This is a genomic window from Pseudomonas sp. ASL4 (assembly GCF_056680395.1).
Genome location: NZ_CM155280.1, coordinates 4,916,161 through 5,031,503, shown reverse-complemented (window position 1 = coordinate 5,031,503; position 115,343 = coordinate 4,916,161). Strand labels below are relative to the sequence as shown.

Annotated in this window: 95 protein-coding genes, 1 tRNA gene, 2 pseudogenes and 2 riboswitches; of the genes and pseudogenes, 41 read left to right on the top strand and 57 right to left on the bottom strand. The window is 58.2% G+C overall.

Annotation, left to right across the window (positions count from 1 at the left end; all coding sequences use genetic code 11):
- Window positions 1–22 precede the first annotated feature (22 nt).
- The 3 genes from AC1MEW_RS22700 to nfuA all read left to right on the top strand — a co-directional run bounded on the left by AC1MEW_RS22700 (window position 23) and on the right by nfuA (window position 4,151).
- Window positions 23–2,308, top strand: a complete 2,286-nt coding sequence (locus tag AC1MEW_RS22700) for a fatty acid cis/trans isomerase (RefSeq protein WP_480423720.1) — start codon at window positions 23–25, stop codon at window positions 2,306–2,308.
- 166 nt (window positions 2,309–2,474) lie between these two features.
- Window positions 2,475–3,509, top strand: a complete 1,035-nt coding sequence (locus AC1MEW_RS22695) for an acyltransferase family protein (protein ID WP_201203261.1) — start codon at window positions 2,475–2,477, stop codon at window positions 3,507–3,509.
- A 57-nt stretch (window positions 3,510–3,566) separates the two neighbouring features.
- Window positions 3,567–4,151: a Fe-S biogenesis protein NfuA gene (gene nfuA, locus AC1MEW_RS22690; protein ID WP_007898222.1), complete on the top strand. Its 585-nt coding sequence runs from the start codon at window positions 3,567–3,569 to the stop codon at window positions 4,149–4,151.
- A gap of 203 nt (window positions 4,152–4,354) precedes the next feature.
- Here the strand turns inward: nfuA and cobM are convergent, their stop codons facing one another.
- The 4 genes from cobM to AC1MEW_RS22670 form a co-directional block, all read right to left on the bottom strand.
- Window positions 4,355–5,101 carry a precorrin-4 C(11)-methyltransferase gene (cobM, locus tag AC1MEW_RS22685; RefSeq protein WP_201203263.1) on the bottom strand — a complete coding sequence of 249 codons (747 nt, stop codon included), beginning with the start codon at window positions 5,099–5,101 and terminating at the stop codon, window positions 4,355–4,357.
- A 96-nt stretch (window positions 5,102–5,197) separates the two neighbouring features.
- Window positions 5,198–5,611 (bottom strand): cobalamin biosynthesis protein, encoded by a 414-nt coding sequence (locus tag AC1MEW_RS22680; protein WP_480423719.1) that lies wholly within the window; start codon window positions 5,609–5,611, stop codon window positions 5,198–5,200.
- Complete coding sequence (locus AC1MEW_RS22675) at window positions 5,608–6,315, bottom strand: CbtA family protein (protein ID WP_201203267.1); 708 nt, start codon at window positions 6,313–6,315, stop codon at window positions 5,608–5,610. Before AC1MEW_RS22675 ends, AC1MEW_RS22680 begins: the two co-directional genes overlap by 4 nt.
- Before the next feature lie 11 nt (window positions 6,316–6,326).
- A complete protein-coding gene (locus AC1MEW_RS22670; RefSeq protein WP_480423718.1) occupies window positions 6,327–6,518 on the bottom strand; it encodes a CbtB domain-containing protein in 192 nt (63 codons plus the stop codon).
- A 118-nt stretch (window positions 6,519–6,636) separates the two neighbouring features.
- Window positions 6,637–6,865, bottom strand: a riboswitch (cobalamin riboswitch).
- Window positions 6,866–7,086: 221 nt separating this feature from the next.
- Window positions 7,087–7,299: riboswitch (cobalamin riboswitch) on the top strand.
- A 96-nt stretch (window positions 7,300–7,395) separates the two neighbouring features.
- Between AC1MEW_RS22670 and cobW the strand changes: the two genes are divergently transcribed.
- From cobW to AC1MEW_RS22645, 5 genes are all read left to right on the top strand, one after another.
- Window positions 7,396–8,469 carry a cobalamin biosynthesis protein CobW gene (gene cobW, locus AC1MEW_RS22665; RefSeq protein WP_201203270.1) on the top strand — a complete coding sequence of 358 codons (1,074 nt, stop codon included), beginning with the start codon at window positions 7,396–7,398 and terminating at the stop codon, window positions 8,467–8,469.
- Between the two features lie 3 nt (window positions 8,470–8,472).
- Window positions 8,473–12,375, top strand: coding sequence for a cobaltochelatase subunit CobN (gene cobN / locus AC1MEW_RS22660; RefSeq protein ID WP_480423717.1), 3,903 nt, complete (start codon window positions 8,473–8,475; stop codon window positions 12,373–12,375).
- Window positions 12,376–12,437: 62 nt separating this feature from the next.
- Window positions 12,438–13,436 (top strand): magnesium chelatase ATPase subunit I, encoded by a 999-nt coding sequence (locus AC1MEW_RS22655; protein WP_201256903.1) that lies wholly within the window; start codon window positions 12,438–12,440, stop codon window positions 13,434–13,436.
- Window positions 13,437–13,555: 119 nt separating this feature from the next.
- On the top strand, window positions 13,556–14,101 hold the full coding sequence (locus tag AC1MEW_RS22650; protein ID WP_480423716.1) for a vWA domain-containing protein: 546 nt from the start codon (window positions 13,556–13,558) through the stop codon (window positions 14,099–14,101).
- Window positions 14,102–14,288: 187 nt separating this feature from the next.
- Window positions 14,289–15,935 (top strand): phospholipase D-like domain-containing protein, encoded by a 1,647-nt coding sequence (locus AC1MEW_RS22645; RefSeq protein ID WP_201256901.1) that lies wholly within the window; start codon window positions 14,289–14,291, stop codon window positions 15,933–15,935.
- A 195-nt stretch (window positions 15,936–16,130) separates the two neighbouring features.
- On the opposite strand, the gene poxB is transcribed toward AC1MEW_RS22645, so the two are convergent.
- Window positions 16,131–17,855 (bottom strand): ubiquinone-dependent pyruvate dehydrogenase, encoded by a 1,725-nt coding sequence (poxB, locus tag AC1MEW_RS22640; protein ID WP_201256900.1) that lies wholly within the window; start codon window positions 17,853–17,855, stop codon window positions 16,131–16,133.
- Between the two features lie 83 nt (window positions 17,856–17,938).
- A complete protein-coding gene (locus AC1MEW_RS22635) occupies window positions 17,939–19,162 on the bottom strand; it encodes an NADH:flavin oxidoreductase/NADH oxidase family protein (protein ID WP_480423715.1) in 1,224 nt (407 codons plus the stop codon).
- A 78-nt stretch (window positions 19,163–19,240) separates the two neighbouring features.
- On the opposite strand from AC1MEW_RS22635, the gene AC1MEW_RS22630 reads away from it, so the two are divergent.
- Complete coding sequence (locus tag AC1MEW_RS22630) at window positions 19,241–19,651, top strand: MerR family transcriptional regulator (protein ID WP_201256898.1); 411 nt, start codon at window positions 19,241–19,243, stop codon at window positions 19,649–19,651.
- Here AC1MEW_RS22630 and AC1MEW_RS22625 read toward each other — a convergent pair.
- Entirely contained in the window at window positions 19,635–21,161 is a 1,527-nt protein-coding gene (locus tag AC1MEW_RS22625) for an MFS transporter (protein WP_480423714.1), read from the bottom strand. The genes AC1MEW_RS22630 and AC1MEW_RS22625 overlap by 17 nt on opposite strands.
- A 141-nt stretch (window positions 21,162–21,302) precedes the next feature.
- Here AC1MEW_RS22625 and AC1MEW_RS22620 point away from each other — a divergent pair, with 141 nt between their 5' ends.
- The gene (locus AC1MEW_RS22620) at window positions 21,303–22,169 is read left to right on the top strand and encodes a LysR family transcriptional regulator (protein ID WP_201256896.1); all 867 of its coding nucleotides are present in this window, start codon (window positions 21,303–21,305) and stop codon (window positions 22,167–22,169) included.
- A gap of 383 nt (window positions 22,170–22,552) precedes the next feature.
- Window positions 22,553–24,112 carry a TerC family protein gene (locus AC1MEW_RS22615; protein WP_480423713.1) on the top strand — a complete coding sequence of 520 codons (1,560 nt, stop codon included), beginning with the start codon at window positions 22,553–22,555 and terminating at the stop codon, window positions 24,110–24,112.
- A 122-nt stretch (window positions 24,113–24,234) separates the two neighbouring features.
- Here AC1MEW_RS22615 and AC1MEW_RS22610 read toward each other — a convergent pair whose 3' ends face one another.
- Entirely contained in the window at window positions 24,235–24,681 is a 447-nt protein-coding gene (locus AC1MEW_RS22610; RefSeq protein WP_480423712.1) for a thioredoxin family protein, read from the bottom strand.
- Window positions 24,682–24,990: 309 nt separating this feature from the next.
- Here AC1MEW_RS22610 and AC1MEW_RS22605 point away from each other — a divergent pair, with 309 nt between their 5' ends.
- The 10 genes from AC1MEW_RS22605 to AC1MEW_RS22560 all read left to right on the top strand — a co-directional run bounded on the left by AC1MEW_RS22605 (window position 24,991) and on the right by AC1MEW_RS22560 (window position 32,631).
- Window positions 24,991–25,239 carry a type II toxin-antitoxin system Phd/YefM family antitoxin gene (locus AC1MEW_RS22605; RefSeq protein ID WP_201256893.1) on the top strand — a complete coding sequence of 83 codons (249 nt, stop codon included), beginning with the start codon at window positions 24,991–24,993 and terminating at the stop codon, window positions 25,237–25,239.
- Window positions 25,229–25,510 (top strand): type II toxin-antitoxin system RelE family toxin, encoded by a 282-nt coding sequence (locus AC1MEW_RS22600; RefSeq protein ID WP_201256892.1) that lies wholly within the window; start codon window positions 25,229–25,231, stop codon window positions 25,508–25,510. Before AC1MEW_RS22605 ends, AC1MEW_RS22600 begins: the two co-directional genes overlap by 11 nt.
- Window positions 25,511–25,818: 308 nt before the next feature.
- Window positions 25,819–26,667 carry a transporter substrate-binding domain-containing protein gene (locus tag AC1MEW_RS22595; protein WP_201204047.1) on the top strand — a complete coding sequence of 283 codons (849 nt, stop codon included), beginning with the start codon at window positions 25,819–25,821 and terminating at the stop codon, window positions 26,665–26,667.
- Window positions 26,668–26,843: 176 nt separating this feature from the next.
- The gene (locus AC1MEW_RS22590; protein ID WP_201204038.1) at window positions 26,844–27,506 is read left to right on the top strand and encodes an amino acid ABC transporter permease; all 663 of its coding nucleotides are present in this window, start codon (window positions 26,844–26,846) and stop codon (window positions 27,504–27,506) included.
- Between the two features lie 9 nt (window positions 27,507–27,515).
- The gene (locus AC1MEW_RS22585) at window positions 27,516–28,178 is read left to right on the top strand and encodes an amino acid ABC transporter permease (protein ID WP_201204036.1); all 663 of its coding nucleotides are present in this window, start codon (window positions 27,516–27,518) and stop codon (window positions 28,176–28,178) included.
- On the top strand, window positions 28,175–28,966 hold the full coding sequence (locus AC1MEW_RS22580; RefSeq protein WP_201256891.1) for an amino acid ABC transporter ATP-binding protein: 792 nt from the start codon (window positions 28,175–28,177) through the stop codon (window positions 28,964–28,966). Before AC1MEW_RS22585 ends, AC1MEW_RS22580 begins: the two co-directional genes overlap by 4 nt.
- A 24-nt stretch (window positions 28,967–28,990) precedes the next feature.
- Entirely contained in the window at window positions 28,991–29,380 is a 390-nt protein-coding gene (locus AC1MEW_RS22575; protein ID WP_322268329.1) for a RidA family protein, read from the top strand.
- Window positions 29,381–29,526: 146 nt separating this feature from the next.
- Complete coding sequence (locus AC1MEW_RS22570) at window positions 29,527–30,291, top strand: IclR family transcriptional regulator (RefSeq protein WP_480423711.1); 765 nt, start codon at window positions 29,527–29,529, stop codon at window positions 30,289–30,291.
- 39 nt (window positions 30,292–30,330) lie between these two features.
- Complete coding sequence (locus AC1MEW_RS22565; RefSeq protein WP_201204029.1) at window positions 30,331–31,548, top strand: amino acid deaminase; 1,218 nt, start codon at window positions 30,331–30,333, stop codon at window positions 31,546–31,548.
- Window positions 31,549–31,695: 147 nt separating this feature from the next.
- On the top strand, window positions 31,696–32,631 hold the full coding sequence (locus AC1MEW_RS22560; protein ID WP_480423710.1) for a sugar kinase: 936 nt from the start codon (window positions 31,696–31,698) through the stop codon (window positions 32,629–32,631).
- 167 nt (window positions 32,632–32,798) lie between these two features.
- Here AC1MEW_RS22560 and AC1MEW_RS22555 read toward each other — a convergent pair whose 3' ends face one another.
- Together AC1MEW_RS22555 and AC1MEW_RS22550 are read right to left on the bottom strand one after the other, a co-directional pair.
- The gene (locus tag AC1MEW_RS22555) at window positions 32,799–33,074 is read right to left on the bottom strand and encodes a peptidylprolyl isomerase (RefSeq protein WP_007898282.1); all 276 of its coding nucleotides are present in this window, start codon (window positions 33,072–33,074) and stop codon (window positions 32,799–32,801) included.
- A gap of 54 nt (window positions 33,075–33,128) precedes the next feature.
- Window positions 33,129–35,666, bottom strand: coding sequence for a PAS domain-containing hybrid sensor histidine kinase/response regulator (locus AC1MEW_RS22550; protein ID WP_201256889.1), 2,538 nt, complete (start codon window positions 35,664–35,666; stop codon window positions 33,129–33,131).
- 131 nt (window positions 35,667–35,797) lie between these two features.
- Here AC1MEW_RS22550 and AC1MEW_RS22545 point away from each other — a divergent pair, with 131 nt between their 5' ends.
- Window positions 35,798–36,907, top strand: coding sequence for a PilT/PilU family type 4a pilus ATPase (locus AC1MEW_RS22545; protein ID WP_322268332.1), 1,110 nt, complete (start codon window positions 35,798–35,800; stop codon window positions 36,905–36,907).
- Between the two features lie 114 nt (window positions 36,908–37,021).
- Here the strand turns inward: AC1MEW_RS22545 and AC1MEW_RS22540 are convergent, their stop codons facing one another.
- The 10 genes from AC1MEW_RS22540 to AC1MEW_RS22495 form a co-directional block, all read right to left on the bottom strand.
- Window positions 37,022–38,977 (bottom strand): acetoacetate--CoA ligase, encoded by a 1,956-nt coding sequence (locus AC1MEW_RS22540; protein ID WP_201256888.1) that lies wholly within the window; start codon window positions 38,975–38,977, stop codon window positions 37,022–37,024.
- 178 nt (window positions 38,978–39,155) lie between these two features.
- A complete protein-coding gene (locus AC1MEW_RS22535) occupies window positions 39,156–39,929 on the bottom strand; it encodes a 3-hydroxybutyrate dehydrogenase (protein WP_201204019.1) in 774 nt (257 codons plus the stop codon).
- 7 nt (window positions 39,930–39,936) lie between these two features.
- On the bottom strand, window positions 39,937–41,328 hold the full coding sequence (locus tag AC1MEW_RS22530) for a GntP family permease (protein ID WP_201204017.1): 1,392 nt from the start codon (window positions 41,326–41,328) through the stop codon (window positions 39,937–39,939).
- A gap of 300 nt (window positions 41,329–41,628) precedes the next feature.
- Entirely contained in the window at window positions 41,629–43,044 is a 1,416-nt protein-coding gene (locus AC1MEW_RS22525; RefSeq protein ID WP_201256887.1) for a sigma-54 interaction domain-containing protein, read from the bottom strand.
- A gap of 168 nt (window positions 43,045–43,212) precedes the next feature.
- Entirely contained in the window at window positions 43,213–44,787 is a 1,575-nt protein-coding gene (locus AC1MEW_RS22520) for an ABC transporter ATP-binding protein (protein ID WP_201204013.1), read from the bottom strand.
- A gap of 27 nt (window positions 44,788–44,814) precedes the next feature.
- The gene (locus tag AC1MEW_RS22515; protein WP_201204012.1) at window positions 44,815–45,837 is read right to left on the bottom strand and encodes an ABC transporter permease; all 1,023 of its coding nucleotides are present in this window, start codon (window positions 45,835–45,837) and stop codon (window positions 44,815–44,817) included.
- Window positions 45,837–46,898, bottom strand: a complete 1,062-nt coding sequence (locus tag AC1MEW_RS22510) for a microcin C ABC transporter permease YejB (protein WP_201204011.1) — start codon at window positions 46,896–46,898, stop codon at window positions 45,837–45,839. The genes AC1MEW_RS22515 and AC1MEW_RS22510 overlap by 1 nt, the downstream gene beginning before the upstream one ends.
- Window positions 46,898–48,766, bottom strand: coding sequence for an extracellular solute-binding protein (locus AC1MEW_RS22505; RefSeq protein WP_480423709.1), 1,869 nt, complete (start codon window positions 48,764–48,766; stop codon window positions 46,898–46,900). The genes AC1MEW_RS22510 and AC1MEW_RS22505 overlap by 1 nt, the downstream gene beginning before the upstream one ends.
- A 136-nt stretch (window positions 48,767–48,902) precedes the next feature.
- Window positions 48,903–49,184, bottom strand: coding sequence for a peptidylprolyl isomerase (locus tag AC1MEW_RS22500; protein ID WP_201204009.1), 282 nt, complete (start codon window positions 49,182–49,184; stop codon window positions 48,903–48,905).
- Between the two features lie 120 nt (window positions 49,185–49,304).
- The gene (locus tag AC1MEW_RS22495) at window positions 49,305–50,186 is read right to left on the bottom strand and encodes an esterase/lipase family protein (protein ID WP_201256886.1); all 882 of its coding nucleotides are present in this window, start codon (window positions 50,184–50,186) and stop codon (window positions 49,305–49,307) included.
- A gap of 340 nt (window positions 50,187–50,526) precedes the next feature.
- Between AC1MEW_RS22495 and AC1MEW_RS22490 the strand changes: the two genes are divergently transcribed.
- Window positions 50,527–51,579 carry a hypothetical protein gene (locus tag AC1MEW_RS22490; RefSeq protein WP_480423708.1) on the top strand — a complete coding sequence of 351 codons (1,053 nt, stop codon included), beginning with the start codon at window positions 50,527–50,529 and terminating at the stop codon, window positions 51,577–51,579.
- Window positions 51,580–51,640: 61 nt separating this feature from the next.
- On the opposite strand, the gene AC1MEW_RS22485 is transcribed toward AC1MEW_RS22490, so the two are convergent.
- Window positions 51,641–52,729: a 3-deoxy-7-phosphoheptulonate synthase gene (locus AC1MEW_RS22485; protein WP_201256884.1), complete on the bottom strand. Its 1,089-nt coding sequence runs from the start codon at window positions 52,727–52,729 to the stop codon at window positions 51,641–51,643.
- A gap of 337 nt (window positions 52,730–53,066) precedes the next feature.
- On the bottom strand, window positions 53,067–53,195 hold the full coding sequence (locus AC1MEW_RS22480) for a hypothetical protein (RefSeq protein WP_277952909.1): 129 nt from the start codon (window positions 53,193–53,195) through the stop codon (window positions 53,067–53,069).
- A gap of 160 nt (window positions 53,196–53,355) precedes the next feature.
- Here AC1MEW_RS22480 and AC1MEW_RS22475 point away from each other — a divergent pair, with 160 nt between their 5' ends.
- The 7 genes from AC1MEW_RS22475 (at window position 53,356) to AC1MEW_RS22445 (ending at window position 59,261) form a co-directional block, all read left to right on the top strand.
- The gene (locus AC1MEW_RS22475; RefSeq protein WP_480423707.1) at window positions 53,356–54,114 is read left to right on the top strand and encodes a carbon-nitrogen hydrolase family protein; all 759 of its coding nucleotides are present in this window, start codon (window positions 53,356–53,358) and stop codon (window positions 54,112–54,114) included.
- Window positions 54,115–54,558 (top strand): GNAT family N-acetyltransferase, encoded by a 444-nt coding sequence (locus AC1MEW_RS22470; RefSeq protein ID WP_480423706.1) that lies wholly within the window; start codon window positions 54,115–54,117, stop codon window positions 54,556–54,558.
- 127 nt (window positions 54,559–54,685) lie between these two features.
- A complete protein-coding gene (gacA, locus tag AC1MEW_RS22465; RefSeq protein ID WP_082356623.1) occupies window positions 54,686–55,327 on the top strand; it encodes a response regulator transcription factor GacA in 642 nt (213 codons plus the stop codon).
- Window positions 55,328–55,329: 2 nt separating this feature from the next.
- On the top strand, window positions 55,330–57,153 hold the full coding sequence (gene uvrC, locus AC1MEW_RS22460) for an excinuclease ABC subunit UvrC (protein ID WP_201203997.1): 1,824 nt from the start codon (window positions 55,330–55,332) through the stop codon (window positions 57,151–57,153).
- Between the two features lie 431 nt (window positions 57,154–57,584).
- On the top strand, window positions 57,585–58,313 hold the full coding sequence (locus AC1MEW_RS22455; RefSeq protein WP_480423705.1) for a hypothetical protein: 729 nt from the start codon (window positions 57,585–57,587) through the stop codon (window positions 58,311–58,313).
- 215 nt (window positions 58,314–58,528) lie between these two features.
- Window positions 58,529–58,702: a gp19.5 family protein gene (locus AC1MEW_RS22450; RefSeq protein ID WP_369125115.1), complete on the top strand. Its 174-nt coding sequence runs from the start codon at window positions 58,529–58,531 to the stop codon at window positions 58,700–58,702.
- 70 nt (window positions 58,703–58,772) lie between these two features.
- A complete protein-coding gene (locus AC1MEW_RS22445) occupies window positions 58,773–59,261 on the top strand; it encodes a hypothetical protein (protein WP_322268338.1) in 489 nt (162 codons plus the stop codon).
- Here AC1MEW_RS22445 and AC1MEW_RS22440 read toward each other — a convergent pair.
- The 4 genes from AC1MEW_RS22440 to AC1MEW_RS22425 all read right to left on the bottom strand — a co-directional run bounded on the left by AC1MEW_RS22440 (window position 59,258) and on the right by AC1MEW_RS22425 (window position 62,283).
- A complete protein-coding gene (locus AC1MEW_RS22440) occupies window positions 59,258–59,998 on the bottom strand; it encodes a hypothetical protein (RefSeq protein WP_322268339.1) in 741 nt (246 codons plus the stop codon). The genes AC1MEW_RS22445 and AC1MEW_RS22440 overlap by 4 nt on opposite strands.
- Window positions 59,999–60,292: 294 nt before the next feature.
- Window positions 60,293–60,706, bottom strand: a complete 414-nt coding sequence (locus AC1MEW_RS22435) for a hypothetical protein (RefSeq protein WP_416195270.1) — start codon at window positions 60,704–60,706, stop codon at window positions 60,293–60,295.
- A 43-nt stretch (window positions 60,707–60,749) separates the two neighbouring features.
- A complete protein-coding gene (locus AC1MEW_RS22430) occupies window positions 60,750–61,175 on the bottom strand; it encodes a hypothetical protein (RefSeq protein ID WP_322268340.1) in 426 nt (141 codons plus the stop codon).
- Window positions 61,138–62,283 (bottom strand): polymorphic toxin type 44 domain-containing protein, encoded by a 1,146-nt coding sequence (locus AC1MEW_RS22425; RefSeq protein ID WP_322268341.1) that lies wholly within the window; start codon window positions 62,281–62,283, stop codon window positions 61,138–61,140. The genes AC1MEW_RS22430 and AC1MEW_RS22425 overlap by 38 nt, the downstream gene beginning before the upstream one ends.
- A gap of 286 nt (window positions 62,284–62,569) precedes the next feature.
- On the opposite strand from AC1MEW_RS22425, the gene AC1MEW_RS22420 reads away from it, so the two are divergent.
- The 3 genes from AC1MEW_RS22420 to AC1MEW_RS22410 all read left to right on the top strand — a co-directional run bounded on the left by AC1MEW_RS22420 (window position 62,570) and on the right by AC1MEW_RS22410 (window position 64,197).
- Window positions 62,570–62,935: a hypothetical protein gene (locus AC1MEW_RS22420; protein ID WP_480423704.1), complete on the top strand. Its 366-nt coding sequence runs from the start codon at window positions 62,570–62,572 to the stop codon at window positions 62,933–62,935.
- Between the two features lie 562 nt (window positions 62,936–63,497).
- Window positions 63,498–64,058: a CDP-diacylglycerol--glycerol-3-phosphate 3-phosphatidyltransferase gene (gene pgsA / locus AC1MEW_RS22415; RefSeq protein WP_201196552.1), complete on the top strand. Its 561-nt coding sequence runs from the start codon at window positions 63,498–63,500 to the stop codon at window positions 64,056–64,058.
- A 63-nt stretch (window positions 64,059–64,121) separates the two neighbouring features.
- Window positions 64,122–64,197: transfer RNA gene (locus AC1MEW_RS22410), tRNA-Gly, on the top strand.
- Window positions 64,198–64,345: 148 nt separating this feature from the next.
- Here the strand turns inward: AC1MEW_RS22410 and AC1MEW_RS22405 are convergent.
- The 4 genes and pseudogenes from AC1MEW_RS22405 to AC1MEW_RS22390 form a co-directional block, all read right to left on the bottom strand.
- A pseudogene (locus AC1MEW_RS22405) lies at window positions 64,346–64,696 on the bottom strand (pirin family protein); the annotation flags it as partial.
- Window positions 64,697–64,699: 3 nt separating this feature from the next.
- A complete protein-coding gene (locus tag AC1MEW_RS22400) occupies window positions 64,700–67,720 on the bottom strand; it encodes an EAL domain-containing protein (RefSeq protein WP_480423703.1) in 3,021 nt (1,006 codons plus the stop codon).
- Entirely contained in the window at window positions 67,708–68,727 is a 1,020-nt protein-coding gene (locus AC1MEW_RS22395) for a substrate-binding domain-containing protein (protein ID WP_201256920.1), read from the bottom strand. The genes AC1MEW_RS22400 and AC1MEW_RS22395 overlap by 13 nt, the downstream gene beginning before the upstream one ends.
- Before the next feature lie 637 nt (window positions 68,728–69,364).
- A complete protein-coding gene (locus AC1MEW_RS22390) occupies window positions 69,365–69,568 on the bottom strand; it encodes a hypothetical protein (RefSeq protein WP_416195336.1) in 204 nt (67 codons plus the stop codon).
- Between the two features lie 247 nt (window positions 69,569–69,815).
- On the opposite strand from AC1MEW_RS22390, the gene AC1MEW_RS22385 reads away from it, so the two are divergent.
- On the top strand, window positions 69,816–70,655 hold the full coding sequence (locus tag AC1MEW_RS22385) for an SDR family oxidoreductase (protein ID WP_322268342.1): 840 nt from the start codon (window positions 69,816–69,818) through the stop codon (window positions 70,653–70,655).
- Between the two features lie 850 nt (window positions 70,656–71,505).
- Here the strand turns inward: AC1MEW_RS22385 and AC1MEW_RS22380 are convergent.
- The 14 genes from AC1MEW_RS22380 to AC1MEW_RS22315 form a co-directional block, all read right to left on the bottom strand.
- Window positions 71,506–72,744, bottom strand: a complete 1,239-nt coding sequence (locus AC1MEW_RS22380; protein ID WP_201256877.1) for a DUF2599 domain-containing protein — start codon at window positions 72,742–72,744, stop codon at window positions 71,506–71,508.
- A 170-nt stretch (window positions 72,745–72,914) separates the two neighbouring features.
- The gene (locus AC1MEW_RS22375; RefSeq protein WP_480423702.1) at window positions 72,915–74,609 is read right to left on the bottom strand and encodes a DUF2599 domain-containing protein; all 1,695 of its coding nucleotides are present in this window, start codon (window positions 74,607–74,609) and stop codon (window positions 72,915–72,917) included.
- Between the two features lie 253 nt (window positions 74,610–74,862).
- Window positions 74,863–75,918: a hypothetical protein gene (locus tag AC1MEW_RS22370; RefSeq protein ID WP_322268344.1), complete on the bottom strand. Its 1,056-nt coding sequence runs from the start codon at window positions 75,916–75,918 to the stop codon at window positions 74,863–74,865.
- Window positions 75,919–75,951: 33 nt separating this feature from the next.
- Entirely contained in the window at window positions 75,952–77,760 is a 1,809-nt protein-coding gene (locus AC1MEW_RS22365; RefSeq protein WP_323570192.1) for a hypothetical protein, read from the bottom strand.
- 3 nt (window positions 77,761–77,763) lie between these two features.
- The gene (locus AC1MEW_RS22360) at window positions 77,764–79,056 is read right to left on the bottom strand and encodes a hypothetical protein (protein ID WP_323570191.1); all 1,293 of its coding nucleotides are present in this window, start codon (window positions 79,054–79,056) and stop codon (window positions 77,764–77,766) included.
- 19 nt (window positions 79,057–79,075) lie between these two features.
- On the bottom strand, window positions 79,076–79,999 hold the full coding sequence (locus AC1MEW_RS22355) for a hypothetical protein (RefSeq protein WP_201256872.1): 924 nt from the start codon (window positions 79,997–79,999) through the stop codon (window positions 79,076–79,078).
- Window positions 80,000–80,066: 67 nt separating this feature from the next.
- Window positions 80,067–82,433 carry a hypothetical protein gene (locus tag AC1MEW_RS22350; protein ID WP_322268345.1) on the bottom strand — a complete coding sequence of 789 codons (2,367 nt, stop codon included), beginning with the start codon at window positions 82,431–82,433 and terminating at the stop codon, window positions 80,067–80,069.
- Window positions 82,434–82,443: 10 nt separating this feature from the next.
- Window positions 82,444–83,583, bottom strand: coding sequence for a hypothetical protein (locus AC1MEW_RS22345; RefSeq protein WP_201256870.1), 1,140 nt, complete (start codon window positions 83,581–83,583; stop codon window positions 82,444–82,446).
- A complete protein-coding gene (locus tag AC1MEW_RS22340; protein WP_201256869.1) occupies window positions 83,562–85,007 on the bottom strand; it encodes an alkaline phosphatase family protein in 1,446 nt (481 codons plus the stop codon). Before AC1MEW_RS22340 ends, AC1MEW_RS22345 begins: the two co-directional genes overlap by 22 nt.
- On the bottom strand, window positions 84,997–86,229 hold the full coding sequence (gene eboE / locus AC1MEW_RS22335) for a metabolite traffic protein EboE (RefSeq protein WP_480423701.1): 1,233 nt from the start codon (window positions 86,227–86,229) through the stop codon (window positions 84,997–84,999). Before eboE ends, AC1MEW_RS22340 begins: the two co-directional genes overlap by 11 nt.
- Entirely contained in the window at window positions 86,226–87,110 is an 885-nt protein-coding gene (locus AC1MEW_RS22330) for a TatD family hydrolase (RefSeq protein WP_201256867.1), read from the bottom strand. Before AC1MEW_RS22330 ends, eboE begins: the two co-directional genes overlap by 4 nt.
- 36 nt (window positions 87,111–87,146) lie before the next feature.
- On the bottom strand, window positions 87,147–87,920 hold the full coding sequence (locus AC1MEW_RS22325) for an EboA domain-containing protein (RefSeq protein WP_322268348.1): 774 nt from the start codon (window positions 87,918–87,920) through the stop codon (window positions 87,147–87,149).
- Complete coding sequence (locus AC1MEW_RS22320; RefSeq protein WP_322268350.1) at window positions 87,917–88,807, bottom strand: UbiA family prenyltransferase; 891 nt, start codon at window positions 88,805–88,807, stop codon at window positions 87,917–87,919. Before AC1MEW_RS22320 ends, AC1MEW_RS22325 begins: the two co-directional genes overlap by 4 nt.
- Window positions 88,804–90,672, bottom strand: coding sequence for a 3-dehydroquinate synthase (locus tag AC1MEW_RS22315; RefSeq protein WP_322268352.1), 1,869 nt, complete (start codon window positions 90,670–90,672; stop codon window positions 88,804–88,806). The genes AC1MEW_RS22320 and AC1MEW_RS22315 overlap by 4 nt, the downstream gene beginning before the upstream one ends.
- 740 nt (window positions 90,673–91,412) lie before the next feature.
- On the opposite strand from AC1MEW_RS22315, the gene AC1MEW_RS22310 reads away from it, so the two are divergent.
- A complete protein-coding gene (locus AC1MEW_RS22310; protein ID WP_242486379.1) occupies window positions 91,413–92,654 on the top strand; it encodes a T6SS phospholipase effector Tle1-like catalytic domain-containing protein in 1,242 nt (413 codons plus the stop codon).
- A 75-nt stretch (window positions 92,655–92,729) separates the two neighbouring features.
- Window positions 92,730–93,095 (top strand): avidin-fold protein, encoded by a 366-nt coding sequence (locus AC1MEW_RS22305; protein WP_201256862.1) that lies wholly within the window; start codon window positions 92,730–92,732, stop codon window positions 93,093–93,095.
- Window positions 93,096–93,582: 487 nt separating this feature from the next.
- Here AC1MEW_RS22305 and AC1MEW_RS22300 read toward each other — a convergent pair whose 3' ends face one another.
- The 8 genes from AC1MEW_RS22300 to AC1MEW_RS22265 all read right to left on the bottom strand — a co-directional run bounded on the left by AC1MEW_RS22300 (window position 93,583) and on the right by AC1MEW_RS22265 (window position 104,578).
- Window positions 93,583–94,281, bottom strand: coding sequence for an outer membrane protein (locus AC1MEW_RS22300; RefSeq protein WP_201256861.1), 699 nt, complete (start codon window positions 94,279–94,281; stop codon window positions 93,583–93,585).
- Between the two features lie 87 nt (window positions 94,282–94,368).
- The gene (locus AC1MEW_RS22295; RefSeq protein WP_201256860.1) at window positions 94,369–94,842 is read right to left on the bottom strand and encodes an SRPBCC family protein; all 474 of its coding nucleotides are present in this window, start codon (window positions 94,840–94,842) and stop codon (window positions 94,369–94,371) included.
- A gap of 59 nt (window positions 94,843–94,901) precedes the next feature.
- Window positions 94,902–98,318, bottom strand: a complete 3,417-nt coding sequence (locus AC1MEW_RS22290; protein ID WP_480423700.1) for a beta-ketoacyl synthase N-terminal-like domain-containing protein — start codon at window positions 98,316–98,318, stop codon at window positions 94,902–94,904.
- Window positions 98,319–98,393: 75 nt separating this feature from the next.
- Window positions 98,394–99,479, bottom strand: a complete 1,086-nt coding sequence (locus AC1MEW_RS22285) for an acyl carrier protein (protein WP_201256858.1) — start codon at window positions 99,477–99,479, stop codon at window positions 98,394–98,396.
- Between the two features lie 118 nt (window positions 99,480–99,597).
- A complete protein-coding gene (locus tag AC1MEW_RS22280) occupies window positions 99,598–101,358 on the bottom strand; it encodes an FAD-dependent monooxygenase (RefSeq protein ID WP_201256857.1) in 1,761 nt (586 codons plus the stop codon).
- Between the two features lie 3 nt (window positions 101,359–101,361).
- Window positions 101,362–101,973 (bottom strand): HAD-IB family hydrolase, encoded by a 612-nt coding sequence (locus AC1MEW_RS22275; protein WP_201256856.1) that lies wholly within the window; start codon window positions 101,971–101,973, stop codon window positions 101,362–101,364.
- Window positions 101,960–103,483, bottom strand: coding sequence for a class I adenylate-forming enzyme family protein (locus AC1MEW_RS22270; protein WP_480423699.1), 1,524 nt, complete (start codon window positions 103,481–103,483; stop codon window positions 101,960–101,962). The genes AC1MEW_RS22275 and AC1MEW_RS22270 overlap by 14 nt, the downstream gene beginning before the upstream one ends.
- A gap of 81 nt (window positions 103,484–103,564) precedes the next feature.
- Window positions 103,565–104,578 (bottom strand): SDR family oxidoreductase, encoded by a 1,014-nt coding sequence (locus tag AC1MEW_RS22265; protein ID WP_201256854.1) that lies wholly within the window; start codon window positions 104,576–104,578, stop codon window positions 103,565–103,567.
- A gap of 613 nt (window positions 104,579–105,191) precedes the next feature.
- Between AC1MEW_RS22265 and AC1MEW_RS22260 the strand changes: the two genes are divergently transcribed.
- Complete coding sequence (locus AC1MEW_RS22260) at window positions 105,192–105,788, top strand: TetR/AcrR family transcriptional regulator (RefSeq protein ID WP_201256853.1); 597 nt, start codon at window positions 105,192–105,194, stop codon at window positions 105,786–105,788.
- A gap of 242 nt (window positions 105,789–106,030) precedes the next feature.
- Entirely contained in the window at window positions 106,031–106,225 is a 195-nt protein-coding gene (locus AC1MEW_RS22255) for a hypothetical protein (protein WP_322268361.1), read from the top strand.
- Window positions 106,226–106,302: 77 nt separating this feature from the next.
- Here the strand turns inward: AC1MEW_RS22255 and AC1MEW_RS22250 are convergent.
- Window positions 106,303–107,915 (bottom strand): annotated as a pseudogene (locus tag AC1MEW_RS22250) (carbohydrate porin).
- 206 nt (window positions 107,916–108,121) lie between these two features.
- Here AC1MEW_RS22250 and AC1MEW_RS22245 point away from each other — a divergent pair.
- The 3 genes from AC1MEW_RS22245 (at window position 108,122) to AC1MEW_RS22235 (ending at window position 112,007) form a co-directional block, all read left to right on the top strand.
- Window positions 108,122–109,414: an MFS transporter gene (locus AC1MEW_RS22245; RefSeq protein WP_201256850.1), complete on the top strand. Its 1,293-nt coding sequence runs from the start codon at window positions 108,122–108,124 to the stop codon at window positions 109,412–109,414.
- Window positions 109,415–109,427: 13 nt separating this feature from the next.
- Window positions 109,428–110,903: a glycoside hydrolase family 32 protein gene (locus AC1MEW_RS22240; RefSeq protein ID WP_480423698.1), complete on the top strand. Its 1,476-nt coding sequence runs from the start codon at window positions 109,428–109,430 to the stop codon at window positions 110,901–110,903.
- Between the two features lie 105 nt (window positions 110,904–111,008).
- Complete coding sequence (locus AC1MEW_RS22235) at window positions 111,009–112,007, top strand: LacI family DNA-binding transcriptional regulator (protein WP_201256848.1); 999 nt, start codon at window positions 111,009–111,011, stop codon at window positions 112,005–112,007.
- Between the two features lie 113 nt (window positions 112,008–112,120).
- On the opposite strand, the gene AC1MEW_RS22230 is transcribed toward AC1MEW_RS22235, so the two are convergent.
- The 4 genes from AC1MEW_RS22230 to AC1MEW_RS22215 all read right to left on the bottom strand — a co-directional run bounded on the left by AC1MEW_RS22230 (window position 112,121) and on the right by AC1MEW_RS22215 (window position 115,238).
- Window positions 112,121–112,912 carry an ABC transporter ATP-binding protein gene (locus AC1MEW_RS22230; protein ID WP_201256847.1) on the bottom strand — a complete coding sequence of 264 codons (792 nt, stop codon included), beginning with the start codon at window positions 112,910–112,912 and terminating at the stop codon, window positions 112,121–112,123.
- An 18-nt stretch (window positions 112,913–112,930) separates the two neighbouring features.
- Window positions 112,931–113,668: an ABC transporter permease gene (locus AC1MEW_RS22225; RefSeq protein WP_201256846.1), complete on the bottom strand. Its 738-nt coding sequence runs from the start codon at window positions 113,666–113,668 to the stop codon at window positions 112,931–112,933.
- A 21-nt stretch (window positions 113,669–113,689) separates the two neighbouring features.
- Window positions 113,690–114,406 (bottom strand): ABC transporter permease, encoded by a 717-nt coding sequence (locus AC1MEW_RS22220; RefSeq protein WP_201113906.1) that lies wholly within the window; start codon window positions 114,404–114,406, stop codon window positions 113,690–113,692.
- 67 nt (window positions 114,407–114,473) lie between these two features.
- A complete protein-coding gene (locus tag AC1MEW_RS22215; protein WP_201197006.1) occupies window positions 114,474–115,238 on the bottom strand; it encodes a transporter substrate-binding domain-containing protein in 765 nt (254 codons plus the stop codon).
- Between the last annotated feature and the right edge of the window lie 105 nt (window positions 115,239–115,343).

The following is a 115,343-nucleotide window of genomic DNA, read 5'->3' as shown; positions in this document are numbered from 1 at the left end:
TTACAGGATTGGGACCAGGGATATGTCGTATCGCGTCGTTGTCAGCATTCTATTGCTGCTTTCAAGCTGGGGCGCCGATGCGCAAAGTCCCGCCATTTCCTATACCCGAGATATTCAACCGATCTTCACCGAAAAGTGCGTGGCCTGCCACGCGTGCTACGACGCCGCCTGTCAGCTCAATCTGGGCAGCGGTGAAGGGGCGGCCCGCGGCGCGACCAAGATTGCGGTCTACGACGGCGAGCGCAGCGTCGCATCCTCGCCAACCCGACTCTTCTATGACGCCTTCGGTAAACTGGCCTGGCAGCACAAGGACTTCTATTCGGTCCTCGACGCCCAAGGCAGCCAGGCAGCGTTGATGGCACGGATGCTTGAGCTGGGCCACAAAACCCCGCTAACGCCTAACGCCAAGTTGCCGGAAGACATCGTGCTGGGCCTGAATCGGGAAAACATGTGCGCCATGCCGGCGGAGTTCGATGGTTATGCCGGCGCGCACCCGAAAGAAGGCATGCCGCTGGCGGTGACCGGCCTGACAAATCAGCAGTACCAGACCCTGCAACGCTGGCTCGCCGCCGGTGCGCCGATTGATGAACAAGGCCTGGTGCCCAGCGCCAGGGAAGCGCTGCAAGTGGTGCAGTGGGAAAATCTGCTCAACGCACCGGGCGCTCGTGGCAGCCTGGTCGGGCGCTGGTTGTTTGAACACTTGTTCCTGGCGCATATCTACTTCAAGGATGGCGAGCCGGGGCATTTTTTCCAGTGGGTGCGTTCGCGCACGCCGACCGGCCAGCCGATCGACCTGATCAATACCCGCCGGCCGAACGACGATCCGGGCACGCAGATTTATTACCGGTTGTGGCCGGTGCAAGGCGTGATCGTGCAGAAGACCCACATCACTTATCCGTTGAGCGCGGCGAAGCTGTCCCGGGCCAAAAGCCTGTTTTTCAGCGGCAATTGGCAGGTCAACGCCTTACCGGGTTACGGCCCGGAGCGCCGGGCCAATCCGTTCACCACGTTTGAGGCTATCCCGGCCCAGGCGCGTTATCAGTTCATGCTCGATAACGCCGAGTACTTCGTGCGCACCTTTATTCGCGGTCCGGTATGCCGTGGGCAGATCGCTACAGATGTGATTCGCGACAACTTCTGGGCACTGTTCCAGGCCCCGGAACACGACCTCTACATCACCGATCCGAACTATCGCGGCAAGGCCACGCCGCTGCTGGCAATGCCGGGGCAGAACGACGACGTCGGCAGCGTGTTGAGCCTGTGGCATGACTACCGCAACAAACGCAACGAATACGAAGCCCTGCGCCGGGACAGCTACGCCGAGGCGCCGGCGCCGAGCTGGTCGACGCTGTGGGCCGGTAACGACAACGCGTTGCTGACGATCTTCCGCCACTTCGACAGTGCCTCGGTGAACAAAGGCCTGATCGGTGACGTGCCGCAAACCATGTGGCTGTTCGACTTCCCGTTGCTGGAACGCACGTATTACCAGTTGGCGGTGAATTTCGACGTGTTTGGCAACGTCTCCCATCAGGCCCAGACGCGGCTGTATTTCGACCTGATCCGTAACGGCGCCGAGCAGAACTTCCTGCGTTTGATGCCGGCCGATTCGCGCAACGACTACCTCGACGATTGGTATCAGAGCGGCGGCAAGTTCAAGATGTGGCTGGATTACGAGTCCATCGACAACGACAAGCCCAGCGCGCTGACACTCGACGAAAAAGACCCGAAACGGGATTTCGCCATGCAATTGCTGGCCCGTTACGGCGACCTCAACGCCACGCCGGATCCGATTAACCGTTGCGATGGTGCGTATTGCTCGCGGCCGAACATCGACCCGGCGTTGCAGAACGCCGAACAAGCCTTGAGTCGCCTGACTTCGCGTCCTGCAGCGGGTTTGAAGGTCATTGATCAGTTGCCGGAAGCGACGATGTTGCGTATCGAAACCGCAAGCGGCAAACGCGAGATCTACAGCCTGCTGCGCAACCGTGCCCACAGCAACGTGGCATTCATACTCGGTGAATCCCTGCGTTATCAGCCGGGGCTCGACACGTTGACCATTTACCCAGGTGTGCTCAGCAGTTATCCGAACTTCATGTTCAACATTCCGGCCGAGCAGGTGCCTGAGTTTGTCGATGCGATGGAAAGGTCGAAGGACGCTGACAGCTTCGAGAGGATCGTTGAACGCTGGGGTGTTCGGCGCAGTCATCCGCAGTTCTGGTTCTACTTCCGCGACCTGAGCACGTACATCCACGAAACTGACCCGGTGGAAGAGGGCGTGCTGGACATGAACCGCTACGAGAATCTTTGATCGACCTTTAAAGACCAATCACTGTCCCACCGGTAGGAGCGAAGCTTGCTCGCGAAGGCGGCGGTACATTCAACAATGATGTTGACTGACGCGCCGCTTTCGCGAGCAAGCTTTGCTCCTACAGGGGGCTTGCGGTGGTTTGTGAATTTCGATTGGAGGGCCGTCGATGTTGATTTCTGTACAAGCGCTGCGCGCCATCGCAGCCTGGGCGGTGGTCTGCCACCATTTCATGCAGATTTTCTTCGACTTCAAGGCTCGCGGGCCGGTGGGGCAGGCGTTTATCGACAAGGGCGCCGTGGGCGTCGACATCTTCTTCGTCATCAGCGGTCTGGTGATCTTCCTGTCCACCGAGGCCAAGTCGCTGCCGCCGGCGCGGTTTCTGCTGTATCGAATGTGCCGCATCGTCCCGGCGTACTGGCTGTACACGGTGCTGATGGCGCTGGTGGTGGTGTTCGCTCAACCGGTGTTGCCGGATCAGACGGTCGACTGGTCGCATTTCCTGCTGTCGCTGTTGTTCATTCCTACGCAAAACCCCGGCGGCTACGGGATTTATCCGACGCTCAATGTCGGTTGGACGCTGAATTACGAAATGCTGTTTTACCTGCTGTTCGCCTGGGCACTGCTGTTTCGCTTGCAGGTCAGGTTGCTGATCGTCGCGGCGCTGCTGTTCGCGGTGTGCCAGGCCTGGACCGGTTATGGCTGGATCAGCCAGTTCTACCGATCCGACATCGTTTATGAGTTTCTGCTGGGGATTGCCATTGGCATGGTCTACCGCAAGGGTTGGATCAAGCCCGGTTTATGGCTGCCGCTGCTGGGGATCGCTGGTGCCTTACTGACGATTTATCATCTGCCGCCGGCACCGCGACTGCTGGCCTGGGGTTTGCCGAGTGCCGTGTTGGTGATGGCGTGCATCGCGCTGGAACGTTATTTCAAGAACAATCGGGTGTTCGAACTGCTCGGTAATTGTTCCTACTCGGTCTACTTGATGCATGTGCTGGTGCTGTCGGCCGGCGGATTTATCGCACAACAGTACGATGTGAATCCTTACGTCATGTTTGCCGTTTGCGCGGCCACCATTGGCGTGGCTTCCTGGGCAAGTTACGAATGGGTGGAAAAACGCAGCTATCGGTGGCTTAAAGCCTGGATCGACGGCGAAACAGTTGCTCAGCCCGTGCAAGCTCTTTCCCGACAAAAATACTAGGACTTTGTGCGGCGCGATGATTGGCGTAAACTGCGCCCAAGCCTGCGAGGAGTTTCCATGACCGCTATTACCATCACTGACGCCGCCCACGATTATCTGGCTGATCTGCTCTCCAAGCAGAACACCCCGGGCATCGGCATCCGCGTCTTTATCACCCAGCCTGGCACCCAGTACGCCGAAACCTGCATTGCCTACTGCAAGCCGGGCGAAGAAAAACCTGAAGACACTGCGTTGGGGCTCAAAAGCTTCACCGCTTACATCGACTCGTTCAGCGAAGCCTTCCTGGACGATGCGGTTGTCGACTACGCCACCGACCGCATGGGCGGCCAACTGACCATCAAGGCGCCAAACGCCAAAGTTCCGATGGTCAACGCTGACAGCCCGGTCAACGAGCGCATCAACTACTACCTGCAAACCGAAATCAACCCGGGGCTCGCGAGCCACGGCGGTCAGGTTAGTCTGATTGATGTGGTCGAGGACGGCATCGCCGTTCTTAAGTTCGGCGGCGGTTGCCAGGGCTGCGGCCAGGCGGACGTCACCTTGCGCGAAGGCATCGAGCGCACCTTGCTCGAGCGCATTCCCGAGCTCAAGGGTGTACGCGACGTGACTGACCACACGCAGAAAGAAAACGCCTACTACTGAGTAAGGTGTTCGCTGCGACATAAAAAACGGCGCCCCGTGAGCGCCGTTTTTTTATGGGTGGTCGATTTTCCTATGGCTGCCATGACCTGTGGCGAGGGGGCTTGCCCCCGTTCGGCGGCGAAGCCGTCGCAAGACCTAAAATGCTGGGGCCGCTTCGCAGCCCAACGGGGGCAAGCCCCCTCGCCACAGGGTTGTGTGTGAACTCAGGGCCTGTAGAGATGCGCATGCCCCGCGCGATACAGCGACGATTCACTAAATTGATCGCTGCCCAACACCCGACCCACCAGTATCAACGCCGTACGCCGAAACCCTTTGGCCTCGACCTTTGCGGCAATGTCCGCCAGCGTCCCCACCACCCAATCCTGATCCGGCCAGGTCGCGCGGTGAATCACCGCAATCGGGCAGTCGGCGCCGTAATGCGGCAGCAATTCGGCGAGGATCTTCTCCAGATGATTGACCCCTAAATGAATCGCCATGGTCGCCCCGTGTTGCGCCAGGCTGCCTAGCTCTTCGCCGGCCGGCATCGCGGTTTTGTCGGCGTAACGGGTCAGGATCACGCTTTGCGAGATGTCCGGTAAGGTCAGTTCGGCGCCCAGTAGCGCAGCGCAGGCGGCGGTAGCCGTGACGCCCGGGATGATTTCGAACGGTATATCGAGTTCACGAAGGTAACGAATCTGCTCGCCAATAGCGCCATACAGGCTCGGATCGCCCGAATGAACACGGGCCACATCCTGCCCCTTGGCGTGGGCGGTTTTGATCAGTTCGATGATCTGTTCCAGGTGCAGTTCGGCGCTGTTGACCACCGTTTCAGCCTGGTGGCCGTCCAGCACGGCAGCCGGCACCAGGGAGCCGGCATAGATGATCACCGGGCAGCTGCGAATCAGCCGCTGGCCTTTGACGGTGATCAGTTCCGGGTCGCCGGGACCTGCGCCAATGAAGTAGACGGTCATCGTCCGTTCCTTTGAAAAAAGAGTCTGTGAGAAAAAGGGCTGTGCAAGGCTTCAGATGAAGATTGCTCATGATCGAAGGTGGGGATTATCGGGTTTTTACGCGGCACTGGCCAATGCGAGGGTGGCCTGAGCGTATTTTTGCCTGGGAATCAGCAGCTTCGCCGGTGCCTGGGCCAAGTGTTCGGCGAGTGCCAGGGCGGCACTTTCCGCTACGCCGTAGCAGCCGGTGCGTTCGAAGGCGATCTGCGAATGGTGGCTGAGCTGTGGCTGATAACCGGCCAATTGTTCGCTGCTGAAGTACATCACTTCTAGCCCAAGCTGCGCGGCCAATTCGATCAGGCCAGGCTCATCACGTTTCAGGTCGATGCTGGCCAGGGCCTTGATCGCATGAAGTTCGATTTGATGCGCCTGTAATGCCTGATCCAACAGCGCCCGCAACGTGCTGGCGGGGCAGCCGCGCTGGCAGCCCAGGCCGACCACTAAGGTCGGCGCTGCGCTGTTATCCGTCATGCGTGGTATTGGCCATCGCTTTTGCGGCGGAACAACCAGGCGCTGATCAGGCCCAGGGCCAGCCAGAACGCCACGTTGGTCAACTGCGAAGCGATTTTGAACTGAGATTCCAGGGCTTGCGGGGCCAGCATCGAGTGGACTTCCGGTTGTGGCGCGCCGATTACATGCGGTACCGCCAGAATCGCCACCCCGAAGATTTTCATCAGCCAGTGACGGCTGAACACGATCAGCGCGATGCCGACAGCGGTAGAAGCCGCAGTGCCGACCCACCAGATCTGCCGTTGCGCCAGATCGGCGGCGGCAGTGCCCGGCAGTTCCGGCGGCAGACCGAGGGTCGGCGCCAGCACAAACGTCGCGTAACCGGCCAGGCCCCAGAGCAGGCCTTGAGCGGTTTTGGTCGGTGCACGCAAGGTGTACAGGCCGGCGAGCATCAGCGCAAAACCAACCGCGACTACCAGGTTACCGCCGGTGGTCGACAGCACGCGCTGCCAGCCGTCTTCCGGCTCCCAGGCTTCGGCGTCGTGGGTGTGAGCAGCCATGGCGCCTTCGGTGTGCTCGTGAGCTACAGCGGCGGCAGGTTCGGATTTTTCGTAGGTTTCCGCCTGAAGAATCAGCGGGGCGACCCAGAAGCTTTGCAGCAGGGTCAGCAGCAGGGCGGCGAGCAGCCCGGTGAAACCTGCGGTTTGAGCGATACGCTTGATCATGTCAGCAGGTCTCAATGGCACGGGAACGCGGAGCTGTGACGGGTATCGTGCGCAGCGTTGTGCACCGCTTCGATGTGCGAGAAACCGGCGAAATACACCAGGCACGCGCCGAGGATCGACGCGCAAGCGGCGGCGGTCAGGCGTTGGCTCAGGGTTGTGGTGGTGCTTGCAGTGCTGTGGTCGGTGCTGCTGATGATCGACATGGCGCTTCCCTCTGGTCTGTCAGCGGGTGAATAGAGCGCATGCAAACCCCTGCGAGCGTGCGCGCAGAGACTTAAACAGCGCCCGCCCACCGCGGGTTTGTTATTCAGTGATCGTACTGGTCACTTTGTGTTGCGGGCCGGTCTCCGGGCTCGCGAGGGGTCAAGGCTTACGCCGGAACCTGCAAGAATCGCCTTCCCATGCCGAACTGCTGGCACAGTGGATCTGATTCTTCACTCGCTTACCGTTGCGGGGGCAGCACCGGACTGACATGGCTTTAGAGTAAAGCACATGATTCACCGGTTTCCCGTTTCACCCTGTGAAGGGCACCCGTAACAAGGCGCACAGGAGACCATGGGCGGGGCGGGGGAGTCAATTGGCAAGGGTTCTCAGTTAGCTTTTGTGGCGAGGGAGCTTGCTCCCGCTGGGTTGCGAAGCGACCCCCTTCATTCCTTCAGACAAATGTTGCAAGCAAGTCTTGCGACGGCTTCGCCGCCGAGCGGGAGCAAGCTCCCTCGCCACAGGGGATCGCTAGCGTCTCATGAACATTGACCCGCCCCCACACCATGCGTAGCCTTGCGCTTTCGAGGTTCTTCGGCGTTTGCCGAAGCTAAGAAGGGAACGCGGTCGATGCCGCGGCTGCCCCCGCAACTGTGAACGGTGATGTTCGCTGCCACGCCACTGCACGCTCCAGCCATGGAGCCCGCGGGAAGGCGCAGCAAACGCCAGTCTAACGACAGGCACACCGTCAGCCAGGAGACCTGCCTCGAAACGAATTCTCACTACAACCGGGCGGGGTGATCCGGTGGCGAAATCTTCCGCGCATCCTTCGCCGCGGTCGTCGTCCCGTTTGCCCGCCACCTTGCCAAAGGGCATCCGATGAAAACACTGGCCAAACTCCCCGTCACCATCGTTACCGGCTTCCTCGGCTCGGGCAAAACCACCTTGCTGCGCCATATGCTCGACAACGCGCAAGGTCGCCGCATCGCGGTAATCGTCAACGAGTTTGGCGAGCTGGGCATCGACGGCGAAATCCTCAAGCAGTGCTCCATCGGCTGCACCGAAGAAGAAGCCAACGGCCGCGTCTACGAACTGGCCAACGGCTGCCTGTGCTGCACCGTCCAGGAAGAATTCTTCCCGGTGATGCGCGAATTGGTGGCCCGTCGCGGCGACCTCGACCACATCCTGATCGAAACCTCGGGCCTGGCCCTGCCAAAACCACTGGTGCAAGCCTTCCAGTGGCCGGAAATCCGCAGCGCCTGCACCGTTGACGCTGTTATCACCGTGGTCGACAGCCCGGCCGTGGCCGCCGGCACCTTTGCCGCGTTCCCGGACCAAGTCGACGCCCAGCGCAAACTCGACCCGAACCTGGACCACGAATCGCCGCTGCACGAACTGTTCGCCGACCAACTGGCCAGCGCCGACCTGGTCATCCTCAACAAGGCTGACCTGATCAGCCCTGAAGACCTGGCCCGCGTGCGCCTTGAAGTCGCCGAAGAACTGCCGCCCGCAGTAAAAATCATCGAAGCCAGCAGCGGCCGCGTGCCGTTGGACGTGCTGATCGGCCTCGGCGCCGGTTCCGAAGAACACATCGACAGCCGTCACAGCCATCACGACCATCACCACGGTGAAGGTGATGACGACCATGATGATCATGACCACGACGCCTTCGACTCGATCTCCATCGAGCTGCCGCAAGCCGACGAAAGCCTGCTGATGGATGCGTTGACCCAACTGGTGGTCAAGCACGGCATCCTGCGCGTAAAAGGCTTCGCCGCGATCCCGAACAAGCCGATGCGCTTGCTGATCCAGGGCGTGGGCACGCGTTTCGACAGGCATTTCGACCGTCAGTGGGGCGCCGAAGAAGCGCGCACCACCCGTTTGGTGTTGATCGGCCAGGAACTGGATGCCGCTCAACTCGAAGCGCAATTGCGCGCCGCGCTCAGCGTTTAAGCCATGCATTTGCTTAGGACCCAGCCCGGCGGTTTCGTGTCGGATGACAACATTGCCGACCTCGGACAAACCCCCGCCGAACTGGTGATCCTGTGCAGCGGCGATTCCAGCCTGGCGCTGCTCGCCGAAGCGGCGCAGCAGTTGCCCGATGACTACCCGAGCGTGCGCTTCGCTAACCCGATGCAGGTGCAGAATCACGCTTCGGTCGACTTGTACGTCGACGAAGTGCTGCGTCACGCCAAGGTGATTTTGATCTCGCTGCACGGCGGCATCGCCTATTGGCGTTACGGCGTCGAGCGGCTCGTCGAGCTGTCCGAGCGGGGTGTGCAACTGATTCTGGTGCCCGGCGATGACCGCCCGGACCCCGAGCTCAGCGACTTGAGCACCGTCGTCGCGCAAGACCGCGATCGTCTGTGGCAGTTTCTGCGTCAGGGCGGCATGGCCAACGCCCTGGATTTTTTCCGCTGTTTGGCCAATCGCTGGCTGGATCGCGATTACGCCTGGGCCGAGCCGCAAACCCTGCCGCGCACCGCGATCTACCACCCGAATAAAAGCCCCGCTGAACTGAGCGATTGGCAAGCCGACTGGCAGGCTGATCAACCGGTGGCGGCGGTGCTGTTCTATCGCTCGCATTTGCAGGCGGCGAACACCGGTTTCATCGATATTTTCTGCCAGCGTTTGCAGGCGGCGGGGCTGAACCCGTTGCCGATAGCGCTGGCCAGTTTGAAAGAGCCCGGCTGCCTGACAGTGGTCGAGGACTTGCTGGACGAAGTCGAAGCGGCGGTCATTCTCAACACCACCGGTTTCGCCCAATCCAGCCCCGAAGCGCCGCACTTGCGGCCGTTTCGCCGCAACATTCCAGTGATCCAGGCGATCTGCGCCCAGGACAACGAACCCGGCTGGCGCGCCAGCGAACAAGGCCTCGGCCCACGCGATCTGGCGATGCACATCGCGCTGCCGGAACTCGACGGGCGCATCATCAGCAGGCCGATCAGCTTCAAGGATCTGGCCTGGCGCAGCGAGCGCAGTCAGTCCGACGTGGTCTGCTACCGGCCGCAACCTGAGCGCATGGACTTTGTCGCCGAACTGGCGCGGCGCTGGATCGATCTGGCGCGGGTGCCCAACGGCGAAAAACGCATCGCGCTGATCCTCGCCAACTACCCGACGCGCGATGGTCGCATCGGCAACGGCGTCGGTCTCGATACGCCGGCGGCGGCGCTGAACATCCTGCGTGCGCTGTATAAAGAAGGCTACCCGCTGCCGGCCGAACTACCGGACAGCGGCACCGCGTTGATCCAGCAATTGCTCGGTGGTGTCAGCAATGACCTCGACACCCTCGACCAGCGCCCATGCATGCAAAGTCTGGCGCTGGACGACTACTTTTTGATGTTCGACGCACTGCCTGAAGCCAATCGCCAAGCGGTGCTGGAACGTTGGGGCCCGCCGGAAAACGATCCGATGTTCCGTGGCGGACGGATGATGATTGCGGGTTTGCGCTTCGGCCTGACCTTCGTCGGCATCCAGCCAGCCCGGGGTTATCAGGTCGATCCGAGCGCGGTCTATCACGATCCAGACCTGGTGCCGCCCCACGGGTATCTGGCGTTCTATTTCTGGTTGCGCAACACCTACGGCGCCCACGGCGTGATCCACGTCGGCAAGCACGGCAACCTCGAATGGCTGCCGGGCAAGGGGGTCGGGCTCTCGGAAAACTGCTGGCCGGACGCGTTGCTCGGGCCGCTACCGAACATCTATCCGTTTATCGTCAACGACCCGGGCGAGGGCGCGCAGGCCAAGCGGCGTACGCAAGCGGTGATCATCGATCACCTGATGCCGCCGCTGACCCGGGCCGAAACCTACGGTCCACTACGTAACCTTGAACTGTTGGCGGACGAGTATTACGAGGCGCAGTTGCTCGATCCGCGCCGCGCCCGGGAGTTGCAGCGCGACATCCTGCAACTGGTGCGCGACACCCACATCGACCGCGAACTGCAACTCGACGAAAAACTGAATAGCGATGCCGACGCGGCGATCTGGTTGCCGCGTCTGGATACCTACCTGTGTGATTTGAAGGAATCGCAGATCCGCGATGGCCTGCACATCTTCGGTGAATCGCCGACCGGGCGTTTACGCATTGATACGTTGCTGGCCTTGCTGCGGATTCCGCGTGGTGACGGGCGTGGTGCGCAATCGAGTTTGCTGCGGGCGTTGGCCAAGGCGTTTGTGCTGGGCTTTGATCCGCTGGATTGCTCTTTGGCCGATCCGTGGACCGGGCCAAGACCGGCCGAACTGCAACAGGTGAGCGATGAAGCCTGGCGCACGGCGGGTGATACCCGTGAGCGTCTGGAATTGTTCGCCGCGCAACTGATTTCGCAGACCTTAAACCAGCCTCAAGCCCAACCCGGCCCCTTAGGATACGAGCCTCTGTGGCGAGGGGGCTTGCCCCCGTTGGACTGCGCAGCAGTCCCGTCTTTTGAGGCCGCTTCGCGACCCAACGGGGGCAAGCCCCCTCACCACAAAGGCTCGCTCCCACAGGAGGCGGGTTGGGCTGACGTGAATGCGATCATCGACGGCCTCCGCGAAGTCGTCGCTCCAAGACTGGACGCGTGCGGCCCCGCGGAAATGCGCGGCTTGCTCGACGCCCTCAGCGGTCGTTTCGTCCCCGCCGGGCCAAGCGGTGCACCGAGTCGCGGTCGCCTCGATGTACTGCCCACCGGGCGCAATTTCTATTCGGTGGACGTGCGCAACCTGCCGACCACCACGGCGTGGCGCATCGGCTTCCAGTCGGCCAACCTGATTCTCGAACGGCACTTGCAGGACCACGGCGATCACCTGCGTCAGCTCGGCCTGTCGGTCTGGGGCACGGCGACCATGCGCACCGGCGGCGACGACATCGCCCAGGCTATGGCGCTGATGGGCGTGCGACCGGTCTGGGCGACGGGCAGTCAGCGGGTCGACGACTTTGAAATCCTGCCGCTGAGTTTGCTGGACCGCCCGCGGGTGGACGTGACCTTGCGGGTGTCGGGGTTCTTTCGTGATGCCTTCGCCAACCTGATCCGGCTGTTCGATGCTGCCGTACAAGCAGTCGCCGCGCTGGACGAGCCGGACGATCTCAATCCGTTGGCTGCCAAGGTTCGCGCCGAGCGTGAAGCGTTGCTGGCCTCGGGTCTGGATGAAGACGCGGCCCAGCGTCAGGCCGGTTGGCGGATTTTTGGGGCGAAACCCGGTGCCTATGGCGCGGGAGTGCAGGGCGCCATCGACGGGCGCCTGTGGCAAAGCCGCGAGGACTTGGCCGAGGTGTACCTGAACTGGGGCGGTTACGCCTATGGCGGTTCTGACGAAGGCACCGCCGCCCGTGAACAGTTCGCCCAGCGCCTGAGCCAGGTGCAAGCGGTGCTGCAGAATCAGGATAACCGCGAGCATGACTTGCTCGATTCCAATGACTATTACCAGTTCCAGGGCGGTATGCTCGCCGCCGTGGAAAGCCTCAGCGGCGAAGCGGTGGCCAGTTATCACGGCGATCACAGCCAGCCGGATTTGCCGAAGATCCGCACGTTAAAGGAAGAGTTGAACCGGGTGATACGTTCCCGGGCGGCGAATCCGAAGTGGATCGACGGGGTCAAACGGCATGGCTACAAGGGCGCTTTTGAACTGGCAGCGACGGTTGATAACCTGTTTGCTTTTGATGCGACTACGCAGTTGATCGACGATCACCAGTACGCGTTGCTGGCGGATGCCTACCTGCTGGACCCGGCGACCCGGGATTTTGTCCGCGAGCACAACCCGCATGCCTTGCGTGATATGACTGAGCGGATGCTCGAGGCGCAGCAGCGGGGGATGTGGAAAGAGCCAGGTGAGTACCGCGAGGCGCTGGAGAATTTGTTGCTCGATATAGAAGAAGACAGCTAGCACGCTTACCCCCTGTGGGAGGTTTGCCTGATGCACCTACCGACCATGACCGAGATTTAATAATGACCGACACCCCCCATTTCCCGCTCTCCGCCGTGGTCGGCGCCGACGATTTGAAGCTCGCGCTGTACCTGACCGCTATCGACCCGAAAATCGGTGGCGTACTGATCGAAGGCCCGCGCGGTATGGCCAAGTCGACGCTCGCTCGGGGTCTCGCCGACCTGCTCGCCAGCGGTCAATTCGTCACCTTGCCTTTGGGGGCCACCGAAGAGCGACTGGTCGGCACCCTTGACCTCGACGCCGCCCTGAGCGAGGGTCGTGCACAGTTTTCCCCCGGCGTGCTGGCCAAGGCTGACGGCGGCGTGCTTTACGTCGATGAGGTCAATTTGCTGCCCGATCACCTCGTCGACCTGCTGCTCGATGTGGCCGCCAGCGGCACCAACCTGGTCGAGCGTGACGGCATTTCCCATCGGCATTCGGCGAAGTTCGTGCTGATCGGCACCATGAATCCCGAAGAGGGTGAACTGCGTCCGCAACTGCTTGACCGCTTCGGCCTGAACGTCGCGCTTAGCGGCCACACCGCACCGGCCGAGCGCGGTCAGATCATCCGTCGGCGACTGGATTTCGACAGCGATCCTCAAAGCTTCTGCGCTGAGTGGGAAAACCAGCAGCAATCCCTGCGCGAACGCTGCCAGCAGGCGCGCAGCGCATTGGCGAGCATCCCTCTGGATGACGCAGCGCTCGCGCAGATAACCGAGCGCTGTTTTGCTGCGGGTGTCGATGGCCTGCGCGCCGATCTGGTCTGGCTGCGCGCCGCACGGGCCCATGCGGCTTGGCGCGGGGCAAAAGCGATTGCCGAGGAAGATATCGACGCGGTCGCCGAGTTTGCCTTGCGCCATCGCCGCCGCGAACAGACGCCACCGGCACCGCAACAAAGCCAGGCGCCCTCCAGCCAAAACGACAACCCGAGCGAAGGCCAGGGCCAGTGGGGCGAAATGCCCGCCCAGGCACTCCCGGTCGGCGCCCGACGTGACGTGCCGAGCTGGCCAAAAAAGCCCTAGGCATTCGCCCTCGATCTGACGCGGGGGCGAATGCCAGACCCCGCGCCGGACGGCTGGACAATGGCCGACAAGGCAAGCGCCGCGCCGCACCCCAAGGTTCGATCAACTGGCCCGGCACCTTGCTCAATGGGCGCCCGCGTCAGCATGAAGATTTGCTGTTTCATCTGCGCACTCGTTCGGCCCACGAACTTTGGCTGGTGATCGTCGACGCTTCGGCCTCGACCCGGCGTCATCAGGCGTTGAGCGATGCCAAGGGCTTGTTGGCGCAACTGTTCGACGACGCCTACCGGCAGCGGGCGCGTCTGGCGTTACTGACTGCCAGCGGCAGCGCGCCGAAGTGGCAGGTGCAAGGATTGAAGGCTTCCAGCGGTTTACGCGACTGGCTGGATCGGCTGGGCGCGGGCGGTGGCACGCCGTTGCTCGCGGCGCTGAGTGAGGCGGGGCAGTGGTTGAGCGCTCGGCAGAAACGCTTTCCGGCGGAGCAGCAGCGATTGTTGCTGGTGACCGATGGGCGATTGAAAGAATGGCTGGGGTTGCCGGTGCTGGAATGTCCGGGGCTGCTGATTGATATCGAGCGCGGGCCGATTCGGCTTGGGCGGGCTAAGGTGATGGCTAGCGAGTTGCGGGCTGAGTATCGGCATATTGATGAGCTGATTTCAGGCTGAGTACTCGGGTGTTTGTGCCGGCCTCTTCGCGAGCAAGCCCGCTCCCACAGGGGATCTTCGCTGTGACAGAGATCCCCTGTGGGAGCGGGCTTGCTCGCGAAAGCATCCCCTCGCTTTAGGATCAGCCCCCCAAATCGGCATCGCATACCCTATGCTAACCAAGCCAACCCATTCACAGGAGTGACCCATGCGCGTTCTAGTCGCAAACAGTCAGGATGATTTCCGCGTCAAAGCCTACGCCGGCACCAACGGCGTGTTGTTGGCCATGGACCTGGCCGATCCCCGCCGCAAAGGCTTGCTGGGGTTTGCCATCGAAAAACAGCAGGGCGACAAACCCTGGGAGTTCCTGTTCAACAGCCTGACCTTTCCCGGCAAGGTCCATACCTTCCCCCAATACGCCGCCACCCCCAGCGATATCGCGCCGCTGCAGAAGTTTCGCTGGGCCGATTACGCCGTTATTCCGGGGACGACGATGAATTACCGCGTCCACCTGGCCTACGGCACGCCCGATGCGGTGCAACTGGGTGAGTTTCTGGAGCTGTCGATCACCGCCGACAATGGCCTGCCGAAAAACCAGAGCGTGATCTTCAACCGGGCCGTGGCCGCCAGTCAGGCGTTCCAGCGCAAGTTTCCGGACCTCGACGCCCAGATCAGCGCCAACAAAAACCTGCCCATCGAAGACTGGCCCATCGCTGCGCAACAATGGCTGGAAAACGGTTTGCTTGGGCGCCTGTTGGGGTTTATCAAGCGTGCGCTGGACGATCAATGGGCGCTGGACATCGCCATCTACGAGTACCAGTTAGAGTCGATCATCGATGAGGTAAACGCCGCGTTCGCCCGTGGGGTCAAGGTGCGGGTGCTGTATCACGCGAAACCGGGCGATTCTGACACCACGATGAACGAGGCCAGCCTGGAAAAAATCCCGGCGGCAAACAAGCGCGGACGCGTCACCCACAGCATCTTCCACGACAAGTTCATTGTCCTGAGCAAAGTGGATGGTGGCGGCGAGCACCAGCCGCAAGCGGTGCTTTGTGGCAGCACCAATTTCACCGCCAACGGTGTCTACCGTCAGGCCAACGTGGTGCATGTGCTGGATGACGTGCGAATCGGCACCCTTTACCTGCAAACCTTCGAGGAGGTGTGGGCGAACCCGGCGGACGTCGGTGCCACGCGAACCTGGCTGACCAAAAACAACCCGATGGACCCGACGCAGCCACTGTTTGTCGGCTTCTCGCCGCGCTCGGGCCAGGGTGATTTGACGGAATTCGTCGACATCATCAACGCGGCGAAAAAGGATGTGCTGTTCGTTACGGCGTTCGCGTTGCCCGACGAGATCCTCAATGCGTTGCTCGGTCAGCCCCATGACGATATTTTGCGCTACGGCCTGCAAAACACCGCCAGCAGCATCACCGGTTTCCATGCTGACCGCACCGCCGAGTTCGCCGCCACCGCACTGCTCAACACCGGGCTGGAAGGCTGGCTCAAGGAAAACATGAAAGGCCAGAAGGGCGATCTGCTGGTACACACCAAAGCCATCATCACCGACTTCACCACGGACGCGCCGACCATCATCAGCGGCAGCCACAACCTCAGCGTGTCGGCGAGCGACGGCAATGATGAGAACTTCCTGATCATTCGCGGCGATACGGATCTGGCGGACCGTTACGGGTTGGAGTTGTTGCGGTTTTATGAGCATTACCGGTTCAGGTACTTTGCGAAGAAACTGGCGCTCAAGGAAGTCCAGCCTTTGACGGCGGATGACAGCTGGACCAATGATTACTATCTGGAAGGGGATTTGCGGCAGCTGTCCAGGTTGCGATTCTCCGGACGATAGAGAACCCCTTGTGGGAGCGGGCTTGCTCGCGAAAGCGCTGGTTCATTCAACATCGATGTCGGCTGAAACGGCGCCTTCGCGAGCAAGCCCGCTCCCACATTGGTTCTGCGGTGTGAAGGTGATCGCTGCCATCACCCAGATCACCTGTGGGAGCGAGCTTGCTCGCGATGGGGCCGGCCAATTCAACACCACCTCTCAGCGAAACCAGTTAGTCCGCGCCAACTCAATCACCTCATCGCCACGTCCACTCATCACCGCTTTGAGCATGTACAGGCTGAACCCCTTGGCCTGCTCAAGCTTGATTGCCGGCGGCATGGCCAGTTCCTGAGTCGCGGTAATCACGTCCACCAGCACCGGCCCGTCATGGGCCATTGCCCGGCGCAATGCCGGCTCCAGCGCTTGCGACTCCTCGACCCGAATCCCGAGAATGCCCATGGCATTGGCCATCGCCGCAAAGTCCGGGTTGTGCAGGTCTGTACCGGTATCGAGCATCCCGGCGGACTTCATTTCCATGGCGACGAAGCCCAATGAAGCGTTGTCGTAGACGATGATTTTCACCGGCAATTTCAACTGCGCCAGTGAGATGAAATCCCCCATCAACATGCTGAAACCACCGTCGCCGGACAACGAAATCACCTGCCGATCAGGAAACACCGCTTGCGCGCCAATGGCCTGCGGCATGGCGTTCGCCATCGAGCCGTGGTTGAACGAGCCGAGCAATCGGCGCTTGCCGTTCATCTTCAGATATCGGGCCGCCCACACCGTCGGGGTGCCGACGTCGGCAGTGAAGATCGCGTCGTCATCCGCCAGTTCACTGAGCAGTCGGGTCAGGTATTGCGGGTGAATCGGCCGGCCCGGTGCGGAAGGCTGGGCCAGGTCATCAAGGCCCTGGCGTGCCTTCTCGTAATGCTTGAGCGACGATTCCAGAAAACTCCGGTCGCCGCGATATGGCAGGCGCGGCAGCAACGCGGCGAGGGTTTCGCTGACGTCAGCGGCGATGCCCAGGTCCAGCGTGGTACGCCGACCGAGGGCCTGAGGGTCGTGGTCGATCTGAATGATCGTGGCGTCGGTGGGGTAGAACTGCCGGTACGGGAAGTCGGTGCCAAGCATCACCAGCGTGTCGCAGTTGAGCATCGCGTGATACCCGGAGCTAAAGCCGATGAGCCCGGTCATGCCGACGTCGAACGGGTTGTCCCACTCCACGTGCTCCTTGCCGCGCAAGGCATGCACCACCGGCGCGCCGAGGGCATCGGCCAGCGCCACCACTTGATCGTGGGCCCCAGCGCACCCGGCGCCACACATCAGGGTGACGGCTTTGCTTTGGCTGAGCAGTTCGACCAGTCGATCCAGGTCCTGAGGCGCGGGCAGGGTGCGCGGCTTGGATAGAGCCGGCCAGGGTTTGAGGTTGTCTTCGACTTCCTGCAATGCCACGTCACCGGGAATCACCACCACCGCGACGCCACGGTTGAGGATCGCGCTACGCATCGCCCGGTGCAGCACCTGCGGCATCTGCGCCGGGTTGCTGACCAGTTCGACGAAGTGGCTGCATTCCTTGAACAGGTCCTGCGGATGGGTTTCCTGAAAGTAGTTCAGGCCGATTTCGGACGAGGGGATCTGCGCGGCAATGGCCAGCACCGGCACATGGTTTTTGTGGCAGTCGAACAACCCGTTGATCAAGTGCAGGTTGCCCGGCCCGCAACTGCCGGCACACACCGCCAGTTCCCCGGTGACCGCCGCTTCGGCCCCGGCGGCAAACGCCGCGACTTCTTCGTGACGCACGTGCATCCATTCGATGCTGTCCATGGTGCGCAGGGCTTCGGTCAGGCCATTGAGGCTGTCGCCGGTCAGGCCCCAGATGCGTTTGACGCCGGCCTGTTCAAGGGTGGTTGCCAGTTGCTGGGCAATGGTGATTTTCGCCATGGGGTGCTCCAGTGATCGATGAGTTGTCCTCGGGATTAAAAGAGGACAACTCAATGGCGATCATGACTCACCCCGATTAACGATTACTTGGCCATGGCCTGTTTGTACTGACGGGTGCGCCGGGCGATGTACACCTGATCGCGGATCAATGCCCATAACGCCGAGACTTGCGGCCGAGGCTTGAGTCCACGACTCAGGCGATGCAACTGGAATTTCACCACCGCCATGCTCGCCAATGCGGCCAAGGGTTTGCGCTTCCACTGTATTGGAGGCAGTTGTGGGTGGCTGTTCCGGCCTTCGCGCCAGTGTTTGACCAGGTGCGGTTCAATTGCCATCGCGGTACCGATCCCGGCCATGGCGATGCCACTGTCGAGCACTTGTTCAACGATGGCCAAACGGCGAATCCCGCCAGTCACCATCACTGGCATCTGCGCCACGCTGGCCAGTTCGCCGGCCATTTCCAGGAAATAAGCTTCACGCGCCAACGTCCGGCCGTCCCGGGCTTCGCCTTGCATGGCTGGGGCTTCATAGCTGCCGCCAGACAGTTCCAGCAAGTCGATCTGCTGCTCGTTGAGCCACTGGATCACTTGCTTGGCATCGTCGGCATCGAAGCCGCCGCGCTGGAAGTCCGCAGAGTTGAGCTTCACCGCTACGCAGAACTGCGGCGACACCGCATTGCGAACAGCGCTGACCACATTGAGTAGCAGGCGCGCACGATTCTCCAGTGAACCTCCCCATTGATCGGTGCGGCGGTTGGTCAGCGGCGACAGAAACTGGCTGAGCAAATATCCGTGGGCCGCATGGATCTGCACGCCGGTGAACCCAGCCTTTTCCGCCAGGGTGGCGCTGGTGGCGAAGCGCTGGATCACCTCGGTGATATCGCTGTCGGTCATCGGCTTCGGCTCGGCGAACATCTTCGAAAACCCACCAAGATCCAGCGCCACTGCCGATGGCGCCAAGGCCTGCTGACCAAGGTTGGCCATGGTCTGGCGGCCAGGATGGTTGAGCTGCACCCAGAACTGCGCGCCACCGGCCCGGCCAATGGTCGCCCATTGACGAAAACGTTGAAGGTGCCGCTCGTCCTCCAGCACGACGCCGCCGGGACCGGTCATGGCGCGACGGTCAATCATTACGTTGCCAGTCAGCAACAACCCGGCTTCGCCCTCGGCCCAGGCTTGGTACAAGCGCAACAGGGCATCCGAAGGGGCTTGTTGAGTGTCGGCGAGATTTTCTTCCATTGCAGCTTTGGCGATGCGATTGCCGATGGTCTGGCCGTTGGGCAAATTCAACGCTTGGAAGGGCGACATTGCTTGACTCCTCATAAGTGATGCGTAGAGGCTAAGCTTAAAGTTAACTTTAATGTCAAGCAGGTAAATGAGGCTGAGATGAAGATTGGTGAATTGGCGCAACTGAGCGGGTTCAACCCGTCGCGCATTCGGTTTTACGAGGCTCAGGGCCTGATCCAGAAAGTGGAACGCCGGGCCAACGGCTACCGGCATTATCCCGAGCAGGTGTTGCAAACGCTGTATCTGATCCATTGCGCCCAGCAGGCCGGGTTCAGCCTGGAAGAGTTGAAGCAACTGATGCCAGACACTGCGACCGGAGAATTCAAGCATGACGAACTGCTGGCGGGCCTTACGCGCAAAGTCGAGCAGATTGAAGAGATGCAAAAGCATCTGGCACAGAGCAAGGCCAAGCTGCTGGCGGTGATCGACGACATTCAAGCGAAGCCCGAGGGCATGGGCTGCGATGCCAATGCCGAGCGGGTGCTGGCGTCGTTCAAGCAGACGCGCTGATGGCGTTGGGTGCGGGTATCGGATTGCGCATCAGCGTGCCTACCACCAGCGCCCCCAGTAATGCCAATAACCCCGCGACCAGCAGCAACAGACTGAAACCGCCGACGAACGCCTGCCGGGCCAATGGTTCGACCACGCTGCGTGCGGTGTCCGGCAGCAGATCCAACGCCGCTGTCATGTCACCGGCCACCACCCGCGAGGCGATACCTCGCGTCTGATCGAGCCATTGCCCCGACAGGCTGTTACGCAACAACAACTCGGTATGACTGGCCAGCAACGCGCCGAACACGCCGATGGCCAACATGATCGCGCTAAAGCGCATGGTGGTGCTCATGCCCGAGGCCATGCCGGCGCGGTCCCGAGGCACGCAGGCCATGATGTTTTTCTGCGTGTCGCCATTCAGCAGCCCGGCCCCGGCACCGGTTACGGCAATCGCCAGCGCGAAGGGCAGGTAGCCGCCGCTGTTGACTGCCCAGGCGCTGAGCAGGTTGCCGCTGCCGACCAGTGTCAGCCCGGCGGCCATCATGGTCGCGGGTTCAAACCGGTTCGCCAGTCGTGCACCAATGCGCGGGCAGATCAACATCGTCAGGGCAAACGGCAACATCCCCAGCCCCGAGGCGATGGCCGAGAAACCCAAGCCGTTTTGCAGGTAGAACGGCAGCAACGTCATCATCACTTGAGCGCAACCGGCGTAGGCAAACATCCCCAGCAGCGCGCCGATGAAGCGCGGATGCTTGAACAATTGCAGGTCGACCATCGGCCGTTGCTGCCCCCGTTCAATTACGACAAACAGTCCCAGCAACAGCGCGCCGCCGATCAGCCGGGCGTAGGTCAGCGGGTTGCTCCAGCCGACGCGGTTGGCTTCGATCAAACCCCAGATCAAACATAACAAACTCGCGCTGAACGCCAGGCTGCCCCAGGGATCGAGACGTGCGGATTGGGTATCACGGGATTCCGGCACATTGCGCCAGACCATCGCCATCAGCAGCACACCTACCGGCAGGTTGAGGTAGAAAATCCAGCGCCAGCCCACGTATTCGGTGATCAGCCCGCCGAGGGTAGGCGCGGCCGTCATCGCCACGCCCATGCACGCGCCCCAGAACGCCCAGGCTTTGGCCCGTTCCACTTCGTCGTGAAAGGTATGGCCGATCGAGGCCAGCGCCGAGGTCAGCAGCAACGCCGCGCCGACACCCTTGATCGCCCGGGCAATGTCGAGCAACAACGCGCTCGGTGCAGCACCGCAACCGATTGAAGCGAGAATAAAAATGCCCAGGCCCCAGAGCAGGGTTTTCTGCCGGCCGAAGCGGTCGGCGATACTGCCTGCCGGCAGTAACAACGCAGCGAAGGCCAGCATGTAGGCACTGACGACCCATTCGATGTCGGCAAAATTAGCGCCCAGGTCCCGGGCGATCGTCGGCAGGGTGACGGCGACAATATTAGTGTCGAGGACGATCAGCGAACACACCCCGGAGGCGGTCAGAAGCGTCTTGCGTGGGCTGACCCGGTTCATGAGGTGATTGCCTTTTGAGTAAGGTGTTTGACGTACATGGTTTTGGCTCTCTACTGTGGCTGCATCGAAAGCTTATCCCGCTCCAAGTCAGCCTTTGTTAGCTGCCGGTCGAGACTTCATTACCTTTGAGCTAACACACCGATGGACATACGCCATTTCCGCTACTTTCTGGCCGTTGCCCGGCAGCGCAACTTCACCCGCGCCGCCGAACAACTCGGCATCGCACCGCCGACCTTGAGCCGGCAGATCCAGGACATGGAAACCGAACTGGGCACCCGGTTGTTCCTGCGTCGCCAGCGCGATGTCAGCCTGACCGAGGCCGGCGCCGCGCTGGTGATCGAAGCCGAAGCGACGGTGCGCCAATTCGAATTCGCCCAACGCAATGCCCAGCGCGCCGGGCGTGGCGATATTGGCCATATCGAACTGGGTTACGTGGCGTCGGCGGTGTACTCGGGGTTGCTGCAAAAGCAGGTGCAAGCGTTTAGCCGCCAGTGTCCGGACGTCAGCCTGAATGTGCGGGAAAGTCCAATGGCCGCGCTGCCGGGCCTGGTGATCGAAGGTCGGTTCGATATCGGTTATGTGCGCTCGCCGATGACCTTGCCCGATGGGCTGGAAGCGATTCGCCTCGATTCGGAGGGCTTTGTACTGGCGCTGTCGAGCGATTCCTGGCTGTGTCGCTTACCGCAGATCAGCCCGGCGCATTTGCAAAATGAAACCTTCATCCTGCCGGAGCAAATCAGCGGCACGTTGCAAGTCGCCGCGCAGGGTGGTTTCGCACCGACCCTGGGGGCGCAACCGGGCGGCTTAGTGGCGGTGATTGCCCTGGTGTCGCTGGGACAGGGCGTGGCGGTGGTGCCGGAATCGGTGGTCGGGCATGTGGGGTTGCCGGGTGTGGTGTACCGGGTGATCGAAGGATGTGAGGCGAGTTCTTGGTTGTCGATGGTTTATCGGCGGTTTGAGAAGTCGGCGGTGGTGGCCAGGTATATCGAGCAGATCAGAAATAGCTAAAAGCAAAAGCTTCGCGAGTAAGCCCGCTCCCACATTGGTTTTGTGGAAGCTCGAGATCCCCTGTGGGAGCGGGCTTGCTCGAAGGCGTCCTCAAAAACACCACCACCTTAGAAGGAATACAGATCTTGTAATAATTTCCCGCTGTAGGAAATGTCGCCATCACCTGTACGCTCCAAGTCCTTTTTCCTTTCAGGACCTGCATGAACACCCTCTCGGAGCCTCCCAGTCAGCCCTTCATCTCGCGCCTGCGCGCAACCCTGACGCACGCCAAACACCCGGTTTTCCGATTCCAGTCTATCTTTTTCATCGCAGCCCAACGGCCCTCGCGCCGCACTTTGCCGTGCCCGGCATTCTGAATTCGCTGAAGAGATCGAGATAATTTTATGGAATGGATAGCTGACCCCACCGCGTGGCTGGGCCTGTTGACCTTGATCGTGCTGGAACTGGTGCTGGGCATCGACAACCTGGTGTTTATTGCGATCCTGGCGGACAAGTTGCCGCCGGAGCAGCGTGACCGTGCGCGGATCATCGGTTTGTCCCTCGCGCTGCTGATGCGCCTTGGCTTGCTGGCGAGTATTTCCTGGCTGGTGACCCTGACTCAGCCGCTGTTCGAGGTGTTCGACAAGAGCTTCTCGGGCCGAGACCTGATCATGCTGTTCGGCGGTGTGTTCCTGTTGTTCAAGGCCACCATGGAATTGCATGAACGGCTCGAAGGTCATGTCGGCCAGCGCGCCAGCAACAGCGCTTATGCGATGTTCTGGCCGATCGTGGCGCAGATCGTGGTGCTCGATGCGGTGTTCTCCCTCGATGCGGTGATTACCGCCGTGGGCATGGTCGATGAACTGGCGGTGATGATGATCGCGGTGATTATTTCCATCGGCCTGATGATCGTCGCCAGCAAACCGCTGACTCGATTCGTCAACGAACACCCGACGGTGATCATGCTCTGTCTGGGCTTCTTGATGATGATTGGCTTCGCCCTGACCGCCGAGGGCCTGGGGTTCCACATTCCCAAGGGCTACCTGTATGCGGCCATCGGCTTCTCGATCCTGATCGAAGTGTTCAACCAGATCGCCCGGGCCCGGCGCAAACGCTCCCTGCAGGGCCTGCGACCGGTGCGCGAACGTACCGCCCATGCGGTGATGCGTTTGCTGGGTGGTCGCACCTTGGCGGCGGAAGAGGTTGGCGAGGAAATTGCCGACTTGCTGGATAACGGTGCAGCGCCGAGTGAAGTGCTGTTCGACCGGCGCGAGCGGGTGATGATCAGTGGCGTGCTGCAATTGGCCGAGCGGCCAATTCGCACCTTGATGACCGTGCGGGCCGATGTCGACCACATCGATTTATCTGACGATGCCGAGACCATTCGTACACAGCTGATGCATTCGTCCTACTCGCGCCTGCCGCTCATTCGCGACGGCGCGGTGGATGAGCCGCTGGGCTTCGTGCACAAAAAGGAACTGTTGAAGGAATACCTGGGCGGCAACGAGCCCGACCTCGAAGACCTGGCGCGCAAAACCATCAACTTGCTGGACAGTTATTCGATCCTTAATGCTTTGGAACAGATGCGCAAAGCCTCGACCCACATTGCCTTTGTAGTCAATGAATTCGGTGACTTCGTCGGCGTGCTGACCATGACCGACATTCTCGAGTCGATCGCCGGCGAACTGCCGGATGCCAGCGAAATCGAAGGCCCGGATGTGCTGGAAGAGCAGGGCGGGTTCATGGTCAGCGGCGCATTGAACCTGGCGCGGGTGCGCCAGCGCACGGGTTTCAGCGCGCAACCTACTGATGATTATCAAACCCTCGCCGGGTTGGTGATGAGCGTGCTGGATCGCCTGCCGATGATCGGTGACAGCCATGAGTGGGACGGCTGGATGATGACGGTGGTGGCGGTTGAAGAACGGCGGGTGACGCGGGTGATGTTGGCGCGCGTCGGCGGGTGATTTGCGCCGGGTTTGAGGGCCTCTTCGCGAGCAAGCCCGCTCCCACAGGTGGTCGGTGGTGTTCACAAATAATGTGTTCACCGCAGGTCTAATGTGGGAGCGGGCTTGCTCGCGAAGGCAATCTACCAAACGCTAAACGACTCCCTGCTCAGCTGATGAGCCCGAGCCACCGTACACAACCTACGCAAAGTCCGACGCAACCACGCCAGGTCATGTTTCGGCTTTCGAGCCGTAAACCTGGGTTTCACCTTGCCAATGTGCACTACAAAGTCCGCTGCCAAGGTTTGCGGAGTACCAATCCCTTTAAGCTTTTTCAGCAGTCTCCCATCCTTGTAAAACAACACAGTCGGCGTCCCGGTGACATTCGGGTGCCGCGGCGATTCGCTGGTGTTCAACATGTAGATGTCCGCCCGCTGCCGATACGGCTCGGCGATCCCGCGAAAAATCGGCCCGGCCTCTTCGCACGCAGGGCAGTGCTGATTGCCGAAATACAGGATTACCGGGCGCCAGGTTTTCAGGGCTTTGCGGTAGGTCGGGGCTAGCGCGATGGGAGTGGTTGTCGAGGTCATTGAAAGCTCCTTTTCACAACGAGCATCTAAGGCTTGATGACGTTAAAGGAGGGTGAGGGGCGGGTCTACTGTCAGAAATTACAGGTGATGAGCTTTCCTACGCTCATTGGGATATGCCCCACCGTCTTGCAAGACACGCCTGACGGCAAACGCGGAAATACAGAAGCGTGTGGCGTGATACTTTTTAGGCATTCGTAGAGGGGGTGTGCGGCAGGTATTGAACGCGGCCTTTATGTCAAAAGAATAGGGCCAGATACGCTTCCGGGTGCTATTTTTAGCACTTCTTAAAGCACCCTAAGGAATAACTTCATGACACATATCGTGCTTTCGCAGGTAGTAGCGAGCATCTCTGAACTGAAAAAAAACCCGATGGGTACGGTAGCTGCCGGCGGTGGTCTGTCTGTAGCGATCCTAAACCGCAACGAGCCGGCCTTCTATTGTGTGCCCGCCAAAGAGTACGAAGCCTTGATGAGTCGTCTGGATGATTTGGAATTGATCGCTCTGTGTAAAGAGCGGGAAAACGATCCGACCATAAAGGTTTCCATTGATGACCTATGAGCTGGAGTTTTCTGAAAAGGCCTGGAAAGAATGGAAAAAACTCGGGGTTAACCTGAGGGAGCAGTTTAAGAAAAAGCTACAAGAGCGACTTGTAAACCCGCACGTACCTGCAGACAGACTCAGCGGACTTGGAAATGCTTATAAGATCACGCTACGGAGTGCGGGGTATCGAATGGTTTACCGCGTGAAAGATGAGGTACTCGTAGTGACGGTCATCGCTGTGGGGAAAAGAGAGCGCGGTGATGTTTACAAGGATGCAGGCGAGCGATAGTGCACCGAATCGCTTTATATTTCCGTAGGTTTTCCAGTTTTAATCCTTCGAGTGCAGGCCTGCACCGAATCAGCTCGTCGAAGCCCAATTGTGAAGCAAGTACCCGCCCGCTGTAGCCAACGGTAGCGTTCGATAACCTGTGCGTTTGGTAACGCTTTAACCACGCCATCACCTATCCATTTGATTCAAAACACTTTTCAACCGCTCCAGCATCGCCCCACATTCTATGGCACACTTTCTGCTGTCTATTCCGTTGTTACATACCTACTTCCGGTATAGCGGAATACATATCATCTGGAGTGCTTGCCATGCATCGCCGACCTTCCTTGTTCAAAGCGTGTGTTTTGATTCTCGCGGCTTCGGCCGCTGCCGTGGGTGTTGCCCAGGCAGCGGACAGCAAGCTCGATAGCGTGCTGACCCGTGGGAAATTGATTGTGGGTACGGGGAGTACCAACGCGCCGTGGCACTTCCAGGGGGCGGACGGCAAGTTGCAGGGTTTTGATATCGATATCGGGCACATGATTGCCAAGGGTTTGTTCAACGACCCGAGCAAGGTTGAGTACGTGGTGCAGTCGTCCGATGCGCGGATTCCGAACCTGCTGACGGACAAAGTCGACATCAGTTGCCAGTTCATTACCGTTACCGCCAGCCGTGCGCAGCAGGTTGCATTCACCCTGCCGTACTACCGCGAAGGCGTCGGCCTGCTGTTACCCAACAACAGCAAGTACAAGGAAATCGAAGACCTGCAAGCGGCTGGCGACAGCGTGACCGTGGCGGTGCTGCAAAACGTGTACGCCGAAGAGCTGGTGCATCAGGCGCTGCCCAAAGCCAAGGTCGACCAGTACGACAGCGTCGACTTGATGTATCAAGCCGTGAACTCTGGTCGTGCCGATGCCGCCGCCACCGATCAGTCGTCGGTCAAATACCTGATGGTGCAGAACCCTGGCCGCTATCGCAGCCCGACCTACGCCTGGAGCCCGCAAACCTACGCCTGCGCCGTTAAACGTGGCGATCAGGATTGGCTGAACTTCGTCAACACGGTGCTGCATGAAGCGATGACCGGCGTCGAGTTTCCGACTTACGCGGCGTCGTTCAAACAATGGTTCGGTGTCGATCTGCCTACCCCAGCCATCGGTTTCCCCGTCGAATTCAAATGAAAACTGCTGCGCTCGAAAATACTGCGTTGAAAACAGCCTCGAAATGCTCATTGGCTAAAGCCAACTCCGCTTTCTCGCCTGTTTTCGCCTTGTCTTTCCTTCGCTCGCGACGTTTCCATTTCTAAAATGATGAGCGGGGCGGCTATGAAGGCGCCCCGTTCAAGGTACTGCTGACCATGAACTATCAGTTGAACTTTGCCGCCGTGTGGCGCGATTTCCCCAGTTTGCTAGCGGGGCTCGGTCTGGGCCTTGAGCTGGCGCTGGTGTCGATCGCCATCGGCTGCGTGATCGGCCTGCTGATGGCGTTTGCTTTGTTATCCAAGCATCGCGCGTTGCGGGTGCTGGCGTCGGTGTACGTGACGGTGATCCGTAACACGCCGATTCTGGTGTTGATTCTGTTGATCTACTTCGCGTTGCCGAGCCTGGGCATTCGGCTGGACAAGATCCCTTCGTTCATCATCACCCTGTCGCTGTATGCCGGGGCTTACCTGACCGAAGTGTTCCGTGGCGGGCTGTTGAGCATTCCCAAGGGCCAGCGTGAAGCCGGGTTGGCCATCGGGCTCGGCGAGTGGCAGGTCAAGGCCTACGTCACTGTGCCGGTGATGCTGCGCAACGTGCTGCCGGCGCTGTCGAACAACTTCATTTCGCTGTTCAAGGACACCTCGCTGGCGGCCGCAATTGCGGTGCCTGAGCTGACCTATTACGCGCGCAAGATCAATGTCGAGAGCTACCGGGTGATTGAAACCTGGATGGTGACCACAGCGCTCTATGTTGCGGCCTGTTACCTCATTGCCATGATCCTGCGTTACCTCGAGCAGCGTCTGGCGATCCGCCGATAGGAGCCTCCCATGTACGAATCCCCTAGTTGGTTGCATGAGTTGTGGGTGGCGCGGGAAGTGCTGTGGCAGGGCTTTCTGGTCACGGTGCAGTGCTCGGCCCTGGCGATTTTGCTGGGCACGATGATCGGCATTGTTGCCGGTCTGGTGCTGACGTACGGCAATGTCTGGATGCGCGCGCCGTTCCGTTTCTACGTCGATCTGATTCGCGGCACGCCGGTGTTTGTGCTGGTGCTGGCCTGCTTCTATATGGCGCCGGCGCTCGGCTGGCAGATCAGTGCGTTTCAGGCCGGTGCCTTGGGGCTGACGTTGTTTTGCGGCTCCCACGTCGCCGAGATCGTGCGCGGTGCGCTGCAAGCGTTACCTCGCGGGCAGATGGAAGCGAGCAAGGCGATTGGCCTGACGTTTTATCAATCGCTGGGTTATGTGCTGTTGCCTCAGGCGTTGCGGCAGATCCTGCCGACCTGGGTCAATTCGTCCACCGAGATCGTCAAGGCTTCGACCTTGCTGTCGGTGATCGGCGTGGCCGAGTTGCTGCTCAGCACGCAACAGATCATCGCCCGGACCTTCATGACCCTCGAGTTCTACCTGTTCGCCGGTTTCCTTTTTTTCGTCATCAACTACGCCATCGAATTACTCGGCCGGCACATTGAAAAGCGGGTGGCTTTGCCATGACTCAGACTTCTACTGCACAAAACGGCCAGGCCCTGCTGGACATTCGCGGCTTGCACAAACAATACGGCAAGCTTGAAGTGCTCAAGGGCGTCGACCTTAGCATGCAGCGCGGCAACGTGGTCACGCTGATCGGTTCCAGCGGCTCGGGCAAGACCACGCTGCTGCGTTGCGTGAACATGCTCGAAGAATTCCAGGGCGGGCAGATCCTGCTCGATGGCGAATCCATCGGTTATGACGAGGTCAACGGCAAACGTGTACGCCACGCGGAAAAAGTCATTGCCCGCCATCGCGCGATGACCGGCATGGCGTTCCAGCAGTTCAACCTGTTCCCGCACCTGACCGCGTTGCAGAACGTCACCCTCGGTTTGCTCAAGGTCAAAAAGCTGCACAAGGACGAAGCCGTGGCGCTGGCCGAGAAATGGCTGGAGCGGGTTGGCTTGTACGAACGCCGTGATCACTATCCCGGCCAGTTGTCCGGCGGTCAGCAACAGCGGGTGGCGATTGCCCGGGCGATTGCGATGAACCCGAGCCTGATGCTGTTCGACGAAGTCACCTCGGCCCTCGACCCGGAACTGGTCGGCGAAGTGCTGAACGTGATCAAGGGCCTGGCCGATGAAGGCATGACCATGCTGCTGGTGACCCACGAAATGCGTTTTGCCTTCGAAGTCTCGGACAAAATCGTCTTCATGAACCAAGGGCGAATCGAAGAGCAGGGGCCACCCAAGGAACTGTTCGAACACCCGAAATCGCCGCGTTTGGCGGAATTTCTCAAGAACACTCGTTTTTAACCCTATTAATCAGGAGAAACACTCATGAGCATTACTCGTTACGGCACCGGTAGCAGCGCCGGTGGCGGCCAGCCTCGTCCTTTCGCCCGAGCCGTTGAAGCCGATGGCTGGCTGCATGTGTCCGGCCAGGTGCCGTCGCTGGATGGCGAAATTATTGTGGGCGGTATCGTCGAGCAGACTCACCAGACTATGAAAAACCTGATCGCCATCCTCGAAGAAGCCGGTTATGGCCTCGAAGACGTAGTGCGCGCTGGTGTGTGGCTGGAAGATCCGCGGGATTTCTGGAGTTTCAACAAGGTGTTCTCCGAGTACTTCAAAAGCGAACACGCCCCGGCCCGGGCCTGCGTGCAGGCGAACATGATGGTTGATTGCAAGGTTGAGATTGACTGCATCGCGTACAAGAAAAAGGCCTGAACCGAGTCGCGCCCATCGCGGGCAAGCCACGCTCCCACAGGAGAACGCATTCCAATGTGGGAGCGTGGTTTACCCGCGAAGACGGCCTAACGGTCGCCGCTGCACTCTAGGTAAACTCCCGGCACTTTGAATGGGAACCTGATGACATGACCGAAGACACCATCAAACGCCGGGCACGCGGTCTGGACCGGGCGTTCGATATCCTCGATTTCCTCAAGGAGATCGGCCAGCCCCTGCGCCCGAACGAAATCGCCAGCGGCATCGGCAGCCCGAAATCCACGGTCTACGAACTGGTGGCCTCGCTGTTGGAACGGCGCATCCTCGAGACCGTGGGCAAGGACGGTCACGTTTACCTCGGCCGCCAGCTGTACTTCCTCGGGCAGGCGCACCTGCGCCATTTCGACCTGACCCGTGAGGCCGATTACGCCTTGCAGGAAATCGTCAGCCAGACCCACGAAACCGCGCAGATGTGTCTGCTCAATGGTCGCAAGTACACCGTTGCGCTGATGAAAGAGGGCGAGCGGCATTTCCGCATTTCCTCGGACATCGGCGAAAACGCGCCAATTCCCTGGACCGCGTCCGGACGCCTGCTGCTCTCGCACTTGAGCGACCAGGCAATCATCGACCTGATCGACTACGACGACTTTATCCTGCCCAACGGCGAACGCCTGCCGCTGGAACAGTTTCTCCAGGAAATCCGCCAGGCTGGCCTCGATGGGTTTTTCTCTTTCGATAGCGTCGCCGATACTTTTACCCATTGCTTCGCCGCCCCGGTCAAAGACCCCAGCGGCATCGCCATTGCAACCCTGTGCATCGTTGCCCCTCGGGCCGACGCCAAGAACAATTACAACGACTATCGCCGGGTGCTGATCGACAGCGCCAACAACCTGGCCCGGCGTATCAACGAGTAACAGCGGCTGCTTGCGGCCGCGAATGTAAGGAGTTTGACCATGTCTTCTGCCGAATCGACTGCTGCCGTAGAAAAGGGCTTTGCGCACACCGGCGCGCATCTGGTGCGCGACGTCAGCCTGCCGGCGCTGGTGTTGCACCGTGAAGCGCTGGAACACAACATTCGCTGGATGCAGGCGTTTGTCAGCAACAGCGGCGCGGAACTGGCGCCCCACGGTAAAACCAGCATGACCCCGGCGCTGTTTCGCCGCCAACTGGACGCCGGCGCCTGGGGCATCACCCTGGCCAGCGCGACCCAGACCCGTGCCGCTTACGCCCATGGCGTGCGTCGGGTGTTGATGGCCAACCAACTGGTCGGCACGCCGAACATGGCGTTGATCGCTGACTTGCTGGCGGACCCGACTTTCGAATTCCATTGCATGGTCGATCACCCGGACAACGTTGCTGACCTCGGCGCGTACTTCGCCTCCCGCGGCGTGCGGTTGAACGTGATGATCGAATACGGTGTGGTCGGCGGTCGTTGCGGCTGCCGCAGCGAGCTGGAAGTGATCGAGCTGGCCAAAGCCATCACAGCGCAGCCGGCGCTGGCGTTGACCGGTATCGAGGGCTACGAAGGGGTGATTCATGGCGATCACGCGGTCAGCGGCATCCGTGAATTTGCTTCTTCCCTGGTGCGTCTGGCGGTGCAGTTGCAGGACAGCGGGGCGTTCGCAATTCCCAAGCCGATCATCACCGCTTCGGGCTCTGCCTGGTACGACCTGATTGCCGAATCCTTCGAAGCCCAGAACGCCGGCGGTCGCTTTCTCAGCGTGCTGCGCCCCGGCAGTTACGTCGCCCACGACCATGGCATCTATAAAGAAGCGCAGTGCTGCGTGCTCGACCGTCGCAGCGATTTGCATGAAGGTTTGCGTCCGGCGCTGGAAATCTGGGCGCATGTTCAGTCGATGCCGGAACCAGGCTTCGCAGTGATCGCCCTCGGTAAGCGCGATGTGGCGTATGACGCCGGCCTGCCGGTGCCGTTGTTGCGTTACAAGGCCGGCGTGCTGCCGGCGGTGGGCGACGATGTGAGCGCCTGCAAGGTGACGGCGGTGATGGACCAGCATGCGTTCATGACCGTGGCGCCGGGGGTTGAATTGCGGGTGGGGGACATCATTTCTTTCGGTACTTCACATCCGTGCCTGACGTTCGACAAGTGGCGCACCGGGTGTCTGGTGGATGAGCAGTTGCAGGTGATTGAAACCATGGAAACCTGTTTCTAAGGCCTGAAACCGAGGTGCGGCCTTCGCGGGCAAGCTTTGCTCCTACGGGATCGTGTTGTTCGCGAGTGATCGCAAACCTGTAGGAGCGAGGCTTGCCCGCGAAGGCATCCTTCCAGACAACATCGCATCACCTGAGACCCCACACCCATGAACACCATCAACACCCTCGGCCCCAACACCCCGCGCATCGCCCTGATCGGCGAGTGCATGATCGAGTTGCAGCAGCGGGCCGATGGCAGCCTGCAACAAAGCTTCGGCGGCGACACCCTGAACACGGCGGTCTACCTGTCCCGGGAACTGGGCGAAGGTGGCACGGTGGATTACGTCACCGCCCTGGGCGATGACAGCTTCAGCGATGCCATGTGCCAGAGCTGGGCGGCCGAGAACATCGGCCTGGAGATGGTTCAGCGGTTACCCGGTCGTTTGCCAGGCTTGTATTGCATCCAGACCGATGCCGCTGGCGAGCGACGCTTCCTTTACTGGCGCAACGAAGCCGCCGTGCGCAGTTGCTTCACCACCCCGACAGCCGCACCGATACTGGCGGCATTGCCGGATTACGACGTGCTGTATTTCAGTGGCATCACTCTGGCGGTGCTGGGCGAGCAAGGTCGGGAGAAGTTACTGGAAACCCTGACCGAGGCCCGGCAGCGGGATGCGCGAATTGTCTTCGACAACAACTACCGGCCGCGGCTGTGGGCATCGCTGGAGGAGGCGCGGGCTGCGTATCGCAGTGTCTTGCCGTACGTGGACCTGGCGCTGCTGACCGTCGATGACGAACAGGCACTGTTTCATTTTTCCGATAGCGAGGCAGTGTTTGACGCCTACGAGCAGATCGGCACACCGGAAGTGGTGCTCAAGCGTGGCGCCGAGGCGTGCTTGATTCGCTGTGGCGGTGAGTCGTTCGAAGTGCCGGCGCAGAAGGTCGAGCGCGTGGTGGACACCACGGCGGCGGGGGATTCGTTCAGTGCGGCGTATCTGGCGAGTCGGCTCAAGGGCGGGAGCCCGGTTGAGGCGGCCGAGGCGGGGCATCGGTTGGCGAGCCAAGTGATTCAAGTCCCGGGTGCACTCATTCCCAAAACCTGAAACACAATCTCTGCGGTGAAGAGATTTTGTGGTGAGGGGGCTTGCCCCCGTTGGGTGGCGAAGCCGCCCCGGCATTCTTTCAGATAAACCGAATCCACAGGCTTACGACTGCTGCGCAGCCGAACGGGGGCAAGCCCCATCGCCACAGAGGCCCTCAAGCCAACCGCTCAATCCCGATAAAACACCTGCACCAAGTGATACCCGAACTTGCTCTTGATCGGCCCATGCACCACCCGCAGCGGTTTCTTGAAGATCACCGCGTCAATCACTCCAACCATCTGCCCCGGCCGCACTTCACCCAAATCGCCGCCGCGCTTGCCGGACGGGCAGGTGGAGTATTTTTTGGCCAGCACATCGAAGGCTTCGCCCTTGGCGATGCGTTGTTTGAGCTGCTCGGCTTCTTCCGAGGTTTTCACCAGAATATGGCGGGCTTGAGCTTTCATGGGGCAGGTACCTTGCAACGGTGGTGACAGCGGGGCGCGGGATTATGCCTCAACTCACTCTGGTTGGCCGATCATCGTGCGAATCTTGTTGGCCAGCAGGTCGATGGAAAACGGTTTGGCCACCATGTCCATGCCTTCCTCCAGGAAACCCTGGCGTTCGGCGGCTTTCTCCGCGTAACCCGTCATAAACAACACTTTGAGGTCCGGGCGATGCTGACGGGCGATTTCCGCCAGTTGCCGGCCATTCATCCCCGGCAGCCCGACGTCGGTCACCAACAGGTCCACGCGCAAGTCGGACTCGAGCAAAGGCAGGGCCGCCCTGGCGTCTTCGGCTTCATGGGCGTGATAGCCCAGCTCATTGAGCAAATCGAGCACCAGCATGCGCACCGCCGGATCGTCTTCCACCAGCACCACCGTTTCGCCGGCAATCGCCGAGGGCGCGTCGCCAGTCACCGGCAGCAACGTGTCTTGCGGCGCACCGAGGTGCAACCGTGGCAAATACAGGCGTACGCAGGTGCCTTGGCCCGGCAGGCTGTCGAGGCTGACATGTCCGCCTGACTGCTGGGCAAAGCCGTAGATCATCGACAACCCCAGGCCCGTGCCCTGGCCGATGGGTTTGGTGGTGAAGAACGGCTCGAACGCCTTGGCCAACACCGACGGTGTCATGCCAGTGCCGTTGTCGCTGACGGCAATCATCAGATAGTCCCCGGCCTTGACTGCTTCGAGCGACGTGCTGTCGCTGCCGTCGAGGTAGACGTTGGCCGTTTCGATCAGCAACCGGCCGCCATCGGGCATCGCGTCCCGGGCGTTGATCACCAGGTTGAGCAGGGCGTTTTCCAGTTGGCTGACGTCAGTACTGACCGACCACACATCGTCGGCCAGTTGCAGCATGAGCTCGATATGGTCGCCCTTGGTGCGGCTGAGCAGGTCTTCGAGCGAATGAATCAACTCATTGGCGTTCAGCGGTTTGCGGTCCAGCGACTGACGGCGGGAGAACGCCAGCAGGCGGTGAGTCAGGGCCGCTGCCCGGTTGGCGGAGGACACCGCCGCTTCGGTGAAACGGCCGATCTCGGCGGTGCGCCCATCGGCGATGTAGCGCTGCATCAGGTCGAGACTGCCGATAATCCCGGTGAGCATGTTGTTGAAGTCATGGGCGATACCGCCGGTGAGTTGACCCACCGCTTCCATCTTCTGCGCATGCCGTAACGCGTCTTCGGCACGCTCGCGCTCGAACATCTCGTTTTGCAGGCGTTGATTGGCCTCGGCTAATTGTTGCGTACGAGCGATCACGCGCTCTTCGAGGGTTTCATTGAGGTTGCGCAGGGCTTCTTCGGTTTCTTTACGCTCGGTTTCGTCGATCACGAAGATGTAGAAACCGTTGACCGAGCCGTCTGAGCCGTGTCGTGGCAAGTAATTCATCAGGGCACTGCGGATACTGCCGTCCCGATGCGGGGTGTCGATACTGAACGAGCAGGGCCGGCCGGCCAGCGCCTCGGCAACGTAGTGGGCGCGGGTGGAATAGTTCTCGTCACCGAGCACTTCATGGATGGTTTTGCCAAACAGCTCCTGAGGCGTCAGGCCGTACCAGTCGAGGTACGCGGCGTTGTTCAGGCGGAAGCGTTCCTCGCGGTCGACGTAGCTGATCAGGATCGGCATGGCGTTGATGATCAACTGCAGCTCAGTCTGGCTCTGGCGCAAGGCTTGTTCAGTGTGTTTGCGTTCAGTCAGGTCGAGGGCTGCGCCGAGAAAGCGCATCGGCCGGCCATGGTGGTCCTTGTAGCAACGACCCCGGGCAAACACCCAGCGCAACTGGCCGTCGGGTTGCAGCAAGCGATATTCCTCGGCGTACTCGGTGCCGTGGGTGATGCAATGCTTGATGCTGCGGGCAATCATCGCCCGGTCTTCCGGGTGGACGCCATGCAGGTAATCACTGATCGGCAACTGGCTGGCCATGGCCGGGTCGACACCGTGCAGTTGCGCGAAGTGGGCGTCGGCGATGAAACGGTCTTCGCCTATGTCCCAGTCCCAGGTGCCGACCGCATCGGTGGCGGCCAGGGCCAGTTGCAGACGCTGTTCGGTTTCGTGCTGGGCCTTGAGGCTGGCGGCGGAGCGCTGTTCGAGTTCGAGGGCAATACGGCGCCGCTCGTTGGTTTCGATGGCGGTGACCAGAATCCCGGCCACCTGAGCGCTTTCATCGCGGATCGGACTGTAGGTCAAGTCCAGCCAGAAGTCGGAATCTTGCCCGTCGCGCTGCAAGGTAAAGCGTTGTTCGCTGTAGGTCCGCACCTGTCCTTGTAGGACGGCGCTGTAGATCGGGTCAGTAAAGTCTTTTAATTCTGGCCAGATCTGGTGCGCGGGCTGTCCGAAAGCATGAGGATGCTTGTTGCCCGCCAGCAGGGCGAAGCCGTCGTTGTAGATCTGCGTGAGCTGCGGGCCCCACAGCAAGAGCATGGGCATGGGCGAGTGAATCACGATGTCCACCGCAGTTCGCAAGCTCTGCGGCCAGGTGCTGGCGGCGCCCAAAGGGCTGCGGCGCCAGTCCAGTCGGGCAATCAGGGCCTGGGCATCGCTGCCAGTCGGTGATGCGTTCATCAAGATGTCCTGCACGTAAGTCGGTGTGGCTGCGTCTACTATCCTTGCTAGGCGGTAGACGCTGGATGGCCCGATGCGTCACTGTTTCGGGTCATATCTGTTCATTGAATGCTTCGCGGGTGTTTTTTGCCATGGAAATCGATGTGCTGTTGCGGCAACTGGCGAGCCAGGAGGGCTCCGATCTTTACCTTTCCACTGGCGCGCCACCCAGTGCACGGTTCGACGGTGTGCTCAAATCCTTGTCTGATCAACGGTTCAAACCAGGGGAAGTCGCTGCCATTGCCGCGTCCATCATGGATGCCGAACAGCGATTGGAGTTCGAGCGAGAACTGGAAATGAACCTGGCTATCTCCCTGGCCGGGGTCGGACGCTTCCGGGTCAACATCTTCAAACAGCGCAATGACGTATCGATCGTGGCGCGCAACATCAAACTCGACATTCCGCGCTTCGAAGACCTCAACCTGCCGTCCGTACTGCTCGATACCGTGATGCTCAAGCAAGGGCTGATGCTCTTCGTCGGCGCGACCGACTCGGGAAAATCCACGTCCCTGGCGGCTTTGATCGATTACCGCAACCGCCACAGCAGCGGCCATATCATCACCATCGAAGACCCGGTGGAATATATCCATCGCCACAAGAAATCGATCATTAACCAGCGGGAAGTCGGCGTCGATACCCGCAGTTTTCATACGGCATTGAAAAATACCCTGCGCCAGGCACCTGATGTGGTGCTGATCGGTGAAATTCGCGACCGCGAAACCATGGAGCATGCCTTGACGTTTGCCGACACCGGCCATCTGGTGATCTCCACGTTGCATGCCCACAACGCCAACCAGGCGCTGGACCGCATTATCAATTTCTTCCCGCAGGAGCGCCGGGAGCAACTGCTGCATGACCTGGCCAACAACCTCAAGGCCTTCGTTTCTCAACGGCTAGTGCGCACACTCGACGGTCAACGCCGGGCGGCGGTGGAAGTGATGCTGGGGACGCCGACCATTGCCGACCTGATCCGGCGCAATGAATTTGATGAGCTCAAGGGGATCATGGAGAAGTCGGTGGAGCTGGGGATGCAGACGTTTGACGGGGCGCTGTATGCGTTGGTTGTGGAGGGGGCGATCAGTGAGGACGAGGCGTTGAAACATGCGGATTCGCTGAACAACTTGCGGCTGCGGTTGAAGTTGCATGCCGATGCAGTACCGGGCCCACAGCCACCGCCCGGTGAATGGGGACTCCTGGACTGACACCGGTCAAATGTGGGAGCGAGCTTGCTCGCGATAGCGTCATGTCGTTCAGCATAAATGTCGACTGACAGTCCGCTATCGCGAGCAAGCTCGCTCCCACAATAGATTTGCGTTCTAGTCCGTGAGCTCTGGGCGATTGCGAAATTGTTCCAGCGCCTCGGGATTGGCCAGGGCATCGGTGTTTTTCACCGGTTGCCCATGCACCACATTCCTTACCGCCAACTCCACCACCTTGCCGCTGATGGTGCGCGGAATGTCCGTCACCGCCAGGATCTTCGCCGGCACATGCCGAGGCGTGGTGTTGGCGCGGATCACTTGGCGAATCTGCTGCTGCAGTGATTCATCAAGAACGATGCCGTCCTTCAACCGCACGAACAGCACCACCCGCACGTCATCCTGCCACTGCTGACCGATGGCCACGCTGTCCAGCACCTGCGGTACTTTCTCCACCTGCCGGTAAATTTCCGCCGTGCCAATGCGCACGCCACCGGGGTTGAGTACGGCGTCGGAACGCCCGTGAATCATCATTGCGCCGTGGGGCAGTTGTTCTGCGTAGTCGCCCTGAGCCCAGACGCCGGGGAACTGGCTGAAATACGAGGCGCGAAGTTTTTCCCCAGTCGGGTCGTTCCATAAGCCAATCGGCATCGCCGGAAAGTGCCGGGTGCACACCAGCTCACCTTTTTCGCCGATCACCGCTTGACCGGCGTCGTTCCAGACCTCGACCGCCATGCCCAGGCTCTTGCCCATCATCTCGCTACGCCGCACCGCGGACATCGGGTTGCCGTTGACGAAGCACGAAACGATATCGGTGCCGCCGGACATCGAGGCCAGGCACACGTCCGATTTGAAGTCGCGATAGACGAAATCGTAACTCTGCGGTGACAACGCCGAACCGGTGCAGAGCAGGGTTTTCAGGCTGCTCAGGTCGTGGCTCAGTCGAGGTTTCAGGCCGCTGCTTTCCAGGGTCGCAAGGAACTTGGGGCTGGTGCCGAAGACGTTGATGCGCTCGTCGTCGATCAGGTCGATCAAACGTTCAGGGCCTGGATGAAACGGTGAGCCGTCGTACAACACGATGGCGCTGCCGACCGCCAGGGCCGAGACCAGCCAGTTCCACATCATCCAGCCGCAGGTGGTGTAGTAGAACAAACGGCTGCCGGGGCCGAGATCGCAATGCAAGCCGTGTTCCTTGACGTGTTGCAGCAGCACGCCGCCGGTGCTGTGGATGATGCACTTCGGCACGCCGGTGGTGCCGCTGGAATAGAGGATGTACAGCGGATGGGCGAACGGCACTGGAACGAAATCCGGGTCGCCGCCAATGTCGTAAAAGTCCTCCCAAAGCGACACGTTGGCCTGAGTGTGGAAATGTTCGATGTGCGCCTGTGGCAGTGCGTAAGGCACGACGATCAACTGCTGCAAGGTTGGCAGCCGTTCGAGGATTTCGTTGACCTTGGCGTGTTGGTCGATCTCTTTGCCGGCATAGCGATAACCGGCGCAGGTGAGCAGTACCTTTGGCTCGATCTGGCCGAAACGGTCGATCACCCCTTGGGTGCCGAAGTCCGGCGAAGAACAGGACCAGATCGCCCCGAGGCTGGTGGTGGCGAGCATCGCGACCAGGGTTTGCCAGGTGTTGGGCATGCACGCTGCGACCCGGTCGCCTTGGCCGACACCAGCGGCTTTCAAACTGTTCTGGAAACCGGCGACATGGCTGGCCAGTTCGGCCCAGGTCAATTGTTCGCGCTGACCGTTCTCAGCCACGGCGACTACCGCCACGGCGTCGTCACGACGCCGCAGCAAATGTTCGGCGAAGTTCAGGGTCGCGCCGGGGAACCACTCGGCGCTAGGCATGAGCGGGCCTTCACGCAGCACCACGTCGGGTTGTTCGTGAAAACGGATCTCGAAGAAATCGACGATTGCCTGCCAGAACGTCTCCCGCTGATCGATGGACCATTGGTGCAGGGCAGGGTAGTCGTCGATCTTGAGGTGATGCCGCTGATTGATAAAGCGCCGAAAGGCCTCAATGCGGGTCTTGCCGATGCGCTCGGCGTTGGGTTGCCATAAAACGTCTGACATCAGTGTCCCCTTATTTTTCTTTTTGCACGCGCATTTGTTTTTTGTGGCGAGGGAGCTTGCTCCCGTCGGGTTGCGAAGCGACCCCCTGCATTCCCTCATTCAACCGATTCGCCTGGATTTACGACTGCTTCGCAGCCGATCTGGGGCAGCCCCCTCGCCACAGGGGGCTAGCGGCTAATCACTGCGCCAACCACCCACCATCAATATTCCACGCCGCACCGCGCACCTGACTGCCGGCCTCGCTGCACAAAAACAGCACCAGTTCGCCCAGTTGCGGCGGCGTCACGAACTCAAGCGAAGGCTGCTTCTCGGCCAGCAAATCGTGCTGCGCTTGCTGCGGGTCGATCCCGGTGGCGGCGCGATCGTCGATCTGTTTCTGCACCAGCGGCGTCAGCACCCAGCCTGGGCAGATAGCGTTGCAGGTCACTTGGGTCGTCGCGGTTTCAAGGCCAACGACCTTGGTCAACCCGATCACCCCATGCTTGGCTGCGACATACGCCGCTTTGCCCACCGACCCGACCTGACCGTGAACCGAGGCAATGTTGATGATTCGCCCCCAATTTTTGGCGCGCATACGCGGCAGGCAAAGGCGCGTGCTGTGGAACACCGCCGACAGGTTGATCGCGATGATCGAATCCCAGCGCTCTACGGGGAAGTCTTCCACCGCAGCCACATGCTGGATACCGGCGTTGTTCACCAGAATGTCGATGCCACCGAACGTACGTTCTGCGTAGGCAATCATCTCGGCGATTTGCTCCGGGTTGCTGACGTCGGCCGGGTGATGCCCGACCTTGCCGCCAAACTGTTGCACTTCGGCAATCACCTTGGATGCGTCGCCGAAACCGTTGAGGACCACGTTGGCGCCAGCCTTGGCGAGGCTGAGGGCGATGCCCAGGCCGATGCCGCTAGTGGAGCCGGTGACCAGTGCGGTCTTGCCAGTAAGATTCGTCATGAATGCCTCACACAATGCCAGTGGCGTAGAAAGTACCGATGACCACGAAAACCGCCAGGGTCTTGATGATCGTAATACAGAAAATGTCTTTGTAGGCTTCGCGGTGCGTCAGGCCGGTCACCGCCAGCAAGGTAATCACCGCGCCGTTGTGCGGCAGGGTGTCCATGCCGCCACTCGCCATCGCGGCGACCCGGTGCAGCACTTCCAGCGGAATATTGGCCGCGTGGGCGGCGCTGATGAATTGCTCCGACATCGCCGCCAAGGCGATGCTCATGCCGCCCGATGCGGACCCGGTGATGCCGGCCAGCAAGGTCACGGTAATGGCTTCGTTGACCAGCGGATTGGGGATGCTTTTCAGCCAGTCGGCCAGTACCAGGAAACCCGGCAGCGAGGCGATCACTGCGCCAAAGCCGTATTCCGAAGCGGTGTTCATCGCCGCCAGCAATGCACCGCTGACCGCACTTTTACTGCCTTCGGCCAACTTGCTGCGAATCGCCTGGAAGCCGAACGCCAGCACCATGATGATGCCGATCAATAACGCTGCTTGAACGGCCCAGATCGCTGTGAGCTTGGCAATTTCGGTGGTCACCGGCGTAGCCATGCCCGGCAGCGCGAGTGTATGGGTTTTGCCATACCACAGCGGAATCCAGTGGGTGAACAGCAAGTTCATGACCCCGACCATCAACAGCGGCGACAGGGCGATCCAAGGGTTCGGCAGCTTGATATCTGTAGCAGTTTCCGGCTCGTTGCGCAGTTCGGTGCCGTAGCCTTCGCCGGCCCGTTGGGCTTTGTTGCGTTGGCGCTGGAGGAACAGCATGCCGGTGCAGAACACGAAAATCGTCCCGATCAGCCCCAGCCACGGCGCGGCCCAGGCGGTGGTGTTGAAGAAGGTGCTGGGGATGATGTTCTGAATTTGCGGGGTGCCGGGCAGGGCGTCCATGGTGAAGGAGAACGCGCCGAGGGCGATGGTCGCCGGGATCAGCCGCTTGGGGATGTCGCTCTGGCGGAACATCTCGGCCGCAAACGGATAAACCGCGAACACCACCACAAACAGCGACACGCCACCATAAGTCAGCAGGGCGCAGACCAACACGATCACCAGCATGGCCTGGCGGGTGCCGAGCAAGCGAATGGCCGCCGCGACGATTGAGCGCGAGAAACCCGACAGCTCAATCAGCTTGCCGAACACCGCACCGAGCAGGAACACCGGGAAATACAGTTTGATGAAGCCGACCATTTTCTCCATGAACACCCCGGTGAACGCAGGGGCGACGGCGGAAGGATCGGTGAGCAGGACAGCGCCGAGGGCGGCAATCGGGGCAAAGAGGATAACGCTGTAGCCACGGTAAGCAGCCAGCATCAGCAGCGCGAGGGCTGCCAAGGCAATGATCACACTCATGGGTGTGTCTCCTGGAATTGTTATTTTTGTAGGGTGGATCTTTTGTGGGAGAGGGCTTTAGCGGGAATCGTGCCATATCATTAACTTGTTGAAATATAAGGATATTGTTGTTTTTTGAAACGACTTTGCTGATTTTTGTCTCTGTTTTGAGATTTTTAGTGATCTGGCGGACGCCTTCGCGGGCAAGCCTCGCTCCTACAGGGGGAGGCGCTATTCACGGATGGTGCGTACACCTTGCACCTGTAGGAGCGAGGCTCGCCCGCGAAGAGGCCTCATCTACCAATAGAGATGTCTGTCTCTTTATTGAGACTCGGCAATCCCCAACGCCACCATCTTCTTGTACAACGTCGACCGCCCAAGCCCCAGCCGCACCGCCGCTTCAATCACCTTCCCCCCGCATTGCGCCAGGGTGGCTTCAATCAATTGCCGATCAAATCGTTCCCGAGCCTCACTGAACGTCTCATGGCCCGCGGTCTCGACTGACAACGGTATTACACGCTCAACCGGCGTAAACGTACCAATCGCCGCCCGGATATCCGCCGCATTCAGCATCAAGTCATCACTAAGCAGCGCTGCGCGTTCCAGCACGTTGCGCAACTCGCGAATGTTCCCCGGCCAGGCATGTTGACCCAGCAACTCCTGCGCTTCGCGGTTCAGCTCATGCTGACTGCGCAGTTCTTCAAGGATCGCTTCGCTCAAGGCCGGAATATCGTCGAGCCGGTCGCGTAGCGGCGGAACGTGGATCGGCAGCACGTTGAGGCGGTAGTACAAATCGGCGCGAAATTCGCCGCGTTTGATCGCCGCTTCCAGGTCCGTTGAGGTCGCGGCAATCACCCGCACATCACTCTGGATCACTTCGTTGGAGCCCACCGGCTCGAATTCTTTTTCCTGCAGCACCCGCAGCAACTTGCTTTGCAGGGGCAGCGGCATGTCTCCGATCTCATCAAGAAACAACGTGCCGCCCTGGGCGATCTGCAATTTGCCGATCCGGCCTTTGCGGTCCGCGCCGGTAAACGCGCCGGGGGCGGTGCCGAAGAACTCCGCCTCCAGCAATGATTCGGGAATCGCCGCGCTGTTGATGCTGACAAACGCCTTGTGCGCCCGTGGCGAAGCGCCATGGATCGCCTGGGCCAGCAGCTCTTTGCCGGTGCCGGTTTCACCGAGCAGCAACACCGGCGACTCGGCGCTGGCACTGCGCCGGGCCCGGCGTTTAACTTCCAGGCTGGCGGCGCTGGTGCCGATGAAATGAGCAAAGTTGTACTTGGCTTGCCGCGCGCGCAGCAGCGAACGGGTGGAGGCCAGTTCTTCCTGCATGCTCAGGTAGCGCTTAAGCATCGGCGACAGGCTGCGCAATTCGTCGAACAAGGCGAAGCCGATGGCACCGATCACCGCGCCGGCATCGTCATGAATCGGTAGGCGCATCACCACCAGCGGTTCTTTGGGGGTGTCCTGCATGTCCAGCAGGATCGGCCGGCCAGTGCGCACCACCTCGCGCAGCAGACTGCCGGGGATCACGCTTTCGCAGGCTTTGCCGATCGCGACTTCTGCCGATGCCAGGCCGAAGCGCCGGGCGTAGCGTTCGTTCATCCAGACGATATTGGCGTCGCGGTCGACAATCACCGTGCCTTCGCTCGATTGCTCGATGATTTCGAACAACGAACGGATCGCCAGCATGCGAACGCGCTGGTAGTCCTTGAGGCTTTCGGTGGTGTTCATTTGGAGAACCCTGGTTGTGTATTGCTTGTGCGGACGCCATCGCGAGCAAGCTCGGCTCCCACAGGTTTTGCAGTGCTCACATAAATGGTGGTTACACCGCGCACCTGTGGGAGCCGAGCTTGCTCGCGATGGGGGCGGCTCGGTTGATCGGCATGCAAAGGATTATGCCTAACCCTGATGCGCCGCCGCCAACAGCTCTTTGGTATACGGATGCTGCGGCGAATCGAACACGTCGTGGCTGGCCCCGCTTTCCACCACTTTGCCATCCTTGATCACGATCATGTCGTGGGCCAGCGCTCGCACCACCGCCAGATCATGGCTGATAAACAGGTACGTCAGGCCATGCTTTTCCTGGAGGTCGCGGAGCAGGGCGACCACTTGCTTTTGCACGGTACGGTCCAGGGCCGAGGTCGGTTCATCCAGCAGGATCAGCGCCGGCTTGAGCACCAGCGCCCGGGCGATGGCGATGCGTTGCCGTTGGCCACCGGAGAACTCGTGGGGATAGCGGTGACGGCTTTGCGGGTCGAGGCCGACTTCTTCCAGCGCCCGAATCACTTCGGCTTTGCATTCTTCAGCGGTCAGTTGGCTATGCACCTCCAGCCCTTCGCTGATGATCTGCGCCACGGACATCCGAGGGCTCAAGCTGCCGAAGGGGTCCTGAAACACCACCTGCATCTTCTTGCGCCACGGCCGCAGTTGCTTTTGCGTGAGACCGTCCAGTGCCTGGCCTTGAAAACGAATACTGCCTTCGGAGTCGAGCAAGCGCAGGATCGCCTGGCCGAGGGTGGACTTGCCCGAGCCGGACTCGCCAACAATGCCCAAGGTCTTGCCGCGTTGGACATTCAGGCTGATGCCATCCACCGCGTGTAAATAGGTCTTGCGTTGGAACAGCCCGCCGCCAATGGCGAATCGTACTTGCAGGTTGTCAACTTCCAGCACTTTCTCGCGCTCGTCCCGGGGCAAGGCTTCGCCTTCCGGTTCAGCATTGAGCAGCACGCAGCTGTAAGGGTGCTTCGGTTCGGTGAACAGCGTTTCGCAAGAGGCCTGTTCGACGATTTCCCCGGCCTTCATCACGCACACGCGCTGGGCGATGCTGCGTACCAGATTGAGGTCATGACTGATCAGCAGCAGCGACATGCCGAGCCGCTGTTGCAGGGATTTGAGCAGCAGCAGGATCTTGCGCTGCACCGTCACGTCCAGCGCCGTGGTCGGCTCGTCGGCGATCAACAGTTCTGGTTCACAGGCCAGGGCCATCGCGATCATCACCCGTTGCCGCTGACCGCCGGACAGTTGATGGGGGTAGGCCTTGAGCCGCTCCTTGGGTTTCTGGATGCCGACCAGTTCCAGCAGTTCAAGAATTCGCGCTTGCGCCACTTTGCCGGCCAAGCCTTTGTGCACCAGCAAGGTTTCGCCGATCTGCTTTTCGATGCTGTGCAGCGGGTTCAGGGAGGTCATCGGTTCCTGAAAGATCATCGCGATCCGGTTGCCGCGTAACTGACGCAAGACCTTGGCATCGGCACCGACCAGTTCCTGGCCGCGATAACGAATGCTGCCCGTGGTTTCGGTGCCCAGTTCCGGCAGCAGTTGCAGGATCGAATGGGCCGTCACCGATTTGCCCGAACCCGACTCGCCCACCAGCGCCAGACACTCGCCGGGGCGGATGTCCAGGCACAGTTTGCGCACCACGGTCTGGCCACTGAAGGCCACGCTGAGATCACGGATTTCGATCAGGTTGTCACTCATATCAATCGCCCGGCTCATAGTCGTGGATCAGGATCTTGGGTCGAAGGCATCACGCAATGCCTCGCCGATGAACACCAGCAAAGAAAGAATCAGCGCCAGGGTGAAAAACGCCGTCAGGCCCAGCCACGGCGCTTGCAGGTTCTGCTTGCCCTGGCCGATCAGTTCGCCCAATGAAGCGCTGCCTGCGGGCATGCCGAAGCCGAGAAAATCCAGGGCCGTCAGGGTCGAAATCGCACCGGTGAGGATGAACGGCAAGTAGCTCAGCGTTGCGTTCATGGCGTTCGGCAATATGTGCCGGACGATCACTTTGCGATCGCTCAGGCCCAGGGCCCGGGCAGCTTTGACGTATTCCAGGTTGCGTCCGCGCAGAAATTCGGCGCGTACCACGTCCACCAGGGCCAGCCAGGAAAATAGCGCCATGATCCCCAGCAGCCACCAGAAATTCGGTTCGACGAACCCCGACAGAATGATCAGAAGATAAAGCACCGGCAGCCCGGACCAGACTTCCAGCAAGCGCTGGCCCAGCAGATCGATCCAGCCGCCGTAATAGCCTTGCAGCGCACCGGCGGCAATGCCGATCAACGCACTGACAAATGTCAGCATCAAGGCAAACAGAATGGACACCCGCGCGCCGAAAATCACTCGGGCCAGCACATCCCGCGCCTGGTCGTCGGTGCCCAGCCAGTTGACCTTCGTCGGCGGGCTCGGCGCGGGTTTATTCAGGTCGTAGTTAGGTGTGTCGTCACTGAACGGGATCGGCGGGAACAGCAGCCAGCCGCCGTCCTTCTGGATCAGCTTCTGTACGTAATCACTGCGGTAGTCGGCCTGGAACGGCAGTTGCCCGCCGAACTCCTGCTCGGTGTAGCGCTTGAATGCGGGGAAGTACAACGAGCCCTGGTAACTGACGATCAGCGGCTTGTCGTTGGCGATCATCTCGCCGCCGAGGGTCAGCAGAAACAACCCGATAAACAGCCACAGCGACCACCAGCCACGGCGGTTTTTCTTGAACCGTTCAAAACGGCGCCGGCCCAGCGGCGAGAGCTTGAACATCAGGCATTCCTCGCGGCGAAGTCGATGCGCGGATCGACCAGGGTGTAGCAGAGGTCGCCGACCAGTTTTATCAGCAGGCCGAACAACGTGAAGATGAACAACGAACCAAACACCACCGGGTAGTCCCGTGACACAGCTGCTTCATAGCTCATGCGGCCGAGTCCATCGAGGGAGAAAATCACCTCGATCAGCAACGAGCCGGCAAAGAACACGCTGATAAACGCCTGGGGAATCCCCGACACCACCAGCAACATCGCGTTGCGAAACACATGGCCGTACAGCACCCGGCGTTCGCTCAAGCCTTTGGCTCGGGCGGTGACCACGTACTGGCGGGTAATTTCATTGAGAAAGGAGTTTTTGGTCAGGATGGTCAGGGTGGCGAACCCGCCAATCACCAGCGCCGTAACCGGCAACACCAGGTGCCAGAAGTAATCGGCGATTTTGCCCACGGTCGACAGCGACTCGAAGTTGTCCGAGACCAGCCCGCGCACCGGGAACCAGTTCAGCGATGTGCCGCCAGCAAACACCACGATCAGGAACATGGCAAACAGGAACGCCGGCATGGCGTAGCCGATGATGATCGCGGTGCTGCTCCAGATATCGAAATGGCTGCCGTGATGCACAGCTTTGCGAATCCCCAGTGGAATCGATACCAGGTAGGTAATCAGCGTGGCCCAGAGCCCGAGGGAAATGGTCACCGGCATTTTTTCCAGGATCAGGTCGGTAACCGTGGCGCCGCGGAAGAAGCTCTTGCCAAAGTCCAGCCGCGCGTAGCTTTTAAGCATCAACCACAAGCGTTCCGGTGCCGGTTTGTCGAAGCCGTACTGTTTTTCGATCTCTTTGATCAGTTGCGGATCGAGGCCTCGGCTGGCTCGGGAACTGCCGTGCAAGGTCTCGCCGGAACCTGCGCCGATACCGGCGCCGCCGATGCCTTGCAAGTGCGCGATCGCCTGTTCCACCGGGCCACCGGGGGCGGCCTGGACGATGACGAAGTTGACCAGAAGAATGATGACCAGCGTCGGAATAATCAGCAGCAGGCGCCGCAGTATGTAAGCCCACATCAGCGCGGCCCTCCGGATTTGCCGCGCTTGATCAGTTCGGCGGTCATCTGTTCGTTGGTCAGCGGGGTGGAACTCACTTCCCACCAGCTCTCGATGGCTTCGTCATTGCTCGCTTGCACGCTGGGAATGCCGAAGCGATTCCACCACACGGTCGAACTGCCGGGTGGGTAATAGTTGGGAATCCAGTAGTAGTTCCATTGCAGTACCCGGTCCAGGGCATGGGCGTAGCGCAGCATGTCGGCCTGGGTGGTGGCGCGGACCAGGCCGCTGACCAGCGTATCGACCGCCGGGTTCTTCAGCACCATGTAGTTGTTGGCGCCGGGATCGTTGGCCGCGGACGAACCGAAGTAGTTGACCAGTTCGCTACCGGGGGAGGTGGTCACCGGGTAACCGGTGATGACCATGTCGTAGTCTCTGGACATCAGGCGGTTGACGTACTGGGACGAGTCGATGCGCCGAATGTTGAGGTCGATGCCGATCTGTTTCAGCGTGCGCTTGTACGGCAACAGCAATCGGTCGATGCCGTTCTGGCTGGTGAGGAAGGTAAAGCTCAGCGGCTCGCCCTGGGCATTCACTAGTTGATCGCCGTCGGGTTTCCAGCCGGCCTGTTCAAGCAAGTCCAGGGCCTGCAATTGTTTGTCGCGGATATTGCCGCTGCCGTCAGTCTTCGGTGCTTCGAAGACCTGGGTGAAGACTTCGTCGGGAATCTGCCCGCGCAACGGTTCGAGGATTGCCAGTTCAGCTGCATCCGGAAGCTTGCGCGCGGCGAGGTCGGTATTGGAAAAGAAGCTCTGCTGGCGGATGTACAGGTCGCGCATCATCTGCCGGTTGCTCCATTCGAAATCCCAGAGCATGGCCAGGGCCTGGCGGACACGGCGATCCTGGAACATCGGGTTTTGCAGGTTGAAGACGAAGCCTTGGGCAGTTTGCGGGGCTTCGGTGGCCAAGTGAGCCTTTTGCAGGCGACCGTCGCTCAGGGCCGGGCTTTCGTAACCGATGGAGTAACCGGTGGCGGAGAACTCGCGGTTGTAGTCGTAGGCACCACCGCGCAACACCTGGCGGGCGACGTCGGTATCGCCAAAGTACTCGAGGCTAAAATGATCGAAGTTATATAAGCCCCGGCTGACCGGCAGGTCCATGCCCCACCAGTCGGCGTTGCGCTCAAACGTGATGCTGCGTCCGGCATCGACTTTGCTCACTCGATACGGGCCGCTGCCAAGTGGTGGCTCGTAACCACCGCCGCTGGCGAAGTCGCGGGTTTTCCACCAGTGCTCGGGAAAAACCGGCAGCGTCGCGATGTCCAGGGGCAGGGTACGGTTCTCGTTGCTCTTGAAGTCGAACCGAACGGTTGATGGCGACTCGACTTCGACGCCTTTGACGTCGGCGAACTGGGTGCGATAGCGCAGGCTGCCTTGGGTCATCAGCAAGTCGAAGGTGTAGCGCACGTCCTCTGCGGTGATTGGCGTGCCATCGGCGAAACGGGCCTTGGGGTTCAGGTAGAAACGCAGGGACAACCCGTCCTCGGCGCGCTCCATTTTCTGTGCTACCAGGCCATACACGGTATAGGGTTCATCGAGCGAGCGCTGAGCCAGGGGAGAATAGAGCAGGCCATCGATCTGGGTCACGCCGATGCCCTTGTCGATGTAGGGCAGGACATGGTCGAAATGACCGATTTCAATGGCCGAGCGCCGCATCGTGCCACCCTTGGGGGCTTGCGGGTTGGTGTAGGCGAAATGACTGAAACCAGCGGGATATTTCGCCGGTTCGCCGTACACGGTCAACGCGTGTTGCGGTGCTGCATTCACACCAGCGGCATTCAACAGCAGTGCCACGGCAGTGAATATCAAAGTGGGGAAAACCAGTCGCATTGTCAGCCTTAGAGCCGGGTAATCGATAACCACAATTTGTACGCTAGCGGCGCGTCACTCGCCAGCCGAATCACGTAACCAAAACACAACGGCCCACCAAATGGCGGGCCGTTATGCAGAAAGCTCAGGTTTCAGATCAGTCCTGACGGCTGGTCACTTCCAGCAGGTGATAACCAAACTGGGTTTTGACCGGGCCTTGCACGACGTTGATCGGTGCGCTGAAGACCACGGTGTCGAATTCCTTGACCATCTGGCCTGGACCGAACGAACCCAGGTCTCCGCCCTGACGGCTGGACGGGCAAGTAGAGTTAGCCTTGGCAACTTCGGCGAAATCAGCGCCGCCTTCGATTTGGGCCTTGAGTTCGCTGCACTTGGCTTCGCTGGCAACAAGGATGTGACGGGCAGTGGCTTTAGCCATGGGAAAATTCTCCATTCAATGTTCAGTAAAGTGCTGAGCCTACCGGATTCAGTAGCCTATTTCTTCTCAAAGTTCCATCGCAGGCGGGCGAGCGGTAGTGCATCTATATACAGAAAGGGATTAGAGGCCGGCATTTCTCAAGCGCTCGGCGTGCAGCACGTACAACTCGATCGGGTCGACGCCTTTGCAGATTCGACCGGCGGTCTGGCGCAGGCTATCCATGTGATCCATTGGATAGTCGGAGCGGATCACCTTGCCCAGGTGGGAACTGAAGCGACCAACCAACCCGTCGTTTTGCCCGGCCTCGGTGATGAAATACTCGGAAAAAGCCCGGCAAAAGGCGTGTGCCGGATCGAGAGCGCCAAGTCCTTCATCAAGGATGTTCCCTTGCAGGATGCCGCTCCAGGAGTAGTACCGCACGCCATTGACCAGTTCGCGGCCCTTGCCCCCCCAGGTTTTTGGCAAGCCTTGAGGGTATTTGTCGTTGAATGCGCCGACGCCTTCGGTGGTCAGCGCGTTAAGCGCGGCAATCGCGTTTTGCGGCAACTGGTGGTTACCGCTTAGCAACGACAGGAAGTCAGCAAACAAGGTCGCGACCTTTCTTGCCACATGCTCGGGCAAACGCGCGGGGGTGAGGGCTTTGCGCAAGAAATCCGCCAACTCCGAGCCATGGTTAGGGCCGCTGACAGACGTCACCGACGCCACCAACTCTGGCGCAACTGCGGCCGCGTAACGCGCAGCCAATGCGCCCTGGCTGTGCCCGATCAGGTTGACCTGGCTCGCATCGGTTCCCTCCAGGACCCGTTCGATCTGTGCCAAAAGCTGTTCGCCGCGTACTTCGTTGCTGTGGGTGGCTGAGAGGTGGGGAACGAAGACTCTGGCGCCATGGCTTCGAAGGGCCCGTTTGACGTCATGGAACAGTTCAAACTTGCCAATGCGGTCGAAGCCGAAGAGTCCATGTACCAGCAGGATTGGGTGTTGAGTTGTCGCATTCCGTTGCATGTTAGTGCCTTTTTCGCAGATGTTTGTGGATGTGCAATAGCGCCCACTCTAAAACACTCCCGTGGCCTGGCGATGTATGAAAAAGCCGCTGTAGTCGGAGGAAAGCGGCATAGGAAAAGTACGAAATTTCGGAACTGTACGAAGCCTGGATCGGAACATTTCGACATCTTTTTGTGCAGTCAGGACTGATTCTCACCAATGGCCTACTTAGAGATCAGCATTTTTCCCGACCATGTGACGCGATCACCTGACATCGCCTCGCTCGGCGATGGGCTTAAATAGGCTTCGCTCGACGTCGACCTGCGGGACGGCGTTTATTTCCACGGACTGGAGTGTATGAATGACCTCACATGAAGTAGCTGCAGACACCTGTACAAAGTCTTTGATGCTGGCACCGCTGTTGGCGCAGGCGGATAACGGAGTTCTCGACCCAGCCTGTAAAAAAGCGGTCGTGAAGGTCATGCCTTATGCAGGCATGGCCAACGGAGACAGGCTGGTATTGCATTGGTCTGGTCTCGACGCCGAGGGGCAGGCCTATCGGCATGAAGCTACGCGTTATGTCAGTCAAACGCAGGTCGGCAAAGATGTTGTCTTCATCGTCGGCGGCGAACACATCGGCGCACTGGATGGCGGTTCACTGGAAGTCTTTTACACGCTCAGTAGCCGTTCCTTGCCCACGCCGGTGCAGTCACCGCAGTTGCAGTTGAATGTCGGTGATGTCCGATACGAGTTATTGCCGGTAGTCGCTAATGACGCTGTGGGCGGGACGCTCGACCCGAATCGAGTGGATGAAGGGACACGCGTAACGATTCGACCTTATGCGCGGATGGCGGCGGGCGATCGGGTCGTGCTGTCCTGGGAAGGCGCTACACCACAAACGAGCTTCAGCGACCGGCTGAATATCGAATCCTTTGCGGTGGGGCACGAACTTTCGTTCTGGGTGAATCCCGAGTTCATTGCGCCGGCTCTCGGATCGTCGGTGAAGATCTTTTATTGCATTGAACAGCATGGGCAGGCGCCGCTTTATTCGCAATTGATGCAGTTGTCCATCGGCCCTCTGGAACGAGCGCCTCTGTCGGCTCCCATCGTATTGGAAGCCGAAGAGGGCTGGCTGGATCTGCAGGATTCGATCGACGGTGTCACCATCGTGATTGACGACGCCCGGACAGAGGAGGGTGAGCTGGTCTATCTGAAGTGCGATGGCGTCAACTTCAGTCACCGGGACGAACGTGAGATTTCCCGGGAAATGGCCGGTGAACCACTGGTGTTCATTGTTCCTTACCGGTTCTGGAGAGAACATCAGGGCTCGACGATCCGCGTTGGTTATGCGGTCGAACGGCTCGACGATGTGAGCCAGCTATCAGACGTGGCCCTGGTGCAGGTGCAGGGCTAAGTCGTTTCGGGAGACTGCGCGGCTCTCCAGTCTTCGCTTGAAGACTGGAAGAAGCCGTTGGTCATACTGGTTGTCGTGTGCGGTGCTGTGTCCGAAGCCGGTCGGCGGCTTGGCGCAGCAACTGTTCCGTCCCGGTCCAGCCGAGGCAGCCATCCGTTACAGATACACCGTACTGCAAGGATGAACCCAACGGTTGGCAGCCTTCGAACAGGTGACTTTCAATCATCATGCCGATCAGTGTGCGATCACCTTGCAGTCGCTGTTCGAGCACGTCGTTGAATACTGCTGGCTGGCGCAATGGATCTTTGCCGCTGTTGGCATGACTGCAATCGACCATGATCCGTGCCGGGATCTTCAGTTTGGTCAGGTCGTGGTTAATCCGGGCGACGCTGTCACGGTCGTAGTTAGGTCCGCGATGCCCGCCGCGCAATACCAGGTGGGTATCAGGATTGCCTGGGGTTTGAATGATTGCAGGATGCCCCTGGCTATCGACCCCGAAATGTCGATGGGGGTGAGCTGCCGAGCGCATCGCATCGCTGGCAACCGTGACACCGCCATCGGTGCCGTTCTTGAAGCCCACTGGCATGTTCAGGCCGCTGGCCATTTCCCGGTGGATCTGCGATTCGGTGGTACGTGCACCAATGGCGACCCAACTGAGCAAGTCGTCGAAGTAGCCGGCGGCCATCGGTTGCAACAGTTCGGTGGCAATTGGCAAACCGAGACGAAGCATTTCTCGCATCAGCTCGCGAGACAGGGTCAGGCCACCGGCCATGTCGTCGCTGCCATCAAGGCGCGGATCGTAGGCCAGGCCTTTCCAGCCAACCGTGGTGCGAGGCTTTTCGACGTAGGCACGCATCACCAGGAGCATTTCATCACTGACATCGGCGGCCAGGCGCGCAAGGTTCGCGGCGTATTCGAGGGCTGATTGTGGGTCGTGAATAGAGCAGGGGCCGACGATGACCAGCAGACGGGAATCTTCACCGTTGAGGATCGCGCGGACCGCATCGCGGTGGGCGGCGACTTGCCGGGTCAGGGCGTTGCTGAGTGGCAATTGCTGTTTGAGTTGCAATGAGCTGGGCAGACGCAGAGTCAGCGCTTCATTGGCAGGGCTCAGGGTGGACAGTGGCAGAGCAGAGGCGGACGAGTTCATATTCAGGCTTCCTGGGCTGGCAGCGGGTTCGTTCCCGCGTGCTCGGCCCTACTGGGGTGTTCGACAATTGGCCGGATTGGCTGCGTGTGTGTGCTTGCCACCTGTGGGTGACCGATCGGAGGCGGCAGGCTGTCCCGAGCGGAGGCTGGTAAATCGCCAGGCGGTAAAACTGTCGTAACGGTAATAAGTGGCGTAGTTCATTTTCTAAATCCTCAGATGTTTGGTGTGTCGCTAAAAATGTGCAGGGGCTGAAAAAACAAAACCCCCGGTCGGGAAGCCGACCGGGGGTTGAGAATTCTCTGGTGGCGACCCGTTTAAAGTGGGCGCCGTGTGGGTATCAGGCGCGCCAGTGGCTAAACCAATACCCAAAATAAAAGCTTGCCGGAGCACAAACGTCATTCACCCGGGCAGCCGCCACCGAGCGCAGGGCGCTGACGGTACGAAGCTGTGAGAGGGCGTTGAACATGGTCTGTCTCCGATGAATGCGCCGAGCTTACTCGAGGGCGGTAGGCGGATTCAATCAGAAAATGCTATCGAGTACTGACGGTGCTTTCTATCGCTTGAGTGCCTGTAGGGTTGTGACACACTTCGTGTTTCGCAAAAGCACACTGTCACAAGGACGCGTCATGACAACCCTGACCATCGCTGCGGCTCAATCGATCTCCATCGCCGCTGACCTTGCCGCCAATATTGCCTGGCACCGGCGCTTTATGCAGATAGCTGCGGAACAAGGTGTGCAACTGCTGGTTTTTCCGGAGTTATCGCTGACCGGTTATGAGCGTGGTCTGGCCGCAGAGTTGGCCATTACCCCGCAGGCCGGCATATTACAGTCGTTGCGAGATTTCGCGCGGGAGATCGGTGTGACGACTGTTGTCGGGATGCCGATTCGTCTGTCAGACGATTCGCCGGTTTTGATCGGGGCTTTGGTTCTGGGCGCGGATGGCTCGCTTGGGGTTTACAGCAAGCAGCATTTGCACCCTGGCGAAGAGGTCGCGTTTGCGCCGGGGGCCGGCGGCTCGACACTCTGGGTCGGTGCTGACACTGTCGCGCTGGCGGTATGCGCCGATTTTTCTCATGCAAGTCATGCGGCCGCGGCGGCAGAGCAGGGGGCGGACATCTATGCTGCAGGCGTGCTGATTACTGAAAAAGGCTACGCTGCGGATACAACGCTGCTTCAGGGCTATGCCAATAAACATTCAATGGTGGTGCTGATGGCCAACCATGGAGGGACTACGGGTGGCTGGGAGTCGGCCGGGCGCAGCGCCATTTGGGCGGCGGACGGTTCGCTGATTGGCATCGCGCCGGGTAAGGGCAACTTGATGGTCATCGCCCGTCGCAACGCCGATGGCTGGAAAGCGCAAATTGTGACCGTTTCGGAGCGTTGAATGGTTTTCGAATTACGCCCGGCGACATCCCGGGATCTGGGCTTCGCTCGGGACCTGACCTGTCAAAACATGTTGCGCTATTACATTCAGCACGACCTGCTGTGGCTCGACGAGGCGTTCGATGTGGCCTGGGCGGGGCGGGAAAACTGGTTGATTGTGCAGGACGACGTTGCGGTGGGCTTTTTCAGCCTGAGTCGTGATGCCAAGGCCCTATACATCCGCGAACTGCACTTGGCTGAAGCCTTTCAGGGGCAGGGCGCAGGTTCCTGGGCGATCGATCAGATATGGACCATGACGTGCGCAGAGCGTCGGCCCGCGTTACGCCTGACCGTTTTCAAAAATAATCCGGCGCAGTCGCTGTATCAGCGAAAGGGCTTGGAGGTGGTCGGCAAGGACGAGTATTTCCTGAGAATGCAGCGCGAAGTCGATGTCCCTTGTCGCTGAAACGCACAGACGGCAAGCCCCCAAAGATGAATTGAAACTTTTTATATGTCGCTTGACGCTAGGTCTGCCAGTTGCTTTTTGCTAAGGTGTTCGGCAACCCAATACGACCATATCGCGAGGTGTCTGCTTGATTAGGGTGCTAGTAGTCGATGACCATGATCTCGTTCGTACAGGCATTACACGAATGCTGGCTGACATCGATGGCCTGCAAGTAGTCGGCCAGGCCGAGTCAGGGGAGGAATCCCTGCTCAAGGCGCGTGAGTTGAAACCCGATGTGGTTCTGATGGACGTCAAGATGCCCGGGATCGGCGGTCTTGAAGCCACGCGAAAATTGCTGCGCAGTCATCCCGACATCAAGGTTGTCGCGGTCACTGTGTGTGAAGAAGATCCGTTTCCTACACGGTTGTTGCAGGCCGGTGCGGCGGGCTATCTGACCAAGGGCGCAGGTTTGCCGGAAATGGTCCAGGCCATTCGGCTGGTGTTTGCCGGGCAACGCTACATCAGCCCGCAAATCGCCCAGCAATTGGCGATCAAATCGTTCCAGCCGACCAACGATTCGCCGTTCGACGCATTGTCAGAGCGTGAGATCCAGATCGCCTTGATGATTGTCGGCTGTCAGAAGGTTCAGATCATTTCCGACAAACTTTGCCTCTCGCCAAAAACCGTGAATACCTACCGTTACCGCATTTTCGAGAAGCTTTCGATCAGCAGCGACGTCGAACTGACGCTATTGGCGGTTCGTCACGGCATGGTTGATGCCAATCTCTGAAAATGACTGAAGTCTTCGATCCGAGTGCCTTCCTGTCGACCGTGAGCGGACGCCCCGGCGTTTATCGCATGTTCGACAGCGATGCGCGCCTGCTTTACGTCGGCAAGGCCAAGAATCTCAAGAAGCGCTTGGCGAGTTATTTTCGAAAAACCGGGCTTGCGCCCAAGACCGCCGCGCTGGTGGGCCGTATCGCCCAGATCGAAACCACGATCACGGCCAATGAAACCGAAGCGTTGTTGCTTGAGCAGACGTTGATCAAGGAATGGCGTCCGCCCTACAACATTCTGCTGCGCGACGACAAATCCTATCCTTACGTCTTTCTATCGGATGGCCAGTTTCCGCGCTTGAGCATCCACCGGGGTGCAAAAAAGGCCAAGGGCAAGTATTTCGGCCCTTATCCAAGTGCAGGTGCCATTCGAGAAAGCCTGAGTTTGCTGCAAAAGACCTTTTTCGTTCGCCAATGCGAAGACAGCTATTACAAGAACCGCACGCGGCCTTGCCTGCAATACCAGATCAAGCGCTGCAAGGCACCGTGTGTCGGGCTGGTGGAGCCGCAGGTGTATGCGGAGGACGTACGACACTCGGTGATGTTCCTTGAGGGGCGCAGCAACGCGCTGACGGACGAGCTGTCTGCAGGGATGGAGGAGGCTGCGATCAACCTCGAGTTTGAACGCGCGGCCGAATTGAGAGACCAGATTTCATTGCTGCGCCGGGTCCAGGACCAGCAGAGCATGGAAGGTGGAACCGGCGATATCGATGTGATCGCCGCGTTCATCAATCCGGGCGGCGCCTGTGTTCACTTGATCAGCGTGCGTGGCGGCCGGGTACTGGGCAGCAAGAATTTCTTCCCGCAAGTGGGTATTGAAGAAGACGTTTCCGAAGTCATGGCGGCATTTTTGGGCCAGTACTTCATCAGCAGTCCTGAACGGGATTTGCCGAGCGAGTTGATCGTCAACGTGGTTCACGATGATTTCCCGGTCCTGATCGCCGCCATCGACGAGCTGCGCGGGCGCGAATTGTCCATCAGTCACCGGGTGCGCGGTACGCGAGCGCGCTGGCAGCAACTGGCGGTCACTAATGCCGAGCAAGCCTTAAGCGCGCGACTGGCCAATCGTCAGCATGTCGCCGCGCGTTTCGATGCTCTGGCGCAAGTACTGAACCTGGATGAGCCGCCACAGCGCCTTGAATGTTATGACATCAGCCACTCCAGCGGTGAAGCCACTGTGGCATCCTGCGTGGTGTTCGGTCCGGAAGGCCCGATCAAGTCTGACTACCGTCGGTATAACATCGAGGGTGTGACACCCGGCGACGACTACGCCGCAATGCATCAGGCTCTGACCCGACGCTTCAGTAAACTGAAGGACGGCGAGGGCAAGTTGCCGGACATCCTGCTGGTGGACGGGGGCAAAGGTCAGCTGTCCATGGCCCGGGACGTACTCAATGAACTGGCAGTGCCTGATCTGATTTTGTTGGGCGTGGCCAAGGGCGCGACGCGCAAGGCCGGTTTCGAAACCTTGTACCTGAATGACGCTGCACATGAATTCACGCTGCGCGGTGATTCCCCCGCGCTGCACTTGATCCAGCAGATTCGCGACGAAGCCCACCGTTTCGCCATTACCGGGCACCGGGCGCGGCGGGGGAAAACCCGTCGTACCTCAACGCTTGAAGGCGTTGCGGGTGTCGGGCCGACACGTCGGCGCGATTTGTTGAAACATTTTGGTGGATTGCAGGAGCTGTCTCGTGCCAGCATCGAAGAGATCGCCAAAGCACCCGGGATCAGTAAAAAGCTCGCTGAGTCGATTTATGCAAATCTGCACAGCGAGTAGAATGCCTACTTGGTGACACATGAGGTTTAACCCAATGAATTCAGGGGTTTGACCATGCTGCACACCACCTCAACGACCCAAAGTGTTAGAACAGTGTTAGACCTTGCGTGTCCCTATCTGTATAGGCGTCAAGGTCGGTACACCCTCAGAGTCCGCCCAATGGGCTCGAAGAGAACCTGCACAATCTCCCTCAAGACAACCCACAGGCAAACCGCATTGGCTACGGCTTCACATCTCCTTGGCACACTCAGAGCGTTCCACCTCGACAATCCCGAAAAGACTTGGCCTGAGCTTAAGGGGCATCTTCAAGACATTGCGGAAGGCGTCCTACAGACTGGCTCTGTTTGGGACCAGATGGGCGGCTCGGGTCGAATCTATGCGGATGTGCGTTCTGACCTCAATGAAATCGCCTGTGGCGTCTGGCTGATCGCATGGCTGACGAAGTGGTTATTCGTCCTCACAAAGTGTCCAACCTCGACACCAAAGCTTTCGGCGTAGGTGTGAAGATGCTCATGCAGTTCAAGAGTTTTCTCGTGAAGTCGCTCAATGAGCGCCTGATGCGCGGTGTGAATGAGGCCCGCATGAATGGCCGGGTGATGGATCAGACCTACACAGCAGCTCTGTCGGCCCTGGCTGGCGGGAGCCTCTACGCCTCTACTGCCTACTTGAAAGCTCAGATGATGCCTACACATAGCCGGAAGCAGTACCTAAAAGACGCCCTTGATCCCAACATGATTGCCTATGCGGCTCTGACTCGTGGGTCGTACCTCGGAACTCCCTTTGGCCTGGCTAACATCGTAGCTGCACCATTGGGCTTTGATCAGGCGGCGATGGTGCGAACTTCGATTCTTCCTGAGGCAGCTCGCAAGAGGGACCCAAAGGAGAAAGCATGGTTGTATGGTCTGAGCGACATCGACAAGCCCGGTGAGATTCTTACAGGTGCCCTGAAGCAGGTTCCAGCGGCTGGCTTGGTTAGCAGTGCTGCGCAGGTCGGCTACAACCTTGCAGGCCTTGCAGGAACCATTAACAGTCCCGATATGGCCCAGCAATACCGAACGGGAGTCTTCAACGGATTCCGGGGGTTGATACCCAACGATCCTGTGAGCCAGCGAGCGACCGTTGAGATGTTTGAGCGGTGGGGCATCGACACCACGAAGTAAATCGCCGTGACTTCAAAGGGGACCTTAACGGGTTCCCTATTTTTTTAGAATGGCCACCTCTGAGAGGCCCGGCCTATAAGGCCTCCAAAAGTCCTCACTATAACCAGAGGGGACTTAAGGTTCTTACTACAGTTGACCCCTTAAGGCTCCTTGAAGGCTCTGTGAGAGGGTGGTTATCAACACTACCAAACCTACAGCTCAAGGAGGGCTATGCGATGACTACACGGTGGAATACCTGTGTTGCTGTACTCCGCACTCTGGCTACCCACCGTGTCACCTACCGATTTCTTGGTCTACTCCTTGTCACTCTGGGAGTTGCTCAAGGTGGTCCTTTGGTCGAAGGCCTTGGGGATGTCGTCTGCGTTCTATTTGGTGGCTGTGACGGGTGACCTTGCCGTTGTCCTTGCGGATGCGGCCTCTGATAGACTCGCCGAAAGGTTGGCAGGAGAGTGACTGCAATTGGACATCCAAGAATCATATTACTTTCTTCGAATGTACTCGATTGACCTAAACACGGCGCTGCACTCGATCAAGGTCCTTCGGCGCTACAAGCGGCCTGATGTCCAATACGCTTTGCTACGAGATTTAACGGTCACATATGTGCGGCCTTTCTCTGGGAACAAAGTAGATCAAGGCAACAAGCGCAAGCATATGCTTACCACGAAGAAACGTGTCCCTAAGCATCTGTTGCCACTGCACAAGGAACTCGAAAGGCTTCGAATGCAGCAGTTCGCGCACACGGACCTGAGTTACTACAAACCAAGAGCCGTGGGGATTAGCTTCGTTCCTTCAGGAGCCTATGGGATGTCCTTCAAGGGGTACGACTATGCAGCACTGCTCAGAAAGCTACCTCAGATAGAAGAGCTTATCCGAGCGGTCGAAAAGAGTGTGAATGCTGAGATAGCAGTCTACGAGGCAAACCCCACCTTATTAAACGAAGTTCCTTAGATATCCACCCTGCGCTGACTTACCTCAACCACCTCATTGAAGACAGTTTTGTAGATGAGAATTCGCTCGAAAGGGGTCTGCCCTACGGTCTCCTCTGTGGGCCAACGGATGTCCTGATCCTGAGCGGGCTCCCAAAAATCGACAATAATTAGAAGCCATAAAGCCTCGCAGTTCTGATACTCCAGGGCCTTCGCGGATTTATCCCTCACCACCTTCTTTACTCGCTCAACTAACAGCGCTGGCACGTCATAAACTTGCGGGATCTCCCAGTTACTGAGGGGGTACTCCTTGCCGTCGTGGTGGAGGTAGCTAATCTCAGGAGCCGCTTCGACAGGGCTGTATCCCGTGTAAAAATCCCTGTGAGTCGAGATTTCCAAAGCGAAGAGAGCCAAGCGCTCAGCGGTCTGCTCTACGTGGTCCTTACTGAGAATCGGATAGTTAGGATCGAAGGCAATATGTAGACAAATTTTCCGTCCACCTCTCGAGTGATAGATTTTCTCTGCTCTATCAATGACATTGCGCCGCATTTTGGCTTGTCTCTGTTCGCAGTCGGAGTCCTCACCGTCTTTTTTGTAAAGCTCTGTTATCTCTATACCGAGGATTTTCTTCGCGCCTTCACCACGAATGAGTACATCTGGTCTGTCACTGTGTTCGATGGTTCCGGGCGGCAGTGCATAGTGTTGGCGAAACGAATTAAAGCGTTTTTCCTCAAGCTCTCGGTTCGTCGTGCGTGCCATTTATGACCCCGAATCAGTGATATGGAACTTGTAGCGTAGCGTCAGATTGATTCCGCCCTTTGAGAATCTGACAGAAAAATCTGAATGACCACCTCACTACCCATACGTGCCAGGTTCCCCTGTAGGCCCTCGCGCCTGAGCCTTATCACCTTGAACGAACCAACAAGAGCCACTACGGGACTGGTCCAATGAGATGGGACGGTAGGGCTGCTTAGTCGAAGGCCTTGGGGATGTCGTCTGCGTTCTACTTGGTGGCTGTGATGGGTGACCTTGCCGTGGTGCTGGCAGGGCTCCTTAGGGGCGGAAAGGATCAGCATCACCCTCACACGGCTTCAAGCGGGCAATAACGTTAGGAGAGGTTTGAACAGTGTCGATGCGACCTGCTCCATTGAGGTAGATATCTAACGCGCTCCCCCATTTTGGCGTTATGTCGATGCACCTCTGGAAACCCTTGTCAGTCCACCAATCGAACATCATGAAGAAGTCCTCATTGGGGAAAATATGCCCATTATCAAATGTGGCTTGCCCCGGAAGCATCCTTTCTTTATGAATATTGTGCTGCGTGTTCCAGATTAACCGAAGTTCGTCTGTGCCCTCTTTGGAGTAATGGACACGGATGAGTGGGGTCGCCACGTACCAAAACAGCAACAGAGCTACTAAGACGAATAGAACTGCATGACGGAACTTAATTTTTCTCGCATTGATCATCAATGAAGCCTGCTCCCCATTCTTGTGATACTGGTAGGGCACCTTAGGGTCGGAAAGGGTCCAGTTCGCCTTTGCAAGGTTTCAAACGAGCAATAACGTCAGAGGAAGTTTTTGCAGTGTCGATCCTCCCTGTTTCATCAAGGTTGATTTCTGTCGTTGTCCCCCATTTAGGCGTGATGTCGATACACCTCCGAAGCTTCTTGTCGGACCACCAATCGAACATCATGAAGAAGTCCTTATCAGGAAAAATGTGGCCGATGTCTGCTGTCCCTTCACCGGGGAGCATGCCCCCTTTGTCGATACGGTGCTGGGTGTTCCAGATATAGCGCAGCTCCTCCTTGCCATCCTTGGGGTAATTGACGACTACTCGCGGCAGCGTTACATACCAAAATACAAGTAATGCGAGGAGGCAGAGCACTACTACCTTCCCCTTACTCAGCTTTCTTGCAAACGTGGACAATAACGCCATCGCCCCAATCCTCTGGTTTAACTGCAAGAACTTTCTCCATGATCATTTTGGCGGTGATGCCTCCGTTAGGATGCTCAGCGAATAGTTCGATCCCGATGCCAATCGATATCCGATCCGGTGCATCGTCGTAAGCCTTCATCCCATCGACACCTGGGGTTGCATGAGGTCCCCGACGTTTCTTCCAATCAAATACCTTTCGGATGGAGTCCGAGGCAATCTGCTCAACACCGGCACCGTCGGCCAACACGCTTTCGGAAAGGCCGCCAGCTCGTCCGACGTAGCCGTAGTGGATGTTCGACCAGATATCATAGAAATAGTCGTATTTACCCTGCTTTTGGTAATAATCGCCGAACCTCGCATAGATTTTCGGCTTGTGGTCCCAATCCCGCTTCTGCCCAACACGTTCAGTCCAAATCGCCATTGCAGCCGCGCCATTCGCAGCGCCAATAGCTTGAGGGCTCGTCGCGCCAACTTGGGCATACCAAGGCAGATCCATTTGCTTGCGGGTCTCTTTGGCAACGTCATAGCTGAGCAGCTCTTTCATCTTTAAAACGGAAGGGTGATGAATATTGCGATTCATCTCGTCCGCGATGTAGTCCGCCACCTTCTCCATCATGTCAGGGTCTTTGCAAACGACAGGTTCCGCTTTTGGCTCAGGCTTCGTCTCTGGCTGTTTTGAGGCTGCCTTGGGATCTACCAAAGCGTTCGCCGCTGTGGCTTTCTCTGTGAGCTTAGGGTCGGCCAACAAGGTCGCCATCTTCTCGTCGTCCACAGTGCCATCTGGCCGGAATGCTCCGAGGGCCATAAAGTTGATGATGGTTGCACCGCCAGCGTCACCCATGACAAAGCCACCACCGACGTCGCCTGACCCCGTGATGATTGTCCCGCCGTGACTGGTAGGGCTCCCTAAGTGGGCCATGGGGCGACCGTTCACTTGTATAGAAGGAAAGCCTGTAGTGATGACCGCGCCACATCCACAGGTATCGCCGACACGAGCAGAGCCCATAAAGTTGATGTTGGTGTCAGCAGATGCAGAAGCAATAGGGGTAGTGCCGTGGCCTGGCAATGGGCAGACATGTTTGTCACCCAATCGAGCAGAAGAAATCATTCATCGTCCTTGCGTCTTTCGTCCATGGTCATGAACCAGTCTTATGCTGGCTCGCGGAAGGCTACCGGAAAGGGAAGGGAAGGTCTGTAGGAAAAGTCCTAATGTTGGTCGAAGGCTTTGGGGATGTCGTCTGCGTTCTACTTGGTGGCTGTGATGGGTGATGTTGCCGTGGTGCTTGCGCCAGCTCAGGCCGAGAAAAAAACTTAACGTCGTGTCCGGGATTAGTTGATCACTACAGTGTATGTTTAGGCTCGTGTCCAAGCGCTTTGAATAACAGGGAAAAGCCATGAAATTTCGCTTTCTGATTTTGACTATGGTTGTTCTTACGGCCGAATCAGCAAATGCTGAACTTGCACCGCAACTGATGGATGCTTTGAAAGTCGAAAATGCTTGTGCGAGCGCAATGGTTCCAACTGTTGATGATGGTGTTTCTGACGCGGGAACGGTGGCCATAGCCCTGTCTCTGCGATGTGCGAAGGAATATCAAGCCGTCACCGAAGCTTTCAAAACGACCCTTGAGAACGATACGCAGCGGAACATGCTTGCTCATCAGCGCATGAGCAACGATCAAAGGGAGCAAGAGTTTCTCACGGTTGTAATGGGCTATCGCCAGTGGAAGAAAACCCATCCAGACCAACCCTCCAAGCAATAGCCCTACTATGACTTGTCGTGGTGCCTTTCCTGTCCGAAACAGGCACGCTTCGTATGTGTCCGGGCATCCCGTCTTGCGTAATTAAACCGGCTGCCACCTATGCGGAAGCAACTGCTCCATTTCACTCGCCCGCTGCGTCGGCAGGAGCGAGACACATTGTCGCTTGCTCTGAATACGCTGGTGGGCGTCATGCGGCAAACTCTGGAAGACCTCCACGGCCCTTACCGATAGCTATTACGGCAAGCTACCTGCTGAGGCTGTCTTGGGTCCTGATGAAGGCTACCCAGAAAATAGCGAAATTTTGGGAGACAACACCTCAATGCTTTAATAGCTGCAGGTTCCCCCGTAGGCCCCCGCCTGAGCCTTATCGCGTGTATGCATGGGTCCTTACCGTGCCCGCGCAGGCCTCTGGATGAGGGGCTCTGAGATGCCACAAAGTGTTAGAACTCTGTTAGAACAGTGTTAGACATGGCCCGAAAGAAGCCCGTAGAATGGGCCAACACGCCTCATCGCCTGTCCTTTTCAAGTAGAATGCCAACTCACCTCGTAGCCAGTTGTGCCGATGAATATCCCTAATCTGATTACCGTTCTACGCGTCCTGCTCATTCCGATCTTCATTTTACTGTTCTACCTGCCGTACCAATGGAGCTATCTGGCTTCCAGTTCAGTCTTCGCATTCGCCGCTGCCACTGATTGGCTGGACGGATACCTGGCTCGCCGTTTGGAGCAAAGCACACCGTTCGGGGCTTTCCTCGATCCGGTGGCTGACAAGTTGATGGTCGCTGTCGCGCTGGTATTGCTGGTGCAAGAACACGGCAACCTGTGGCTCACGCTGCCGGCAGCGGTCATTATTGGTCGCGAGATTGTCGTCTCGGCGTTGCGAGAGTGGATGGCCGAACTCGGCGCCCGTGCTCACGTCGCCGTGTCGAACCTGGGCAAATGGAAAACCGCCGCGCAAATGCTGGCGCTGGTGATCCTGCTGGCCAATCCGTCGGACTTCAGCTTCTGGGTCCTGGTGGGTTACGCCTTGTTGCTGGTGTCGGCAGGCCTGACATTGTGGTCCATGGTCCAATATCTGCGGGCTGCCTGGCCACATCTGAAGACCGACGTAGAAAAGAAATAAAACTTTTTTGAATCAAAGGGTTGACGGGGCTTCTGGATTCTATAGAATGCGCCACACCAAGACGCGGGAATAGCTCAGTTGGTAGAGCACGACCTTGCCAAGGTCGGGGTCGCGAGTTCGAGTCTCGTTTCCCGCTCCAAATACAGAAAAAACGCCACTCAATGAGTGGCGTTTTTTTTGCGCGTTATTTTATTGTCAGCATTGTAAAAAGAGGCTTCGGTCTCTTTTTTTCGTTTCAGTAAGTTCCACTCGAAACCACTACCAGTCGCGATTTTTAATTCGGCTTACAGCGTAGGGGAGCGCACCGGCACCGGTGATTCCAGGCAAAAGCCTGAACCGGCAATTATCCGGATCTTCACTCCAAGGTTATCGCTGAAGGGCAGGGGCTCGGTCGAGTAGTGGCTGTAATAGCCGTGGCCTTGTTCATGTTCTTTCGGCGAGGCCTGCCAGATTTGCAAGCTGTGCATGCGAAAGCCGCTGGCCATGAGTGATTTGGGGGGACGTTCGACATGGGCGATCGCGCTGCCGGCCATCATCCCGCTGACGTCACTCGGTTTCACCCATTGATCCGAGCCTAGGCTGTCCTTGTGCCGGATTTCTCCTTCGAGCAAGTAGGTCAGAGTAGACAGGCCAATATGTCATTAATGCCCGGGCATTGGGCTGCTTGGGCGTTTTACATCGCGTTTTCGCTTTGCCAAGTCAGGGCTCGCAATGTGGCTCGGTTGAAGCAGCCGGGGTGTACGCAGTAACAGACTGATTTCCTCTGCGCTGACCGCTCTGCTGAAAAAGTGGCCCTGAATTTCATCGCAACCGTTTTCACGCAGGAAGGTTTGCTGCTCTTCGGTTTCGACACCTTCGGCAATGACCTTGAGGTTCAGTTTGTGTCCCAATGAAATCACCGCGGTGGCGATGGCTTTGTCGTTCTCGTTGTCGGGCAGATCGCGCACGAAAGACTGGTCGATCTTGAGTCTTGCGATCGGGAAGCTTTTCAATGCGGCGAGGCTGGAGTAGCCGGTGCCGAAGTCGTCGATTGAGAGACTGATCCCCATTGTTTGCAGTTCTTTCATTTTGCTGATGGCTTGCTGAAGGTCTTGCATGATCAGACTTTCGGTCAGCTCCAGCTCAAGGTACATCGGGTCCAGTCCGGTTTCTTGCAAGGCATGCCTCACCCGGTCGATCAGATCCCTTTCGATGAACTGGCGTGCTGAAATATTCACCGACATGGTGATCGGTGGCCAGCCCGCATCCTGCCAGTCCTTGTTCTGTCTGCACGCGGTATGAATCACCCAGTCGCCGATGGGCACAATCAACCCGGTCTCTTCGGCCTGCGAAATGAATTTGATTGGAGACACCATGCCGAGCTCGGGGTGCTGCCAGCGGATCAGTGCCTCTACGCCGATAATCTGACCTGACTGCAAATCCACCTGTGGCTGGTACAGCAGCAGGAATTCGTCATGGTTGAGTGCGTTTCGAAGCCCATCTTGCATGGCAAGCTTGCCCTGAACCTTGTTATTCATCTCGCTCGTATAGAACTGGTAACTGTTGCGACCCAACTCCTTGGCCCGGTACATGGCGGCGTCCGCGTTGCTGAGCAACGTGTCGGTATCGCTGCCGTCGGCAGGGTAGGTGGCCAACCCCATGCTGCAGGTGACGTGGAGTGTATGTCCGCTGAGCTGAATCGGCCGCAGGATGGCTTCCTGGATTTTGTGCAGGGCTGGAGTAACGCCGTCGAGGTCTGAGGGCTGGTCGAACAGGATAATCACAAACTCGTCGCCACCCAGTCGCACGACGGTGTCGGTGCGGCGTACACACTCCTGCATGCGCCGGGCGACGGTTTTCAGCAGTTCGTCTCCAGCACTGTGCCCAAGGCTGTCATTCACCAGTTTGAATTTATCCAGATCGAGAAACACCACCGTCACCAGGCGGTCGTAGCGCTGAGCATAAAGTATTGCCTGCTTGAGACGGTCTTCGAGCAGTGTGCGATTCGGCAACCCAGTCAGTGCGTCATGGTCGCCCATATAGCGAATGCGCTTTTCGGTAAGTTGGCGTTCTATCGCAATGCCGGCAAGAGGTGTCGCCATGTCGATCAGTCGCGTCTCGGTCGCGCGAGGGCTGCGTACGGTGTTGGAATACAAGGCAAACGTACCCAATACCTTTCGCTCATGGGACAGAATCGGCGTTGACCAGCAGGAGCGAAATCCATAGGGCGCAGCAACTGAGCGGTACGCCTCCCACAGCGGATCCAGCTCGATATCCGTGACGATGACCGGTTCTCGTCGATACACCGCAGTGCCGCATGAACCGACGTTAGGACCGATCGCAATCCCGTCAATGAGCTGGTTATAGGCTTTCGGCAAACTGGGGGCAGCCCCGTGCAGCAGGTGCTTGCCATCCTCATCCAGTACCAGGATGGACACCATCATCCCCTCCAGTTGGGACTCAACCAGGTGAGCCAGGCTGTCGAGGACTTCTGCAAGCTCGGTGCTCCTGGCAATTAGCTCCAGGACATGACCTTGTCCGGCGCGGATGATGGCTTCTTGCTCTAATCGGCTGTTTTGTACGGCGAGCCGCTCTGTGGCGATACTCAATTGGACCGTTCTTTTTTCCAGCTGAAGTCGGTCTTTAAGGAATTGATTCACCGCACTCGCCATGTTGCCGATCTCGTCCTTCCCATGCTCTGCCATCACTAAATGCGTTTTGCCCGTGTGCTCCTGACGCAATTGCCGGCTTATTTCATTCAGGCGCACGAGCACATGACGGCCCATGAAGACCCGGGTCACGAACCAGGCGAACACCAGGCTGGCACCCAACATGATCAGCACCCATTGCTGGCTACGATTGGAGGCCTCGACCAGACGCTGCACAGCTTCGCGATAGTCTTCGGTGTAAGCACTGGATTGCGCACGGGCCACCGCGACCAGAACCCCGGCTTCATTCTTCAGTTCTTCATTGAAGCGCTGTATGACGTTGCGCTGATTGATGAGCCTCAGGTGCAGAGAGAAGAGATCAGGCGTCTGCACGTCAGCGTTGGGTAACTTGCCTGCGGTGCCTGACAGGCGCTCATACCGGATCCGCAGCCGTTCCACGGCATCACTGTCAACAGCCTGCGGCAGATCGAAAAGTAACACCGCCAGTTCCAGGCTGGCGCGGGTCTGGGTCGCGGTTAACCGGGCGGTATGCTCCTTCAGGGTTTGCTCGAAGGTGACCTCGGTTTGCAGCAGGCTTTCTCGCAGTTGCGCAACGATGTTGGCGGTGTTGCGGAACATCTGGCTCGACTGGTACATGTCAAGTATCGCCACGCCACTGTTCGAGGCAGTCAGCTGCTGCACCAGTTGATCAAGGGCTTCAAGCTGTTCGACGGTCGCCGCATAGCTTGAACGCAGGGCGTCGGGGGAGCGGGTTGTCAAAAGCTGATCGGTCTGGCGTTCGATCAGCAAGGTACGCTGCAGCATGTCTTGCCCATTTTGCATGCGGACCAGTCGTTCATCTGTCAGCTGGCGGGTGGCGCTGTTTGACGTGCGCAACGCGTAGACCGCAGTTGCACCACCCGCCAGGATCAGCAGCGCCAGCGTCAGAAACGCCAGCGTGAACTGCGCGCGTAGCGATTGCGGCAATAGCCAGCGTCCGAGTCGGGAAGTAACGTCCAATGTCAGGGATTCCATTGGTGGCGATAGATGTCTCGATAGCCATTGTCAGGGTCGTACTGGAATTTCTTCCCGCCGTCGAAGGCGATGTTGTCGGCATTGACTAGGTGAATCGGCGCTACGAAGCCACTCACCGGCTGACCTGCAAACAGCCGGTTCAATTCATCTATCACTTGCCAGCCATGCAGGTTGAGCGGCTCGGCCACGGTGACGGTCTGGTAGGTTTTTGCCTGTATGCGCAAGAAAGCCGAAGCGCTGCCATCACCGGCAGACAACAGACTGATGCCGTCACTGGGTATTGCAGCGTTGGTCAATGAGGCAATCGAGTAGTCGAAATAGATATCGTTGATGGCCAGGGTGTGGGTCCAGCGCTTGCCATAGCGCTGAAGCAGCTCCTTGGTGATCGCCGGCATCTTCTCGCTACTTTCGGAGATCGCGACATCGCGTACTTCCAGTAACGTACATTCCCGACAGGCCCGAATGACGTCTTCCATGGCCTTGGCTTTCGCCATGGCGATGCTGTACTTGGAGTCAGTCAGGATGACCACGCCGGCGTGTCCGTTTGACTGTGCCACTGCCGCCATGGCCGTGAGGCGCGCCACTTCTATCGGGTCGGTCGTGACGTTCATGGCCACTGGCGTGCCGTCAATCGGCCCGGGTCGTGCCCCGGCGTGCCAGCCAACCACCGGCACCTTCCTGTTGGCGAAGAGCATCAGCGCCGCATTGTTCTCAAGGGCGTCGGAGCCGCACAGAATGAGGCCGTCGGGTTTCGCCGCCAAGGCATCGGAAAAGGCCTTTGCACGCCCGGCCGATGATCCAGCGCCATCGAATATTTTCAGCGTCCAGCCCATCGCCTTGGCTGCCTCGCGAGCGCCCTGCGCGACACCGACAATTCCTCCGTTACGCAAATCTTCTGCGACAAAGGCGATGCTCTTGCCTCGTTGGGCTTGCGGACCAGATTCAGGACCGCTCCAGCGAACGGCTTCGAGGGTGGCCCTGGAAACGATTTCCTGCGCTTGAATCACCGTAACCGTGGCGTTTTCGGCACCCGCTGCGGCTGGCAGGTTCTGGCTGTATCCGGGAGTTGCCGTGAAAAGACAGAAAACCGCAATTGAGGCCATCCAGAGTCGCCTGGGCTTGATCAGATAGGTTCGATCACCGCATGTGAAGCCGGGGCTGGAGCCGATGGCGCGATCATAGTCTGGCATGGTGTCCCTTTTTGCCAAGAGTGCAGCGTTCACTGTCCGAAAGAATAGTCGGTTCTGCTGTCATCAGGTCGTTTGTGGGTGACGTGCTCGAATTTAGTCCTGAATATTCAGGAAATAGGGCAGGGTGCCATGGCACAAAACAAGGGACGAAGGCCAATTGCATCGTTGACTACATTGAGTGGTTTTACAAGGCTTCGACTTTGCACAAACGCCAGGCAAAAAAACGGCACCTGGCGTTTTTGTTTGTGTGTGATTTGTTGGGCTGTTCCGAGGAAAAGATCGCGATCTGTACATTCGTTCCGCCGCTTTCTGCGAAAACTATCCCTGAGGCCGTTTCTCAGGAAAGTTCGGCAGGCGGCTAGAGAGGACTGTCTCAATCTCCAGTCTTAAGGTGTCCACATAAGCACAGAGGTACGGTTTAGTACCTGAAAGCACCTGACCTTGATGGATAAACCTAGTTTACGTCGAGGTTCTTCTTGAACCCGCGAAGGTTCATTAGAAAAAGGAAAATCTGCAAGACGATGAGAGCATAGGCTTCTACGTACACCCCCCAAATCACCCACAGCAAATTGCTCAAACTGAAGCATACGAACCCTGTCATCCGCCTTGCGGGTCGTTGAGACCCGATAAGCCACGCTGCAAACACCGTTACCAGCATCGCAGGCCATTGAACCCAATCCAGGTAGCTCAAAATTACTCCCTAAATTTCTCCGAGAATAAAAGATAGAGGGTGATATTGACGAATGATTCAGAGTTTTTCGTGAGACGTACTCCGTAACCACTCGTCCGGGAATGATTAGATTTGTTGAACGTGTGTTCCTTTATCGCAGACAGATAAATCATGTGCTGACGAAACGCACTCCTCGTTCGGCTACCTCTTAAATATCACCATCCAGGAGAAAATCATGAGAGTGCTCGTTACGGGAGCAGGTACAGGGTTTGGCTATGAAGTAGCCCTCAGACTCGCCAAGAGAGGGCTGGATGTCATCGCCGGAGTCGAGGTCGTGGCCCAGGTGCATTCACTCGAACAAGAAGCGAAGCGTCGTGGGGTTAGTCTTCGTGTCGAGAAGCTCGACGTCACACACGAAGGCGACCGGCTAAAAGCTGCTGAGTGGGATGTGGACGTGCTGCTAAACAATGCAGGTATCTCAGAAGGCGGAGCGACAGTTGATATTCCTGCCGAAAATTTGCGTCGTCAGTACGAGGTCAATGTGGTCGGCCCGCTGATGCTGACTCAACTGATTGCTAAGAAGATGGTGTTGAAGAAAAAGGGCAAGATTGTCTTTATGTCCTCAGTCGCAGGCCTTACAGCCGATCCATTCGCTGGCGCTTATTCGTCTTCCAAGCACGCGGTGGAGGCTATTGCAGAAGCGATGGGACTTGAACTCAGAGAGTTTGGTATCGAGGTGGCAACAGTGAACCCGGGGCCGTTCCTGACCGGGTTCAATGATCGTATGTTTGAGACGTGGAAAACTTGGCAGGACGATCCTTCCACGCGTCTCTTCGACTACAACAAACTAGCTTTCCCGCATGAACAGTACGATCCGGAACCGGTATTCGAAACTACCATCGGTGTTATCACCGGCACCGTCGACACTTACCGGAATGTTGAGCCAAAGGAAATTATTGATCAGCAACGTAAGCAGATCGACTCCGCTTGGACCCGCAAGAGCAGGGAAGGACTAGGTAAGCGCGCTGAACTTGTTCAGAAGGCGTATGACATTGAGCCTGGCACGCCTGTCTGACATTTATGAAAGGGTAAGGGGGCGCTCGCAACGTGCGGAATCCCTTGCCTTCAATTATTCCTAATCATGCAGATTTTCTTCGGGCACCCCGACTGTTTGTCAACGGGCGTGCCATCGACGGCGGCCTCTGACCGGTCGGGTACAACTATAAAAAGGGTGATCGCGATGAATTGTCTTATCTGTATAGGTATCGCTGAACGTATTCAATGCTCTGGCCCTTGGGAAGAAAGAGACTGCCTGGACTGCGGACGCTATCGCATCTCGGACGAACTCATATTGGCCTTGATGCAGCAGGGCCAGATTTTCGACGTCAGCGAAACTAGGAGGTGGCTTAACGGCCAGCGTCTAGAAGTTGCGATTCCTACTATTGAGATTCATCAAGCACTGCTGGCGTCTTAAGCTTTGTGCGGTTCGTTGGGAGGCAGTTTGTTGCTGGGTTTGCTGTGAGGTATTGGCGATTGGCATCGCAGGTCGCCTGGATGAAAAGAGTAAAAATTGTGAGTTGCCCAGATTTCCTAAGCGCACCCCACAGGCTGCTTTTGGCCCAGAGTGTGTAAAAACGCTGAGCCAAAATTGAAGTCTGCGTTTCTATGCCGAATCTGAAATTTATCGGCTGGTTGGCAGACCTGGATTTTGCGTAGAAACGCGATTTTCAGTTCTACTTTGGCGTGAGTAGATGAGGTGATAACTGATCGAGTGAAGCGCCGCCCCGCGGACATGACTGCGAGTACCTGTCACACCCTGGCTCCATGCACGGGCCAGGCAATCTGGTCCAGATCCCGGTTGCTGGTAAAAATGCAAACCTGCCGATACCTGGGTATCGGCAGATCGGGTTTTGCCGTTTAAAGCCTCAGTAGGGATTACAGTGTTGCGCTACGGCTGTGGCTTGGTCGACGTACGGCCGCGCCGGTTCAAGGTTCCATTCGGGCTTGTTCCTGACAGGCTTGCCGTCGACGGTTGCTGCCAGATGACAAACCATTTGCCGGCGCAGTGACCCGCCATTGACGCTGTACGCCCTCCATTGCTGATCGTCTTTATGTTTGTTGTACAACTCGGCAAACATTCTGTCGGTCTGATCATCCTTGATCGCGCGGCCGCAAGCGGTAGGCACCACCTGGAGCGACCAGGTGTTCGGTCCGAGTTTTGGATCGGGACGTTGTGCCCAGCTGCTTGATTCGATGTACTTGTCACAGAACTGTTGCGAGGGTGGAGGCGTGGTTTTGATGCACGAGAAGCTGGCCTTGCTCGTCGGGGTTCTTGGGAAATCAATCTTGACGATGTTACGGTCCTTTCCTGTCTTGTTTTTATAGTCCCGCTGATTGGCCAAGGCATCGTTCAAGCCACGTTGATCGCTGTAGAAAAAAGCCAGAATCGGTAGTTCGTCATCTTTCGGGTTACCCAAGCGTAATTCTGTCTGGGTTTGAAACTCACGGGTGTTGATGACTTTCCGTGCCTCCATGAAGTTGCGAAAGGCGTCTACTCGATCCTTGCTGCTCATGGGATTGCGCATATTGAAGCCACATTGCAACTGGTCTTGCTTGATGTCGTTGTTGAACTTGGTGAAATGCGCAACCCAGGCATTCGCGCTAAGGATAGGGGGTGCCATGGCTTGGCATACGGCCTCTGTCTGGGCGGTGTTTTTATTGTTGCCACAGCCCCGATCGTCTCGAAAATCGGTCCAGGCGTCGTTGGGAAACGCACAATAAACATGCACCGGAGTCTCGGGATCGCGTACCAGATCTCTCGGAGTGATGATGTAGCCGTTCTGCGTACTCATGCCAGGATCTTCATAGCTGATGCCATCGGCACGCATAAAAGACGCGGCAAACGTACCCAGCTCTTTGGCTTTCGGGCTTGGATTCCAGACATCCCATTTCTGCCCCTTTGCCGGGTCGGCTCGGTGAGTGCCCCGGATCATCAATCCCGAACAGTCCGACGCCGGATCCTGCCTGCAACTATCGACTGTGTTGTTGTACAACGTTTCAACCCGTTTCAGCGTCTCCTCGCATGATTCGGCGTTGGCTAATGTCGTTTGCAAGAGCAACGGAAATATAAGTAATGACGTAATCCTGTTCAGACGTTTTTTCATGGGGCTACTTCCTTGTGGTTGGAACCGGTAGCCGGCGTGGGCGTCCATGCCGGTGCTACAGAAAACAGAAGGGTTCGTTGCACGCGCCAGCCTCATTCGCCGACGACTTGCGCGACCTGCCGCGGACAACCGCAGCGCCCTCGGCAAGGGCGCCACAGTGCCCCGCAAATTCAACGCTGCACTGGGTTGCAACCTGCGGCCCGGGTCTCGCTCTCCGACAACGCAGGCCTGAAAGGCTCGAGATTCCAGGGCGTCTTGCTGCGGTAGTTGACCAGTACGCAGCTCAATTGCTGGCGCATGCTGCCGGCGGAACTTTCATTGTCACGCCAGTTGCTATCTGCGCCCTTGAGGGTGAACAACTGGTCGTACAAAGCCCCGGCCTGCTCGTTGGGCAACGCGCGGCCAGCCGCCGTGGGCACCACGCTCAAGGTCCATTCATCCTTGCGGGTGCCGGGGTCGTAACGCTTGACCCAATCGGCAGACGCGATGTATTGCGGTGCCTGTAGCGGCAGCGGATTGCAACCGGCCTTGGCCGCTTCCTGGGGTGTGACATTGGGGCGAAACGGTTCCAGGTTCCATTCGGTCTTGGCCGGATAGTTCTGCACCAGACAGCTCAGTTGCTGGCGCATGCTGCCCGGTGATTTCTCGTTGTCACGCCACTGGCTATCGGCTCCACGCAGCTCGAACAGTTCCTTGTACAAGGCGTCCTGGTCGCTGGCCTGGATCGCCTTGCCCTGAGCGGTGGGTGTGACCTGGAGGGTCCATTCGTTTTTCTTGCTGCCCGGGTCGTAACGCTCGATCCAGGTAGCCGCAGCGATGTAGCTGGGCGCCGGTTTCGCCGGCGTCGGCTGTGCACCGCCAGCAACCGTCAGGTCTATCGCCTGGTCGGCGGCGACATAGCTGAAACGCTGCTCCGCCGGCTTGGTGAAGTCCAGCCGCAGGACCGGCACGCTGTAGCCCTGTGCCTGGAGTTTCTTCTGGAAGTTGCGCGCGCTGTTCAGGCCGTCCTCCGGTTTCGGTGGCAACTGGTCACCGCGGGTGGCGAAGTTTTGCGTGCTGTTGACGTTGTAGATGAAGGCATCGATGTACTTCATGTTTTCGCTGCCGTCGTTGGTCGCCGAGGCATTCTTCAACATGAACTCGTTGACCTGGGCACTGAAGGCGAAGGGATCCTTGTTGGTGGTGTTCGGCCGGGACTCGTGGACCCGGATCATGGCGTTCCAGTCACTCGGTTTTTCTGCGTTCCAGGAGCACTGGCTGTATTGGATCGGCCCCTTCATCAGTCCGGTGTATTTCTGGGTCCATTGCTCGGCGGTGCTGACTGTGGCTTCCGCGCAGGTGCCGTAGGCCAGGGCGGCGTTGCGGTTGTTCATCGCGCCCTGGGCCGCACGCGGTGGCTCGCGGCTGTCGAAGAAGCCGCAGCCGTACCATTTGCGCTCCGGCCCGGTACCGCCATCGAAGGCGTAGATGCAGGTCCAGCCCTGTTCCTTGACCGGCAGGTTCAAGGCCGCCGCATCGGTTGGGGTACGCAGGATAAAACCGGCCGGGTGAATGAGAATCCGGGTGCTCAGGTCCTTGCGGATCCAGGAGTAGGAGGTCGCGCCGATCTTGATCGCGTAGGGGCTGTAGTCCCAAGGGTTGAATGCCCCGTCGTTGACCATACGCAAGGTCACGCCGCTGCAGTAGTAGTGACCGCGCGCGGCACCGGTATCGGGTTCCTGGCAGGCGTCCTTGAGGACGTTGTAGTTGTGGTTGATGCGGTTCAGGGTCTGTAGCGGATCGAGCGGCGGCTGGGCGGCAACTGCACAGAACGCCAGGGGCAGGGTCCAGGCCAGGGCCATAGACGAACGAACGGCTGGGTACATTATCGACACTCCTTGTCGCACGAGATGATTTCCTTTAACGGATCAACGTAGTCAACTCAGACCTTCCGGTCAAATCAGTACTTGCTCACAGATCAACCTCCCGGTTCATAACCCTATCCATGACATTGGACCGCACGATAGGTTTGGGGCGACCCCGTAGCGGCAGCGTGAATTTCACCCCTGTAAAGGATGTCCCCGGTTTCTACCCGAGCCGGCCCTTTCCCGCGTAGGTCTGGCGCCAGACAGGTGCTTTTCAGAGCTGCACCCGACGGAGTCTGCCGCTCAACGGGACGACGTTGTTGTCTGGCGTAGGCAGTGGCCGGCCCGCTAATCCCATGCCTTCGCTCACCAGTACCGCATCCTTCAACACGCACAGGTTGGAAGGGGTATCCAGGTCGCGGGCGAGCACGGCGACTTGGGCTGTTTGCAGGTTGCAGCTCAACAGTCGACCCGTGAATCGGGTAAAGCCGCCATGGAGTACTTCGCCATTCCAGTCAGGCGGCAAGGGCTGCTGCAGACGATTGCAGAGCTCCAGGACCAGCACGTTCCCTTGCGGACACAGCGCCAGTCCGGTAGGCAGTTGCAGACCGCGAATCAGGATGTCGATTTGTCCGCTGGCCGGCCAGACCCGAATCACTTGGCCTGCCTTGTCGGCAAAGTCGATGCCCTTGCGGGTCGGATCGCCTTGCAGTTCTCCGGAGAACAGGCTGATCAGCACGGCGTCTGTCGCCGGTTCGTACACCAGGGTCACGGGCACGGCTTCCTGGCCCAGCTCCAGTTCGGGTAATTGGACCAGTACGCGCTCGTTCTGGCCGGTGCTGAACTCCACCAATTGATTGGTATCGGGTTTGACGGCCAGCCAGCTGCGCCGGGTCGGGTGGTAACACAGCGCATTCAGATTGCCACGGCTGTGAAACACCGGCTCGGGCGGGGTGTATTGCAGGTCCAGCAGTTTAGAGCCCTCGACATAATCGGTCTGGCTGACCAGACAGCGCCCGTCACCGCAGGCGATGTCCGACAGCCCCATGATTTCATCGCGCAGCATGCGGGCCTGCATGTTCATGGCGCGAAAACCTTGCGCGAGTATTTCGCGGGGCAGATAGGCGCCGGGGCTGGACGGATCCGGTCGCAGTCGACTGATACGGCCGCTGAAGGGCTGGTCTGGCAGGCCTGAGCCGGCTTCGGTCAGCAGCAGACTGCCATCGGCTTGCACACAGACGCCGCGGGGGTTCAGCAGGCCTTCAGCGATGATGGTGCTCGGGCACAGGGTTTCGCTGGGTCGCGCAGGGATATGAACGGGAATTTGCATAGGTCTCTCTCCATGGGCAAGGGGTGGGCGCGACTACTGCGGCGGTTGCCACGGTTCACCCGTGAGATAGGCCCGCAGCAGTGCGCGCTGGCAGGGAGACATCGAGCGCACCACAGGCATGAACAGCGTGGTGCCTTTGTAGGCATCCGAGGTTCGGGCGAGGATCGGATTCTTGGCGGCCATGATTGCGTCGGGCTGATTGAGCGGGATGTAACGAGACATGGCGGGGAAGGCCAGGTAGTGAAAACGCAAGACGTTCGGATACATCAGCGGCCAGGTGATGGTGGTGCCCGCGGGGATGCCGAAGTCGGTCTGTGCGTATTTGCGAAAGCTGGTGAAATAGCTGCCACTTGCAAGGCCGTTGACTGTGTAGGTCAGGGCGACGAAACCCGCCTGGGCGGCAGTACCCGGTTTTACCGTGACGGGGAAACTGACGGCGAGCTGACCGGTGTTTACGGTCAGTGAGGCAGGGAAGTCGAGGAAGTCCCAGTTTTGCGGTTGATCGTATAAAGCAGGGGGGGTTGCCTTCAGGTCGATTTCGGTAGCACTGTCGACCGGAACGCCCAGATGCCTGACCTGCAGGGTGATCGACAGGCCATTGGGGTGGTCCTCCAGATAAACGTTGCGCTGATCGGCATACACCCGATAGATCGATTCGGTTGCGTGAAGCGTCGACTTGTAGACCGTGTCGGGCGCGTTGATGGCCAGTGGGTTTTTCTGCACCGCTAGCTGCTGGCTGGAACTCAGGGGCAGGTCGACGATGCCGCCATACACGTAGTAGTTGAACAAAGGGCTGCTGGTCGGGTCGAGGGTGGTCAGGGTGGTAGCGCCTGCAGTAATGGTGACGGGACCGTAATTAGCGTTGGGTCCGATGGGGCTAGTGATGTCGTCCCTGACGACCCTGAAGTTTTGTTTCGGGATGACGTTCACCATGTCGATGCTCAGGAGGCCACTGTCGCCCAGATCGGCATAGCCGGTGCTATTCGTGTACTTGTTGACCAGTTGCCGGCCCGGCTGGCAGTTCATCGGTTCGTCGGCGAAGGCTGGGGCCAGTGTGCCGATGACCCGGCCGATGCTCGGGTTGGGGGTGTTTCTGCCAGCGGCATAATCGGCATCCAGTTGTTCGGTGGTCATCTCGGGGCACATTTCGAACATGACGAAGCGCAGGACGATCCCCGTTGCCCCCGGTGCCTGAATGATCGACTGCAGGCCACTGCTGTTCTGGTTCCAGCTCACGATGCTGCTCAGGGGAAAGGTCAGCTGAAACGTACCGCTGAGGCGGAAAGAACCCGGCGCATCCATATCCTCTGGCTCCAGAATCCTCTTTTTGACATCCAGGCTGCTGCAGACCGTGTTGGCGCGAATCAGCAACTGGATGTTGTCGCTCCCGCCAATCTGCAGGCCGCCGACGAATATCTGGGTGGTGTTTGTGGCGGTGGGGTCCAGGTCCACCATCATCGGGCCGGAAACAGGCCCCTGTCCGGTTACCGGGTCCACTGAACCGAGCAGATAGACAGGCTGGCCGACCTGATCGCCCGTCGTGCTGATGTTGCCCGGATTCCCCTGGGAACTGATCAAGGCGCTCTGCATATCAACGACATGCTGCCCGTAGTGATTCCAGCCGCCAGCGGTGTAGTAGTCGCCGTTTGGGGCATTGATCATGTCGTTCAGTTGATCGTCGGTGTAAGACTGGGCGCCCGGCGCCAGGGTCGAGGTGGTCAGGTCGAAGAGCGGCCAGCCGTCAGGCTCTCCTTGAGGGATAGTCGGGGAGTTGTTCGGCAAGCTGACATCCGTGCGGATGCCGCCCCAGAAATTCAGTCGTGGGCCGTTCAGGATGCTCATGATTTATTCCTCGTCCTTGATGGTTTTGCCGATAGGCGCATTGGCGAATTTGAACAGGTAGGAGTAGTCGGACTTGTAGGGGCTTTTGACCGGTGTCGCCATGGAGTGGCAGTTCATGCAACTGCTGTTGGGCTGGATATAGCTCTCCATGGTCACGTTGGCCGAGAGCGAAGGCGTCGGCTGGCCCAGTGGATTGCCAGGGTTGTCCGGCATCAGCGGGCGTTGGGTGGTGATGAGCTGGTAATACTTCAACGCGCTTCTTTGCAGCCCCGGATCGGAGCGGTAATTGGCGTTGACCCCATTGGTGACTTCGGCAATCGGGGTGACCCGGTTCAGCGGGTTCGGGGTCTGGAACGTGGTGCCGGGTTTGGGTACGCAGACCAAATGCGCGTCTTGAGTCTGCCAATCGCAGGGCGACTGGTTGAGGGTGACGGCGGGGGCCGCGGCGTTGAAGTAGGAATAGGCCGTGCCGGATGCCGGTTGGTCGACCCACTGGCCGTTCACCAGCGCCTTGGGCGGAACGTTATCGACCTGCTCGAATGTCGACCAGATCCACTGTGGATAACCGTTCGCCTTGGTGATGATGTGCAGGCCCACCAGACCCAGGTACGCCTCGGTGACACCGATGCGCTGGCCTTGGTCGTTGAACTTGGCCACGCGCGCGAGCATGGTTAGGTAGTGGCTGGCGTTGTCAGCGGTCGTGAGGACGCGCCAGCTCGATTTGACCTCAATGACGCCATAGGGAAACTGGATGTTGTTGGCTTTGGAAACGACATCGGCGTTATAAAAACTGTTGCCGACGATGTAGTTGTAAGAGGTCTCGTTGGCCGAGATGTCGTAGTAGGTCGGGTTACGGGCCTGGTCGATCAGCCAGCCGCCGACGGCCTGATCGACGGCATTCACCTGTGAGCTGTTCTTCAGCGCGGCGATGTTGATGATCCCCAGGCTTTTTGCGGCCTGCGGGCTATTCCACGGGCCAGGGTTGGTTGCTCCCGGCAGAAAGATTTCCTCTACGGTTTTGTAGGTCTGCCAGACGGTGTAGCCGGCATCCCCGGGCTGTTTGCTGCAGTCGGGATTACCTCGCTGCCCGTCCTGTGCCGGCCAGCTCAAGGCGATGAACATCTGCCAGCTGTATTGATCGAACAGATCCTGACTGGCGGTGGCGGCCGGCGCGGTGCTGGGGGGCTGGCAATTCAGGTTGGTGGCCTGCGTCGACGGCATTGCCTGTTCCCGGGCCAGTGCCGGCAGACTGGCCAGGCCCAATAACATCACGGAGAGACGGAGTGTGGTTTTCATGGCGATCCTTCGTCATTGGTCAGGGTTTGCGTTGCATGAGCTTGTTCCATTGCGCCTTGTGGCCGTTGCTCTGTGACGCCGGTGGCTCAAACAATTGGCAGGGCGGCGGATTCGACGGGCACATGGCGGCTACCTGTGCCCAGGTCTGGGCCGGGTCCGGTTTGGCGATGCGGAAGTCGGTGTAGTTCTGGCTGACGATGGGCGCATTGGCGACGCTGGTGTCCCCGGAAAAAAAGAACGACTGGGGATGCCGGTACGGCGGCTGTCCCGACGGTTTTTTGTAAAAGGCATAGCCGAACAGGATCGGACCTTGCGGTGATTCGAGGTCCAGGGCGTAGGCCTGCACGCTGGCGTCGAGGTTTTTGCTGCGTTCGGCGCTGTAGGGCAGGTGCTCGATGAAGTCTTGCCGAGGCGGATGATTCATCGGTGAAAACATGCAGCAGGCCGGCATGTCTTTGGGGCGGTCTTGCGGGTACGTCAGGAAATACGCCTTGTTGCCAAGGGATACGAACGAGCAGGTGTAGTTGTTGTTCTTGATCGGGAAGATCGGCAGACAGTACTTCTCGTAGTGCTCCATCATGGCGCCGAAGCCGTCGCCATCCGGCGGGATATAGGTCGTGTCGTAGTAGCTGGTCCCGCGGGAGACGGTGTAGTCCGCCGGGGTCAGAGTGGCAGGTGGGTTGCTGTACGGCGGCTGATTTTTTTCGTAGTTGTGCATCACTCGGTACATGGTCCAGTTGCTGATCCAGAACGCCGGAAAGAACGGATCGGAAGGGTCGCCCGGTGCGCGTTTGGCGATGCAGTTGCCGTTCTGCTCATCGCACCCCTGGGTGTTGTGCACTCCCATGGTGAAGTAGATGGCGCCGCTGTCCTCCTGGGCGAAAAGGGCTGGGCTGAGCAGCAGGGTCAGCAGCAACAGTCGGTTCAAGATGCTGGCTTTCATATGACACTCCTGTGAAATTCCGGGTGACAGGCTCGTCACCCGGTGGTCCTGCTTGAAGCGTTGTTGTTTAGCCTTGTTTGTAATCGCTCATGCTGAGGGGGAAGGGCGGGTAATTGCGTTTCACCAAGGACTGCGCCCAGAGCTCCAGTACTGCGCGTCGGCTTTGCGGCATATCTCGGGTAATGGGCATCGCCAGGGTGCTTTCTTCCTGATATTCCTTGCTGATCAGCACAATGAGTTGGTCGACGGCACCCTCTATCCGGTGCAGCGAATTGAGCGGCATATATTTGCTCATGATCGGGTACATGTAATAGAAGGGCTGCAGGATGCGTGGGTAGATGAAGGTCTCCCAGATCAAGGTGCTGGCATCCGGGCGCTGATAAATGCGGTTCCACTCATCGACAAAATCCTTCTGCATTTGCGGCTCCAGCGGCAGGATGCGCATCGGTGCGAGGAAGTCGGTATAAGCCTGCGAGAGCGGGAAACTGAAGGGGATGACGGGTGTCTGCTCTCCTTCATGCACGAAGAAACGCAAAGTCGGAAAGCCCGGGGCCTTTGCCTTGACGGTCAGTCGGGCGATGCCATTGGCGTCGGTTTGAATCTGCGTCAGGCAGTAGTGCACGGCGCTGTTCTGGGAGTCCTGCAGAACACCTTCCATACGGATTGGATTGTCGAACGACAGGCAGGGGCTCAGGGCGACCGAACCGGGTGTCGGCAGGTATTGCAGATAGCTCACCGGCACCTCGGTACCGGATGGCTCGGCGGCCCGCGTCGCCATGAGCCTACGGCCAGTGCCCTCCGTCACTTGGCTGGGTATCGCAGGGGTATCGCTAAATTGCGGCAGGTTGGATCTGTTCTTGCCGCGATTTTCCGGATCGTCGTAGAACAACGTAAAGTCGGCCGGGTTGCTGAACGCCAGATAGTAATCGGTCGTGCACATCATGTAGGCGTTGCCATACTCCGCCACCGATAGCACGGTGCCGGCCGGTGCCGGCAGACCGTCATATTGCACCATGATCTGCAGCGTCTTGCTGTCGCCGACGTCGATGAAACTTGCGCTCTCGACCACTTCTGCAGTCCACATCTGCTGGGCTGCGGCTAGCACCGGGTTTGTTCCCGCTAGTTGCAGCTCCAATGATCCGGTTTGCAGCTTTTTCTGTGCGTCGGCACTGAGAGGCAGATCAAGGATGCCGGAGCGTTTATCGAAAGCCGCCTGCTCATAGTCCTCAAAGCCAATACTCGCCAACGGAGTGAATTGCCCGTCTTGGCGTATCCCGAGTTGGTAGCTGCCGGCATCGAATTTTTCTGCCACCGGGATGTCAGCGGCCGGGTCGATCGGATAGCTCGGGAAGGTGTTGCCCAGATCCAGCGATAAGGTATCGCCATGGGCCTGTGCCGAGATTACGCCCAGTGTCGCCTGTTTGGGGGCGTCCCCGGTTTTTTGTAGAGTCACCGCGTCGCAAGGGATCAGACGCCGCCCGGCCGGCGCGGTGGGAAACTCGTCGTCAAACCACAGGCCCAGGGTGCCTACGGTGCTGCTGTAGGCGGGGTTGAAGAAAATGCTGGCGACGTTGTCCAGCCCTTTCTGATACATCTCCTGGACTTTGGCCAGGGCCGACGGGGTGGTGGAACGGCTGTTGAAGGGCGGGTAGTTGTTGAAAATGCCGTTTTTGTCGTAGCAGGTCAGGTAGGTGGAAAACCGGAACATCAGGCCTTTGGCTTTTTGTTGTTCCATCTGTTCCTGGAGATTTTTCAGCAGGGCCGAATTGCCGATCGCCCAGGCCAGATTTTCTTTCGGGAAGCAGGTTTGCCACGTGGTGGTCACATAGATCAGGCCACCCAGGTTTGCCCATTTGAAGTTCAGGAAGCGATCGAGCATCCGATATTGACGCTTGAGCGTCAGGCCGCATTGGTCGTCGCCCAACACCAGTTTGTCGAAGTACAACGCGGTGAAGGTGTTCTGCCAGGGGCTGACGTCGACAAAGCGGGCCGCGGTGGGGCTTGTGCTGCCAAAGGGATTGCCGAGCAAATTGTAGCTCTGGTTAATCAGGGCATCCTGGTCAACGTACCCACCGTTCGGGAGTTCGCCGCCGATGATGACGGACTGGGTCTGGTTGTAGCTGACGGTGCCACAGGCGTTGTCACCAAACAGGTTCCATTCTCCGGGGATCATTATCGGAGGATTCTGTGAGACGTTGCCCGGCACCTGCGTGACGTAATTGGGCGCCTCGTGTAACACCCGAGGGGCGATCGTCCAGGGCATCAGTGTGCTGGCGGCATTTTCTGGTGTGATGTTGTAGTAATCAAGAAACCGCCAGTTCATCCGCATTTTTACCGCATCGTAGAGCGGGTACATATCGTTGTTGTTGGCCGTCGGCGGGTTCCAGAACATATGGCCGTTGAGGTAGATGCGAGGGAAATTCAATACGCTCATGTCATGCTCCTTAGCGTTGCCACTGGGCGCGCTTCAGCGACCAGACAAAGTCCAGTTTGTTGTAACCGACAAAATCGGATGCCGGCAGCGGGGCAGTTGGGTAAACAAGGCCGCCCTGTTCTTTCAGAGCGAAATTGAAGTAGCCGTTCTTTTTTGAGTACGCGGCCGTACCGTGGCAGGCGAAACAGGAGGACTGGCTCTGAAAGGCTGACTCGAGCTGGGAGTTGGCGAGCAATGTCGGTGTTGTCTGGGATTGGGTGCCGATCAGTTCGTACTGCGCCAGGGCAGGGTATCTGGCCTGGAAGTCGGTGTTCACCGGTTGGGCAGCCGGTGTCGGTCCGGTGCTGTTGGTCATTGGGGTGGACGGGATCGCATTGGTCACGGTGTACTTACTGTTGTTGCGATTTTCGAAGGTGGTCCAGACCCAGTCGGGGTTTAGCTTGTTGATGACGTGCAAGCCGCTCAGCGCGGCATAGCCGACCAGATATTCATTACCCTGCTGATAATAGGCCTGGGCGATGTAGTAACCATCGCTTGCCAGTTGCTTCTGGTAGCTCGGATTGTTGCCGATCCACAGCCAGGAGGCTTTCAACTCCCAGGCGCTGGAGGGGAATGTCAGGTCGCTGGTCAGGGCGGCTTGGCCATTCATGTTGTAGACCTGTTTCTGCACGATGTAATCGAACGTGTCTTGGCCCATCAACAGTTGGAAACGCACCGGCTGGCCTTTTTCTGCGTCCGGCACCGCGCCGCCCATCTCCAGGATCAGACCGTCCACCTGTTGCGTGGCGTTCAGGTTGTGGAACGTGCGATTGACGTCCATGCCCTGATCTTTGGCCTGTTTAAGCACGTCGGATGGAAGCGGGGCGCTCTTGCCGTATGGCAGGGGCGCGGCGCCGTTGCTCAGGTAGACCTGATCCGAGGGCTTCATGGTTTCCCACACCCGATCGGGACTGTTCGCGGCGGCAGGCTGGTTCAGGCAGACGAACCAGTTCCAGGTCAAGGTTTCGGGACCCTGGGTAAATTCGGCCCGGGTCTTGTCGATGTTTCCTCCAAACTGCATGAAATTGTTGCAGTCGAAGGTGTTGGTGTTCTCAGCCTGAGCCAATCCGGCCAGTGCACTGAGAACGGTTATAGAAATGGCTCGCCGCATGGAAGCTCCTTGGCATTGGCCAGGTCGGTGTGTGGGTGCCCCAGGAAATGCTGCAGGAGCAGTTGTTTCACTGCCGTGGCCGCAAGGTGTTGCGGCAACGGCAGATCACAATTGGTGATGAGCAGCGGGCCGGTCTGCGCGCTACCGGGCAGGCGGCCATGACTGCCGCGGACCAGTCCGGTGTCCAGCGGGATCAGGTCCATGTAGTAGCGAAAGCCGAGCTTTTTCTGCAGCAGGCGGCGCGCCACTTTCAATTTGGGGAAACGAATGGCCGGGTCGATGAACAGCTCCAGCGGGTCGTAGCCGGGCTTGCGATGGATGTCCACGGTGCGGGCAAAGTCGGGTGCCTTGCGATCGTCAAACCAGTAGTAGTAATCGAACCAGTAACCCGCTGCGGCCACGGTCACCAGCTCGCCGCTGCGAGGATGATCCAGCTGCCAGGCCCGTTGCTCGGCTTTATCCAGCACCTGCTCGATGCCGGGCTGACGCTGCAACAACGCTTTGACGCGGGGGATGTCTTGAGCCTGCTTCACGTAGATATGCGCGATCTGATGATCGGCAACGGCAAAGGCTGCGCTGGCGCCGGGGTCGAGCAATTCCCAGCTCAACGATTGGCGCACCTCTAACAAACCTTCCGAGCGCAACACGCGGTTGATCGAAACAGATTGCTGGACGGCTTCGATCCCGTATTCGGACAGCAGCATCACCGCTGCGCCTTGCTCCTGGGCGAAGGTCAGCAGGCGACCGACTTCACTGTCGATAGCCCGTACCTCGTCAGCAATCGACGGATGATCGGGGCCCAGACGCTGCAGGCTGTAGTCGAGATGGGGCAGGTAGATCAACTGCAGGTCAGGGCGATCGAGCTGGAATTCGGCGATGGCGCAATCGACGATCCAGCGGCTCGACTTAATGCCGGCCGCCGGGCCCCAAAAACTCGGAAAAGGGAACTCGCCAATCTGCCGCTCGATACGCTCGTGCAACGATGCCGGTGACGAATACAGACCGAACATTTTGCGGCCATCGGCCGGGTAGTGAGGGCGCGGGGTGATGGCGGCATCCACGTCCGCGTACATGTTGTACCACCAGAACAACTGGCTGCAGCGAAACCCGGGTAGCTCACGCTTGAGTTCCTGCCAGACCTTTTCACCCTGGATCAGTGCGTTGGGTTGCAGCCAGAAGCGTACTTCGGCCTGATCGCGAAAATACCAGCCATTGCCCACGATGCCGTGCTCCGACGGCGGTAGGCCGGTAAGGATCGAGGCCTGCACCGTCGACGTGACGGCCGGAAACACCGGTTGCAGGCTGGCCATTTTTGCCGTTTTCAACAGGGCATTGATGTGAGGCGTCGCGGCTCCCAGCAGCGCTGGCGTCAGCCCGACCACGTTGATCAGCAGCAGCGGTTGACGCGGATGATCAGAGGGCATCGGCGTACGCCTCCTGCGCTTGTGGTTGCAGCAATTGCCGCTGCCGCAGTTGCTCTTCGACCCAGTGCAATTCTGCGGCGATCCCCTGGAGTTGGGCGTACTCGGTAGTGGGCCGCAACTGGACGGGAAGGACGCCCCAACTGTAGGTTTCCACTTCCAGCACCGGACGAAAATCCCCATGGCTGGCGAGAAAATCGAAGGTCTGCGACAGGGCGATCTGACTGCCGCTGAGCTCGGGCAACAGCAAGTGTTCGCTGAACAGTGGGATGTGGAAATGAATCCTCAGTTCGGGGTATTGCCCCGGGTGCTTTGCGCAATCGTCGAGGGCGGCGGGAAGGTCCGCCCAGGCCATTAACCGGTCCTGTGCATCGCGAGCTTTCACTTGATGCAGGTAGGTGGTTTCGGCAAATTCGCCCAAGGTCTTGAGAACGTGTTCACGCCGGTTGTCGTCTTGAGAGGGCAGGCGACAAATCAATGCGTTGGACAGCTGAATCTTGCCGATGGGCACCCGTGCCTGACGCAGCCTGTCCAGCGACTGATAGCAGTCTTCGAACATCACAGCCTGGTGGCAGACATCAAAACACAGCGCTAAATACTCATAGTGCGGGTCAGTGGTTTGCCAGCGGCGGAAGAAGGCGATGGCCTGGTCAGTGTTTTCCAGCACGCAGTCCGGCTCCATCTCCAGGCAGAACACGATTTTCTTGCCAGTCTTCAGATGCAGCCTGGCCAGTGAGGCGGTGAGTTGGCGCAGTTGATATTCGGCACGTTGCTGTAACGTCGGGTTCCAACTGGCGGCATAGCCCAGCGGCACGCTGGAAATCACTCCCTGATGGCAGTCTGGCGGCAAGGCCAGCGCGAGGATTTGCGCCAGATTCAGGCTGTACGCCAACCGTTTTGGTTCGGCCCAACTGGGCAGGTAGACCTCGGCTTTCACCGCGCCATCATGAAATTGGCCGTAGGGAAAACCGTTAAGCGAGGTCAGACGTAGCCCACTGCGTTGCAGCAGACTCAGGAACTCCGAACGCGCCGATGTCTGCTGTAATTCGGCCGCGGCGAGGGCACTGATCCACAGTCCACTGTCCTGCTCGTTCAGCCTGCGTAGCGTGCGCACGCCCTGAAAGTGCTGTTCGATGGAGGACCGTAGCCCGGCCAGGTCACGGGTCGGATGCACGTTGCTGCAATAACCGACCTGCGCGGCAGCCCACCCCGTGCCGGCATTCATTTGATCACCGGTTCCTGCCCCCGCAGGGCGGAGTTTTCCTGCCACTGCCGACGCTGATCGATGGGTAGCGGGGTACTGATCAGGGCTTTATCCATTTGGCCGCTTTGGGCAAAAAAGTCCACCGGGTTGTGGAACAGCACCTGTTCGACCTGAGCCTCGCTGAAGCCGGCCGCCAACATGGCCTGGCCCGTTTTTGGCACCTTGAGCGGGTCGCTGATGCCCCAGTCGGCAGCGCTGTTGACCACCATTTTTTCGGTGCCGTACTGCTGGAGCAGGGCCACCATGCGCTGTTCCGACATTTTGGTGTTGGGGTAGATGGAGTGGCCGCGCCAGCAGTCGCTGTCCAGCACCAGAGGCAGCGTCAGTTCATTGAGGTGGTCGATGATCACCAGATGCTCGGCAATCCCCACTTCGCGAATCACTGCCAGGGTGCGTTTGGTGCCGCCGATCTTGTCGCGGTGCGGGGTGTGCACCAGCACCGGCAAATTGAATTGTTTGGCCAGCTCCAGTTGAGCGGCGAGAAAGCGATCCTCCTCGGGCGTGATGTCGTCGTAGCCGATTTCGCCGACCGCCACGACGCCGTCTTTCACCAGATAGCGCGGCAGAATCTCCAGCACCTCATTGGCCACCGACAAGTCATTGGCCTCCTTGGGGTTGAGGCCGATGGTGCAGAAGTGATGGATGCCGAACATGCTGGCGCGAAAGCGCTCCCAGCCCAACAGCGTGTCGAAGTAATCGATAAAACTGCCGACACTGGTCCTGGCCTGGCCCTGCCAGAAGGCCGGCTCGATAACCCCGGTAATGCCGGCGGCTGCCATGTTCTGGTAGTCATCGGTGGTGCGGCTGACCATATGAATGTGCGGGTCGAAGTACTTGAGCATGGTGAATCCTCGTCAAAGGAAGGGAGCCATTGAGCATCAGTTCGGTGAGGTGCCGGCCAAGCGGTCACGCCATTCCGGCGGCAAGCGTTGCTGCTGACTCAGGCCTGCCAGGCGCTGGTGTTGCGCCGGGCTGAGCAGGTTGAAGGCAATCGCCAGGGGCAACCCGGCGGACACCGTTCGTTCGGCCGCGAGCTGTTCGTCCAGCAGGTCGAGGGCCAACTGATTAAGGGGGACGCTGAGTCGTTGCGTCAGGCCGATCAGACGTCGTACGTCGAGCCCCATGCCCAACGCCTTCAGTACCAGTTGATGGAAGGCCCGTTCGGGGTAATGACGTGACGGGTAGTGGGTGTCGAGGGCGAGGGCGGCAAACACCTGGCTGTTACTGGTACGCCCGGCCTGCAACGCCAGCTCCACGCACAGCCCACGGCTATCGAGCCAGTCGAGGGCCTTCAAGGTGGCGATCTTTTCCTGATCGTCGCCCCACAGAAACAACTGGCGCAGCAGGGGCAGTTGCCCGTCGGCGGGCTGTTGCTCAAGGACCTGCGCCAGCAACAACGCGCGCGCCAGTTGGATGTGGCTCCAGCCGGCATTGTTGGGCAGTGCATGCTCCTTGAGGTTGCGCTTGCACTGACTGCTCAAGAGCGCCGCGGTGTTGGCGTTCGGGTGTTGGGTAAGCCGCTCCTGTGCCTGGCGCCACCACTGCTGCTCGGCTTCATCGAGCTGTTGGGTCAAGGCCTGGCGTTGTTCGGCGAGGCGGTCGTGGCGCATTTCGAGGGCCGTTGATGACGGCGCAGTGACGTCCATTTTCATGTCGGTTTGATCCAGCGCTGAAAGTGTGGGAGCAGGAAAAACACCAGGACACATAACAGGCTGCCCAAAGGCTGATTGGCCACGGCCATCACCAGGGCATCGAACAGGGGCAGGGCTGCCAGGCCGGCACCGATAAAGGCCCGAACCTTGCGATGTTGCGGGTTGGCCAGGTTGTGCCAGTAGTGCCAGCCCAGCCAGCCAAGCCATATCAGCAGCACCGGCCAAAACCAGAGGTTGTCGGAATAGATCGCCAGGGCCAGCGGACTCAGCATCAGTATCAGCGGGAGGCGGCTGAGCAACTGGTTGTTGTGTTCATTGCGGGCGAGGTAGGTCAGGCCGCTGATGTAGACGCCCAGCAAAATCGCGCAGAGCCAGATCGGTTCCGGAGGCACCGCCAGGCTGGCCGCCGCCGTGAGGTAGAGCGTCGAGCGGCAAGCGCCCATCAACCAGACGCTGTGGGCGTACTTCTTGTGCAGCAGGTTGTAGCCGAAGATGCAGCCCGCCAGCAGGGTGACGCTGCCCAGCAGCCAATGCGGCTGATCGATCAGTCGGCTCAGACCCAGCACCGAGGCTGCGGCCAGCATCAGCAACAACACAGTGGCCAGGCGCACTTGTTGTCGACTGACCAGGCCCAGGGTGATGGGCCGAGGGTTATGGTGTTGTTGGTCCCAGTCGGCATCCAGTAGATCGTTCAACAACATGCCGGCCAGATACAGCAGCGACAGTGTGGCCAGCAGCAGGATCCACACCAACGACGACGGCGGCGCCAGGGCCCCGGCACTGCTGGCCAGCAGCGCGGCGGCCAGGGTGTTGGTCCATACGGTGGGCAGGTTGGACACCCGGCCGAGGGTCATCCAGGTCTTCAGATTCAGCGGTGTCTGGCTCATTGCGCGAAGCCCTCGTTCAGGGTGAGCGCCGGGCCGCTGCGGGTGGACAGTCGCAACAGCGCTTGCTCCATCCGCGCGTCATCGATTTCATGCAGGTCGACTGACTCGCCGATCCGGCTAAGCATGGGGATGGAGAGTTGCCCGCCCAAGTGCTGGCGGAATTCCTCCAGCCCGAGCAACACCTGTGAGCGCCCCTGTGCATCTTTCAAGGTCAGTTCCGGCGGGCACAGGTTGAAACCGAGCTTGAGTAAAAGGTTCAGAACCCGTTCAGTGTCGGCGTCGCTCAATAGCCCCAACGCATTGGCATAAAGTCCATCGAGGGCCATGCCCACTGCCACGGCTTCGCCATGGCGCAGCCGGTGGTGACTGAGGTTTTCCAGTTTGTGCGCGGCCCAATGCCCGTAATCCAGTGGCCGTCCGTTACCGCGTTCGAAGGGGTCGCCGGCACCGGTGATGTGTTCCAGGTGCAGTTCGGCGCAGCGGCGAATGGCATAGCGGCTGGCCGGGTGATCGAAGTGGGCGAGGGCGTCGGCCTGTTGCTCCATCCATTGGAAGAATGACTGGTCCTTGATCAGCGCCACCTTGACCGCCTCGGCCAGCCCGGCGATCTGGTCGCGTCGGGTGAGGCTGGTCAGCAGCTGGAAGTCATTGATCACCGCAGTGGCGGGGTAGAAGGCCCCCAACAGGTTCTTCTGGCCGAAGGCATTGATGCCGTTTTTCACCCCGATGCCAGCGTCGTTCTGGGCCAGCACCGTGCTCGGGACGCGGATCAGGCGAATGCCACGGTGGAAGGTGGCGCAGGCGTAACCCACCGAGTCCAGCACTGCGCCACCTCCCAGCGCCAGGACATAGCAATGCCGGTCCAGCCGATGTTGCAGCATGTCGCTGTACAGCTGCTGCAACACCTGTGAATCCTTGCTCAGTTCACCGGCCGGAACCGCAATCGGCGCTGCCTGCAAATGCAGATCCGCAGCATGGGCGGCAAAGTAGGCGTCGATCTGTTCCAACAGGTGTGGGGCGCTTTGCAACAGTTGTTCATCGGCGAACACCAACACCGTCACCGGGCCTCTTTGCTGGGCGGTGAGTTGGCGGTGCAGACAGGGATTGAGCGGGTCGAACAAGTGATCGGTGAACACCACCGGGTAGTCATAACTGACCTCGAAGCGCCCGTGCAACGGTTGCTCCGCACCGAGCTTGCGCAAGGTCTTGAACAAGCTGTATCCGGCGATAAACAGTCCGGGCAGGACCATGCTGGCGAGGATGGTTACCAGCAGCGCGTTCTGCTCGACGAGGTAGGTGCCGATGGCGCTATAGGCCAGTGCCAGGCCGGCATTGGCCAGGGTGGTGACCAGTACGAACGCGCGCAGCGGATAGCGTTGCATACCGGCGGCCACTACTGAAGTTTCCGCCAATACCGGCACGCCGCGCAGGCAGATCAATGACAGCGTGCTCAGCCTATACGCCAGTTTCCCCGGCTGACGCAGACCGAGGCGGCCGGACAGCAGACGAAAATAGCCGGCCCCCAGCGCATAACCCAGCCCGGCACCCAGGCACAGGCCAATGAAAATCACCAGGTAACCGCCGACACTGCCAAGCATGGCCACGGCCAGCAGCGCTACCAAGCTCGAAGGCACAGGCAAAACTACGTCCAGCGCGAGCAGGGCGATCAGCAGCAGCGCCAGATTGAGTTGCTGGGTGGGTGTCGAAGGCTGGTACAGGTTGAGAGGGGTGAGGAAGTCCTGGATCTGTTGTTCGAACAACAGGAAGCTGGCGATCACCAAGCCTGAGAAGCAAAACAATGACAGCCAAAACTGTTCGGCTGGCCCTCTAAACGAGAATGCACGATACCAATGGCTGCGCTTCATCAAGCATCCCTCTTGATTGTTATGACTGAGTTCCGTTTCAGTAATTAAAAGCAGCGTCTGATGTGTTTTAGGGGAATAAACTCTCCCGCCTGAAGGGCTGGTTTTATGTGCGGTTGATAACGCTTGCGAAGATATTCATGAACTTAGACGGTTGTGGTGTTTTTGCAAGCTTGCTGGGTTGCAGAGTTTTAGATGAGCTGTTGGAACGACGTGAAGCAGTCGGGTAGGTGAGTGTTTAGGTTAGATTTATATTTAATATTATCAATGAGTTGGATGATTTTTTCGAGACTGTGAAGACAGTGTTGAGTGAGCGATATTCAATGAGTTTGCGGCAGCCATCCATAGCAAGCTAATGATGAGGTGGCCATATGGCATTAGCATTTGTTATGTGGGTTATTTCTACTGGCTATAAGCTTTTTTGATAGTTGACTAAATCAGTCGGTGAACTCGTCTCTGAATTTTATAAATGTTCAGCGAACAATTAAATAGAAGGTGCTGCTCCCTATTTTCTATGCGTTGTCTTACCTACTTGTTATTACTCCATCCAAGCGGATAGCGAGGGGTTGACCCCCTTCATGTCCGTGACATTTATTGTCGAGCGCTATGGCCAGGCGCCATTAATGCTGTTATGCATTGGATATGCCTTCCACGACTTAATACAGCAGTTGTCATAACTCGGACGTGGGGGAACTTCACTTGACTGTTTTGGGGGCAAAAAAGGTTTGGAAAGCACACAAATCATGACGCGCCAACTGATTATCTGTATCGATGGAACGAACAACCGCTTCAGTGACAAACCCACCAATGTCCTCCGGGTTTTTCGGTCATTACCCAAGAACAGCGACGCGCTGCTGGCCTATTACGATCAGGGCGTGGGTACGTTCGGGCTGAGTGAAACGCTGTTCGAATGGCAGAAGGTACCGTCGCGAATCGCCGGGCTGGCGTTTGGCTGGGGGATCAAGCGTAACGTGCTCAATGCCTACCGTTTTCTGATGGAGAACTATCAGAAAGGCGACCGGATTTTCATCTACGGCTTCTCTCGAGGTTCCTATGCTGCCCGGGTTCTGGCAGCCATGATCCATACGCTTGGGCTGCTTCCTGCCTGTCAGGTTCAACAACTGGATTTTGCCTGGTCATTGCTGACCACACGAACACGTGCTGAAAAAGATGCGCCTGAACCTTCCCTCAAGCGGGCATGGAGCTATATCTGGTGGCGTCTGACCGCGCGCAAACGACCGGACTTTTCCTTGATGGCGCAGTTCAAGGCAACGTTTTCCCAGGATGTCGATGTCCACTTTCTGGGGTTGTTCGACACCGTGAGTTCGGTGGGCTGGGTGTATGACCCGTTGGCTGTTCCCTACACCGCAAACAACCCTGGTGTGCGCACCATCCGTCATGCGGTGTCCATTGACGAGCGACGCTGTTTTTACCGCCAGAACTTGTGGAATGCCGCCAAGGCCGCAGATCTGAGGCAGGTGTGGTTCGCCGGCGTGCATTGCGATATCGGTGGTGGCTACCCGCCGGAAGAATCGCAGCTTGCCCTGATTACCTTGCGTTGGATGATCGGCGAAAGCCTGGAGGCCGGGTTGAACATCGACGTCGCATCGTGTCGTGGTGAGCTGTATCCACCGTCCTGCCCGGTGCCGGATCCGCTGGCACAAGCCCACCAATCGCTGTCTCGGCTGTGGATGATCGCCGAGTGGTTTCCGCGCCTGAGGTGGGACACCAAGACCCACACCCGAATCCTCAGGTTTGGTTCGATGCCGCCGTTCGGCAAACCCAGAGCGCGGGTGATGCAGCCTGAGCCAGGGCAAAAAGTCTCGGTGCATGAATCCGTGGTGGTCCGGCTGAAGGAGCCGTTGACCACCGGCCAGCCGTGGGGGAAGGAGCTGAAATACGCACCTGAAAACCTGGTGCGCATTGATCCAGCACTGATTGATCAGGTTTTCGACTCTCCCGAACTTGCTCTGCGCAGGTTATAGATCAGAACCCCGATGCACTGGCTTAAGATAATCGAAGGCTTGAATGGACCATCTCTACCAAAGGACGTGACATTTATGGAAATTCCCTTTTCTCAAATCCGCGACCGTTTGCACAATCGCCGATTTGCGGTAGCGGACAACGCCCAGGGGCTATCCGGTGCAGGCACAGTATTTCATTACCATGTTGAGGAAAACGCCATTTCGAGCACTTACCAAGGCGGCCGGATTCGCTGGGGTAATCAAGTCGGGCGTGCGACAGGCCCCGATACCATTGAGCTTCTTTTTCAGTGCTTGACTACGGATGGCGAAATTCTTGCCGGCTGGTCGCGTGGCACGGTAGGCGTTGATCACGCAGGACGTACGACGCTGGCCTTCGTATGGGGTTGGTTGTCGGGCGCGACTGGAGGTGGGGAGTCTAGCTACGTCGAGCTTGTCGCGTAGTGGCTAAGGATTTTCTGATGACTCAGGAAGGGGCCTATGAACGCTGCCTTCATTTCCGACAGAGCAGCAGCGAGTAGCCTCAACCTCAGCACCTCACTGGATGACGATGCGCATCATCCAGTGCGCCCGGCTGTTACAGGATGTTCAGCGGATAGCTGATGCTCATCGCTGTCCCGTTGTGTGGACACTCCGGTGCGCAGTGAAGCGTGACGCACAAAATGGTTCGTGAAGACAAAGTGCAGAGTCTTGGCAACTTGAAGTTCGATCCGTTGCCTTAGGTCAACCAATCTTGCGCCTTGCCACGGAGAAAACACCTTCGAAGCGGTCTTTGAGCATTGACGTGATTTAAAGGCGTTGAGTCTGAGGATGTGTTGGCGGTGGTGCGCAAGATTGACGTTGTGGGGCGCAAGCCGGTGAGACCCTGGGTCGAAGCTTTTCACCGGCTTGTCGACGCGATGCCTTGCACGGCACCGATCTGTTTAACCGCTTAGAACCAATAATGCAGGCCGAGCATCAATGACTGGGCGCTGTAGTCAGTGCGCACATCGCCTTGGGGCAGGCCCTGTATGTCACCGAAGTGCGCATCGCGAGTCTTGAGGTATCGATAATCCAGGGACGTGGACCATTGATCGGTGAGCTCGAAACTTACCCCGGCTCCGAGTTGATAGGCCGATACGTTGTCACGATGAGTATTGCCGAAGTGGACGCCGCCGGCTTCCAGGCCACTGATTGACACGGTGCTGTAGCCCAGGCCGCCGCCAATGTAGGGAGTGAACCGACTGAAGGGCGCCGGGAGATTCAGGAAGTCATACCAGAGGTTGGCCATCAGGCTGGTGACTTCCTCTTTGCCTTTGCCCGAGATGCTTCCGCCGCCTTCGTAGACCCGGTTATTGAACTGGGTCAGGGTGTTTTTGCGGTAACTGAGTTCCACTTCAGGTCTGAGCCCGACGGGGAATCGCCAGCCCAATGCCAGTCCAGTGGCGTAGCCGGAGTCTAACGGGTGGTTGAACTGCATCTCGACAAAATCGAGGTTGTTCTGGTTAAGGTCCTGCGGGGCAACCCAGTTCAGGCCGCCCATGACACTGATGTAGGGGCCGAGCGTGTCGGCGGAACTGGACGCAGGGCTGATAAAGCCCATGCCAATGACGCCCATCACAAGATACTGAGTGTTTTTTAGTAGTTTCATGCTCGGTCCGAAGTGTGCCGTTATCGATAAGTAAGCGAAGCGTGCTCAGGCGCGAGCGTTCAACACGCCCGTTCCCGGGATGTTTCATTAGTGCTGCAAATGCGTGCCAGGCTTGTCGAGCACGAGGTTGTTCATCGCGTTCGCCCGTTGTTCCGCCAGAGTGCTCAGGTTGTCCAGTGCGGTGGTCATTGCTGCCGTCAGCATTTTTCGTAATAGCCCGCGGTATAAAAAACTTAAGGGGCCGGAGATCTTCGCGCTGTGGGTGACCCGGGTTTCATGCGGAGAAAGTCTATGCATCTGGTGATCGAACTCGAGGTCGATCCAAAGCAGTCTTGCCGTGTTCCGATAGCTTTCATGCATCCTCACCGCTTCCAGTTTCAGTGGCATGTTCAGGCCATTCTTGAGGACACACTTGCCCCGCGTTCCAGGCTGGAACGGGCCATCGAGTTCACAATGGCTAACGTCGGTATCCCATAACGGCGCTTCTGAGAAGTTGCTCCAGATCTTCCAGATTTCAGAAGGCGGCGATTTGACTCGGACTTGCACATTTACATCGTTCACGGCGACACCTTTGTTGTGTGGGGCGCTGTCATGCTGGAGAGTGAGATCAACTCAAAGCCTCACGCAGCAGGCGCGGATTGACTCAGCACTTGAGCGGTAATACTGGCTTGACCGATTTTTTCGCCCCGGTTGAACAGGTCGATGTAGATACGGTTCGTTTTGAATAGCTGATCCTGCCCGTCAAAACCGGCTTGCGGTGCCAACGACAGCGGGCTGTTCCTGGGGATTGGTCGATCCAGAGTGAAACTCAAGGCCAGCAGGTTCATCGGGGTATTGAGTGGGATTCGTAGATAACTGTGGGCAATCTGCATGTAGCACTGGCGGGCAACTTCGAGGAAATAGACCATCGAATAGTGCTCGGGGTCGCCCTCCTGGAAGATGTGCTCATCCGGCAGTTTGAGCGTGTCCACGCTCAAGCCCTGGGCGATACCGCTCATGTCACTGACGATGATGTTTTCTTCTCTGGCCTTGTGCAGCAAAGCCTTGTCGCGGCAGCGAACAGCCGTGAACTCGCCGGCGGGCGATGTCTCGAACGCCGAGTTGTAGGCCATGCCAAGGATGCACGTGCACATCAACTTTCCGGCCTGCATGACCTTGGCATTGAAGACCTGAGGGTCTTTGCCTTGTTCCAGATGAAGATTAATCGCACCCTGCTTCTGTACGTATTGCTGGAACTTGATGCTCAGATTTTTGACATAGGCCACTCGGCCGCTCAGTGGGGGCATAGCGAGTTCAATCAGTTGCAACACGCCCTCGAGCAATAAAATGCCGGGGATGTGATCAAGGGGATGGTCGAAGAAGTAAGGGTGCGCTTCATTCACCACGAGCTGGGCGTGCAGTGACTGAGGGCCACGCTGGACGTTGGCGATCACGATATTTTCCGGGCGACGTTGCCAGTGCACGGGGCGCTGGGCTTCAGAGCCACGGTGCAGGGCGAAAAGGCCCTCCATGGCGCGAGTTCTGACACGCAACCCTGAGAGCAGGGTGCTGGTCAGCAAATCGCTGAGCGCCAGCACGTCGACGCCGTCGTGTCGCGGCTCCCTGACCAGGCTGACAGGTCGTGCAGGCAGGATGACCTGCTGCAGTTCTTGGGGCGCCGAGTGAGCGAAACGCAACGTGAAGGGATGCTTGACGGCAGCGGCGGGTTCGGCTGCGGCCGGGCGCCACTCCTGAAGCTTTTCAGTAAATAACCACATCACTGCCTTGCCGGCCTCGCGCACCTCGATCACCGTGTGAGCCGAGGTACTTAACAGCACCGCCAACAGGGTTTCGATGCCACTGGCTTCAGCCAGGAAGCCGGTCATTTCTTGCAGTGAGCTGCTGGCATGAGTTGCATCAGGCTGCAGCTCGCAGACTTCAATGTTCTGGTATTGACTCCGCGCGTTGCCCAGCAGTTGGCAAGCCTCTTCCAGCGAGTTCGCGGCATGGGCCAAGACTGCCGCGCGGATCACCAGTAAAGGCTTGTCGCTGGAGTTTGGTAGATAGGGGCGCAGAGCAATCACCCCCAACCCTTCGCCTTGCAGTGTCGCTGAGTGCCGGGCGCGTTCGATCTCTATTTCGCCACTGATAAAACGCCCTGCGCCGAGCAAGAGCGTCGTCACGCCGTCCTTGAACCATTGCTGCGATGCCAGCAAGGTTTGCCAGAACAAGCCAGGGGTGCCGACCAGAGTTTGATGGAAACCTTTGAAGTCAAAAATTTTCGCCGGGTAGCCGGACAACATGTTCGGCAACATGGTTGCCACGTCTGTCACCTCCACACCCGGCGGCATGCCTTGAGCCTGGGAGTAGAACGTGTGGGCGCCGCTATACGCATTGCTGAAGCGCTCCCCACCCATGTTGCAGCACATGACCATCGCAGTGCCGGGTGAGCCGGCCACACCCGGCAGGCGTTGCAGCAAATGATTGATTCGATCGGTGATCAACAGCTTGAACGGATCGACATGGGCCAGATGTTTGGGGCCCATGCCGAAACCGTCGATATCAATGACGCGATCCTGCGCCAGGAATTTTCCCAGTAACGGCTGACCCGCAGTGGCGGCGCAATCAACGAAGCGCCCATAAGGGAAACTGACTGACGGTGCTGCTGGCTGAGCGAGTTGTTGCTTGAGAGCCTGTAATGAGAAGTGACTGCCGATCGCCGCTTCAGCCTCGACAATGGCAAGGTCCAGCATCAGCACGCCGGGGGCGACCCGGGGGACGGCAGGGCGGTTGTCGGGAATGTATTCATCCACCACCAGATGCGCATTGGCGCCGCCAAAACCAAAGCTGGATATGCCTACCCGGATCGCCGACTGACGATCAGCGAGGGGTTGTACCTGCTCTGTGGCCAACTGCAGGCAGGTCTCATCGACTTTTGCGCTAGGGCGGTAGTCGGGCTGAGGTGGAATACCTTTGTGACGCAATATCATCAGCGCCTTGGCGAGCGAAGCGCCTCCGGCGGCGGCCAATGGGTGGCCAATGACGGATTTGATCGAACCGATCATTATCTTTTTGCCATCTGTGCGATGAGGGGCGAAGAAGCTGTTCAAAGAGTCCAGCTCTGTCGCATCCCCCAGCGGTGTACCGGTGCCATGGGTCTCGATGTAGTCCACATTGCTGGGGTCAAGACCGATATAGGCACGCTGGTAAGCCGTGCACTGAGCCTGTTTGCCAGGCGCAAACACTGAGCCTTCGGCGCCGTCGGCCGAAAGTCCCAATGCCCGCAAAACACCCAGGGGACGGCGCTTCGCAATCAGGGCCTGCGATACAGGCTCGACCAGAAAGGCGACCGCACATTCGCCCGGCACAATGCCGTCAGCGTCTTGGCCGAACGCCTGCATTTGGGCTCGGGAGGAAAAGGCGGTCAACTGCGAGAACCCCAGAAACAGCGCTGGCGGCAGTACGGTGTTCAGTGCCATGACAATCGCGTTATCCGCCTGTCCGCTGTTGACCAGCGCTTGAGCCATATCGATTGCATAGGGGAACGAACTGCAGGCGGTGTCTACTGATAACGCAGGGCCACCCAAAGCCAAAGCCGCCGCCAGTTCAGCAACTTGTTCACCCGGCGTATAACCCCGTGGTGCATCGGCTGTTGCGCAGACTCCGGTGACGAAGTAACTCTCATCACTCCAAGATGTCGCGACCACCAACGCAGTGCGCTCCTTGATCAATACCGAGCCTTGTGCGGCAAGCTGGGTGAGGAGTGTCTGGAGTACTTTCTTGCCGATGGCGACTTGCCGTCCTTCATGGCGTGACGGGGTCGATGCGTCATCGGCCAGGCAATAAGCACTGTCCAGGTAAGTACGATCCTTTTCGCCTTTCTTTGCTGAATAGATTGACGCCTTATCCAGTTCCCAGCGTGTCAGCATCGAATGGATGGGCGCTACCTGTCCCTGCGAAAGCAAGTGCCAAAGCGCATCTGTTGAGGGGGCCCCGGGAAACTCTCCAGCCATTGCACTGAAGCAAAAATCGCCCTCTGTCGTTACCGCGCCACTCATACCCGTTCTCCTGGTTGTCAAAATGCTGGGTGATCTTTGCGATCACCCGGATTCCATTCCATTTTTTACAGTGGCTCAGCCCAGTCTTGTCAGCAACGACATGGCGTCTTGCGGCGTACGACGCGACATCAGCGCCTCACCTGCAAATTCGCTGACAGGGCACTGCTGCGCCATTGATTGGCAGAGTGTTTCTCGGGCAAAACCGCTGAGCCCCAACTGTGCGAAAGGCGTCTCGATGTCGATCGACTTTGGGGCATCGGGGATCAGGGGGGACAGGGTGTTTAAAAGCAGATTGCTTATCTGCTCCTGGGGGGCTGTTGTGCTGGTTGGTTGCGCTTCGCAGGTTGTTACTGAGGTCGAATCGGGAGTGGCCAGAGCGACTTTAATCAATGCGATTGTTTCCTGTGGAAACTTGGCGTTGACCAGCTCAGTGCTGTTGGCCTTGAGTTGCGGCCACAAAGCGACGATCGCTTCCTGGAAATCCAGTTGCACCAAGGAGTCCAGGCCCAGGCTTTCATAGCTTTGCTTCTGGTCGATCTGGTCAACCGTAAAACCGGTGATATTCGCCAGTTGCTCAAGTACCCATACTTCGATATCCACGGCAGGTGCCTGCGGATTGGCTTCAAGCCGTGCCAGCAAGACGGTAGGCGAGGGCGCATCAAAGAGCGACGAGGTGAGTTCTTTCTTTTCCGGGAAGTGCTGAGCCAGGGATTCGAAAATATCGACCAGCCCCAGGGAGTCGATGCCCAGACTCTCGAAACTTTGATCGAAGTCGATTTGTTCCTTTTTGAAACCAGTGACCGAACTTATTTCGGCGCGCAACCATTGCCCGTAGCTGAGTGCAGGCGTTTGTTGCGCAACGGGTGCCGATGCCAGCACTACCGGGTTCGAGTGTACGGGTTCCAGGACGGGCAGGCTTCTATTGACGGGTGCTTCAACCCCGTTGGCATAAACGCCTTCCAGGACTTGTTGATGAGCGTTGAAGTAATGCGCAGTGACAGTTTCGGCCTGCTCCAGCACACGCATCAATATTGATTCTTTTTCGATATTGGAATCGCAAAGTGAATCAATGATTTTTTCTGAAAGAGAGAAATAGCTATGAGCTATTTTTCCATTGGACACGATGAATTCCTGCACAACATCGTTGAGTTGGACGCGCATGGGGTTCTCCTAACCAAAGTCGGTATATGTTTTCTATCAACAAGAAATCAAAAGTCATGGCCCAGGGCTGGGCCTTGTGTCACTCAATGAAGCAAACAGGCAGTAGCCATATAGAGACTTAAAATTGGAGTTCCACTGCGTCGATCTCGGAAGATGTTGTTTTTCTGGCCCCTTTGAGCAGCCCGGATCTTACGTTCAGATAAGTGAAGAGCGTGATTGCATCAGCCCCCTGAAAAGCGATGTAGCCGTCAGGACGAATCAGCATCAATGTGCCCTCTTTGGCATGGTAGCGCTTGTGCAGCCGCCAATCGGGGTCCAACAACGTTGAGTGCCAGAAAGGCAGCTCGGAGCTACCCAAAGCATCAATGACGCAATAAGCCTTGATGCCTGGGTAATCCTTCTCCACCGACTCGGCCAGCGAGTAGTAGCCCGGTAGCAAAGGGGAAAACTGATCGGCTGCGCTGAAAATCAGCAGCGTGAAGGTTCCTTGGAACAAGTCGATCAAGCGTTTTGGCGGCATACCTTGCAGTTGCCACAATTCAACATCGGGAGCCAGTTGACCTGCGCGAGGCGCAGACGTCTGGAATTCGGGTTTCTTCCCTTTTTTGTCCCAATTCATGCGCTGCTTTTTCGTCAGCGATTCTTGAATGTACTCACTTTTGCCATAGTGGTACTGATGACCGGAAATCATCGTGGGCAACTTGCGCTGAACCTTGCGCCTGTTGCTCAGCAGTGGCAGAACATTGTCGCGCAGCCAAACGAGGGCGCGATGCCTGAGGGTTATCAGTGCGGTCAGTCGGTGTGCCGTGTTCTCGACTTCCAGGGCGACCGGGTAGCGTTCTTCGTTGTAGCTTTCCAGCAGTGATTGATCCGCCAGGCCCTGATCGACATAGGCCATTTTCCACGCCAGGTTGTAGGCCTCGGAAACACCCAGGTTCATCCATTGCCCGCCGATCGGGCTGCCGATATGAGCCGAATCGCCCACCAGAAACACAGAGCCTTGTTGCAGCGACTGCACGCGACGATGTTGAAAGGAGGCGATGGTGGTCGATGAAATATTGGACAGCGTCATCTTTTGCCCGCGTCCTTCGCACAACCGCTGAAAATTCTCCAGGCTCAAGGAAGGGCGCTCATCTTCTGGCGGCAGGTCGTAGGGCATCTCGATGAACAGTCGATAACGGGATTGGGCGCTGATCGGTGCGACCGCCACATAACCATCCTGCGCACCCAGGAAGAAAGCCCCTTCGTCCTTGCTTCCAGACCACTCGATATCGGCATCGGCCAGCATGAAGAAACGGTCGTAGGACGATCCTTCGAAGGGCATCTCAAGACGTTTTCTAATGTTGCTGCGAGCACCGTCGCACGCGACCACCCACCGACTGGTAAAGGATTCGTCGTTGCCATCCGCATGATGGAGCGTCATTCGCACGGATCCCGGCTGGTTTTCTATATCGACCAGTTCGGTATTCCACTCGACATCCACACCCAACTTGTTAAGTCGCTCAAGCAGAATCTTTTCTGTCTGCGGCTGTGGCAGGCTGAGCAGCAGGGGATAGGTCGTATCCAGGTAGGAGAAGTTGTAGTTCAGCACCCGTTTGGCGTTCGACTGCACCGAAAACTGGTTGATCGTGAACCCGTCGTTGATGGCCTGATCGGCAACACCCAGATCGCGAAAAATTTCCAGGGTTCTGGAATGGATGGCCATCGCCTTGGTAGCGGTCGAGGGGCCGGCGTTCTTTTCAATAATGCGAAAAGAGACGCCCCACTTTTTCAGCATGATTGCCAGGGACAGGCCAATAGGGCCAGCACCGACGATCATTACTGTCGGGGTGTTACCGGGGCCGAAGTGCTTGGGTGCCAACGTGCTCAGAGTGTTCATCTGTTAGTACCAGTTTCTATAGAAGGGAGAGTTGGCAATGCCGAGCAGAGCATCGTCACCTGATGAGTCTCCGTAGGCATAAATGTAAAAGTCATCAAGGTTGCTCAAACAGCCTTTCAGCCGTGTGACTTTTTCTCTCTCAACACAGTTGGTACCTGATATCCCGCCAGTCAGTTTGTTCTTCGCAGTCGCCAGGCGGGTGCCGCATATATAGTCAAAACCTGCTGCCTGCCCCCAGGGAATCAGATAGTTCTCCGGCGAGTTGCTGACCAGCGCCGTGACATGTCCCATGGACTGATGCCATTGCAGCCGGCGCAAGGCCTCGGGCCTGAGCCAGAGCGGTAGCTGTTCGGTAATGAAATATTTGGCATGTTCGCGCTCTTGCTCAACTGACAGGCCGCCCAGATAGCAGGCAATGAACGCGAGGCGCGCCTGCATCAACGGTGTGATACCAAGGATCACACTGAGCATTTTGGGCAGTAGGGGAACGATCCTTAGCCAAAACGACTTGGTTCCCACGATAAAACGCATGTAGCGCCAGAACGTATGCCTGTCGGTCAGTGTGCCGTCAAAGTCGAAAACGGCCAGTACCGGTTGTGTGCTATTTGCTTGCATGGATCTCTTCCTTGAGAGAGATAATCTCGATAGTTCTGGGCAGTTTGAAGCCTGAGAGGTAGCGCGAGAGCAGGGTGGAGATAGCGCTCTGGGTCAGGTCACCGCTCCCTTCAACGCACAGGTGCAATACGTTGACCTCCTTGTTGTCAGGGACGATGTAAGCCTTTGCGCGCACCACGCCAGGATGCTTCAGGGCAATGGATTCGATTTCGGTCAGGTCGACCATTTGCGCTTTAATCTTCGAGATTCGCAGGCGTTGGCAATAGAAGAACACATGTCCATCATCGTCCCGCCAGACCAGATCCCCCGTGTGTAGCCAGCCATCACGGAAGAACCGGGCATTGGCGTCTGCTGCATCGTTATATCCGTCAATCACCATCGAGCCGCGTATCAACAGTTCGCCGATACGCCCAGTTGCGACGTCTCGACCCTGAGCATCGACGACCCGCAGTTCTACGTTGCGAATCGGCTGCCCCATGGCGCCTCGATGGACCTTGCCAATCGAACTCTGGACTATCACTGGCATGCTCTCGGTCAATCCATAGCCTTGCAGCACCGGATTGCACCCCAGCAGCCTTCCCAGTTTCTCGGCTTCGTCGGCCGGTAGATGGCTGCCACCTGAATAAATCATCAGTTGTGGGTGCATCGGCAATAGCGCGCCTTTGCGTTTGGCCAGTCGCGTATTGAAGTAGCGAATGACGTCAGGCACCAGGCAGGCAAAGGTGACCTGATGCTGGGACAAGACTTCCGCCAGATCCCTATTGAGCAGGGTGTTGGTCATTAACAGGGTGGCGCCCACGCTCAATGGAAAGACCATCATCACGGACAGTCCGAAGATGGCATACAGCGGCAGCGTCACCAGATGAACGGATCCGACCCCTTGAAGATGAAACTGCTCATGCAGCCCATCGCTCGATTGCGTCAGGTCAAGGTAGCGGTGAGAAACGGCCAGAGGTTTACCGGTGCCCCTATACGTGAACTGTACCGAGACGATCGGATTGCCTTCGGGCAGTAACAAAGGTTCGGTCTGTCGAGGAAGCTGTGAATCGGCCGTTGCGTTGTCGGGCAGGGGAGAGGATGGCTCGCTTGCGGTGTTCAACACCAAGGAGTGCTGAACGCCGTAGGCAGGCTGAAATGTCTCGCTATGTTGCTCGAATAGCGTTTCGGTCGTCACGACCAGCGTCGGCCGGGCAATACTGATGACGCTGCTCATTTCGAATGGCGTCAGTTTGTAGTTGAGGATAACCGGAGTCGCCCCACGCCCGATGATCGCCAGATAGTAAGCGATGAACTCCACCCCATTGGGTAGAACAACCGCCACTTTGTCGCCTGGCAATACACCTAGACTTTTGAGTGCGCCGTTGCACTCTTCAGCCTTTATTCGCAACCCACGGTAAGTGACGGTCTCTTCTTCCGCGTCCAGGTTCCTGATAGCAATGTGGTCTGGGAACGATTCTGAAAAACCGACGAACCGATGCAGAAAACCTTCTTTATATGAAAGGCTTTTCATTTACCAACCTCTCTCAATCCTTGAAGTAATGGTTAGACAAAAAAAGTACTACAGAGGCAGGCTATATATGAACTGTTTCAATTACGCATTTATGTAGTTATTTTTCCGGTACCAGTCCAGGGTGTCGGTCAATGTTTCAGCTACGGGGCGGAACTTGCACTCCAGCTCTTTTAGGCTTTTGTTATGGCTGAAATGAGTGCGCCCTTGCTCTTGCTCTATGAGTTTTACGGTGGAGGTACTGATGAGTACCGGCTTTTTCGTAACTCGGTAATAGCCTTCATATATCAAGGCAATTATTCGCAGCATGAACAACGGGATTTTTCGCTCCGGGGCTTTTACGCCGCTGACACTGGAGAGTGCCTGGAAAATGCTTTTCATGTTCATATGGTTACCGGCTGCCAGATAACGTTCTCCGGATCTGCCGCGTGTGATTGCTGCGAGCTGATGTTCCGCCACATCCCGGGCATCTACTACGGAAAAACTTCCAGGCAGCACGCCAGGCAATTTCATTCCGACAAAGTCGAGCAGGAACTGTCCTGATGAAGTTGGGCCGATATCCCCGGGGCCAAACATCCAGCCCGGTAATACCATGGCGATGAACATGTCCGGGTGTTGCAACAAAAATTCCTGAATTTTTTGCTCGGACAGTATTTTACTCAAGTAGTAATCGTCAGCATCCGATTCGCTGCGAGACATCGTCTCATCGATCACTTGGTCTTTATTGCCCTTCAATACGGCAATGGATGAAGTATGGACTGCACGACGAATGCCGGCGGCGTAAGCGGCTTGCAATAATCGCTCGGTCCCGGTGACGTTGGTGTCATACAGTTTCTGCCAGTGTTTTCCACCTTTGTAGCTGTCGCGGAAGTAGGCAGCTGTATGAAACAAGGCATCACAGCCTTGTAGGGCATGGCTGAAGGCGTCGACATTGAGCATGTCGCCTTCGACAAATTCGACAGGCAGATTGCCGAACTGCTTCTTGGCTTTCTCTACGGAACGAACCAGTGCTTTTACTTTGATATTTCGCTTTAAAAGCGCATGAACCAGATTATTACCGAGCAGGCCAGTAGCGCCTGTAACGAAGGCATATTCCATTAAAATCCAGCTCCTGTGGGGTAACCTGCTGCTGCATCGAGATTGATGTCACTGGTCTCGATGCTCTGATCAGGTGTTGGCTGAACCAACGACGCAAGTAAAAACCATTCGGTATCTGAAAATCAAGTGGTATTTCGTTATGAGCATAGAAGTGACGTCGCTAAATTTGACTTTAGGCTAGTAAAATCAGTGTTTTAGCGCTTGATCGGCAGTGAATGTTTCACCTGGATTGGGAGGATTAAGGCCATTGAAATAAATTTTTCGCCGCTCGCCGTCGGCCTCTTGGGGGTGTCACAAGACAACCTTGCTGATTCGATCGATCGGGTGGGCCACGCGTCAGGCTGGATACCGAAGTGCCTGAGCGTGCGGGAGTTGACACCTCTTTTTGAGTTGCAGCGCTTGCAATGCCGGCGCTGCATGTCGATGCAGTGCATCTCGCCGCCTCCGTCCCCATACATGGCATTTACATGGCACTTTTTAAAAGCTTAAATGTAAATTGATTAAGATGGTCTAGTATAAGGTATAGTCGTTAGATCCGTATTTGCAGTGAATAGCAAGCTTGTTGCATTCAGTTACAAATAGATATTTTTGTTTGGCCAGAGGAGCCGAAGGTGTGATTAAGAAGAGATTGGGTCGTGAAGAAAGCCAGCAAGTAACAAGAGACAAGTTGTTCGATACTGCCACTGATCTTATGGTTAGGAAAGGCTTTCACTCCGCCAGTGTCAATGCTATATCTGAGGAGGCCGGCTTTTCAAAGGGAGCATTTTTTTCAAACTTTACAAGTAAGTCAGACCTGCTTCTACAATTAACCCAGAGATTCAAGCGAGTTGAAATCGATCGATTGGGTGTTACTCTGGCTGCTGGATATTCATCAGAAGAACTGGCTCATGGATTGAATTCTTATATTGATACACTTAAAGATAATGCCAGTTGTGCGATTCTTGATGCTGAGCTACAACTGATTGCCTTGCGTGATGAGGAGTTTTCAACGCATTACTACGCCCTGCATCAGGAAAATAGTGAGGCTTTGGGAAAGTTAATTACGATTATATTCAGTCATGCAGGTAAGAAGCCTCCTTTGGAATGTGCCACTCTTGCAAAGACATTCACCGCGCTGTCGGAAGGTTTGATACTGCAAGGACATAAAGACCCGGCTTCTGAAATAAAATTGGTATTAAACTCGCTTATTCAGACAGCAGAGCCCTTATAGAGTATTTTCCAATCTTGTGGCAAATGCATTATTCACATGTCCGAGGCCCAGATCTCGGACAGGATGTGAGTGGTCCCCCTCTGTGTTTCGACAAACTTTCGGTGCTGTTTTCGCTAACTAGAAACCTCCATTGGTTGTAGTGGTGCGTTGCTGCTTTATGCTTCAAAAAAAAGTACAAAAACGCTCAGCGAAACACCGAGCGGTCACTTCGGGCAACTGTTCAGCACACCTGAACGAATGCCGTGGATGAATATTTTGTCCTGAACTCAATCGTGCTGGAGCAGGAAACGTTTCGCAACGTTAGTGCTGCCAATGTCGGTATCGATCAGGCTTTTCAGCTTGATCATAAGCTGGCCGGCGCGGCGCCTGACACCCACGAAGCCGTGCATTCGAGCATCGAGTCGTTCAATGGGCAATCATTGGCCAGGACAGTCTGAGGCAACTCAGGCAGGGCTTTGGTCGCGCAGCAACTAGCGATCAGTTCACATATAAGTTGTTGCCCGACCTAATACTTCTAGAACCAAGTCTCCATTTGCACTCCCAATTGCCACTCGCCGCCGGACTTGAAGTCCTTCAGACCAAAATCGTCTGTTGCGCTGAAGTTATCCAGGTCCCTGGACCAATTCATGTAGGTGGCGAACAGACGCAGTTCCGGGCGAATGAAAAAGTCACCGGTCTGGGCCTTGAAGGTCGGGGCGAAGGTGAGTTTCCAATAGTCGCCCTTGGCTGCCTGGCGGCCATCGTAGCCCAGTGCATTGAGGTTCATGGTCTGCCAGCTCAGTTCATATTGCATTTCGAAATTACTGGTCAGTTCGTTGGCCAGGCGCACGTTGAGCGTCGTGTAGCGATAGTCGTCGCCGGGGACGTAACGATTCTTGCTCTGCTCGGTTATCAAGGTCGGTGCGATGCGCCAGTCTTGATTCAGGCGGGTATGGCCATAGAGCGCCAGGCGCAATGTCTGAGCCTGGTCCAGCAAGTCGCCGTCGGCACCAATGCTGTTGACCTCCGCCCCCAGCCCTTGGCCATACAGCAGCGCCGCCTTGAAGTAGCCTTCTTGACCAAAGAAATCGGGGCGGTGGTAGGCGAGCATGCCATGGGCGCCACTCGTGGCAGGGCTGAATCCGGACTTGTTCACCCGAGTATCCCTGGCGAGTTCCTGCCTGCTCTTGTCGTTCAGGCTGGCATCGTTCTGCCCTGAAGAAATGCCATTGAGCATGACCTGCCAGCGACCCTCGTCGAAAAATTGATTGAGGGTCGCGACATAGCTGCGGATGTCCTTATTTTCCTCGGTGCCGAAGTCACCGTAGGAGCGGCTCATCAACGATGCATTGATGCGCCAGTCTTCAGCCAGGTGCACGTCGTAGATACCACCGCCGGTCCCGGCCAGGAACACTATCCCCCTGTCGAGCCAATGGATATCGTAATTGTCCCGATCAAAGCGCTTGCCCGCCCACAGGGTGGCATCGCGCAGCAGAGGACTGTCTTGAAAGGACGTTAGGTGACTAAGTTCGGCGTAGGCCTGGCGCACATTGAGCGCACTTTGTGCCGCGGTCCAGTCGTTGGGCGTCTCCAGACCGTCGGCGAGCATCAGCGTGTACTTGGAGCGTGTTCCGTTGGCGGCTTGGCTCTCCTTGGTGAACTTGGCTTCCATGTAGGTATCGACTTCATTGCCCAAGCGGCCAACCGCGCCACCTACCGAGCCGGCGGGGTCACGTAAGGGCCGCCGCGACCGGCACCTGATTTGTTGCTCATGATCCCGGAGCGGGCATAGCCTCCGAAGGTGAAGCCATCGCTCAATTGCTCGGTCGGAGTGGCTGCAGAGGCGGTCGCCGGAGGAGGGCTTTGGAGGGACTGTTGATTGGCTTCTACCCGCGCAACGCGTTGGTCGAGGGCAGTTTGTGCAGGCGTCGGCAGCCTGCCGGTGACTTGCTGGTTGAGGTGTTCGACTTCCTCTCGCAATCGCGCTGCATCGGTTTCGGCCATCGAGGCTCTTGCTTCGGCGGAGGAGGTCCTGGCTTGAAGTCTGGCAAGACGCTCTTCGATGCTTTGCGCCGGCGCGGCGAACAGTTGCGGGGAGAGAACCAGCAAGGAAAATACAGCCAAAGGCCGGCAAACCTCAGTACGCATAAATAACCCTCTTGTTTTTGTATTTGGGTACCGCAAACACCTTTCGAACATATCCCCGGCTCCAGTCGGGCTGGGGCTTCTGCGGGATCGTTCAGCGCGATATCTGCGCCCTTTGCATTGCGCTCCACTTGACAGCGAACCGTTTGGGGATGCGTAATGTGGTGCGATGTTAACGTTAACTTAAATAAAAACAAGAGGGTCGTCACATGCAGCTTGCAGTCAAACGTGAGTACTGGCTTATCAGTGGTTTGTTGTTTTTCTTCTTCTTTTCGTGGTCATCCAGCTATTCGCTTTTCTCGATCTGGCTTCATCGAGTCATTGGACTGAATGGCACGGAAACCGGATTTATTTTCGCAGCCAACGCCATTGCGGCACTGCTGATTCAGCCGTTCTATGGCGCTCTTCAAGACCGACTTGGGCTGTCCAAAAAGCTCCTGGTGTGGATTGGCATCCTGCTCTGTGCCGCCGCCCCGTTTGCGATTTATGTATATGCCAGCCTACTGGCGCAGAACGTGGTGTTGGGCGCCGTGGTCGGCGCGGCTTTCCTGGCGCTTGCAATGCTCGCGGGAGTGGGCGTGATCGAGTCGTATACGGAGAGGCTGTCGCGTCATGCGGGATTTGAGTTCGGGACAACCAGAATGTGGGGGTCGCTGGGCTGGGCCAGCGCGACAGGCATTGTCGGCGTGGTCTTCAACATTGACCCGGACATCGCGTTTTACATGAGCAGCACTGCCGGCGTCGTGTTCTTGTTAATCCTGTTTCGACTGGATTTGAGCAGGTTCAACCAACCAAAAGTGCAAACCGGTGAGGAAGCCGCCAAGCCCGTACGCCTGCACGATCTTTGGACATTGCTGACACTGCCGCGTTTCTGGGCATTCAGCTTGTACCTGACTGGTGTGTGTGGGATCTACATGATCTACGAACAGCAGTTTCCGGTGTATTTCTCCTCGTTTTTCCCCACCCCAGAGGAGGGCACCCGAGCCTACGGCTACCTGAATTCATCCCAGGTACTCGTCGAGGCGGTATTGATGCTATTCGCCCCCTGGGTGGTCAGCCGCACGGGCGCTAAATACGGATTGATCCTGGCCGGCAGCATCATGTTCGTGCGTATTCTTGGCTCCGGGCTGGCAACGGAGGCCTGGACCATCGCTGCCTGCAAGATGTTGCACGCTTTGGAAGTGCCAATCCTGCTGGTCTCGATATTCAAATACATTTCGTTCAACTTCGATTCCAGGTTGTCCGCCTCTATCTATCTGGTGGGATTCCAATTCGCCCAGCAATTGACCGCGATGCTGCTGTCGCCGCTCGTGGGCTACGGCTACGACCATATTGGGTTCTCGAGCGTTTACGTGCTGATGGCTGGCCTGGTCGGTGGTTGCCTGCTGCTGTCATGGAACCTGTTGCGCACGGACCCGGTCCGAAAACCCTCCCAAGCAAAGGTTGCCGAATCGCTGGAGCTTCCTGCCATTGCTCAATCTGCCACTCGTTACGAACCCTAGAAAGGACCAAGCCATGCACGCTGCACTGCTGGACGAAGCGCATCGCGCCATCGAAACAAAGCTACCCGAACGCGGCGACGACTATCGCCTCGGTTATCACCTGTCGCCGCCGGTGGGATGGATGAATGACCCCAATGGACTGGTTTTTTTTCGCGGTGAATACCATGTGTTCTACCAGCATCATCCTTACTCTGCGCAGTGGGGGCCGATGTTTTGGGGGCATGCCAAGAGCCGCGACCTGGTGCATTGGGAACATCTGCCCATAGCGCTGGCCCCCAGCGATTCCTATGACCGTGACGGGTGTTTTTCAGGATCGGCGGTGGTCGCGGACGATACGCTTTATCTGATCTACACCGGGCACACCTGGTTGGGAGAACCGGGCGATGACCAGAACATTCACCAGGTCCAATGCCTGGCCAGCAGTACGGATGGCATTACCTTTACCAAGCACGGTCCGGTGATCGAAACACCGCCCGATCCGCAGATCATGCATTTTCGCGACCCAAAAGTCTGGCAGCGAGGCGAGCAGTGGTGGATGGCGCTTGGCGCTCGTCAAGGCGACGACCCGCAACTCCTGCTCTATCGCTCCGAGGACCTGCATCACTGGGAGTATCTGAGCTGTGCCCTGCAAGGTCAGCGAGAGCCGGACGGCTACATGTGGGAATGCCCGGATCTGTTCGAACTGGATAGCTGCGACGTTTTTCTCTATTCGCCGCAAGGCCTGAAGCCCAGTGGCTACGACAACTGGAACAAGTTCCAGAACAGCTATCGAATGGGCCTACTAGACGACACCGGGTGCTTCAGCGAATGCGGTAAGCTGCGCGAACTTGATCACGGTCACGATTTTTATGCCGCGCAGACTCTGCTGGCACCGGACGGGCGCCGCCTGTTGTGGGCGTGGATGGATATGTGGGACAGCCCGATGCCGAGTCAGGCGCAACACTGGTGTGGTGCGCTGTCGTTGCCCCGCGAGCTGAGCCGCGACGGCGAACGGCTGCGCATGCGTCCGGCCCGGGAGTTGGCGGCGCTAAGGACGTCACGACGGATGCTGCAGATCGGAGCAGTCGAATCCCGGAGCCACACACTTGATGTACGTGGTGCCCTGCTAGAGTTTGAGCTTGAACTGGATCTGGCCGGCAGCAACGCTGAGCGCTTTGGCCTGGCGCTGCGCTGCAGCGAAGACCAGCAGGAGCGGACATTGTTGTATTTCGATGCCATGGCCCGCCGACTGGTTCTCGACCGGCAAAACTCGGGAGCGGGCGTGAGCGGTGTTCGCAGCGTCCCGGTGACTGTCGAGCAAACGCGGATAGCCCTGCGGATTTTTCTCGATCGCTCTTCCATTGAAGTGTTCGTCGACGATGGCGCCTATAGCCTTACCAGCCGGATTTATCCACGGCCCGAAAGCCTCCAGGTCAGCGCTTTCGCAGTTAATGGGGTAGGGGTGTTCGGGGAAACTTCTGTCTGGAACCTCGCCGATCTCCAACTCTGAATGCACCTGAAGTGCCATTCATGCAGTCTGCTGCCAGGCATCGTGTTGTCATGCTTTTATCAAGCATGACATGATGCCCGGCCAGACAAGCAAGGGCACCCGCGAATGGCTTCAGTTAAAGATGTCGCACGGCTGGCGGGGGTTTCCTTCATGACCGTTTCCAGGGCACTCAACACTCCGGAAAAGCTGAACCAGGAAACCCTGGCGAAAGTTCGTCAAGCGGTCGAGGCCTTGGGCTATGTCCCCAGCCTTTCTGCTCGCAAGATCCGTGGTGGTCACTCCAGTGGCAAGACCATTGGCGTCTTCGCGCTGGATACCGCGACAACCCCCTTCGCCGTGGAAATGCTCCTTTCAATGGAGCGCACGGCACGAGAAAACGGCTGGAACGTTTTCATCCTCAACGTGTTCGAAGCGCCGCCGAGTCAGCAGGCCATCGACCTGATGCTGTCCCATCAACCCGACGGGATCATTTTCAGCGCCATGCAGTTACGCACCGTGGAGATCCCCCCGGTGCTGCGCAGCCTGCCGCTGGTGCTGAGTAATTGCATGAGTTCAGAACCCGGCGTGGCCTGTTACGTGCCCGACGACGCAGACGGTCAGTATCAGGCCGTGCGACAGGTGCTGAAACGAGGCTACCGGCATCCGTTGTGCATCAACCTGCCGCAAGCCAGCCTGGCCTGGGAGCCGCGCCAGATGGGATTGCGTCGTGCCCTCACAGAGGCCGGGATGTCCGCGGACGATGTTCCTCAATACAACCTGTCGACCGATGACGCCTATCAGGAAACGATTGGAGTACTGGAGAACCAATTGCGGGGATTAAAAGGAAGACCGGCATTCGATCTGCTTATTTGCGGTAACGACCGCATCGCGTTGGTCGCCTATCAATTCTTGCTCGGTCGCGGTTTGCGTATTCCGGCCGAGGTGGCGGTTCTGGGTTACGACAATATGATCGGTGTTGCCGAGTTGTTCTATCCGCCGTTGAGCACTGTGCAACTGCCGTATTACGAGATGGGGCGTCGCGCTGCCCAGTATGTGATTGAAGGCAGGAACGAAACCACGATTCACAGGGTTGAATGCCCGCTGGTTGAGCGTGAGTCCTGTTAACAACGATGTTGCATGGCCCGCACAGTTCAGTAGTCGTCCGAACGCCTTCACTCCTCACCCGATCTGAAACAGACCGACAAAGTGCGCGCCAAGACGCGCACCTTGATCAGTACTTACTCGGCACTTCTGTCGTTATGGCTGGAGACGAATTGCCGAAAGCGTTCGGTGGGCAAACCTTCGAACAGTTCTGCTGGCGTACCCTGGGCGTCGATCAGGCCACCGTGCATGAACACCACCCGATTCGACACGTGCCGGGCAAAGCCCATCTCGTGCGTGACTACTAGCATGGTGCGGCCTTCTTCGGCCAGAGAGCGCATCACCCGCAACACCTCTCCAACGAGTTCAGGGTCAAGTGCCGAGGTCGGCTCGTCGAACAACATGACTTGGGGATTCATCGCCAGTGCGCGCGCTATCGCTACGCGTTGCTGCTGTCCGCCGGACAAGTGCGCGGGGTAATAGTCGCGGCGATCGTACAGGCCGACCTTGTGCAACAGGGCCTCAGCTTCCTCGATACATTCGGCACGGGAGCGCTTGAGAACCCGCATTGGGCCCTCAATGATGTTTTGCAGCACCGTCATGTGCGACCAAAGGTTGAAGCTTTGGAACACCATGCCCAGGCAACTGCGCATGCGTTCAACCTGGCGGCCGTTGCTCGGGGTCTGGCGACCGTCGGCATGCTGCTTCATTTCGATCACTTCACCATTGACGCTAATGATGCCTTGATCCGGCGTTTCCAGAAGGTTAATGCAACGCAGGAAAGTACTTTTACCGGATCCACTGGCGCCGAGGATCGAGATCACGTCGCCCTTGTGGGCTTCCAGGGAAATGCCCTTGAGGACATGTGCGTTGCCGAAGGACTTCTGAATGTTAGTTACCGACAAGGCTGAAGCGGGCTGAGTGCTCATGGCATGCTCCGTATCAAATCAAGAATGGGTAGGCAGCGAAGGGCTGGCTTTTTTGATGGCGTCGACCGGCCGCTCACGCAAGTGCGGCGAGAGGCGATACTCGAGCCAGGCGACAGCACGCACGACCAGGAAATTCAGCACCAGGTAGATCAAGGCCGCGCAAATGAACACTTCCATCGTGCGATAGGTGCGCTGGATGATCTGTTGAGCGACGCCAGTGACGTCCCAGACAGTCACCAGGCTGGCCAGCGCCGTGGACTTGACCAGCAAAATGGCTTCGGTGGAGTAGGCCGGCAGGGCCTGGCGCAAGGTAACCGGCGCAATGATCCGGCGTAGCAGTTCCCAGGGCGACATGCCCACGGCCTTGCCCGCCTCAATCTGCCCCTGTGGCACGCTGAGCAGTCCGCCGCGAATGATTTCGGCGGTATAACCAGCAGTACACAAGGCCAGTGAAGCTACCGCGCAGCCATAGGGCGACCGAAGCAGTACCCAGGCGAAGCTGTCGCGAATGGCCGGGAACTGGCCCAGCCCGTAGTAAATCAGGAACATTTGAATCAGCAGCGGCGTACCGCGAAACAACATGATGTAGAACCGCGCTGGGTAGCTGAAAAACCACCAGCGGCTGACCCGCAGGCTGACAATGCCGACAGACAGGGTCAGGCCGATCACCAATGAGCTGAAAAACAGCGTCAGCGTGGTGGGTAGCGCGGCCAGAAGCTTGAGCATGGTGTCCGCGAGGAACGGAAAATCGATCATAAGTGTCGCTCCCGACTCGAACTAGACTGGGCTGCGCTGACGCGTACGGCGCACGCGAGCTTCAGCCATATGGAAAAGCCGACCGGACAGGCCAGTGAGAATGAGGTACACAGCGCCCCCGATGATGTAGAACGTGAAATATTGACGAGTGGATCCGGCCGCGACCTGACTGGCACGCATCAACTCCACCAAACCGATGACTGAAATCAGCGCTGAGTCTTTCAGGCTCATTTGCCAGACATTGCCCAACCCGGGCAGCGCGAATCGCAGCACCTGGGGGACCAGAATTCGTTTGAAGCGCATCGCGCGGGTCATGCCAATGGCCAGCCCGGCTTCAAGTTCGCCTTTGGACACTGCGAGAAAAGCGCCACGGTAGACTTCAGCCTGATAGGAACCGGAAATCAGCCCGACCGCCAACGCCCCGACCAGAAAGGGCGGCACGTCGATATAGCCTTCACCGCCGAACCAGTGGCCAACCGCGGTCACCACACTGGCTCCACCAAAATAGAACAGGTAGATCACCAGCAACTCGGGGATCCCCCTGAACAGTATCGAGTACAGATCTCCCAGCCAGCGCAAACTGCGCTGGCGGGATAGCTTGGCAGCAGCGACCAGGCTGCCAAATACCGCCCCCACCAGCAGGGCTGCCAGGGTCAATATCACGGTCATGCCCGCTGCCTTGAGCAGCGCCATTCCCCAGCCTGAGTCACCGAAACTGAGTAGCTGCAAGAGGTTCATAGAGGGTCCCACTTATGAAAAGGTTTAAGCAGGCCCGGCAACCATTACGGTGCCGGGCCATTCAGAATCATTGCTTAGGGGTAAGGTCTGCCTTGAACCACTTCTCGCTCAGTGTCTTGATCGTACCGTCAGCCATGGCTTCCTTGAGGGCTGCGTCGAACTTGGCTTTCAGCTCAGGGTCTTTCTGACGGAAGCCCAGCGCTTCGCCTTCACCCCAGATCGGGCCTTTGATGACCGGGCCGGTAAAAACCAGCGGTTTGTTCTCAGGCTTGTCCATGACCGAGTTGAAGAAAGTCACATCATCGAACGATACGTCGATACGGCCGGCAAGCAGATCGAGAATGGCTTCGGCGGAGCTGCCGTACTCACGGATAGTCGCCACATCCTTGAAGTTCTGATCAATGAATGAGGTGTAAATCGTGCCCGAGGCGATACCAATGGTTTTGCCCTTGAGTGCCTTGCGCAGCTCTTCAACGCCGGCGCGTACTTCCTTGGCATCGGAACCCAGCGTAATGGCGGCATCGGCACCGGTTTTACCCGGCAACAGATCGGCTTTGAGCGCGACGAAACTGGCCGGTGTCTGGGCGTAAGGCGTCGAGAAGGCCATGACCTTCTGGCGTTCTTCGTTGATGACAATGGCGTCCATCAGCACGTCGAATTTACCGGCATTGAGGCTGGCGATCATCCCGTCCCAGTTCTGTACGACGATGTTGCACTTGAGCTTCATGCGCGGACAGATGACATCCATCAGCTCCGGTTCGAAGCCGCCGATTTTTCCACCCGGGAGCGTCAGGTTCCAGGGCTCATAGGCGCCCTCTGTTGCAATATTCACCGAGGTCCACTCTTTGGCCTGCAGTGCCGGAGCACAGGCCAGAACCATTGCACTGAGCGCTACAGAACCCAACCAGCTTGATTTCTTCGACATCTTGATACTTCC

Excerpts from the sequence above, each read along its gene's own strand:
- AC1MEW_RS22560 (WP_480423710.1), top strand. The coding sequence starts at position 31,696 with ATGAACACCATCAACACCCTCGGCCCCAACACCCCGCGCATCGCCCTG.
- AC1MEW_RS22315 (WP_322268352.1), bottom strand. The coding sequence starts at position 90,672 with ATGAAGCGCAGCCATTGGTATCGTGCATTCTCGTTTAGAGGGCCAGCC.
- AC1MEW_RS22285 (WP_201256858.1), bottom strand. The coding sequence starts at position 99,479 with ATGCGCGTCCAACTCAACGATGTTGTGCAGGAATTCATCGTGTCCAAT.
- AC1MEW_RS22655 (WP_201256903.1), top strand. The coding sequence starts at position 12,438 with ATGACCGACACCCCCCATTTCCCGCTCTCCGCCGTGGTCGGCGCCGAC.
- AC1MEW_RS22670 (WP_480423718.1), bottom strand. The coding sequence starts at position 6,518 with ATGTCGATCATCAGCAGCACCGACCACAGCACTGCAAGCACCACCACA.
- AC1MEW_RS22440 (WP_322268339.1), bottom strand. The coding sequence starts at position 59,998 with ATGGCACGCACGACGAACCGAGAGCTTGAGGAAAAACGCTTTAATTCG.
- AC1MEW_RS22520 (WP_201204013.1), bottom strand. The coding sequence starts at position 44,787 with ATGAGTGACAACCTGATCGAAATCCGTGATCTCAGCGTGGCCTTCAGT.
- AC1MEW_RS22340 (WP_201256869.1), bottom strand. The coding sequence starts at position 85,007 with ATGCCCTCTGATCATCCGCGTCAACCGCTGCTGCTGATCAACGTGGTC.
- pgsA (WP_201196552.1), top strand. The coding sequence starts at position 63,498 with ATGAATATCCCTAATCTGATTACCGTTCTACGCGTCCTGCTCATTCCG.
- AC1MEW_RS22480 (WP_277952909.1), bottom strand. The coding sequence starts at position 53,195 with ATGTTCAACGCCCTCTCACAGCTTCGTACCGTCAGCGCCCTGCGCTCG.
- AC1MEW_RS22680 (WP_480423719.1), bottom strand. The coding sequence starts at position 5,611 with ATGACGGATAACAGCGCAGCGCCGACCTTAGTGGTCGGCCTGGGCTGC.
- cobM (WP_201203263.1), bottom strand. The coding sequence starts at position 5,101 with ATGACCGTCTACTTCATTGGCGCAGGTCCCGGCGACCCGGAACTGATC.
- AC1MEW_RS22365 (WP_323570192.1), bottom strand. The coding sequence starts at position 77,760 with ATGAGCATCCTGAACGGCCCACGACTGAATTTCTGGGGCGGCATCCGC.
- AC1MEW_RS22505 (WP_480423709.1), bottom strand. The coding sequence starts at position 48,766 with ATGCGACTGGTTTTCCCCACTTTGATATTCACTGCCGTGGCACTGCTG.
- AC1MEW_RS22320 (WP_322268350.1), bottom strand. The coding sequence starts at position 88,807 with ATGAGCCAGACACCGCTGAATCTGAAGACCTGGATGACCCTCGGCCGG.
- AC1MEW_RS22495 (WP_201256886.1), bottom strand. The coding sequence starts at position 50,186 with ATGCAACGGAATGCGACAACTCAACACCCAATCCTGCTGGTACATGGA.
- AC1MEW_RS22220 (WP_201113906.1), bottom strand. The coding sequence starts at position 114,406 with ATGAACCTCTTGCAGCTACTCAGTTTCGGTGACTCAGGCTGGGGAATG.
- AC1MEW_RS22265 (WP_201256854.1), bottom strand. The coding sequence starts at position 104,578 with ATGGAATATGCCTTCGTTACAGGCGCTACTGGCCTGCTCGGTAATAAT.
- AC1MEW_RS22325 (WP_322268348.1), bottom strand. The coding sequence starts at position 87,920 with ATGAAAATGGACGTCACTGCGCCGTCATCAACGGCCCTCGAAATGCGC.
- AC1MEW_RS22360 (WP_323570191.1), bottom strand. The coding sequence starts at position 79,056 with ATGAAAACCACACTCCGTCTCTCCGTGATGTTATTGGGCCTGGCCAGT.
- AC1MEW_RS22585 (WP_201204036.1), top strand. The coding sequence starts at position 27,516 with ATGTACGAATCCCCTAGTTGGTTGCATGAGTTGTGGGTGGCGCGGGAA.
- cobN (WP_480423717.1), top strand. The coding sequence starts at position 8,473 with ATGCATTTGCTTAGGACCCAGCCCGGCGGTTTCGTGTCGGATGACAAC.
- AC1MEW_RS22625 (WP_480423714.1), bottom strand. The coding sequence starts at position 21,161 with ATGAACCGGGTCAGCCCACGCAAGACGCTTCTGACCGCCTCCGGGGTG.
- AC1MEW_RS22515 (WP_201204012.1), bottom strand. The coding sequence starts at position 45,837 with ATGTTCAAGCTCTCGCCGCTGGGCCGGCGCCGTTTTGAACGGTTCAAG.
- AC1MEW_RS22330 (WP_201256867.1), bottom strand. The coding sequence starts at position 87,110 with ATGCTCAAGTACTTCGACCCGCACATTCATATGGTCAGCCGCACCACC.
- AC1MEW_RS22675 (WP_201203267.1), bottom strand. The coding sequence starts at position 6,315 with ATGATCAAGCGTATCGCTCAAACCGCAGGTTTCACCGGGCTGCTCGCC.
- AC1MEW_RS22475 (WP_480423707.1), top strand. The coding sequence starts at position 53,356 with ATGACAACCCTGACCATCGCTGCGGCTCAATCGATCTCCATCGCCGCT.
- AC1MEW_RS22300 (WP_201256861.1), bottom strand. The coding sequence starts at position 94,281 with ATGAAACTACTAAAAAACACTCAGTATCTTGTGATGGGCGTCATTGGC.
- AC1MEW_RS22535 (WP_201204019.1), bottom strand. The coding sequence starts at position 39,929 with ATGACGAATCTTACTGGCAAGACCGCACTGGTCACCGGCTCCACTAGC.
- AC1MEW_RS22630 (WP_201256898.1), top strand. The coding sequence starts at position 19,241 with ATGAAGATTGGTGAATTGGCGCAACTGAGCGGGTTCAACCCGTCGCGC.
- AC1MEW_RS22525 (WP_201256887.1), bottom strand. The coding sequence starts at position 43,044 with ATGAACACCACCGAAAGCCTCAAGGACTACCAGCGCGTTCGCATGCTG.
- AC1MEW_RS22695 (WP_201203261.1), top strand. The coding sequence starts at position 2,475 with ATGTTGATTTCTGTACAAGCGCTGCGCGCCATCGCAGCCTGGGCGGTG.
- AC1MEW_RS22610 (WP_480423712.1), bottom strand. The coding sequence starts at position 24,681 with ATGACCTCGACAACCACTCCCATCGCGCTAGCCCCGACCTACCGCAAA.
- AC1MEW_RS22350 (WP_322268345.1), bottom strand. The coding sequence starts at position 82,433 with ATGAGCGTATTGAATTTCCCTCGCATCTACCTCAACGGCCATATGTTC.
- AC1MEW_RS22620 (WP_201256896.1), top strand. The coding sequence starts at position 21,303 with ATGGACATACGCCATTTCCGCTACTTTCTGGCCGTTGCCCGGCAGCGC.
- AC1MEW_RS22555 (WP_007898282.1), bottom strand. The coding sequence starts at position 33,074 with ATGAAAGCTCAAGCCCGCCATATTCTGGTGAAAACCTCGGAAGAAGCC.
- AC1MEW_RS22385 (WP_322268342.1), top strand. The coding sequence starts at position 69,816 with ATGAGAGTGCTCGTTACGGGAGCAGGTACAGGGTTTGGCTATGAAGTA.
- AC1MEW_RS22595 (WP_201204047.1), top strand. The coding sequence starts at position 25,819 with ATGCATCGCCGACCTTCCTTGTTCAAAGCGTGTGTTTTGATTCTCGCG.
- AC1MEW_RS22240 (WP_480423698.1), top strand. The coding sequence starts at position 109,428 with ATGCACGCTGCACTGCTGGACGAAGCGCATCGCGCCATCGAAACAAAG.
- AC1MEW_RS22615 (WP_480423713.1), top strand. The coding sequence starts at position 22,553 with ATGGAATGGATAGCTGACCCCACCGCGTGGCTGGGCCTGTTGACCTTG.
- AC1MEW_RS22225 (WP_201256846.1), bottom strand. The coding sequence starts at position 113,668 with ATGATCGATTTTCCGTTCCTCGCGGACACCATGCTCAAGCTTCTGGCC.
- AC1MEW_RS22420 (WP_480423704.1), top strand. The coding sequence starts at position 62,570 with ATGAAATTTCGCTTTCTGATTTTGACTATGGTTGTTCTTACGGCCGAA.
- AC1MEW_RS22550 (WP_201256889.1), bottom strand. The coding sequence starts at position 35,666 with ATGAACGCATCACCGACTGGCAGCGATGCCCAGGCCCTGATTGCCCGA.
- AC1MEW_RS22450 (WP_369125115.1), top strand. The coding sequence starts at position 58,529 with ATGACTACACGGTGGAATACCTGTGTTGCTGTACTCCGCACTCTGGCT.
- AC1MEW_RS22470 (WP_480423706.1), top strand. The coding sequence starts at position 54,115 with ATGGTTTTCGAATTACGCCCGGCGACATCCCGGGATCTGGGCTTCGCT.
- AC1MEW_RS22575 (WP_322268329.1), top strand. The coding sequence starts at position 28,991 with ATGAGCATTACTCGTTACGGCACCGGTAGCAGCGCCGGTGGCGGCCAG.
- AC1MEW_RS22565 (WP_201204029.1), top strand. The coding sequence starts at position 30,331 with ATGTCTTCTGCCGAATCGACTGCTGCCGTAGAAAAGGGCTTTGCGCAC.
- AC1MEW_RS22345 (WP_201256870.1), bottom strand. The coding sequence starts at position 83,583 with ATGCGGCGAGCCATTTCTATAACCGTTCTCAGTGCACTGGCCGGATTG.
- uvrC (WP_201203997.1), top strand. The coding sequence starts at position 55,330 with ATGACTGAAGTCTTCGATCCGAGTGCCTTCCTGTCGACCGTGAGCGGA.
- AC1MEW_RS22645 (WP_201256901.1), top strand. The coding sequence starts at position 14,289 with ATGCGCGTTCTAGTCGCAAACAGTCAGGATGATTTCCGCGTCAAAGCC.
- AC1MEW_RS22380 (WP_201256877.1), bottom strand. The coding sequence starts at position 72,744 with ATGAAAAAACGTCTGAACAGGATTACGTCATTACTTATATTTCCGTTG.
- AC1MEW_RS22590 (WP_201204038.1), top strand. The coding sequence starts at position 26,844 with ATGAACTATCAGTTGAACTTTGCCGCCGTGTGGCGCGATTTCCCCAGT.
- AC1MEW_RS22570 (WP_480423711.1), top strand. The coding sequence starts at position 29,527 with ATGACCGAAGACACCATCAAACGCCGGGCACGCGGTCTGGACCGGGCG.
- AC1MEW_RS22435 (WP_416195270.1), bottom strand. The coding sequence starts at position 60,706 with ATGATCAATGCGAGAAAAATTAAGTTCCGTCATGCAGTTCTATTCGTC.
- AC1MEW_RS22425 (WP_322268341.1), bottom strand. The coding sequence starts at position 62,283 with ATGATTTCTTCTGCTCGATTGGGTGACAAACATGTCTGCCCATTGCCA.
- AC1MEW_RS22280 (WP_201256857.1), bottom strand. The coding sequence starts at position 101,358 with ATGAACACTCTGAGCACGTTGGCACCCAAGCACTTCGGCCCCGGTAAC.
- AC1MEW_RS22545 (WP_322268332.1), top strand. The coding sequence starts at position 35,798 with ATGGAAATCGATGTGCTGTTGCGGCAACTGGCGAGCCAGGAGGGCTCC.
- AC1MEW_RS22310 (WP_242486379.1), top strand. The coding sequence starts at position 91,413 with ATGACGCGCCAACTGATTATCTGTATCGATGGAACGAACAACCGCTTC.
- AC1MEW_RS22490 (WP_480423708.1), top strand. The coding sequence starts at position 50,527 with ATGACCTCACATGAAGTAGCTGCAGACACCTGTACAAAGTCTTTGATG.
- AC1MEW_RS22580 (WP_201256891.1), top strand. The coding sequence starts at position 28,175 with ATGACTCAGACTTCTACTGCACAAAACGGCCAGGCCCTGCTGGACATT.
- AC1MEW_RS22510 (WP_201204011.1), bottom strand. The coding sequence starts at position 46,898 with ATGTGGGCTTACATACTGCGGCGCCTGCTGCTGATTATTCCGACGCTG.
- AC1MEW_RS22530 (WP_201204017.1), bottom strand. The coding sequence starts at position 41,328 with ATGAGTGTGATCATTGCCTTGGCAGCCCTCGCGCTGCTGATGCTGGCT.
- AC1MEW_RS22245 (WP_201256850.1), top strand. The coding sequence starts at position 108,122 with ATGCAGCTTGCAGTCAAACGTGAGTACTGGCTTATCAGTGGTTTGTTG.
- AC1MEW_RS22305 (WP_201256862.1), top strand. The coding sequence starts at position 92,730 with ATGGAAATTCCCTTTTCTCAAATCCGCGACCGTTTGCACAATCGCCGA.
- AC1MEW_RS22600 (WP_201256892.1), top strand. The coding sequence starts at position 25,229 with ATGACCTATGAGCTGGAGTTTTCTGAAAAGGCCTGGAAAGAATGGAAA.
- AC1MEW_RS22430 (WP_322268340.1), bottom strand. The coding sequence starts at position 61,175 with ATGGCGTTATTGTCCACGTTTGCAAGAAAGCTGAGTAAGGGGAAGGTA.
- AC1MEW_RS22270 (WP_480423699.1), bottom strand. The coding sequence starts at position 103,483 with ATGAAAAGCCTTTCATATAAAGAAGGTTTTCTGCATCGGTTCGTCGGT.
- cobW (WP_201203270.1), top strand. The coding sequence starts at position 7,396 with ATGAAAACACTGGCCAAACTCCCCGTCACCATCGTTACCGGCTTCCTC.
- nfuA (WP_007898222.1), top strand. The coding sequence starts at position 3,567 with ATGACCGCTATTACCATCACTGACGCCGCCCACGATTATCTGGCTGAT.
- AC1MEW_RS22635 (WP_480423715.1), bottom strand. The coding sequence starts at position 19,162 with ATGTCGCCCTTCCAAGCGTTGAATTTGCCCAACGGCCAGACCATCGGC.
- AC1MEW_RS22355 (WP_201256872.1), bottom strand. The coding sequence starts at position 79,999 with ATGAAAGCCAGCATCTTGAACCGACTGTTGCTGCTGACCCTGCTGCTC.
- AC1MEW_RS22290 (WP_480423700.1), bottom strand. The coding sequence starts at position 98,318 with ATGAGTGGCGCGGTAACGACAGAGGGCGATTTTTGCTTCAGTGCAATG.
- poxB (WP_201256900.1), bottom strand. The coding sequence starts at position 17,855 with ATGGCGAAAATCACCATTGCCCAGCAACTGGCAACCACCCTTGAACAG.
- AC1MEW_RS22540 (WP_201256888.1), bottom strand. The coding sequence starts at position 38,977 with ATGTCAGACGTTTTATGGCAACCCAACGCCGAGCGCATCGGCAAGACC.
- AC1MEW_RS22370 (WP_322268344.1), bottom strand. The coding sequence starts at position 75,918 with ATGCAAATTCCCGTTCATATCCCTGCGCGACCCAGCGAAACCCTGTGC.
- AC1MEW_RS22700 (WP_480423720.1), top strand. The coding sequence starts at position 23 with ATGTCGTATCGCGTCGTTGTCAGCATTCTATTGCTGCTTTCAAGCTGG.
- AC1MEW_RS22455 (WP_480423705.1), top strand. The coding sequence starts at position 57,585 with ATGGCTGACGAAGTGGTTATTCGTCCTCACAAAGTGTCCAACCTCGAC.
- AC1MEW_RS22390 (WP_416195336.1), bottom strand. The coding sequence starts at position 69,568 with ATGCTGGTAACGGTGTTTGCAGCGTGGCTTATCGGGTCTCAACGACCC.
- AC1MEW_RS22400 (WP_480423703.1), bottom strand. The coding sequence starts at position 67,720 with ATGGAATCCCTGACATTGGACGTTACTTCCCGACTCGGACGCTGGCTA.
- AC1MEW_RS22375 (WP_480423702.1), bottom strand. The coding sequence starts at position 74,609 with ATGTACCCAGCCGTTCGTTCGTCTATGGCCCTGGCCTGGACCCTGCCC.
- AC1MEW_RS22500 (WP_201204009.1), bottom strand. The coding sequence starts at position 49,184 with ATGGCTAAAGCCACTGCCCGTCACATCCTTGTTGCCAGCGAAGCCAAG.
- AC1MEW_RS22275 (WP_201256856.1), bottom strand. The coding sequence starts at position 101,973 with ATGCAAGCAAATAGCACACAACCGGTACTGGCCGTTTTCGACTTTGAC.
- AC1MEW_RS22235 (WP_201256848.1), top strand. The coding sequence starts at position 111,009 with ATGGCTTCAGTTAAAGATGTCGCACGGCTGGCGGGGGTTTCCTTCATG.
- AC1MEW_RS22230 (WP_201256847.1), bottom strand. The coding sequence starts at position 112,912 with ATGAGCACTCAGCCCGCTTCAGCCTTGTCGGTAACTAACATTCAGAAG.
- AC1MEW_RS22605 (WP_201256893.1), top strand. The coding sequence starts at position 24,991 with ATGACACATATCGTGCTTTCGCAGGTAGTAGCGAGCATCTCTGAACTG.
- AC1MEW_RS22485 (WP_201256884.1), bottom strand. The coding sequence starts at position 52,729 with ATGAACTCGTCCGCCTCTGCTCTGCCACTGTCCACCCTGAGCCCTGCC.
- eboE (WP_480423701.1), bottom strand. The coding sequence starts at position 86,229 with ATGAATGCCGGCACGGGGTGGGCTGCCGCGCAGGTCGGTTATTGCAGC.